This is a genomic window from Variovorax sp. 3319 (genome assembly GCF_031456585.1).
Taxonomy (GTDB): domain Bacteria; phylum Pseudomonadota; class Gammaproteobacteria; order Burkholderiales; family Burkholderiaceae_C; genus Variovorax; species Variovorax paradoxus_P.
Genome location: NZ_JAVDUZ010000014.1, coordinates 1 through 111,929, shown reverse-complemented (window position 1 = coordinate 111,929; position 111,929 = coordinate 1). Strand labels below are relative to the sequence as shown.

The following is a 111,929-nucleotide window of genomic DNA, read 5'->3' as shown; positions in this document are numbered from 1 at the left end:
GCCGCCTTTTGCGGTGGCAGTGAACCGCGAATTTGTACCGCGCTCGGGCTATGCGGCGCGTGCACTGCAACCCCAGGACCGCATCGAAGTGATCCGCCCCGTGACGGGCGGGTGAACAAATGACATAGCGACGGAGACAAAAACCATGACCACCTCTTCAATCCCTTCCGTTCCAGACGGCGATCCACTGGTTCTGTACGGCCAGACCTTTCACAGCCGCCTGCTCCTGGGCACCGCGCGCTACCCGTCGCCGGACCTGCTCGAAGCCGCGGTAAAGCGCGCCAGGCCCGCCATGCTGACGGCGTCGCTGCGCCGCCAGTCCGCAAGCCCCGGCGCAAGCGACAGCGGCAACGGTTTCTGGGAATTGCTGCGCCGGCTCGCGGTGCCGGTGCTGCCCAACACTGCCGGCTGCCATAGCGTGCAAGAAGTGATCGCTACCGCGCAGATGGCGCGCGAGCTGTTCGACACGCCGTGGATCAAGCTCGAACTCATCGGCGACGACTACACGCTGCAGCCCGACACGCTGAACCTTGTCGATGCGGCATCGCAGCTGATTCGCGACGGCTTCCAGGTGCTGCCCTATTGCACCGAAGACCTTGTGCTGTGCCAGCGCCTCGTCGACGTGGGCTGCCAGGCCGTCATGCCCTGGGCCGCGCCCATTGGAACCGGCCGCGGCCCGGTGAACCCCTATGCGCTGCAGTTGCTGCGCGAGCGGCTGAGTGTGCCGATGCTGGTCGATGCGGGCCTGGGCCTGCCCTCGCATGCCTGCCAGGTCATGGAATGGGGCTACGACGGCGTGCTGCTCAATACGGCAGTTGCGCTTGCGCAAGACCCGGTGTCGATGGCAGGTGCTTTTGCAGATGCGGTGCAAGCCGGCCGCACGGCCTACCGCTCTGGCGCGATGGCCGCGCAAGACTCCGCGCAGCCAAGCACCCCGGTGCTCGGCACGCCCTTCTGGCATCACACAGCATGACCGCGTTGAACGACCATCGGGCTGTTGCCCACGCCATCGTTGCGGCGCATGGCTTGCGCTTTGGCGCCATCACGGCCGCGGCCATTTCAGCCGGCAGCTTTTCTTCGGACGACCCGGTGTACCGCGGCGCAAAGCAGGCTTGCTCGGCGCTTGGCTTCATCGAGATAGACGCCGAATGCCTTGCGCTCGCATGGCAGGCACAGACGGTGCGCACCGGCGCGTTCGATGCAGACCAGTGGCCCGAAACGCCCGCCGACTTCGGCATGCGCGCGTTTCCGCCCGCTGCGCGCGACGACGCCTTTGCACCCTGTCCCGAACGGCTCGGCCTGTATGCCGTGCTGCCTGATGCGCAATGGGTCGGCCGCATGGCGCGTGCGGGCGTGCCCACGGTGCAGCTCCGCTTCAAATCGGACGACGCCGCGGCCATCGAGCGCGAAGTGCAAGCAGCCGTCGACGCGGTGCGCGGCACCGGCGCGCTGCTCTTCATCAACGATCATTGGCAAACGGCCATTGCTGCCGGTGCCTACGGCGTGCACCTGGGCCAGGAAGACCTGGATGCGCTTTCGCCTGCACAGGTGCAGCAGATACGCGGTGCCGGTCTGCGCCTTGGCGTCAGCACCCATGGCTATGCCGAGATGGTGCGCGCCGATGCGGTGAGCCCAAGCTACATCGCCATGGGCGCGGTGTACCCGACCACCCTCAAGAAGATGGCAACCGCTCCGCAGGGCGTAGCGCGGCTTGCAGCGTATGCGCGCCTGTTGCGCGGCTATCCGCAAGTGGGCATCGGCGGCATCGATGCGGTGCGCCTGCCGGAAGTGCTTGCCACCGGCGTTGGCTCCGTCGCCGTGGTACGCGCGCTTGTCACCGCAGACAACCCGGAGGCCATGGCCGCTCAATGGATGGCGGCCATGAGCGCAGCCGCCGCATGAACGAGACAAGAATGACAAAAAAGCAATTTCCTTTTCCCGCATGGCCGCTGTCGCCGGTGTCGCGTGCAACGGCTGTCGCCCTCCTCCTGGCGGCCGGCGGCGCGCAGGCCCAGCAGCCAACAGAGCTGCCCGCCATCACGGTGAACGAAAGCAATGCGGCGCCCCAAGCCGATGTGAGCGGCTTCGGCGACGTGCCGGTGCGCGAACTGCCGCTCTCTGCCACCGTCATCGACAGCACGCAGCTTCGCGCAAGCGGTGCGCGCCGGCTTGCCGACCTTACGCAGTTCGATTCATCGGTGACCGATGCCTACAACTCCGCCGGCTACTGGGACTACCTGACCGTGCGCGGCTTTGTGCTGGACAACCGCTTCAACTACAGGCGCGAGGGTTTGCCGATCAGCGCTGAAACGTCGATCCCGCTCGACAACAAAGAGCGCGTTGAAATCTTGCGCGGCACCAGCGGCATCCAGGCCGGCACCAGCGCGCCGGGCGGGCTGGTCAACTACGTGGTCAAGCGGCCGACCGAGCAAGACCTGCGCACGCTGCGCCTCGAAACCACCAGCCGCGGCAGCGTGCTGGGCGCGCTCGATCTTGGCGGACGCTTCGGTGCGAATCGCGAGTTCGGCTATCGACTCAACGTGGTGAATGAAAGCCTCAAGCCGCTCACGCACAACCTCGACGGCAACCGCAACATGTTTTCGCTGGCCGGCGACTGGCGTATGACGCGCGACTCGGTGCTCGAATTTGAAATCGAGCGCAGCCACAAGACACAGCCGAGCCAGAACGGCTTCAGCCTGCTGGGCAACACGCTGCCCGCGCCGGTCGATCCGAAGATCAACCTCAACAACCAGCCGTGGTCGCAGCCTTCGGAGTTCAACGCGCTTACCGGCAGCGTGCGCTTCAGCCAGGCGCTCAATGCCGATTGGCGCTGGAGCGCGCAAATCGGGCAACAGCGGCTCAAGACCGATGACCGCCTGGCCTACGCATTCGGCTGCGGCGCCGAAGGCACCTACGACCGCTACTGCTCCGACGGCACCTTCGACTTCTACGACTTTCGCAGCGAGAACGAGCGCCGCACCCAGACCGCGGGCAGCCTGAACCTCAAGGGCAACGTGATGACCGGCAGCGTGCGGCATGAGTTGGGCTTTGGCTTGCTCGCAAGCCGCGTGCGCAATCGCTTTCAGGACCAGGCCTACAACTATGTCGGCACCGGCAACATCTGGGCAACGGCCATCGTGCCGCCAGACCCCACGCTCACAGACACCAACACCAACCGCGACGAGCGCTCGACCGAGCTTTCGGTGCAAGACGCCATTCGCTGGAACAGCCGCTTCACGACATGGATCGGCGTGCGCCACACGCGGCTCGATCGCGACAGCATTCGTACCGACGGTTCGCGGCCCACCGGCTACAAGGACGGCATCACCACGCCGTGGGTTGCCGCCAGCTACGCCATTCAGCCCGGGCTGCTGGCATATGCAAGCTGGGGCAAGGGCGTGGAGTCGCAGGTGGTGCCGAACAAGAGTTCGCAGTACACCAATGCCGGTGAGGCGCTGCCCGCACTCACCTCGCGCCAGTGGGAGCTTGGGCTCAAGGGCGGCAACGATGTCTTCAACTGGCAGCTTGCGTGGTTCGACATCAAGCGCCCGATGACGAACCTCGACGCCTGCAGCCGCCTGGGCACCACGCCTTGCGACGGCCGCTACGACGGCAGCGCGGCGCATCGCGGCCTTGAAGCGGGCGCGCAGTGGAACACCGGCCCCTGGCGCCTTGGCGGCAGCGTCACGCTCATGGATGCCAAGCGCCGCGGCAGCACCGCTGAGCCTTCCATCAACGGCCAATGGCCTACCAACGTGCCCAAGCAGGTGCTGCGCGCGCAGGCCGCATACCGCGTTGCATCGGTGCCCGGCCTCGAGGTGCTCGGGCAGCTTTCGCACGAAGGCCGGCGCAATGTGCTGCCCGATGGATCGATCGCCCTGCCCTCATGGACCCGCGTTGATGCGGTGCTGCGCTACGACACCAGGTTGCGCGGTGTTCAGACGAGCTGGAGCCTTGCCGTCGATAACCTGTTCGATCGCCGCTACTGGAAAGAATCGCCCTACCAGTTCGGCCATGTGTACCTGTTTCCAGGTGCGCCGCGCACGCTGCGGCTTGGTCTGAGCGTGTCGCTGTGAGCAACGCTCAAAAAATTTTCAAAAATTTATCGCGGACGTATTCGTGGGTTCGAAAGGCCGAAAAAATCACGCTATAATCTGAGGCTTGTTCCTCGATAGCTCAGTTGGTAGAGCGCCGGACTGTTAATCCGTAGGTCCCTGGTTCGAGCCCAGGTCGAGGAGCCACTACAAAGCCATAAAGGCCTCTGAATGCCCCGCTACTTTAAAGGTAGCGGGGCATTTACTTTTGGAAGCTCCGCTTTGGGCATCGACGCAAAGTTCGCCCATCATTCAAGCGGCATGGTCATCCAAATACCATGGCAGGTTGCTCAGCCGATATCCCTGGCGATCCACAATCAATGCACTGGACGCAATTGCCCATCGCTGGGCCGCAAGGAGCCCCATGGACCTCAAGCGCTGGACTCATATCGTTGCCGTGGCCGATCGGCGAAGCTTCATTCGGGCTGCCGAACAGGTGCACCTGAGCCAACCCGCATTGACCCGCAGCATCCAGGCGGCGGAAGCCGAGCTGGGCCTGCAGTTGTTCGATCGCGGAACGAACGAAGTGGTGACTACACCGGCCGGTGAATTCGTCGTTGCACGCGCCCGGCAGCTCGTCTTCAACAGTCGCTGCCTGGAGCGCGACGTGGAGCTCTACCGCAGCCGCAGCCTGGGCGACACGGCGTTCGGCGTTGGCCCTTTTCCGGCGGCAACTTTTCTGTCGCAGCTGATGACCGGCATGCGACGCGAATTTCCGGGCATCAACCTGCGCGTGGAGATCAGCAATTGGCAACTGCTGCTGAAGCGCCTGGTCGAGGAGGACATCGAGTTCTTCGTTGCCGACACCAGGGACTTGCCACCCGACCCCAATCTGTACATTCGTGCCTTGCACCGCCAACCGGGAGGGTTCTACGTGCGCGCAGGTCACCCATTGGCAGCGCGCAAGTCGGTCTCGCTGCAGCAGCTCTGGTCGCACGGCGTTCTCTCGGTGCGGCTGCCTGCCGTCGTACGCGCTGCGGTTTCCCGCCTGCTTGGCCTGGCGTCGCCGGCCGATCTTTCGCTCGCTCTGGAATGCGACGACATCGAGCTGCTGAAAAAAGTGGCGCTCGCCTCCGAGTCGGTACTGGCCGCTCCGCATGCCGCAGTGGAGGAAGAGGTTGCGGCCGGCAAACTTCACCCGCTGGAGGCCAGCGACCTGCCTGCGCAGTCGACAGAAATGGGCGTTGTCACATTGCGCGGCCGCACGCCTTCGCCGATGGCCGAGCTCATCATCAGCAGGTTGCCGGCTAGAGGATGATCGTAGCCTTTGCGAGCAGCCTTGCCGCGCTGCAAGGCTGCGAGGCCATGCTGAATATGGGCGGGACAATCCGATCGCTCCGCCACGCAAAAAAAAGCCCAGCCATAAGGCTGGGCGGAAGCCCTGACGATGTCGCCACGTCAAGGGCCCCGAGAGGAAGAACCAAGGATCGGGGCAACGGCAAATTAGGTTTGGAAGCGCTGGCCGCTTTGTCGGACTTCGCCGACTTGCGGGCCAGAGACCAGCCCGGCGATCATACTGTATGTTTGTACAGTTTCTCGTTTTTTCCTGTCGCCCTATTCAGCTGCCGCACGGCAACCACGTTACAAACGGTCGCGGCTTTGTCTGACATCTGCAATTTTGAAACAACTCGATCTTCGCTTCTCGATTAGGAGGTTGAGATGCAAGATCGTGACAAGAGAAATGGCCCAGACGCGCAAGCAGCAAGGGCTCTTTGGTGGGTAATCGCCGCAATGGCGGCAGTGATTTGCACACTGGCGCTGCTGCACCTTGCCGTGCAACGCGAGCGCGCGGCTGCGGCAATCGGACAGGTCGACTTTCAGCTGCTGCCAGACGTTTTTATTGGCGCCTGGCAGGCTACCCCATCCCTCTTGAATCCTGGCAGCGCACCCGCATCATTGATGCCATCAAAAAAACCGGAGGAAGATGATGTCGAGGTCCTCGGATGCGCGCGCGATCGCAAAGCTGGCCTGGGAGGCGTCGTGGGAGCGCCTTGGCAATGCGCTGCAGCCACCGCCGGGCTATCCGGAGCCGACGAAGGAGCAATTGCACGAGTGCTTTCGCGTAGCGCAGCAGCAACTTGAAAGCCTGCGCGAAATTTACGACGCTCCACCGCTGAACAATCCCTGAGCCGCGGCACAGGCACCCCGCGCAAAACGAAATATCGTGGAAAAAAGGGTATTTCCCGGCGCGCGAGTCAGCCGCAAAACAGTAACGCCGCGTACATTACCGCCAATGTACTATCGGCTTGGGCCATGCACTTGAATTCTTTACTCTTGGTTGCGCTGCTACTTGTTGCAAGCGGTTTGTTCTGGTGGTGGTCCTTCGGTGGAGGCTTGTTCGCCTTGATTTCCGTTGCTGTGGTTGGCCTGGGTGCCGTGCTGTACCTGGCGTTGCGTGGAGACAAGAGCATCAAGGATGAGCTCGACGCGCAATTGCCTGAAAAAGACTCCGGAAAAAAAGAATCCTGAGCCTGCCCCTCGCCCGTTCAGAGATACCTTGTCTCTACCGGCGATTCAAACCAGTTGTTGTTGCGCCCGTCCATGTAGCGGACCGGCGCGTTGGCCAGTTCATCCACCGTGACGTCGTCCAGGCACGTCACATTCACGCTCACATAGGCGCCCCCGATCTCCGGCACGTTGCCGCGCCCGAAGGGGCGAACGCCGCAGTGCCTGCAAAACAGATGCTCGGTGCTGTGTGTGTTGAACTGGTAGAGCGACAGCTCCTGCTCCCCCGCCAGGATCCGGAACGCATCCGGCCTGACGATGGCGCCCCACCCTCTTGTCTTGGTGCAGATAGAGCAGTTGCACTTGCCGGTGCCTTCGCTCAGGTCGATGTCTGCCTGAAAGCGGACCTTGCCGCAGTGGCAGCTTCCGTTGTAGGTCTTCTTCATGGTCGTGTCCTTTCGGTGGGCTGTGTGATCTGGAGAACCAAGGCTAAACCGCATTGCGGACAGTTTCTGTCCTCGATCAGAGGCATCATTCGTCCATGCTGTCTGCCTCTGCCCGCCTGATACGGCTCCTGTCGTTGTTCCAGGCCCAACGTTCATGGACCGGCGCCGATCTGGCGGCGCGGCTCGAAGTGACCCAGCGCACCCTGCGCCGTGACGTCGACCGGCTGCGCAGTCTTGGCTACACGGTCGATTCGACGTCCGGCGTGGCGGGGGGCTACCGTTTGGGCGCTGGCACGTCGCTGCCGCCGCTGCTGCTCGAAGACGAGGAAGCCATTGCCGTGGCACTGGGCCTTAGCAGTCCGGCCGGAGCTGCGGCGGGCGACATCGAGAACGCATCGATGCGCGCACTGGCCAAGCTCGAGCAACTGATGCCGCAGCGTTTGCGACGCCGCCTGGACAGCGTGCGCGCATCGGTGGTGCCGGTCATGCGTGGCAAGTCCGGGGTCCGGCTGAAAGCGGTGTCACTCTTTGCGGAGGCCTGCACGGAAAGGCTGGAACTGCGCTTCGACTATCGCGACCACCACGACGCTGCGAGCGCGCGCACGGTAGAGCCGCACCGGGTGGTGCAGACCGGGCAGCGCTGGTATTTGCTGGCCTGGGACACGGCGCGCCAGGACTGGCGCACCTTTCGCCTCGACCGCATCGACGAACCGGTGCCGACGGGCACCCGCTTCACGGCGCGGCGCTTGCCCCATGGAGACATCGAAGCCTACATGCAGCACGCGCTCACGGTGTCGCCGTTTTTGCACCATGCCCGCGTGGTGGTGTACGCGCCGGCCAAGGCACTCGAGCCGCACCTGGGTTGGGTCGGCGGCACGCCTCAAGCACTGGACGACAGCCGCACCCGCATCGAAACCGGCGCCAATTCGCTCGATGCGCTGGCGGTTTGGCTGGCCTGCCTGGGCCACGATTTCGAGATCGAATCGCCCAAGGAACTGGTCGGGCATCTTGCGGTGGTGGCAGCTCGGCTCGACAAGGCCGCGAGGCATTAGCTGCGTTGGCTTCCGCTAGTGCTCAGCGCAAGGCAAAGGCCAGCGTGACGGCACCCAGCGCCAGCAGCGCGAGCCCGGCAATGAACACCACCTCGCCCCACGCCTCCAGGCGGACGCCCGATTTGCGCGACCGCATCGAGATGAAGGACAGCAGCGCACTGGCAAGAAACACCAGTGCGTCGATGGCCAGCATGCGGTCGATCAGCAGCCGCATGTCGTCGCGCGGGCCCAGGTGGCCGATCGACATCACAGTCATGCACACGCCGATCATGGTGGCCGACGTGGGCAGGATGTGCGCCGAAAGGCCACCGGTCGATGAGCTCATGTTCGGCGCTGGAGCGTGACGCAAGCTTCAGCCGATGCGCACCGGCACGAAGATCTTGTCTTCGCCGCGCTGGATCAGGAGTGCCACCGACTTGTTGGCCCTGGCCACCACTTCGCGCACCTGCTCCAGGCTCTTGGCGGGCGTGCCGTTGATGGCAAGCAGCACGTCGCCCGCCTGCACGCCGGCGCTGGCCGAGGGACCGGCAACGTCTTCGACCAGCAACCCGTTCTCGATGGCGGCTTCGCGCTTTTCCTGCGGCTGCAGGGGCCGCAGCGCAAGGCCGAGCTTGCCCTGCCCTGCGGTGCTGTCGGCCTTGGCGACCTGCGTGGGCTTGTCGCTCGCGTCGCCGAGCTTGGCAGAGAGCTCCTGGCGCTCACCCTGGCGCCACACTTCGAGCGTGACCTTCTTGCCCGGCGTCTGCTGGCCGATGACCGCGGGCAGGTCGCCTGACGAGACGATGGGCTGGCCGTCGACCTTGCGGATCACGTCGCCCGCCTTCAAGCCGGCCTTGTCGCCGGGGCCGCCCTTCTCGATGTTGGAGACCAGCGCGCCTTCGGGCTTGTCGAGCTTGAATGAATCCGCAAAGGCCTGGTTCACCTCTTGCACCGCCACGCCGAGGCGCGCGTGCGTGGCCTTGCCGGTTGCAACGATCTGGTCTTTCACCTGCACGGCCACATCGATCGGAATGGCGAACGACACACCCTGGTAGCCGCCGCTGCGGCTGTAGATTTGCGAGTTGATGCCTACCACCTCGCCGCGCGTGTTGAGCAGCGGCCCGCCCGAGTTGCCGGGGTTCACCGCCACGTCGGTCTGGATGAACGGCACATAGCTGTCGTCGGGCAGCGAGCGGCCCTTGGCGCTCACGACGCCTGCAGTGACAGTGCTCTCGAAGCCAAAGGGCGAGCCGATGGCCAGCACCCATTCGCCGACCTTCAGGTCCTTGGTGTTGCCCAGGGCGAGCGTGGGCAGGTTCTTCGCGTCGATCTTGAGCACGGCGATGTCGGTCTTGGCGTCTGCGCCGAGCACCTTGGCGCGGTATTCGCGGCGATCGGTGAGCTTGACGGTGACCTCCTTCGCGTCTTTGACGACGTGCGCATTGGTCATGATGATGCCGTCCGGGCTCACGATGAAGCCCGAGCCCTGCGAGCGCACCGGCACTTCGCGCTGCTGTGCGCGCGGGCCCATCTGGCCCTGGAAGCGGCGGAAGAACTGGAACATCGGATCGTCCGGATCGATGCCCTGCATTTCAGCGGCCGCTTCGGCATCGGAGGCTTTGGCTGTGCCGGTCACGCTGATGTTGACCACCGCAGGGCCGTCACGCGTAGTGATGGTCGAGAAGTCGGGCAGCGTGACCATTGCGGCGGGCGCCGCGCTGGTGGCGTTGGTGGTCGGAGCGTTCACGGCGCGGGCACTGGTGTAGGCGCCGGCACCGACGGCACCAATCACTCCGGCGGTGGCCAAGGCAAGAACCAGGGCCGAGGGAGAAGTCAGGCGGGTGTTCATTTCTAGCTTTCCTTTCAATGCGTTTGCACGCAAACACGATGAAAGGAATGTCGGTGCGCTGGCTTAAGCGCGCCTTAAGCGGTCGCCCGAGTTCGAAGAGACTTCAGGCCCTGGCCGAAAAGCGCACCAGCACCCGCAGGCCGCCCAGGCTTGGCGAGGCGGCAAGCGCCACCGTTGCGCCATGCAGGTCGGCAATCGACTTGACGATGGCCAGGCCGAGCCCGCTGCCCGGCGCCTGGGGCTCACCCGAGCGATAGAAGCGGTCGAGCACGCGTTCGCGTTCTTCCTCGGGCAGGCCGGGCCCGCTGTCGTCCACGCTCAGCTCCACACCCTGGCCTTGAGTCGCAATGCCGACGTCGACACGCCCGCCTTCAGGCGTGTATTTGACGGCGTTGTCGATCAGGTTGCGCAGCAGCATGCGAAGCGCCTCTGGCTGGCCGTTGACGACAGCAGCGTCCGCATGCGAAATGCCGATGTCGATGCGGCGTGCCTGTGCGGCCGCGACCGCATCCGATATGGCAAGCCGTGCAGTTTCGGCAAGGTCGACCGGCTCGGGCTTTGCACCTGCGGCCATGCTGGCCTCGTGCCGGGCCAACGCAAGCATCTGCTCGACCAGCCGCGTGGCGCGATCGATGCCCGCAACCAGCCGGCTCACCGCAATGTCGCGCGCGGCGGCATCGGGCGCGCGTTGCAGGCCCTGAACCTGCAGCTTCAATGCGGCGAGCGGAGAACGCAGCTCGTGCGCCGCATCTGCCACAAAGTGCTTTTGCGCGTCGAAGGCATGGCGTACCCGGTCGAACAACAGGTTGAGCTCTTGCACCAGGGGGCGCACCTCGTCGGGCAGGCCTTCCTCGCTCACGGCTGAAAGATCGTCCGCCTGCCGCGATGCAACCTGCTTCCGCACGCGCGCCACTGGCGCGAGCGACAGGCTCACCACCCACCAGACGATCAGCATGAGAAGCGGCGCCATCAATGCCACTGGCGCCACGGTGCGCAGGGCCAGCGCGCCGGCCATGTTGCGCCGCGCCGCCATGTCTTGCGCCACCTGGATGACCAGCCCGCTCGTCTGCATCGAGAACACGCGGTAGGTGGTGCCGCGCGCGCGCACGTCGGCAAAGCCCAGCACTGCCAATTGCGGCAGCGCCGCCTGCTCGGCGGATTCGAAAATGCGCACGCCATCAGCCGTCCACACCTGCACCACAAACTCGAAGTTCTGCTCGCCGCTGCCTATGCCGCCAACAGCCGCGCTCGGCGGCAGCCCGGCACGCAGCGAGAGCGCCATTTGCTGCATGTGATAGTCGAAGATGTCGTCGGCTTCTTTCAGCACCGTGCGGTAGGCCACCACCGCCTGAGCTCCGGCGGCCAGCACAATGGCAGCGAGCAAGAACCACAGCAGGCGCGCGCGCAGCGATCCGGTCAGCGCGCGAATCATGCCTTTGGCACCATGTAGCCAACACCGCGAACGTTGCGGATCAGTTCAGCGCCGAGCTTCTTGCGCAGGCCGTGCACGTACACCTCTACGGCGTTGCTGCTGATTTCGTCTTTCCAGCTGTAGAGTTTTTCTTCCAGCTGGGCGCGCGACAGCACCATGCCGGGTCGCGCGATCAGCGGTTCGAGCACCGCCCACTCGCGGGCCGAAAGTATCACCGGCTGGCCAGCCACCGAAACTTCGCGAGTGGCGGGATTGATGCTCACGCCCATGTGCTCGTACACCGGCTCGGCGCGCCCCGCCGCCCGGCGCAGCAGAGCCCGTATGCGGGCCAGCAGCTCGTCCAGGTCATAGGGCTTGAGCACGTAGTCGTCGGCGCCCGCGTCGAGCCCTTCGATGCGTTGCTGCACCGAGTCGCGCGCGGTGGCAATCAGCACTGGCATGCGCTGCTTGCGGGCGCGCAGGTTGCGCAGCACCTCGAGCCCGTCGCGGCGGGGCACGCCCAGGTCGAGGAGCACCAGGTCGTATTGCTGGGTGCGCAACGCGGACTCGGCGGCATCGCCGTCTTTGACCCAGTCGACGGCATACTGCTCGGCCCTCAGCAGGTCGAGCACGGCCTCGCCGATCATCACGTCGTCTTCCAGGAGCAGCAGTCGCATGGTTGTTGTGGTCCGATTTCTTGGATTCGAGGCGGCGGCGGCGCAGAAAGTTCAGGCTACAGCAGCGACCTGACCTCGCGCGCAGCCTCGAAGAGCAGCGGCAGCATCTCGCGCTGTAGCGTCTCTTCCTGGTAGCGCGTGCCTGAGAGCACCACATTCAACGCAGCCACGGTGTGGCCCTGCATGTCTCGCAGCGGCACCGCCAGCGCCTGCACGCCAAGCTCGTGCTCTTCGCTGGCAAAGCAGTAGTCGTCCTTGCGCGCCTTGGAAACCAGCTGCCGCAGGCTTCGCGCCTGCGTGGTGGTGTGCGGCGTAAGCCGCGCCAGGTGGCGCCCCTTGAGCCATTGCGTGAGTTGCGCCGGGGCCATGGCGGCCAGCAGCACCCGCCCGGTCGAGGTGGCATGCGCAGGCAGGCGGGCGCCAAGGTGCAAGCCGTAGGCAAGCACACGGGTGGGCGTGCCGTAGCTGCCGCTGCGCGCGACGATGACCACTTCTTCGCCGTCGAGCACCACGGCGGAGAACGATTCACCGGTTTGTGCCGCAAGCCGGTTCAGCGTGGGCTGCAGCGCACGCGGCAGGCGCGACGAAGCAAGGTAGCTGCCTGAAAAGCGCAGCACCTTGGGCGCCATCCAGAAATAGCTGCCGTCTGTTTCCAGATAACCGAGGTGGGCCAGTGTGAGCAGGTGCCGGCGCGCCGCGGCGCGTGTAAGGCCGGCACGCTCTGCGGCCAGCGTGGCATTGAGGCGCTGGCGCTCGGTATCGAAGCTTTCGAGCACGGCCATTCCCTTGGCAATGCCCTCGATGAAGTCGGCTTTGGCGATGGTCATCTGGTCAAGGTGAGAAGTGTTGCGCGATGATCGCGCAGCCGCTCGCATGATCGCACAGAGCCTCGCAGAGCGGCGCGCCAGCATGACGCGCACGCCCTACGCTCCAGAAAACCCCCATCGGAGACACGAACATGCGCACACAGGTCGCCATCATCGGCGCGGGCCCAGCCGGCCTGCTGCTCGGGCAACTGCTTTTCAAGGCCGGCATCGACAACATCATCGTCGAGCGCCAGAGCGGGGACTATGTGCTGGGGCGTATCCGCGCGGGCGTGCTCGAGCAGGTGACCATGGATCTTTTGGCGCGCGCCGGCGTCGATGCGCGCGCCAAAGCCGAAGGGTTGCCGCACGAAGGCATCGAGCTGCTGTTCAAGGGTGCGCGCCACCGTATCGACATGCATGGCCTCACAGGCGGAAAGCAAGTCACCGTCTATGGCCAGACAGAAGTGACGCGCGACCTGATGGAAGCGCGCTCAGCCGAAGGGCTGACCACCATCTACAGCGCGGGCAACGTGAGCCTTCACGATTTCGATTCACAGCGCCCGCGCGTGCGCTACGAAAAAGACGGCCAGACGCACGAGATCGAATGCGACTTCATCGCGGGCTGCGACGGCTACCATGGCGTGAGCCGGGCCAGCGTGCCTGCCGGCGCGATCCAGACCTACGAGAAGATCTACCCCTTCGGCTGGCTCGGCGTGCTGGCCGACGTGCCGCCGGTGTCGCACGAACTCATCTACGCCAACACCGAGCGCGGCTTTGCGTTGTGCAGCATGCGAAGCGCCACGCGCAGCCGCTACTACGTGCAAGTACCCACCGAAGAACGGGTCGAAAACTGGAGCGACGAAGCCTTCTGGAACGAGTTGCGTGCCCGGCTCGACCCTGAAGCGCGCGAGCGGCTGGTGACCGGGCCTTCGCTTGAGAAAAGCATTGCGCCGCTGCGCAGCTTCGTAGCCGAGCCCATGCGCTTCGGCACGCTCTTCCTGGCTGGCGATGCCGCGCACATCGTGCCGCCGACGGGTGCCAAGGGACTCAACCTTGCAACGGCCGACGTGGGTTATCTCTCGCGGGCGCTCGAAATTTTCTACCGCGAGAAAACGCCCTCCGCGCTCGACCGCTATTCGGACCTGTGCCTGCGCCGTGTCTGGAAGGCAGAGCGCTTTTCATGGTGGTTCACTTCGCTGATGCACCGCTTTCCGGAAACCGGCGCGTTTGGCCAGAAGATCCAGGAAGCCGAGCTCGACTACCTGGTGCACTCGCATGCCGCCTCGAGCGCACTGGCCGAGAACTACGTCGGCTTGCCGCTCGAAGATTTCTAGGGGCCCAAAGGGTTTACTTTTCGAGCGTCTTTTTCATCGCGGCGCCGCCCTGGTCCATCATCGGCGCGATGTAGGCGGCAAGCTCGTCGGGTAGCACGTCGGTAATCCAGACGAAGCGCGAGCGCCCTTCGCCCTCTGCAAAAACCTGCGCCGATGCATGGTGGTGGCTCGCCTTGCCGCCGGTGACGGTGTAGGCCAGGCGGCGGCTCTGCTCGTCGATGCCCACGAGCAGCTCTCGCGCCACCAGGCCATTGGCAAAGCTCACGATGCGGGCGCCCTGCCCGTCCAGCTTGCAATCGGTCAAAAAGCCTGGCGCGAGGCGCGTGTGCACCGCGCCGAAGTCGCGCAGCGCATCCCAAACCTGGGCCGCGTCGGCTTCGACGATGAATTCCTTGTAGATGGTTGCCATGGTTCTTCAATCCACCGTGTGCATGGCCTGCCACACGCGCGCCGGACTCAACGGCATGTGCAGGCGCGGCGCGCTGGCAGCGAATCCGTTGCGTGCGAAGGCGTCGGCCACGGCGTTGACGATGGCCGGCGTGGCGCCAATGGTGCCCAGCTCGCCCACACCTTTCACGCCCAGCGGGTTGTTGATGCAGGGCGTCGACTCATCCATTTCCATGTGGAACATGGTCTGCACAATATCGGCGCGCGGGGCGGCGTAGTCCATGAGGCTGCCGGTAACGGGCTGGCCGGTTTCGTGGTCGTACACCACTTGCTCGTAAAGCGCCTGGCCAATGCCCTGCACCGCCCCGCCTTCGAGCTGGCCGCGCACGATCATGGGGTTGATCACCCGGCCGACGTCGTTGACCGAGCTGTAGGCCACCACGCTGATCTCACCCGTGGGCGGATCGATTTCGATCTCGCAGATGTGGCAACCGTTGGGCCAGGTCGGGCCGGCCACGGTGCTGGTGGAGTCCACGAAGATCTCGCGGTCGGGTTGCTTGCCCGCAAGGGCGAACAAATCAAGCTCGAGATCGGTGCCGGCAACGTTGAACACGCCGCGGCTGTAGACGATGTCGTCGACGGAGGCTTCGAACTCTTGTGCGGCGAGTTCACGCGCCTTGTCGATGGTGCGCTCGGCGCCAATGCGAACGGCCGAGCCGCCGGTAAAGAGCGAGCGCGAACCGGCGCTGCCGAAGCCGTCGCCCCGATCGGTGTCGCCAAGCACAACGCGTACCTTCTCGATCGGCACGCCAAAGGCATCGACGGCCAACTGCGCGAGCGAGGTGGCAATGCCCTGCCCCATGGCGTTGACGGCCGAGAACACTTCGATCACCCCATCGGCCTGCACCGAAACCGTGACGCGCTCCTCGAAGACATTGCCGCCGGTCCATTCGAGAAAAGTGGCAATGCCCAGGCCGCGATGCTTGCCCTGCTGCGCCGACTCGGCCGCGCGGGCCTCGAAGCCCTGCCAGTCGGCCAGCGAGAGCGCCTGGTCCATCACAGACTCGAACTTGCCGGTGTCGTAGGTTTGCGCCATCGGGTTCTTGTAGGGCATCTGCTCGGGGCGGATGAAGTTGCGGCGGCGCAACTCGATGCGGTCGATTCCGGTCTGGCGCGCGGCTTCGTCCATCAGGCGCTCGATGGTGAAGATGGCCTCGGGACGGCCCGCGCCGCGGTAGGCGCCGGTGGGCGCGGTGTTGGTGAGCACCGCCTTGAAATGAAAGTCGATGGTCTGTATGTCGTAGACGCTGGTTTGCACCCAAGGCCCGATCAACAGCTGGATTGCGACCCCGGTGCCGGTGGCATAAGCGCCGACGTTGGCCAGCGTCTTGATGCGCAGCGCAAGGATTTTTCCGTTGGCATCGAGCGCGAGTTCCGCCCGGGCCTCGATGTCGCGGCCGTGCGCGCTGGAAAGAAATTCTTCGCTGCGCTCGGCCACCCACTTCAAGGGGCGCTTGACCTGCAGGGCGGCAAAGGCAACTGCAATGTCCTCGGGATAGGCGCCGGTCTTCATGCCGAAGCCGCCGCCAACGTCGCCCACCACCACGCGCACCTTCTCTTTCGCAATGCCGATGGCGGCGCAAACGGAGTCGCGCACGCCTGACGGCATTTGCGTGCTCATGCGGATGGTGAGGCGGTCGGATTCGCCGTCATAGGCCGCGAGCACGGAGCGCGGCTCGATGGTGAGGGCGACGACGCGCTGGTTGACCACATCGAGCGCGACCACGTGGCTGGCCTTGGCAAAGGCTGCGGTTGCGGCGTCGCTGCTGCCATGCTTCATTTCTGCGGCAATGTTGCCGGTGGCTTCGTCGCACAGCTGCGGCGCGTCGTTGGCGGTGGCGCTTGCAAGATCGACCACCATGGGGAGTTCGTCGTAGTCGACCACCACGGCCTCGGCGGCATCGCGCGCCTGCTGCACCGTTTCGGCCACGACCGCCGCCACGGCCTCGCCCACGAAACGCACGCGCTCGTGGGCCATGGCCCGGCGCGGCGGGCTGGCGCAGTCGCCGCCATCGGCGCGCTTGAAACCGGCGGCGCCGGGCATTGGCTGCACGCCCGCTTCGGCCATTTCTGCGCCGGTTATCACGCGCAACACGCCGGGCATGGCGGCGGCAGCGGCTGTGTCGACAGACACGATGCGGGCATGCGGATAGGGAGAGCGCACAAAAACGAGATGCGCCTGGCCAGGCAGCGTGACGTCGTCGGTGTAGCGGCCTGCGCCGGCCAGCAGGCTTTCGTCTTCAAGGCGGCGAACCGCCTGGCCGCTACCAAAACGCGTGGGGTTGGATTCAGTGGTCAACGTGGTCCTCTTGGGCTGGCCTCCGCAGGGCAATGCCGGCCCGGCGGTCCGCTATGGGTCTGTTGTGATATTCCTGTGCGCTGTTGCACCGGAAGCCTGTGTCTCGCAGGCCGCAATCGTTTGCGAACCGCTGAAGAACGGCCATTTTCACCCATCCGGGTGAAGCTCGCCACGAAGCCGTGTATACCTACGGCATGCAACAACTGCCCTGGCTCGAACCCGGCGAAGCACTGCCCGACCCCGCGTCTGCCTGGGGTGAGGCCGACCCCGTTCCCGGCCTGCTGGCGGCCGGCGGCGCACTCGATGTGGATACCCTCACGCAGGCGTATGGCCGCTGCGTATTTCCGTGGTTCAGCGAAGACCAGCCGATTCTCTGGTGGAGCCCGGACCCGCGCATGGTGCTGCAGGTGGCCGATTTCAAACTGCACAGGTCGCTGCGCAAGACCCTGGCGCGGTTTTCGCAAACACCCGGCTGCGAGGTGCGCATCGACCACGATTTCGCTGCGGTGATCAAGGCCTGCTCGCAATCGCCGCGCGTCGGCCAGTCGGGCACCTGGATCGTGCCGGACATGGTGAACGCGTACCTGGCGCTGCACCGGGCCGGCCACGCGCACAGCGTGGAAACCTGGATCGACGGCGAGCTTGCCGGCGGGCTCTACTGCGTGGCGCTCGGGCGGGCGGTGTTCGGCGAGTCGATGTTCACGCGCCGTCCCGATGCCTCGAAGATCGCCCTGGCCGCCCTTGTGTGCCTGTGCCGCCGTTTCCAGGTGAAGATGATCGACTGCCAGCAGAACACCTCCCACCTGGCGAGCCTGGGAGCGCGCGAAATGTCTCGCGACCGCTTTGTGGCGCATGTGGCCAACGCCCGCCGGCAAGAGGGGCCACAGTGGCATTTCGAGCCCGTATACTGGTCGGAACTCCTTTCCACGCGACCTTCTCAATCGACGTGACGCACCTCAAGGACCTTCCGCTTCACACGTTGCAGTTCTACGCGACGGCGCCCTATCCGTGCAGCTATTTGCCGGATCGCCAGGCCCGGTCGCAGGTGGCCACGCCCAGCCACCTCATTCACAACGACGCCTACTCCGACCTGGTGCTCAGCGGCTTCCGGCGCAGCGGAATGTTTACCTACAGGCCCTATTGCGACGGCTGCCACGCCTGCATTCCGCTGCGCGTGCTGGCCAACAGCTTTCGGCCGAGCCGCAGCCAGCGCCGTGCGGTCAAACAGCACCAGGACTTGCACGCACGTGTGCTCAAGCTGTGCTTTGTGCCCGAGCATTACCAGCTCTATCTTCGCTACCAGAACGGACGCCATGCCGGCGGCGGCATGGACCACGACAGCATTGACCAGTACACCCAGTTCCTGCTGCAGAGCCGGGTCAATTCGCGGCTTGTCGAATTCCGCGAGACGCTGCCAGACGGCAGCGCGGGCGCATTGAAGATGGTGTCGATACTCGACGTACTGAACGACGGCATCTCGGCCGTCTATACCTTCTACGAGCCGGACGACGGCGCGGCGTACGGCACCTACAGCGTGCTGTGGCAGATCGAACAGGCCCGCAAACTCGGCTTGCCGCACGTCTACCTTGGCTATTGGATCGAAGGCAGCGCCAAGATGAACTACAAGGCCCGTTTCAGCCCTCACGAGGTACTGATCGACGGACACTGGCAGGCGCCAAGCGATTTCACAAGGTAAAATGGCGCCCGGTCCATACCGCATCGCGCCATGAGAAAAATCCAATCCGACGTTCCTGCCCTTCCAGTCATCCAGGTGATCGAGCGCATGTTCGCGCTCATCGACGTGCTCGCCTCCCGCGAGGAAGCGATTTCGCTGAAGGAAATCAGCGAAAAGACCGGGCTGCACCCCTCCACCACCCACCGAATCCTCAACGACCTTGCGGTCGGGCGCTTCGTCGACCGCCCCGAGGCCGGCAGCTACAGGCTCGGCATGCGGCTGCTGGAGCTGGGCAACCTGGTCAAGGGCCGGCTCAACGTTCGCGACGCGGCCCTGGGGCCGATGCGTGAGCTGCACAAGCTCACCCAGCAGCCGGTGAACCTGAGCATGCGGCAAGGTGACGAAATTGTTTATATCGAGCGCTCCTACAGCGAACGTTCGGGTATGCAGGTGGTGCGCGCCATTGGCGGCCGGGCCGCACTGCACCTGACCTCGACGGGCAAGCTGTTCCTGGCGGCGGACGATCCGCAACGTGTGCGCAGCTACGCCACGCGAACCGGCTTGGCGGGCCACACGCGCAACAGCATTACCCAGTTGCCTGCGCTGGAGCGCGAGCTGTCGAAGGCGCGCCAATACGGCATTGCACGCGACAACGAAGAACTGGAGCTGGGGGTGCGGTGCATGGCGGCCGGCATTTACGACGACCAGGGCAAACTGGTGGCCGGACTCTCGATTTCCGCGCCGGCGGACCGGCTGGATGAAGGCTGGCTGCCAAAGCTGCAGGCCACAGCCAATGAAATCTCGGGAGCGCTGGGGTACAAAGACGCTGCCGCGGCATCTGCTCCAGGCGCTAACGGCAGCGGCTCTTCAGCCACCGCCTGATTCGTCGGCACCTGCGGGTGCTTCTTCTCAGACCTTCTTCGAACAGCTCTTTCCAGGGCTGTTTTCGTTCAGCCGGCGACTTGGTAGGCTGCCGCGTTGCTGCGCGACGCGGCCGGCGAGCCTGTGGACGCATGCGTTGCCTCGACCCAGCGGCGAACGCGCTCTGCATCGGCAATACGGCTGAACTTGCCGGCCGAATCCAGGAACACCATGATCAGCTTGCGTCCCGCTACCTTGGCTTGCATCACCAGGCACTGACCGGCTTCCGAGATATAGCCGGTTTTCTGCACGCCAATTTCCCAGTCCGGGCTCTTTACGAGACGGTTGGTTGTGTTGAACTGCAGCACGCGGTTGCCGACCTCGACCTGGTACTCAGGCGAAGTGGAGAGCGAACGCACCGTGGCATCGGAATAAGCAGCGTTGACGAGCAGCGCCAGATCCTGGGCGCTCGACTGGTTGCGACTCGACAGGCCGGTGGGCTCCACGTAGCGCGTGTCCTTCATGCCGAGCATCTTTGCCTTGGCGTTCATGATGCTCACGAAGGTTGCCAGGCCACCCGGATAGGTGCGGCCCAATGCGTGCGCGGCGCGGTTTTCGCTCGACATCAGGGCCAGATGCAAAAGCTCGCCACGCGACAGCGTGGTGCCCACGGTCAGGCGCGAGCGGCTGCCCTTCTCGGTATCGACGTCGTCCTGGGTAATCGTGATGAGTTCGTCGTTCGGAAGATGGGCTTCGCTGATCAGCAAGCCGGTCATCAGCTTGGTGAGAGATGCGATTGGCAGCACCGCATGATCGTTCTTGCTGAACAGCACCTCGTGCGTGTCCTGGTCGATCACGAGCGCAACGCTCGACTTCAGGTCGAGCACGTCGTCGGTTCCATGCAGGCCGGCCAACTGGCCGAACGACTGGCGTGCCGGGGTTTCGACACGAACCACCGAACGGCGTTGCACTGCAACCACGGTCTTGCCGTTCTTTTGGCGAATGGAGGCCACCACATTGCGGCCACCACGAACAACCTTTTCGCTACGGTCGGCCTTGCTGCCGCGCTTGGCCGCTACGGCCTCGCGCGGCGCCTTGGCCGAGCGCTTGACTTCTACTGGCACCGGCCCGGCGGCCTTCTTGGCCGTGGACGTCTTTGTGGCAGCTGTTTTTTCCTTTTTGGCGGCCTGTGCACCGGGCAGCAAAAACGCCGTGGCGCAGAGCGCGACGGCGATGAATTTGACTGCGGGCAAGAACCGCTGGCTGGAAACTCGGCGGGGGCGGGTTTCGGGCATTTAAAACTCTCCAGCGGCAAAATGAGAACCGCAGTGTATCGAAATCAAAAAAGGCACGCAATATCAGTTACTTGCGTCCTTTTCTTCACTCGAATCCAAGGATCACCCGTAAACCTAACCTTGTGCCGCCACTCTCTCAGCTTGGCTCTGTAACTTATTGAGAGCACTCAAATAAGCTTTGGCCGATGCGACCACGATGTCGGGGTCTGCGCCAACTCCATTCACTACCCGCCCTGCATTTTGTAACCGAACTGTAACTTCTCCTTGGCTTTCTGTCGAGCCACTGATGGCATTAACCGAGTAAAGAACCATCTCGGCGCCACTTTTTACAAGTGACTCGATAGCCTTGAGCGAAGCATCGACCGGGCCATTGCCATCGGATTCGCCGGTTACTTCCTTGCCCTGAACGGTAAACACGACCTTGGCCTGTGGGCGCTCGCCGGTTTCGCTGTGCTGGGAAAGTGACACAAAAGCAAACTGTTCATCAACGTGCGCCAGCTCTTCCGCGCTGACGAGAGCAAGGATGTCCTCGTCGAAAATTTCGGACTTGCGATCGGCCAGTTCCTTGAAGCGCAAGAAAGCAGCATTGATGTCGGCCTCGCTGGCCATTGTCACGCCGAGATCCTGCAGCCGCTGCTTGAAAGCGTTACGCCCGCTCAGCTTGCCGAGCACGATCTTGTTGGCCGTCCAGCCCACGTCTTCGGCCCGCATGATCTCGTAGGTATCGCGCGCCTTGAGCACGCCGTCCTGGTGAATGCCCGAGGCATGCGCAAAGGCATTGGCGCCCACCACCGCCTTGTTTGGCTGAACCACGAAGCCCGTGGTCTGGCTGACCATGCGGCTCGCCGCCACGATGTGACGGGTATCGACATTCAGCTCGAGCCCGAAGTAGTCCTTGCGGGTCTTCACGGCCATGACGATCTCTTCGAGCGAGCAGTTGCCGGCGCGCTCGCCCAGGCCGTTGATGGTGCACTCGACCTGGCGTGCCCCGCCGATCTTCACCCCCGCCAGCGAGTTGGCCACGGCCATGCCGAGGTCGTTGTGGCAATGTACTGACCAGACGGCCTTGTCGCTGTTGGGTACGCGCTCGCGCAGCATCTTGATGAAGTTGCCGTAGAGCTCGGGAATGGCATAGCCCACGGTGTCCGGCACGTTGATGGTGGTGGCGCCTTCGTTGATCACGGTTTCGAGCACACGGCACAGAAAGTCGGGGTCGCTGCGGTAGCCGTCTTCGGGGCTGAACTCGACGTCTCCCACGAGGTTGCGTGCAAAGCGCACGGCAAGCCTGGCCTGCTCATGCACTTCGTCGGGCGACATGCGCAGCTTCTTTTCCATGTGAAGGGGCGATGTTGCAATGAAGGTATGGATGCGCCCTCGCGCCGCGCCCTTGAGTGCTTCGGCCGCGCGCGAAATGTCGCGATCGTTGGCGCGCGAGAGGCCGCAAATCGTCGAATCCTTGATGGCGTTGGCAATGGCCTTGACGGCCTCGAAGTCGCCGTTCGAACTGGCCGGAAAGCCGGCTTCGATGACGTCGACCTTGAGCCGCTCGAGCTGCTTGGCGATGCGCAACTTCTCGTCGCGGGTCATCGAGGCGCCGGGCGATTGCTCGCCGTCGCGCAAGGTGGTGTCGAAAATAATGAGTTGATCGGTCATCGTGGACTCCTTTGTTCCTTTTGGTCGTTTCGCACCTTGCGCGTACGGCGGCGGACAGCGTCAGGCGAGCTCAGCCACCGATTGTGCGCTGTGCGCGCCCCGGCTCCGGGCGCGCTGCACGCCCGACACGATGGCCTTGAGCGAAGCCGAGATCACGTCCGCGTCGATGCCGACACCGAACAGCGTCTGGGCCTCGTCCACCCGCAGCTCGAGGTACGCGACCGACTTGGCATCGGCGCCGGCGCCAATCGCATGCTGGTGGTAGTCCATCACGCGGACGGTATGGCCGGTAGCCCTGCTCAGCGCCTGAGTGAAGGCGTCGATCGGCCCGTTGCCGCGTCCCTCGATGGCGCGGATTTCACCGTCCCACGGCAAGTTGCCGCGCAGCACCACGGAGGCGCTGGCGCCCTCGCCTTCTTCCTCGAGCACGCGGTGCTGCAGCGAGTGCGCAGCCTCGATGCCGTATTCGCGAACAAAGAGCTGCCAGAGGTCGGCCGCGGTGAGCTCCTTGCCGGCCACGTCCATCACGCGCTGCACGGTCTGCATGAATTCCATCTGGAGGCGACGCGGCATCTCGATGCCGTACTCGCTCTCGAGCAGGTACGCCATGCCGCCCTTGCCCGACTGGCTGTTGACGCGAATCACGGCCTCGTAGCTGCGGCCCACGTCCTTCGGATCGATGGGCAGGTATGGCATGTCCCAGATGTCGCCTTCCTTGCGCGCTGCAAAGGCCTTCTTGATCGCGTCCTGGTGCGATCCCGAGAAGGAGGTGTAGACGAGATCGCCCACGTACGGGTGGCGCGGATGCACGGGGATCTGGTTGCAGTGCTCTACGGTCGCGCGAATCTCGTCGATGTTCGAGAAATCGAGCTCGGGCGAAACGCCTTGCGTGTACAGGTTGAGTGCAACGTTCACAAGGTCGAGGTTACCTGTGCGCTCGCCGTTGCCGAAGAGACAGCCTTCGATGCGCTCGGCACCTGCCATCAGCGCCAACTCGCCGGCCGCAGTGCCGGTGCCGCGGTCGTTGTGCGGATGCACGCACAGCACGATGGAATCGCGACGCGCAAGGTTGCGGTGCATCCACTCGATCATGTCGGCAAAGATGTTCGGCGTGGAATGCTCGACCGTGGTGGGAAGATTGACGATGCATTTGTGCTGGGGTGTCGGCGCCCAGACTTCGGTGACCGCGTCGACGACGCGCTTCGAAAACACAACGTCGGTGCCCGAGAACATTTCGGGCGAATATTGAAAGGTCCACTTGGTTGCGGGCTGCTTCGCGGCAAACTCGTTGAACATGCGCGCGTGGCTGCTGGCCAGATCGACGATCTGGTCTTCGTCCATGCCGAGCACGACGCGGCGCATTGCGGGAGCCACCGCGTTGTAGAGGTGAACGATAGCCCGTGGCGCGCCTTGCAGCGATTCGAAGGTGCGCGCAATGAGGTGGTCGCGCGCCTGCGTCAGCACCTGGATCGTCACGTCGTCGGGAATGCGGTCTTCCTCGATGAGCTTGCGCACAAAATCGAATTCGACTTGCGAGGCGGAGGGAAAGCCCACTTCGATTTCTTTGAAGCCTATGGCCACGAGCGTTTCGAACATGCGCATCTTGCGCGCAATGTTCATCGGCTCCACCAGCGCCTGGTTGCCATCCCGCAGGTCCGTCGACAGCCAGATCGGAGCCTTGGTCAGCACGGCATCGGGCCAGGTGCGGTCCTTGAGGCCGATCGGGGCGAATGCGCGGTATTTGGCTTGAGGTTGCTTGAGCATGTCGATTTCTCTGGATGGTTGGTAATCAACCAGCAACCCCAAAAACAAACGGCCCGTTGCTGGTGCGAACGGGCCGTGGTGAGGGATTTGCGCGTGCGCTACCGTCTCCGCCCGTGAGGGAGGGCTAGTAGGGCCAGCAGCGAAATCTTGGTCATGAGGGTTGTGAATGTAGCACAAGCCGCCGTCAGTTATGCAAGCCCCGCTCGTCCGGCTCTTCGGTCGAGGTGCTGATCACGCTTGCCTGCTGCCCCTTGGCCTTGCGCCAGGCATAGACCACATAACCGCTCAGGCCATAGGCCACGAACAACCCGAACAGCACCGTTGGCGGGTGGATGTTGATGACTGCGATGCCCAGGGCAATGAGCACGATCACCACAAACGGCACGCTCTTTTTCATCTGCACGTCCTTGAAGCTGTAGAACGGCGCGTTGGTAACCATCGAAAGCCCCGCGTAGAGCGTGAAAGCGAAGGTGATCCAGGTGATCTGCGTCCACGAGAGATACAGCACCTCTCCACCCCGCTTGCCCCACTCGGTCATGAGCCAGATGAATCCGGCCACCAGCGCAGCCGCGGCCGGCGACGGGAGGCCCTGGAACCAGCGCTTGTCGACCACGCCGGTGTTGACGTTGAAGCGCGCGAGCCGCAATGCCGCGCATGCGCAGTAGACAAAGGCCGCAATCCAACCCCAGCGGCCCAATCCCTTGAGCGACCACTCGTACGCGATGAGCGCGGGCGCCGCACCGAAAGACACCATGTCGGACAGCGAATCCATCTGCTCGCCGAACGCGCTTTGCGTGTTCGTCATGCGAGCGACGCGGCCGTCCAGGCTGTCGAGAATCATGGCGGCAAAAACGCCGAGCGCCGCGAGATCGAAGCGCGCGTTCATTGCCATCACGACCGAATAAAAACCGCCGAACAGCGCGGCGAGCGTGAACAGGTTCGGCAGGATGTAGATGCCTTTGCGGCGCTTGCGCGGCGGCACTTCGTCGGGAACTGTGTCGTCATGCATTGAGTTTGCCTCCGTCCCTCGTGGGCACTGCGGGAGCAGCTACCCATTCGATAGCATCTTGATCTGTGAATCGCATGGGTTCGCAGTGTAGTTCAGGGGCATGGTCCGCCGCTTCATGAAAAAGGCCACCCCACGGGTGGCCCTCGGGAAACAGGCGCCGCGGCGCCAGCTTCATTTGCTTGCGGATCAGTTGCGGGTCTGGTCGACCAGCTTGTTCTTCTTGATCCAGGGCATCATCGCGCGCAGCTTTTCGCCGACGACCTCGATCTGGTGCTCGGCATTGAGCCGGCGGCGGCTGATCAGCGCGGGCTGGCCGGCAGCGGCTTCGAGCACAAAGCTCTTGGCGTATTCGCCGGTCTGGATGTCGCGCAGCACTTGCTTCATGACCTTCTTGGTCTCTTCGGTCACGATGCGCGGGCCGGTGACGTATTCGCCGTATTCGGCGTTGTTCGAGATCGAGTAGTTCATGTTGGCGATGCCGCCTTCATAGATCAAGTCGACGATGAGCTTGAGCTCGTGCAGGCATTCGAAGTACGCCATTTCAGGTGCGTAGCCGGCTTCCACCAGCGTTTCGAAACCAGCCTTGATCAGTTCGACCGTACCGCCGCACAGAACCGCTTGTTCGCCGAACAGGTCGGTTTCGGTTTCTTCGCGGAAGTTGGTTTCGATGATGCCGGCCTTGCCGCCGCCGTTGGCGGTGGCGTAGCTCAGGGCGAGGTCACGTGCCTTGCCGGTCTTGTCCTGGTGCACGGCCACGAGGTGGGGCACGCCGCCGCCTTGCGTGTAGGTGCTGCGGACGGTGTGGCCGGGAGCCTTTGGAGCCACCATCCACACGTCGAGGTCGGCGCGCGGCTGCACAAAACCGTAGTGCACGTTGAAGCCGTGCGCAAAGACCAGCGAAGCGCCTTCCTTGATGTGCGGGGCCACGTCGTTCTTGTAGACGTTGGCAATCTGCTCGTCGGGCAGCAGGATCATGACCACGTCCGCGGCCTTGACTGCGTCGGCCACTTCGGCGACCTGCAGGCCGGCCTTGCCGACCTTGTCCCACGAAGCGCCACCCTTGCGCAGGCCGACCACGACCTTGACGCCGCTGTCGTTCAGGTTCTGCGCGTGCGCGTGACCTTGCGACCCGTAACCGATGATTGCGACCGTCTTGCCCTTGATGAGGCTGAGGTCGGCGTCCTTGTCGTAGTAAACCTTCATGATGCGTCTTTCCTATTTAATCTCTGGCACCCCCAGGGCGGGGGTGCCTTCACTCACAGTTGGCCGGAGGGATTCCGGTCCTTCATTTGATGGTTGATCGACACGAGGTTGTCGTGAATGCGAAACAGCAGGATCAGCAATTCGCTATAGACGCGAACCATGATCGCGCCGAAAACGAGGATGCCGATGGCAGCCAGAAAGCGCCCCTGGAACAACGAAACGACTGTTGCCGCGAGAACGCCCAGCAAGCCGAGGAAGTACAGAATCCGAATGATGATCGGTGTCACCATCTTCTCGAAACCCAGCAAATCTTGCATTACCTTCTCCTCATGTGTTGATTTAGAACATTGAAACTGAGGGGATCTTCACCCCCCTACACGCGCAGGATGCGCTCGCCGCGCCCAATGCCGCTGGCACCGGTTCGGACAGTCTCGAGGATAGCGCTACGGTCGATTGCTTCCAAGAAAGCATCGTTCTTGCCGTGGTCGCCGGTGAGTTCGATGGTGTAGCTCTTGTCCGTAACGTCGATGATGCGGCCGCGAAAGATCTCGGCCATGCGCATCATTTCTTCACGTTCCTTGCCTACCGCGCGCACCTTCACCATCATGAGTTCGCGCTCGGTATAGGCACCTTCGGTCAGGTCGACGACCTTGACCACTTCGATCAGCCGGTTCAGGTGCTTGGTGATCTGCTCGATCACGTCGTCGGAGCCGGCGGTGACGATGGTCATGCGCGAAAGGCTCGCGTCTTCGGTCGGAGCCACGGTGAGCGACTCGATGTTGTAGCCGCGGGCCGAGAAAAGGCCCACCACGCGGGAAAGAGCACCGGGCTCGTTTTCCAGCAGCACTGCAATGATGTGTTTCATGTTTGCGCGACTCCTCTTTTCGCCGCCCTCCCCCGTGCACGGTAATGCGCGGGCTTGGCGGGCAATAGATTCGTCGTCAGTAAAGAATTGAACGGATGCGCCGTCGATCAGAGATCTTCGGAGCCCAACAGCATTTCGGTAATGCCCATGCCGGCCTTGACCATCGGGAACACGTTCTCCGTGGGGTCGGTACGGAAATCCATGAACACAGTGCGGTCCTTGAGCTTGCGCGCTTCACGCAGCGCCGGCTCCACGTCTTGTGGACGCTCGATCAGCATGCCGACGTGGCCGTAGGCCTCGGCGAGCTTCACGAAGTTGGGGAGCGCATCCATGTAGCTGTGGCTGTAGCGACCGGAGTATTCGATCTCCTGCCACTGCCGCACCATGCCCAGGTAGCGGTTGTTGAGCGAGCAGATCTTTATCGGCGTGTTGTATTGCAGGCAGGTGGAGAGTTCCTGGATGCACATCTGCACCGAGCCTTCGCCGGTGATGGTGAACACTTCCGAATCGGGCTTGGCGAGCTTGATGCCCATGGCGTACGGAATACCTACGCCCATGGTGCCCAGGCCGCCCGAATTGATCCAGCGGCGGGGCTCGTCGAAGCGGTAGTACTGCGCGGCCCACATCTGGTGCTGGCCGACGTCCGAGGTTATGTACGTGTCGGCGTCCTTGGTCATGTTCCAGAGGGTCTCGACCACGTACTGCGGCTTGATGACGTCCTTGTTGTCGCGGTCGTACTTGAGGCAGTCGCGCGAGCGCCAGGCCTCGATGGTCTTCCACCAGTCGGACAGCGCGCCGGCGTCGGGCTTGGTGGTGCTTTCGCGGATCATGGAGATCAGTTCGGTGAGCACGTCCTTCACGTCGCCGACGATCGGGATGTCGACCTTCACGCGCTTGGAAATGCTCGACGGATCGATGTCGATGTGAATGATCTTGCGATCGTTCATTGCAAAGTGCTTCGGATTGCCGATCACGCGGTCGTCGAAGCGCGCGCCCACAGCCAGCAGCACGTCGCAGTTCTGCATGGCGTTGTTGGCTTCGATGGTGCCGTGCATGCCCAGCATGCCCAGGAACTTGCGGTCGCTCGCCGGATAGGCGCCCAGGCCCATCAGCGTGTTGGTGACCGGGTAGCCAAGCATGTCGACCAGAGTACGCAATTCGTTGGTGGCATTGCCCAGCAGCACGCCGCCGCCCGTGTAGATGTACGGGCGCTTGGCGTTCAGCAGCAGGTTCAGCGCCTTGCGGATCTGGCCGCCATGGCCTTTGCGCACAGGGTTGTACGAGCGCATCTCGACCTTGTCGGGATAGCCTGCGTAAGGGGTCTTCTTGAAAGAGACGTCCTTGGGCACGTCCACCACCACCGGCCCCGGACGGCCGCTTCGTGCGATGTGGAAGGCCTTTTTGATGGTCAGGGCCAGATCCTTCGGGTCCTTGACGAGGAAGTTGTGCTTCACGATGGGGCGCGTAATGCCCACGGTGTCGCATTCCTGGAAGGCATCGAGGCCGATGGCAGCGGTGGGTACCTGGCCCGAGATGATCACCATCGGGATCGAGTCCATGTACGCAGTGGCAATGCCGGTGACCGCATTGGTCAGCCCGGGCCCCGAGGTAACCAGTGCCACACCCACTTCGCCGGTGGCGCGTGCATAGCCGTCAGCAGCGTGGACCGCCGCCTGCTCGTGGCGTACCAGCACGTGCTGGATAGTGTCTTGCTTGTAGAAGGCGTCGTAGATGTACAGAACCGCGCCGCCTGGGTAGCCCCAGATGTATTGGACGCCTTCGGCCTGCAGTGCCTTGACCAGCACTTCAGCACCCATGAGTTCTTGCGTTTGATTGCCGGCGCCAGAGGACGCGGCTGCTGCGGAAGCCAGTTCCGCCTTAGAGATTTCCATGATCAACCTTTGGAGTTTTTTCGGGAACGAAAAACCTTGGGTGCCCCTTGCCAACCCTTGTGGGGTCGCGCCAGGACTTGAGGCCAAAGCCATGAGCGGACTGATGTTCCGCCGGACCGTGACCCGTTTGCCTTTTGACTTGCGATGCGAATTATGACATTGATGGAAGAGCCCTCGCGCGAAAACCATCACGAAAAGGGCAAGAAGGCATAATCCGCGGCATAAAAACATAAGCGCTTCCAGACACCCCATCCCCCACGCGGCGCCACCGGCGCCCCTTCTCGCTTGGCCACTGAACAAGAACTTTCCGACTTTCTGAAGAGCGTCGAACGGCGCGCTTTCAAGCGCTCGGTCTATCACGTGCGGGACGAAGAAGCGGCACTCGACATCGTGCAGGACAGCATGATGAAGCTGGCGCAGCACTACGGCGACAAGCCGCCGGAAGAGCTGCCGATGCTGTTCCAGCGCATTCTCTCGAACTGCACGCTCGACTGGTTTCGCAGGCAAAAAACGCGGCGTGCGCTGTTTTCGAACCTGGGCGACTTCGAATCCGCAAGCGACGACGGCGATTTCGATCTTCTGGAGAACTTCGTCTCTCCAACCGACTCTAGGGAGACGGAGAGCGCCGAGGACACAACCCGCCGCGCCCAGGTCTTTCACGAAATCGAAGAACAGATCGCAGCTTTGCCGGGTCGTCAACGAGAGGCTTTCCTGATGCGTTACTGGGAAGAAATGGACGTGGCGGAGACGGCCGCTGCAATGGGCTGCTCAGAAGGCAGCGTCAAAACCCACTGTTCGCGGGCCGTGCACGCCTTGAGCAAAGCGCTCAAAGCCAAGGGAATTTCGCTATGAACACTAAGGTTCCAACCTCTTCTTTCGCTGCCGAAGATCAATTCGGTCAGCGCGTGGCTGCGCGGCTGTCTGCCGGTAGCCAGGAGCTGCCGCATGACATCAGCGAGCGGCTGCGCGTTGCGCGTGCACAGGCAGTCGCCATGCGCAAGCAGGCGCCCCAGTTGCGTGCGGCATCAACTGTTATCCAGTCGGGCAATGTGGCCACGATGGGCGGCGGCTGGTGGACCCGCATCGGTTCGGTGGTTCCGTTGATTGCGCTGGTTGCCGGGCTGATCACCATCAGCGTCATGCAAGACGAAGACCGCGCGAGCGAACTGGCGGACGTCGACGCAGCTCTTTTGACGGACGACCTGCCTCCCGCCGCCTATACCGACCCGGGGTTCGCCCAGTTCCTCAAGTCGGACGGCGCCTCCGACTGAGGCCTGTCGAACGAACGAATGCGACGCCTCCCAGTTTTCCGCACCTCCACACCCCGCCTGATGCGCCCGCAAACGCCGGGCGCGCTTGTTTGGGCGGGCGCAATCGCCATGGCGGTTTTCGGCCTTGCGGGCCTGACTGGCCTGTCAATGGCCAGTGCTCACCAACGCTCTGAGTCGCCCACGGCAGGTGCCGGTGCCACGCAGGCGGTACCTGCGTCGGCCTCGCACCTTGCAGCTTCGAAAGTGGCCCCGGCAACCAAGCCGTTCTGGAACGAACTCACCGCCGAGCAGCAACAGGCGCTGCAGCCGCTGGCATCGCATTGGCACGCCTTGAGCACGGCGCACAAGCGCAAATGGCTGGCACTGTCACGAAACTACGCGAACATGCCGGCAGATGACCAAACCACCCTGCACAGCCGCATGATCGAATGGGCAGCCTTGAGCAACCAGCAGCGCGCCCAGGCGCGCCTCAACTTCGCAGAAGTGAAGCGCGTGCCCGCGGACGAACGCAAGGCCAAATGGGAGCAGTACCAGGCGCTGAGCGAAGAAGAAAAGCGCCGCCTTGCGGAACGTGCCCCCGCCAAACCGCGCGGCGCTGCCATTCCGGTGCGTCCCGTTCCCGCCCAAAAACTGGTCACGGTTCCGGCGGTGACCCCCACCGGCCAGCACACACCGCGCATTCTGCTGGCGCCGCCAGCTACAGTAGTTGCGCCCGCCCCACCGGCGCCGACCGCCATCTTGGTCGCTTCACCACCTGAGCGCGCTCCAGGGATCGCCCCCATTCCCTCACCCGCCCCAGACACGCCCTCCGCACCGGTTCCGCCCGAAGCGCAGGTGCCGACGCCTTCGCCGCCCTGAACAAGATTTCGATGGCTCCCCCCTCCCCCGAAGTTTCGGAATCGAATTCCCCTTCTCCTCCCGCAGACCCTTCGAGCAGCGCTCCCCTTTCGATAGTGCCCGGCTTATGGCGTCGCATGGCGTGCTGGCTCTATGAAGGCATGCTCCTGTTCGCCGTGGTGTTCGTGGCTGGCTGGCTGTTCAGCACGCTCGGCCAGATGCGAGACGCCATGGATTCGCGCCGGCACTTGCTCCAGGCATTCCTCTTCGTGGTGTTCGGCGTCTATTTCGTCTGGTTCTGGGCTCGGGGCCAGACACTGGCCATGAAAACCTGGAACATCCGCATCGTCGACCTGCATGGTCGCCCTGTGAGCCAGCGCCGCGCCTTGGCGCGCTACCTGCTGAGCTGGATCTGGTTTCTGCCGCCACTGGTTGCCATCGCCCCTTTCAAGCTTTCGGGGGGAGAATCGATGGTTTTGATCTTCGGATGGGTCGCCGTCTGGGCATTGCTGGCCCGCTTCCACCCCGAGCGCCAGTTCTGGCACGACGCCTGGGCCGGCACGCGGCTCATCACCTCCAAGCCAATGAGTCGCCGATGAGTGCCTTGCCCAAACTGCCCGATCCCGCCGTCAATCCGCAAAAAGCCCGCAAGGGTTTCGAGCGCGTGTGGCACGCCACGCTCATCTCGCTGCACGGACTCCGCGCAGGCTGGAGCGAACCGGCCTTCCGCCAGGAAGCCGTCACGGCCATCGTGATGATCCCGGCCGCCTTCTGGCTTGGCCGCAGCTGGGTCGAGGTCGCCTTGCTGGCCGGGAGCGCCATTCTGGTAATGATCGTCGAACTGCTGAACACGGCGGTCGAAGCCGCCATAGACCGCATCGGCCCTGAATGGCACGACCTTTCAAAGCGCGCCAAAGACATGGGCAGCGCCGCCGTGCTGCTGTCGCTCACGCTGTGCGGAGGCATCTGGCTAGCAGCCCTGTGGCAGCACTTCGCGTCATGAAAGCGCCTGCCGCACAAGGCATGATTGCGGCATGAATCCTGAATTTTCGATCTGTGTGTATTGCGGCTCGCGTCCCGGCGAGCGCACTGAGTTTTCCAAGGCCGCCGAAGCGGTCGGCCAGTGGATCGGCCAGCACCGCGGCCAGCTCGTCTACGGCGGTGGGCGCACCGGCCTGATGGGCACCGTGGCCGAAGCCACCCGCAACGCCGGCGGCCGGGTGGTCGGCATCATTCCCAAGGCGCTGGTCGACCGGGAGCTGGCCAACACGCTCTGCGACGAACTCCACGTGGTCGACACCATGCATGAGCGCAAGGCCATGATGGGCGAGCGTGCCGACGCCTTCATTGCCCTTCCGGGCGGCATCGGCACCTTCGAAGAACTTTTCGAGATCTGGACCTGGCGCCAGCTCGGCTATCACGACAAGCCGACCGGCATCCTGAACACCGCCGGCTACTACGACGGCCTGCTCGGCTTCCTGGCACACAGCGTGCGCGAAGGCTTCATGGGCGAATGGCAGATGGAACTCATCCGCACTGGCACCAACCCCACCGAACTGCTCACCGCGCTGCGCGCCCAGGTGCCGCTACATCCCCGCACTGACCGCCTGGCTGAAAACCTGTAGCAACAGCCAAGCTGGCGCACGCGCCGTTTACACGGCGTTTTCGTTCTCTTCGCCGGTGCGAATGCGTACGATGCGTTCGACTTCGGTGACAAAGATCTTCCCGTCACCGATCTTGCCCGTGCGAGCCGAATTGACGATGGCTTCGATGCAGCGCTCCACGTCGCCCTCGTTGACGACCACTTCGACCTTCATCTTCGGCAGGAAGTCGACCACGTATTCAGCACCACGATAGAGCTCCGTGTGCCCTTTCTGGCGGCCAAAACCCTTGACTTCGGTCACCGTGAGGCCTGTTACACCCACTTCGGCCAGCGCTTCGCGCACGTCCTCGAGCTTGAAGGGTTTGACGATGGCGGTGATCTGCTTCATGTTTTTTGCGCTCCGGCGGTTTCGTTGAATTTGCTGGTGATAGGGTAACGCCAATCTTTGCCGAAGCTGCGATGGGTGACCCGGATGCCCACTGGCGCCTGGCGCCGTTTGTATTCATTGATCTTGATGAGCCGCGCAACCCGCTCGACCACTGCGCGTTCGTAACCCGCGGCAATGATCTCGTCGATGCCTTCATCGTCCTGCATGTAGCGTGCCAGGATGCCGTCGAGGATGTCGTACGGCGGCAGGCTGTCCTGGTCGGTCTGGTCGGGCCGCAGTTCGGCGCTGGGGGGCCTCGTGATGATCCGCTCCGGAATCGGCGACGCGCCGGTGCCATATGGGTCGTGGGCATTGCGCCAGCGGGCAAGCGCAAACACGGTGGTCTTCAGCAGGTCTTTGATAACCGCGAAACCACCTGCCATGTCGCCGTAAAGCGTGCAATAGCCGGTCGCCATTTCGCTCTTGTTGCCGGTGGTGAGAACGAGCGAACCGAACTTGTTCGACAGCGCCATCAAAAGTGTGCCGCGAATCCGGGCCTGGATGTTTTCCTCGGCCGTGTCCTCAGGCAGGCCCCTGAACTCATCAGCGAGGGCGCCCTTGAAAGATTCGAAAGTGTGCTTGATCGATATTTCGTCATACCGTACACCCAGGCGCGCGGCCATCTCGCGCGCATCGATCCAGCTGATGTCTGCCGTGTAGGGCGAAGGCATCATGACCGCGCGCACTTTGTCCTTGCCGAGCGCATCGACTGCAATGGCAAGCACCAGTGCCGAATCGATACCACCGGAGAGCCCCAGGATGGCCCCCGGAAAGCCGTTCTTGCCGATGTAGTCCCGCACGCCCAGTACCAGTGCATCCCAAAGCTGGGCCTCGGCGTCGCGTGGCGGCGCTATCGCTCCCGGCTCGGCCACGAATCCGATGCCTTCGCCGCCCTGCGACGGCCGCACCAGTTCCATGAAGACCAGTAGCTCCCTGAAGCTTTCCGCCTGCAGGGCCAGGGTACCGTTGGCGTTCAGGGCGAACGACGCTCCGTCGAACACCACTTCGTCCTGCCCGCCGACCAGGTGCGCATAGACCAGCGGCAGGCCGACCGCCCGGGCACGATCGGCCATTCGCGCGACGCGCTCGCCTTCCTTGCCCACGTGGTAGGGGGAGGCGTTGACGACTGCCAGCACTTCGGCACCCGCCGCGCGCGCCAGTTCGGCCGGCTCGTCGAACCAGGCGTCTTCACAGATGAGCAGGCCCACCGAGACCCCGCCGGCCTCGAACACGCAAGTGCCCTGCCCTGGCGTGAAATAGCGGCGTTCGTCGAACACCTGGTAGTTGGGCAGTTCGCGCTTGGCGTAGGTTTCGAGAACGCGTCCTTCCCTGATCACGCTGGCGGCGTTATGGCGCATCTGCACCGCCACAGAACGGCTGCGCAGGCTTCCGCCGGTCGGATGCCCCACCACCACGACCATGTCTTTGAGACCGGCCAGCGCAGCGGCAATGCCTTTCACGGCATCATCGCAAGCTTCGGTAAAGGCGGGGCGCAGGAAAAGATCCTCGGCCGCATAGCCGGCAACCGAGAGTTCGGGCGTCAGCAGAAGACGCGCACCCTCTGCGTAGGCTTGCTGCGCGGCATCGACGATTTTTTTCGCGTTGCCGGCGATGTCGCCCACCACAAAATTGAGTTGCGCGACGGCGAGCTTGAGCGTCATACGGAAGGAAGAAAAAGGCTTGAACGATTATGTCATTCGGGTGATGGCATCGCTGTCGGACCTGAACCCGAAAGCATGGAACGCGCTGCTCGACGCCGAGACGCAGCCCTCGCCTTTCATGCGCTACGAATACCTTGCGGCGCTCCATGAAAGCGGAAGCGCCTCGCCCGAAAGCGGCTGGGCGCCGCAGTTCATCACGCTCTGGTGCAACGACCAATTGCAGGCGGCCTGCCCGGCGTACATCAAGACCCACTCCTATGGGGAATATGTCTTCGACTGGGCCTGGGCCAATGCCTATGAGCAGCACGGTCTTGCCTATTACCCCAAGGCCGTGGTGGCGGTGCCGTTCACTCCGGTGCCGGGCGCACGGCTCCTGGCACGCGATGCGCAAAGCCGCACGTTGCTGGTGCAAGCATTGGTGGCGTGGTGCAAGGCGCAAGAGCTCTCTTCGCTGCACCTGCTGTTCGGCTCCGATGCCGACATTGCCGCCTGCACCGAAGCGGGCCTCATGCTGCGCAATACGGTGCAGTTCCACTGGACCAATGCTGCCCCGGCGAGCCCTGATGGGGGCAGGCCGTATACTGACTTTGAATCGTTCCTTGCCAGCCTCTCGCACGACAAGCGCAAGAAGATCCGCCAGGAGCGCCGCAAGGTAGCCGAAGCGGGCGTCACCTTTCGGTGGTCTCGCGGCGCCGACATCGCACCGGCCGACTGGGAATTTTTCTACCGCTGCTATGCGCGCACTTATCGCGAGCATGGCAACCCGCCTTACCTTTCGCGCGATTTCTTCCACCGCATGGCCGACACCATGCCCGAGGCCTGGCTGCTGTTCGTCGCGGAGCGCGAGGGCAAGCCGATTGCGACCAGCCTGATCGCGCTCTCCACGCACGGCGACGACACGCCCGTCGCCTATGGCCGCTACTGGGGAGCCATCGAACGCGTCGATTGCCTGCACTTCGAGGCCTGCTACTACCAGCCGCTGGCCTGGTGCATTGCGCACGGCGTCGCGCGCTTCGAGGGCGGCGCGCAGGGGGAACACAAGATGGCGCGCGCGCTGATGCCGGTCAAGACAACCAGCGCGCACTGGCTGGCGCATCCGGCATTCGCCGATGCGGTCGAGCGCTTTCTGGAGCGCGAGGGTGAAGGCATCGGCAGCTACATGGATCACCTGGGCGAACGCAGTCCGTTCAAGGCGGCCTGAGAGCGGGGACGGCGGTCGGCCTGCCGCCATCCGGGGCTGCTATAAACGCGCCCAACATCCAACAGCAGAAAGAAAATCGATGCCATTCCTGGGACTGGGGCTGCACATCCTCATTGCGCTGTTTTTCGCGGTGCATGCGATGCGCCACGGCAAGCAGATGTACTGGCTCATCATTCTCTTCAGCTTCCCCCTGCTGGGCAGCATCGTGTATTTCATGGTCGAGTACCTGCCTGCCTCGCGCCTGCAGCGAACCGCCGGCAAGGTGGCAAATGCCGCTATCGGGTTCATCGACCCCGAGCGCGAATACAGGGCGGCAACCGACGCCTATGACCTCGCTCCAACGGCCCAGAACAAGCTCCGCCTGGCCAAGGCTGCGTTGAACAAGGGGCAGGCTGCAGACGCAGTCGGGCACTACCGCGACGCGCTGAAAGGTCCGCTTGCGTCCGATCCCGAGTTGCAATTTGGCCTGGCCAGCGCCCTGCTCGCCGCCGGCGGCCCGGCTTCGGGACGCGATGCGCTACAGGTGATCGAGACTCTGCGCGCTACGCGAGACGACTACCGCAGAGACGAGGTTGCCGTGCTTGCCGCTCGCGCACTTGCGGCTGACGGGCGTCATGCCGAAGCGCGCGAGTCATTCGAAACCGCGTTGAACCAGTACAACACCGTAGAGACACGTGCCCGCTACATTGCGTGGCTGGCCCAGCAAGGCGATTCGGCCGGTGCGCAGCGGCACTGGGGCGAGCTCCAGCAAGCTGCGCGCCATTGGAACTCGCACGCCCGTTCCGTCAACCGGGAGTGGATGCGGCTGGCCGGAGACGCGGTACAGGGTTGAGGCATCGCCTTCGGGCGCCTACCCTGCACCTATCCGATTACTTCTTGTAGGCGGCGATACCGTCGATGACTTCCTTCTTGGCCGCGTCGATGCCTTCCCAGCCCAGCACCTTGACCCACTTGCCGGCTTCCAGGTCCTTGTAGTGCTCGAAGAAGTGGCTGATGGCCTTCAGGCGCATCGGGTTCACGTCGTCCACCGACTTCCAGTGGCTGTAGATCGGCAGCACCTTGTCGGTGGGCACGGCAAGCACCTTGCCGTCCACGCCGGCTTCGTCTTCCATCATCAGGATGCCGAGCGGACGGCATGGCACCACCACGCCGGGCAACAGCGGGTACGGAGCAATCACCAGCACGTCGACCGGGTCGCCATCGCCCGAGAGCGTCTGGGGCACGTAGCCGTAGTTGGCCGGGTAGTACATGGCGGTCGTCATGAAGCGGTCGACGAAGATCGCGCCCGATTCCTTGTCGACTTCGTACTTGATCGGGTCGGCGTTCATCGGGATTTCGATCACGACATTGAAGGCGTCGGGAATGTTCTTGCCGGGGGAGACTTTGTCGAAGGACATGACGTTTTCGAGTAGTTGAAAAGTATGAGAGGAGATGGGGACAAACCCGGAGTTTACTTTCCGTGTCATGGCACGGTCGCACACGTTCCTGTTTTTGCCTGTAAATTGCACCCGTTGGCCAATCGGCTCCGCACTTCGGTGCAGCGAGCTTCGAGGAAGCAACGCGACGGAAAACCTGGGTCCCGTACGCGTTGCGCGCAGGACCCATGCTGTCCGTCTCCACAAGTCACAACGAACGAATGGAGAAGCAAAGCATGATCGGCAACACCCCCCTGATACTCGCCATCGTCTGCGGCCTCGTGGCCGTCGGCTACGGTTTCTGGGCCCGAAGTTGGATTCTCGCCAAGGACCCGGGCAACGCCCGGATGCAGGAAATAGCGGCGGCCATCCAGGCCGGCGCATCGGCCTACCTCGCCAAGCAGTACACCACCATTGCGGTGGTCGGCGTCGTCCTGGCCATTCTCATCGGCATTTTTCTGGATGCGACCACAGCCATCGGCTTTGTGGTGGGCGCCGTGCTTTCGGGCGCCTGCGGCTTCATTGGCATGAACGTGTCGGTGCGCGCCAACGTGCGCACCGCGCAGGCGGCCACCCAAGGTATCGGCCCGGCGCTCGATGTCGCGTTTCGCGGCGGCGCGATCACCGGCATGCTGGTGGTTGGCTTGGGGCTGCTGGGCGTTTCGGTCTTCTACTGGTTTCTGGCGGGTAACGGCAATCTCACACCCGACCGCAGCCTGTCGGCCATTCTCAACCCGCTCATCGGCTTTGCCTTCGGCTCGTCGCTGATCTCCATCTTCGCGCGGCTGGGCGGCGGCATTTTTACCAAGGGTGCCGACGTGGGCGCCGACCTGGTGGGCAAGGTCGAAGCCGGTATTCCTGAAGACGATCCGCGCAACCCCGCCGTGATTGCGGACAACGTGGGCGACAACGTCGGCGACTGCGCCGGCATGGCGGCCGACCTGTTCGAAACCTACGCGGTGACGCTCATTGCCACCATGGTGCTGGGCGCGCTCATGGTTGCCGCGGCGCCGGTCAACGCGGTGCTGTACCCGCTCGCACTGGGGGGCGTGTCGATCATCGCGTCGATCATCGGCTGCTTCTTCGTCAAGGCCTCGCCGGGCATGGTCAACGTGATGCCGGCGCTCTACAAGGGCCTGGCGGTGGCGGGCCTCCTGTCGCTGATCGCTTTCTGGTTTGTGACGAGCTGGATCGTCCCGGACAACGCCATCGCTCCGAGCGGCAGCCAACTGAAGCTGTTCGGCGCCTGCTTCGTAGGCTTGGCGCTCACAGCCGCGCTGGTGTGGGTTACCGAGTACTACACGGGCACGCAGTACAAGCCGGTGCAGCACATCGCGCAGGCCTCGACCACCGGCCATGGCACCAACATCATCGCCGGCCTGGGCGTCTCGATGCGCTCCACGGCCTGGCCGGTGATCTTTGTGTGCATCGCGATCCTGGCTTCATACTCGCTCGCGGGCCTTTACGGTATTGCGGTGGCCGCCACGTCGATGCTCAGCATGGCCGGCATCGTGGTTGCGCTCGACGCCTACGGCCCCATTACCGACAACGCCGGCGGCATCGCCGAAATGAGCGAACTGCCCGACAGCGTACGCGCCGTGACCGACCCGCTCGATGCCGTCGGCAACACCACCAAGGCAGTGACCAAGGGCTACGCGATCGGTTCGGCCGGCCTGGCCTCGCTGGTGCTCTTTGCAGACTACACCCACAAGCTGGAGAGCTTCGGGCTGAACATCAGCTTCAACCTGAGCGACCCGATGGTGATCGTCGGTCTCTTCATCGGCGGGCTGATCCCCTACCTGTTCGGCGCCATGGCCATGGAGGCCGTGGGCCGGGCGGCCGGTGCCGTGGTGGAAGAAGTGCGCAGGCAGTTCCGCGACATTCCCGGCATCATGGAAGGCACCGGCAAGCCCGAGTACGGCAAGGCAGTGGGCATGCTGACCGGCGCAGCCATCAAGGAAATGATGATCCCGTCGCTGCTGCCGGTGGTGGTGCCGATTCTGGTCGGCCTGCTGCTCGGCCCCAAGGCGCTTGGCGGCTTGCTGATGGGCACCATCGTCACGGGCCTGTTCGTTGCCATATCGATGTGCACGGGCGGCGGCGCATGGGACAACGCCAAGAAGTACATCGAAGACGGCCACCATGGCGGCAAGGGCTCCGAAGCACACAAGGCCGCCGTCACCGGCGACACCGTGGGCGACCCCTACAAGGACACAGCCGGCCCGGCGGTGAACCCGCTGATCAAGATCATCAACATCGTTGCGCTTCTCATCGTGCCGCTGGTGGTCAAGTTCCATGCGGGCGATGCGGCGGCGGCCATGCCGCACAAGGTGGAGGCGCCAGTGGCAGTCACCGCACCGGCCGCTTCCGCAACGCCGCCGGCACCGGTCGCTTCGGGCGCCGTAAAGTGAAAGCCAGCACCTGATGCCTTCAGCGGAAAGACTCGAGGCCTTTATTGCCGCCGTCGAAAGCGGCGCGCATGCCAAGGCCATCGAAAACTACTACACCGAAGACGCCACCATGCGTGAGAACCGGGCCGAGCCCAGGCGTGGCCGCGGCACGCTGGTTGCGCACGAGCAGGCCGTGCTTGATCGGACGGAATCCGTCGTCTCGACCTGCGTGCGTCCTGTGCTGGTGAACGGCGACCACGTGGTGATCCGGTGGGTGTTCGACTTTCGGTTCAAGGGCGGCAAGGCCATGCGCATGGAAGAACTCGCCTGGCAACGCTGGGCTGGCGACCTCATCGCCGAGGAAGAATTCTTCTACGACCCGGCGCAGGCCAAGCCAGCCTGATTGCCTGCGCTACCTCAAGCTTTCGGCCGCCACCGCCCGCACGAGGCGTGTGGCCGGAGCCACCAACTGGCCCAGGCTTCCGGCCTGGTCTTGCTCGATGGCCTGGAGCACCAGTTCGTTGATGCCGCCCACTACCGTCATCGCCATTTCGCTGGTGAGGTGCGCCGCCGGCCCTTCTTGAGAACCGCCGCCGTTGATGGCCAGCTGAATGAAGCTGGCGATTTCGTCGTTTACCCGGCGCCGTGCTGCAAGGCCCGGCATGCCGAGGCCCAAGATCTCGACGAACAGCGTACGCAACAACACCGGGTCCTGGGCAAGGTAGTCGAAATACGCGCTCATCGCCCGCTCCACCTGCGCGTGCCAAGGCTGCGCCGGGTCGAAGGCCTCGCTGACCGCGCGCAACGCCAGTTTGCTGGCGGCCTCGTACAACGCAATCAGGCATTCCGCTTTGGTTGTGAAGTGCTCGTAGAACGTGCGCCGCGAAACCGCCGCTTCGCGCACGATGTCGGCAATGGTGGTCTCCGCGTAGCCCTTGGCCGCAACCGCGCGCGCCATGCCCTCAAGCAACCTTGAGTAATGCTCGTGGACCGCATCCCCGAAAGGGCCGGCAGCGGCTGGTTTTTCAGTCGCGATACTCATGAAGGTACATTTTCCTACGCCGTGGTACTTGACGGTACCAGCCATTCTGCGCACCATCGAAGAAATCGGTACTCGTGTGTACCAACTGCTTCCAGAGGATATTTCCGATGACCGACCTTGTCGTGCGCCGCCTCCTGATCGATCTGCAGACCCCTTTCGTTCGCAACTGGTGCGGGGGCGATGCATTCTCCACTGCCTTTTTCAACGCGTTGTCGCTGAGCTTCCCGTTCGGCGAGCAGTTTTTCATCGATGCCGTGCGCGACACCGTGGCCACGCTGCCGGCCGACGCACAGGAAGAGTACCGTGCCCAGGTGCGAGGGTTCATTGGTCAAGAGGCTACGCACCGCCGCATCCACTCGCTATTCAACGGCCACCTCGAATCCCAGGGCTTCAAAGACGGCTGGACGCCGCGCGCCGCCAAGCGCATGGAGTTGATGGAGGGAGCGGACCCTCGCCACGCACTGGCAGTGACCGCGGCAACGGAGCACTTCACGGCAATGTTCGCCGAGTGGCTGCTGGCCCACCCTGACGTGCTCGACGGCGCCGAACCGCGGCTGCGGATCATGTGGCTTTGGCACTGCGCTGAAGAGCTGGAGCACAAGTCCGTCGCGTTCGATGTGTACAAGGCTGCTGGCGGTTCCGACCGATGGCGCACCCGCTGGTTTCGCCGGGTCACCGTCATGTTCCTTGGCGACCTGCTGCGCCAGACAGTCGACAACCTGCGCCATGAAGGCCAGCTGTGGAAGTGGGCAACATGGAAAAGCGCCGCGCGCATCCTGCTGAGCCGGGACGGCCTGCTGCGAGGAAACTGGGGCGCCTGGCGCAGCTACTTTCGCGCAGACTTTCATCCTGCGCAGCAAGACAGCAGTCTTTCAGCGCGCTGGCTGGAAGACAACCGCGCGCAGTTCACGGCCGTAGGTACAGCACCCGAGGCCGCCGGCGCTGCTCTTCAGTAAAAGCTGGCCCGGTGCGTGGGAGGGCTCGCGGCTGGCCGGTGGTCGGGCCGCATCGTCAAGTCATGCAAGGTGTCGAAGTCCGAAGGAGCGTCTGGAACGCGCATTACGGCTTCCAGCTCGTTCAATGAGGCGACCCACTGGCCCGCGGCCGACTCGGCAGGCTCATCGTTGGCGAAGGTGCCGTCGCGGATATAAAGGGTTTCGTTGTCGGCGCGTTCGTCGTGCAGCTCAATCAGGCGCGCAATCGAAAAGTTGTAGGTAACCAGCTTCTCACGCGTGTTGCGATCTTTGCCGCCGCAGTTGAACGAGCCCTCTGCCGCAATCACGATGCATGAGCCCTCGACGCCGCTGTCGACGTGGCTGCCGGTGCGCCAAATGGCGTTTGGCAGACGCACACGCACCTTGTCGATCACCAGGTCGCGCTGTTTGTTGAGGCTGCCAAGCGGAGGAACCAGCGAACGCAACTGCCGCAGGCGCTCGGCAAAGATGTTGTCCATGAAAAATTCGACGTGGTGCGTCGCGCTGCCCGAAGAGCGCTTGACCACCTGCATGACAACATGACGTGATTTATTCATTGCAGGTCCTTCCGCACGCCGCCCAGCGCTGGGCGTCTTGCCTATACAAAATCATTGCGTCGACTAAATTAGAACTTTTTATTGACTGCAATTACTTGCATCAATTGTGTCTAACTGTATATCGAATACCGCAAATAGGGAAGGAAATCTGCACCGGCGATGCTCGGGCATGTCGCCAAAAAGACGCTCGGCCCTGCTAGCCGGGCGCCGCGGGCTATTCGAGCGACTCGTCCAGCGCCTTGCAGGAAGGCGCGCACACGGTTTGCGACTTGCCGAGCACCTGGCGGGTGCGCAGTTGCGAGCGGACCCGGTGCTTGCCGCACATGAAGCAGGACATGGTTGCCCCGCTGAACGATGCGGATGCGCGGAACGGGGATCCCGGCGCTTTCGACTTGTAACGCAAGCCATCGGCCACGACGGCAGTCTTCACCTCAGCTTTGGCCATCGGCTTTGTCCTTTTTGGGTTCAGTGTTTCGCATGGCGCGTGCAATAACGTCTCTGGCGCGGACTTCGGCTGCAAGCGCCGCATCCAGCGCCGAGCGGCACAGGCCGGCGTGTTGATAGTTCAGATTTTCGTACACCTCGGCAGCCGCCGGATAGGCATCGAGCAAACGGCCCAGGTCGGCGCCTGGTTCAACGTCGCTGAATTCATGCACGAGGTGCTCGACCACCGAGCGGTACTGCTCCGCCCCAACGGGAACGGAGCTGTGCTCGAGCCGCTCCAGCAGTTGAGCCAGCACGTGGGTCACTGCCAGATCGGTCTTGGGAGACGGATTATGGGTCGTGTTCATGGGATCCATCTGGGGGCAGCATACGCTTTATGCAAGTGCCTCCTCCCGTGTGGGGGTTGGCTCCGGCGTGGCCGCATGCGCAGCCTGCATTCGCCGAAGCAGGCTGTGCAGCATTTCCGTCGAGAGCCCATGAATGACCAGGCGATGCCCCGCCCGGAGGGTTGAAAGCGGCACCAGCGGGTGCTTGTTGTTCACCAGAATGAGATGTTCGGGCGCACCCAGAAGGGTTGCTGCGTAAATGCCGACGGTCTCGTCCAGTTGCAGCGAGTTCGCAGCGCGCCAAAAGTCATTATCCGTGAGCATCAACTGATAAAGGGGCGTAAAAAGCTCGATTGCGCTCTGCAGGTCAAGAAAATTCAGCTTTCCGCTCGGCATGTCCGAAAGTTGCAAGCCCGGGTCCTTGATCATCGAAAAGTCGACATTCGGCGCCTTGCCTAGTACCAGGCCTCGGTCGCGGAGTGCCTGGTTCAGGCGGATCACAAAATTGAAGAGATTCAGGTCGTGCTTCAGGAACATCTCGTCCCTGAGCGCATCGATATTGGCGGGCTCCAGTGGCGAGGTACCCACCGGCGCGGGTGAATTGCGGCCGATGAAGCTCAGCACCTGAGATCCCAAGTGGAAGTGCCGCAGGATCAGCCAGTTCGCCTCCGGCGAGACGAAGCGCTTCAGCCCCCAGGCGAGCAGGTTGTGCAGCAATTTGGAATGCGACCAGTTGCGCGGCACGAACACCTTCACCACCTGGATCAGGATGATGGTCAGCCGGGCCACAGGTCGCAAAAACGGCAGCAGGTACTGGCGCGAGCCCGAGCTCGAGTCCGCCAGCCAAGCCGCCTTGACCTCGTCGGGCAACGGGGTGCTCTGGTCGAGGTAGAGCGCGAGCCAGGGGCTGGGGTCCCGCTCGTCGTGACCCTGCTCAAGAAAATCAGGCATTCGGCTCATGTGACATTCGCTCCGTGATGTGCTGAAACTGCATCAGGTACAGCGCGGCCGTGTGGCGCGCCGTATCGATGATCTGACGGGCCGCGCGGCCCTGCCCTTTGACGCCTTCGACGGCCTCCACCGCCATCACCATCTCGACCGCGGCGAGCCACCTGTTCAGATGGTTCTCGTCGTTATGGCCGTGGTATTCGAGAAAGCGGAACGCGTCGGGCGGCAGCTTCAGGCCGGCCTTGATGAGTGGCAGCAGCGCCGGCACGATACGCTGCCCCGTGCCTTCGATGATGTAGATCGCGCCCAGGAGCCCAATCGGGTCGCGTGTGGCGGCCAAGCCATGAAGGTAGGCGTTGAGCGCCTCCCCGCCCGGGTTGCGTCGCAGGTCGCCGATCTCGGCCACGGTGCCGCCGGCTTTCCGGTAGTCGCTGAAGAGAATGTTGAAGTCGTCCTGCTCCTCGCCCGCGTGCACGTCGATCAGCGCGGCCAGGGTCTTGTAAGGCCCGGTCAGCGAAGCGGCGCCTTCTCGCATCCAGCGGCTGCCTTCGCGCACTTGAGGTACCCACTGCTCCATCCAGTTCAGGTAGTCGGGCAGCGCAAAGCGGCGTTCGCGAATCTGGCGGATCAACGGCGTGCGCCAGACGTCCGAGCGGTAGTCGTGCCAGATGCCCGCCAACTCGGTCAGCAAGGCGCCAAGGCCTTCGGGCGCGATAGCCGGGTCGTGCGGCGGCGCAATCGAAATCTGGTCATCCGCCGGCGCAGTTTCACCGGCTGTGCGTGAGACGGGCACTGCTTGAGGGGCCGCATCCGCAGCCTCGACCTCCAGCAGCATGTAGGCGGCCATGAAGCGGCCCGACTCCGGCACGTAGCAGAAGATCTGTTCACCGGGCTTCAGCGCCTTGGTGTGCAGGAACTCCGACAACATGATCAGGATCGACGCGGCACCGGTGTTGCCGCGCCATGCGAGGTTGCTCCACCATTTCTCGCGCGGAATTGCCAGGTCGGCCTTGGCCATCAGGTCTTCCACCACGGGAATGAATTTTTCCGACGAGTAGTGGCACAGGAAGTGATCGACCCGCTTCGGATCGACCCAACCATCGCGCACCAGCGTCGCGTATTCGTGAATGCCAATATCGAACAGATGCGGCAGCAGGCGGATGTCTTGCCGCAGTTGCAAGGCGCCAGCCGCTTCGGCCTCGGCCCAGGAACCGTAGTCGAGATGGCCACGCGCGCGGTCTTCGGTCAGGCCGAGTTGCATGCACACCGGGTAGTCCCCCGAAAACGCGCGCTGGTGCACCCATTTCAGCCGCAAGCGCAACCCGGGGGTGCCGGCCAGCCCAGGCGTGCCGTCTGACAGCAGCAGCGCGCCCGCGCCGTCAGAAAGCATCCAGCGCAAAAAATGCGAATCGAAATCCGTCTCGTAGCCGCGCGCCGCGAAGCGCGACCGCTTGAAAAGCCGCGATGGCATTTCGCTTGCCACCGCAAGTGCCGTGCGGTGTGCGCCCAGCTCGATGCCTTGGGCGGCCGACTGGATGGCAGACACACCCGCGGCGCAAATACCGTGCACAGACACCGTTTCCATCGGCGCCGCCGCCAGCTCCCCCTGGATCATGTTGGCAAAGCCCGGCATCAGCGTGTCGCCGCCCGAAGAACCGCTGGCAAGCAGCGAGACGCGCGAAAGCTCGGCACCGCCACGCTGCAGGCAATCGCGAATGGCGCCCGCCGCAAGCTGCGCGTTGGTTTCGCGCGTTACACCCTCCTCGTCGATCGCGTAGTGCCGCGTGACGATGCCGTTCTCGGCCAGGATGCGCCGCTTGATGCGGTCCGACATGCGGTTGAGCGGGGCAATGAATGCATCCATGCGCTCGTTGGAAATGGGCTCGCCGGGCAGGTAGTAGCCGGTGCTCTCGATGTAGACGCGTTGAAATGGAACAGGCATGGTTCAGTGGGTTGAAGACTCGGGCGGCACGGAAGGCATTGGTGGCATCAGCGAACGGCTGCGAAAACGCGGCCACAGCGCTCCCAGCACAAACACCCGAACCATGTATGGCACCAGGCCTTGCTCGTTGAGCGCGGGATCGACCTGCGCGCGGTAACGCGTACGGTGCAATTGCGTGAGCTCGGACCAATGGACATGCGGGTTCTCGTGATGTGCGGTGTGCAGGCCAATGTTGAACAGCAAAGGGTTCACCAGCCCCTCGAAATTGCGCGCGTAGTTCAGGCGAGTACCCGCGGTATTGCGCCGCGCGCCTGCATCGGGCGCAGGCCCGCGTCCATCGGCGTGCGCATGTTGCAGATAGTTGGTGGCCAGCAGCCAATGCAGCCCGTGCAACTGCGGCACGATCACGAACAGCAGCGCCTTGCGCCAGTCGAGCAGCAGCAGCGCGCTCCAGCTGCCTATCCACAGCACGTACTGCGCCATGCAATAGCGCCAGGCCCCCGGCCGGTGCCTGCGAAGCCGCCCGAGCCAGCCGAAGAACACGGGCATCAGCACCCATACGGCCTGTAGCGGATGCAGCAGGTAACCGCGCAGATGATTGGTGTCACCACCGAAGCGATAGGTGCGCGCCACGTCCCGAGGCCCGTGCCGGTGGCGATGGTGGTTGGCCACATGCGCAGGCCAGAAGACGAAGGTCGGGTGCCCTTGCAGCAGCGTGATCCAGAAGTCCGTCAACCGGTTCATACGCCGCCCGCGCCACATGCGCAGGTGCACATGGTTGTGATGGATCACCCCCACCCCGAGCGTAAGAAACAGCATCGGTGCATAGAGCAGCCAGGCAAATCCATGCATCCACTGCCATGCCGCCAGCGCCGGCAGCGCCACCAGGTATGCAAGGCTCTGCCAGTCGCGCCAATGGCGCAGGCCCGCCGGGCGGCGCCGCGCTTCAGGCGGGGGTGCCATGCTGCTGTTGGCGTTGCTGCTTCTCTTGAAAAGCCTGAAACTGCGGCTCAGCCGCGTCGGCGGCTATGCGTGTGCCGAACAACCGATCCATGAAAGTGAACTGGAAACCGTAGTTGCCGCCATGGCAGGCGTGGTGCAAATGGTGCCGGCGACTGGCGGCAAACCAGTGGCTGTAAGACACCCCGGGAAAAAAATCGTAGTTCGAGTGGCCGATGCTGTTGAAGAACAGGCTGAACAGCGGCACCGAGGCGAGCGACCAGAAGCTGAAGTCGTGCAGCAGCATCGGCAGCAGGATCACGTTGCCGAGCATTGCCGCCTCGATGGGGTGAAAGCTGTAGGTGGCCCAGGGCGTGGTCACGACCGAACGATGGTGCGGCCCATGAAAGCGCCGCAACCATCGCATGTGCAGCACGCGATGGTTGAACCAGAAATGCACGTCGTTCCAGATCGCGAGCACCACGATTTCAAGTGCGACCTGCCGCCAGCCCGCGTCGGCGTCAAGCTGCGCCCAACCCAGCTGAAGCAAGCCCCACGGAAACACCATGCCCAGTCCAAAAACCAGCACCGAAACGCCCGATTGCGCCAGCTCGCGGCGCAGTTGACCTGGCTGCAAGGGGCGCGGATCGAGCGCCCGGCCAATGCCGAGCGCCGGCAGCACCCGCCGGGTCAACAGCCAGTTGAGAGCGCCGAACCCCAGATAAATCGAGCCGAAAAACATCAGCCCCCAGCACATCACCTGGAGGACCGACAAATTTGTAAATATTTGCGCCATCCCCCGAGGCTACAGCAGCATTTCGGGAACAAGGGGCGCAATGATCATGTTGTGGAGCCGCTGGAAGAAGGTCGACTCCGGTTCAGAGGTCAGGATGACTTCTTTCTCGCCGTCGTTCGTGAGCCACTGCAGCGTGCCGGTGTCCTTGGCAAGGCGCAGGCGGTATGAGTTCTGCAGCTTGCTGATGTTGATGACGCGCAGCATTTCGCGCGCCAGCTGCGGGCTGTCGACCACCAGGCCCATTTCCGTGTTCTGGCTCGCCGAGCGCGGATCGAGGTTCATCGATCCGATGAAGATGCGTGTCTTGTCGATGGCGGCCGTCTTGGAGTGCAGCCGCCCCAGCGATTTGCCGAACATGCCGAAGCGCTCGCCCGCGGTGGTGCGCTGCGGGCTCAGTTCATACAGATCGGCTCCGCCCTTCAGCAGCCGCTCGCGGTAGCGGGCGTAGCCGGTGTGCACCAGCGGCTCGTCGTTGGCGGCCAGCGAGTTGGTGAGCAGCGTGAGCTTGACGTTGCGCTTTGCAAGGTCTTCGAAGGCCGCCATGCCGCGCTCGCCCGGCACGAGGTACGGCGAGGTCAGGTCGACCTGGACCTTGGCATCCATCATCAGCGTCCAGACCTGCATGGTCACACTCGTGGCAATGGCCTCGTCTGCCGTCATGGTCGTCGGCTTGGTCGGAGGGTCCGCAATGGCACGGGCATTACCCCAAAGCAAGCCCATTCGGCCGCCGTCGAGCTCTTCTGCAATGGGCCCGTAACCCAAGATGTCTGACGGCGGAAGCACGATCTTCGGCGGTGCCGCCGCCATGCCTATCCAGGCATCGAAGTCTGCCGCAGTCGGCATTCGGCCGCCCTCGCCGCGCACGATATCGGCAATGGGCCAGACCTGCTCGCTGTTCCAGTAGGCGTCGAAGATCGACTCCAGCTGCGGCAGCACCTTGCCCACCACCAGCGCGTCCATGTCGATGAAGTTTTGCGCCTCGCTCAGCACAAAATATTCGTCGGCTATGTTGCGCCCGCCCACCACCGCCATCACTCCATCGGCAATGAACAGCTTGTTGTGCATGCGGTGGTTGAGACGCCCTATTTCGTGCGGCGATGCAGCAAAGCGCGAAAGAAAGCCGTTGCGCCCGCAACAGAACGGGTTGAACAGCCGCACGTCCACGTTGGGCGCTTCGGAAAGTGCCAGCAGCAATTGCTGGCTCTTGACTGTATACAGATCGTCCACCAGCAGCCGAACCTTCACGCCACGGGCTGCCGCCTCGCGCAGCGCGCGCATCAAGAGGCGCCCGGTGGCGTCGTTCTCGAACTGGTAGTACTGCACCACCAGCGACCGCTGGGCGCGCTGGGCAAGCTGCACGCGCGCATCGAGCGAATACACGCCCAGCGGCATCAAGCGAAAGCCCGAATGCTCCCCAGGCGGCGTCGAGGCCGCCGCGATCTTCGCGAGCGTGGTGGAAGAGTCGACTGCTGCCGCCGCCGTTGGCGCCCGCGGGCGCGCCGGGGGCAATGAGCCGCAGGCCGCCAGCAATGCGATCAGCACGGCCGAAAGGCAGATTTGAAGAAGTCGAGACCAGGCATTCATGATGGTGGACTGGTGTCCTCTTTGGTTTTCTTGGACGATTCCATGGCTACGCCCTCCGGCGCGTGTCGGTTTCATTCAGGCCTCGTTCTTGATCTGCACGCCCATCCTAGAATTCGCTCAATACCCGCTCGGAGTTACACCATGGCAAGCCCGATCCTCTCACGCATCGCCCTGATGTCGGTCGCTGCGCTCATGGCGCTGCCCGCCAGCGCCGCCCTCGACATCGGCGATCCGGTACCCAGGTTCACAGCCAATGCCGCGCTTGGCGGCAAGACATTCCGCTATTCGCTGGCAGAGGCTTTGGCCAAGGGTCCGGTGGTGTTGTACTTCTTTCCGGCAGCCGACTCCAGCGACTGCTCCATCGAAGCCCATGCCTTCGCCGAAGCCGTCGACCAATTCGCAGCCCTAGGCGCCACCGTCATCGGTGTTTCCGCGGACGACATAGGCACGCTCTCGAAGTTCTCTGTCAAGTCTTGCCAAAGCCGCTTTCCGGTGGCCTCGGACGAAGCAAAGACCGTGATCAACGGTTTCGACGCCCTGATGCAGACGCGGCCGGACTTTGCCAACCGCCTGTCGTATGTCATTGCGCCCAACGGCACCGTGGCGTATTACTACCAGAACCTGAACCCGGACAAGCATGTGGAGCGCACGCTCAATGCGGTTCGGGCGCTGCCGCGGCCGGCTTCGCCCAGGTAGCAAGCGTGCGACGGCGGGTTTGCCGCGCTTCGCGCAAAATCCTGCTCCATGCAACTCAACTTCATCGCCAACGCCGACGTCCCGTCTTCCTCCGGCCGCACCTTGCAGGTGCTCGACCCCTCCGACGGACAGCCTTTCGACGAAATCCAGCGTAGCAACGCCGCCGACATCGACTCCGCCGTGCGCGCGGCGCGCGATTGTTTCGAGGGCGTCTGGCACAAGGTGAGCGCGGCCGATCGCGGCCGCCTGCTCTACAAGCTCTCGCAGAAAATTGCCGAGCACGTCGACGAACTGGCGCTCCTGGAGCAGCGCGACTGTGGCAAGCCAGTGAAGCAGGCGCGCGCCGATGCGGTAGCGCTGGTGCGTTATTTCGAGTTCTATGCCGGCGCCTGCGACAAGCTCCACGGCGAAACCATCCCTTACCAGGACGGCTACAGCGTTTTTACCTGGCGCGAGCCGCATGGCGTTACGGGCCACATCATTCCGTGGAACTACCCGATGCAGATTTTCGGTCGCAGCGTGGGCGGCGCCCTGGCGGCGGGCAACGTGTGCGTGGTAAAGCCGGCCGAAGACGCCTGCCTTTCGCTGATCCGGGTGGCGCAGCTTGCGGCGGAGGTCGGTTTTCCGGCCGGTGCGCTCAACATCGTGACCGGCTACGGCCACGAGGTGGGCGACGCGCTGGCGCGGCATGAAGGCATAGACCACATCAGCTTTACCGGTAGCCCCAAGATCGGCACGCTGATCCAGCAGGTGGCCGCCGAACGGCATTGCCCGGTCACGCTCGAACTCGGCGGCAAGAGCCCGCAGATCATCTTTGCCGATGCCGACCTGGACGCGGCCATCCCCGTGATCATCAACGCCATCGTGCAAAACGCCGGGCAAACCTGCTCGGCCGGCTCGCGCGTGCTGATCCAGCGCGACGTCTACGAACCTCTGCTCGAGCGCCTCGGCCGCGCGTTCGAGGCCCTGCGCGTCGGACCCGCGGCCATGGACCTCGACGTGGGCCCGCTGATCCGCCAGACCCAGCAGCAGCGCGTCTGGGATTTTCTGAGCGATGCCCAGGTGGCCGGCATTCCGATGGTGGCCCACGGTGTGGTGGTCGACGAAGCACCCGAAACCGGCTTTTACCAAGCCCCCACCCTGCTGCGCGACGTGCCCGTGAACCACCGCCTCGCGCAAGAAGAAGTGTTCGGCCCGGTGCTTGCCGCGATGCAGTTCTCCGACGAAGACGAAGCGGTGGCGCTCGCCAACGCCACGCAGTTCGGCCTTGTTGCCGGCATCTGGACAACAGATGGCGCACGCCAGTTCCGCATGGCCAAGCGTGTGCGTAGCGGACAGGTGTTCATCAACAACTACGGCGCCGGTGGCGGCGTGGAATTGCCGTTCGGCGGGGTCAAGTCATCCGGCTACGGGCGCGAAAAGGGCTTTGAGGCGCTCTACGGCTTCACCACGCTCAAGACGGTCGCCATCAAGCACGGTTGAGAACCCGGACAGCCGCGCCGGGCTGGCCCGGCGCGGGGCCCGTAGCCCGATACACTGCCCCGCTGCACTTTTTTTCGAGGAGACACAGCGTGCGCGTCAAGGACAAATCCATCATCGTGACCGGTGCCGGGGGCGGCATCGGCGAAGGCATCGCCAAGCGGCTCGCGGCCGAGGGCGCCCAGGTGCTCGTGAACGACATCAACCCGGCCGCCGGCCAGCAGGTGGTCGAAGCCATCCTGCGCGATGGCGGCAAGGCCTCTTTTTTTGCGGCCGATGTCACGCAGTCGGCTCAGGTCAAGGCGCTGGTCGAAGCCGCGGTCGAGCGCCATGGCAAGCTCGATGCCATGGTCAACAATGCAGGCTGGACTCACCGCAATCGCCCTGCCCTTGAAGTTGGCGAAGACGAATTCGACAAGTGCTACGCGGTCAACGTGAAGAGCATTTACCTGGCCACGGTGCACGCCGTGCCAGCGTTCCGCGCCAACGGCGGCGGCTCGTTCATCAACATTGCCTCGACGGCAGGCGTGCGTCCGCGCCCGGGGCTCACCTGGTACAACGGCTCCAAGGGCGCCGTCATCACCACGAGCAAATCGCTGGCCGCCGAGCTCGGCCCCGACAACATCCGCGTCAACTGCATCAACCCGGTATTCAACCCCGACACCGGCTTGGCCGCCGAATTTGCTGGCGGTCCGCTCACCGAAGAGCGCAAGGCCAAGTTCCGCGCCACCATTCCGCTCGGCCGCTTCTCGACGGCGCTCGACGTAGCCAACGCCGCCCTGTACCTTGCAAGCGACGAGGCGGCGTTCATCAGCGGTGTGTGCATTGAAGTGGACGGGGCACGCTGCGTCTAGCGGCCTTTCAAAGTAGCCCTTTTGCGGCCCGGCCCATCGGTCGATGGAGTAAATTGGCCGCTGCCCCATGAACAGCAAAAGCACAACCGTCATCCCGATCTCCGAAATCGGCCGCACGCGCGCGTCGGTTTCGGTGCCGGAGATTGCCGTGCCTGCCACCGGGCACCTGCTCGACCGCTTGGGCCGGCCGCTCACCGACCTGCGCATCAGCGTGACGGATCGCTGCAACTTCCGTTGCAGCTACTGCATGCCGAAAGACGTGTTCGACAAGGACTACCAGTACCTGCCGCACAGCGCGCTGCTGAGCTTCGAAGAAATGACACGGCTCGCGCGGCTTTTTGCGGCGCACGGCGTACGCAAGATTCGGCTCACCGGCGGTGAGCCGTTGCTGCGAAAGAACATCGAGGGGCTGATCGAGCAGTTGTCCGAACTCCGCACCCCGGCCGGTGAACCGCTCGCGCTCACGCTCACCACCAACGGATCGCTGCTGCAGCGCAAGGCAGCGGCACTGGCGGCCGCCGGCTTGCAGCGCGTGACGGTGAGCCTCGACAGCCTCGATGACGCGGTGTTCCGCCGCATGAACGATGTCGATTTTCCTGTGGCCGACGTGCTGGCCGGCATCGAGGCAGCGCTGGCGGCCGGGCTCGGCCCGATCAAGGTCAACATGGTGGTGAAGCGCGGCACCAACGAGCAGGAGATCCTGCCGATGGCGCGCTACTTTCGCGACAACCACGGCGGCAAGGTGGTGCTGCGCTTCATCGAATACATGGACGTGGGCGCCACCAACGGTTGGCGCATGGACGAAGTGCTGCCTTCGGCGGAGGTCATCGCGCGCATCGGTGCCGAGTTTCCGCTGGTGCCGCTCGAAGCCAGCGCGCCCGGCGAAACCGCACAACGCTGGGCCTATGCCGACGGCGGCGGCGAAGTCGGCGTGATCAGCAGCGTGACGCAGGCTTTTTGCCACGACTGCAGCCGCGCGCGCCTTTCGACTGAGGGCAAACTCTACCTCTGCCTTTTTGCCAGCGCGGGACACGACCTGCGCCCGCTGCTGCGCGGCACCGCCACCGACGAGGAGATCGCCTCCGCCATCGGCCATATCTGGCAAGGTCGAGCCGACCGCTATTCCGAGTTGCGCGCGCTCCGCGGCCCTGAAAGTGCCGGGCACGACACCAACGACAAGGCGCCGCGACGCGTCGAAATGAGCTATATCGGCGGATGACCCCACAGACACCTGAACCCATTTCCCCCAGCGAAATCACCGGTCTGCTGCTGGCCGGCGGCCGCGGCTCGCGCATGGGCGGCATCGACAAGGGCCTGCAGAATTTCAATGGCTCGCCGCTGGCCATGCATGCCGTGCTGCGGCTGGGCATGCAGGTCGGAGAGGTGATGATCAACGCCAATCGCAACCTGGCTGCCTACGAGTCGTTCGGCGTGCCGGTGTGGCCCGATAGCCTGGCTGACTATGCCGGCCCGCTTGCCGGCTTTCTGACAGGTCTCGAACGCTGCGAAACCCCTTATCTTTTAACGGTGCCCTGCGACACACCGCTGTTCCCGCTCGATCTGGCGCGCCGCATGACCGACGCACTCGTTGCCGACAACGCGGAGATCGCCATGGTCAGCGCACCCGAAGCCGCTGCCGAACCCGGCGCTGCGCCGGTGCTGCGACCGCAGCCCGTGTTTTGCCTGCTTCACACCACGCTGCTTGAAAGCCTGGTGAACTTCACCCAATCGGGTGGCCGCAAGATCGACGCGTGGACCGCGCAGCACCGCACCGTGCTCGTGCCTTTCGACAGGCCCGGCGATGCACCCGACGCTTTCTTCAACGCCAACACGCTGGCCGAACTGCACGCGCTTGAAAACAGATGAGCCGCATCGCCGACATTGCTGCCGCCCTGGCGGGCTATGACCCCCAGGCCCTGAGCGTCGATGGGGTCCAGGCCTTCCTGGCTCAACTCGTCGCCCAAGCGGTGGTTTCCGAACGCGAAGAGGTCGGCGTGCGCGAGGCCCTGGGCCGCGTGCTGGCTGAAGACATCATCTCGCCGGTCAGCGTGCCGCCGCACGACAACTCCGCAATGGACGGCTTTGCGTTCGACGGCGCCATCCTGCGGGACGACGTGGCCACTGATGCATCGATCGAGCTGCGCGTGGTCGGAACCGCACTTGCAGGCGCTGCCTGGCGCGGCGCGCTCGGCGCGGGCGATGCGGTTCGCATCATGACGGGCGCTGTGATGCCCGAAGGGCTCGACACCGTCATTCCGCAGGAGTTCTGCAAGCTCGACGGCGACCGCGTGAGCTTTCCGGCCAAGGTGCTTAGGCGCGGCGACAACCGCCGCTTTGCGGGCGAAGACCTGATGCAAGGCCAGCCGGCCCTGAAACGTGGCGAGCGCCTGTCCCCCGCCGCGCTCGGCATGGTCGCAAGCCTTGGCCTGCCATCGGTGTCCGCACTGCGGCGCCTGCGCGTAGCCTATTTTTCGACCGGCGACGAAATCCTGAGCCTTGGCGAACCGCCGCGTGAGGGCGCGGTGTACGACAGCAACCGCTACACGGTGTTCGGGCTGCTCACACGCCTGGGTTGCGAGGTAATCGACCTCGGGCTGGTGGGAGACGATCCGGCCGAACTCGCTGCCACGCTGCAGCGCGCCGCCAGCGAGGCGGACGCCATCATTACCAGCGGGGGTGTGAGCGTAGGTGCCGCCGACCACACGCGTGCCGTGATGCAGCAGCTTGGAGACATGGCGTTCTGGCGGGTTGCCATGCGCCCCGGCCGACCGATGGCCGTGGGATTGATTCCGCGCCACCAAGCCGCGTCGCCGCAACCGGGGGCCGCCGTGCTGTTCGGGCTGCCCGGCAATCCGGTGGCGGTGATGGTCACGTTTCTCGCGTTTGTGCGCCCTGCACTGCTTCGCATGATGGGCTGCCACGAGATTGCCGCGGCACCGCCGCCCCTGCTGCGCGCGCGCAGTGTGGGAGCCATCCGAAAAAAACCGGGCCGCACGGAATACCAGCGCGGGTTTGTCAAGGCCGTGGCAGGCGCACTGCCCGAGGTTCGCATTGCAGGCAATCAGGGCTCGGGCGTGCTGAGCTCAATGGTCGAAGCCAACGGACTCGTGGTGCTGCACCACGATCAGGCAGGCGTGGCTGCGGGCGACGAAGTGGACGTGATGATGCTCGAGGGCTAGATCCGGCCAAGGGCCTTGTCCACCCCCTTGTTGGCAAGCATGTCGGCGCGCTCGTTGCCCGGGTCGCCCGAGTGGCCCTTGACCCATCGCCATTCGATGACGTGGCCGCCCTCCGCCACCAGCTTGTCGAGCTTTTGCCAGAGTTCCACGTTTTTTACGGGCTGCTTGGTCGAGGTACGCCAGCCCTTGGCTTTCCATCCGCGAATCCACTCGGTGATGCCCATGCGCACGTACTGGCTGTCCAGGTAAAGAATGACTTTGCAGGGCCGCTTGAGCGCGGCCAGGCCCTCGATCACGGCCGTGAGTTCCATGCGGTTGTTGGTGGTGTTGAGTTCGCCGCCAAACAGCTCTTTCTCGGTGGCGCCCGACTTGAGCCACGCGCCCCAGCCGCCGGGGCCGGGGTTGCCTTTGCACGCACCATCGGTGTAGATCACGACTTCGTTCAAAACTTTCTTTTCCTTCTTCTTTCAATCATTCGTTCATTCATTCATTCATTTGTTCAGTCGGCGTGTTCGGCCTTGTGCACCTTGCCTGCCAAAGGAACCGGAGCCGTTGCACGCGCTGTGGCGCGCCGCCATTCGGCCCCCAGAAGGCGCATGCCGCGCACCCGCTTGACCGCCACCAGGAAATACACGGCGCCGAAAATCGGCCACCAGCGTTCGCCTGCTGTGTCCATCCAGCGGCAGCGCTCCAGCCATGCCTCGCTGCGAACGGCCGGCCGATAGATACCAAAACGCCCCGACTCGACTTCGAAACTCAAGAGCCTCAGCCAATCGCGAAGGCGCCAATAGCCGATGAACTCCCCGCCCTCGGGGAGAAAAAACTCGCCGAAGCCGAGCTTGCGATACAGGTGCGCACGGCGTTGCCGCATGCCCCACAGGCTCGCCGGGTTGAGGCCGCAGATCACCACGCGGCCTTCGGGCACCAGCACCCGCTCCACCTCACGCAAGGTGGCGTGCGGGTCGGGGCTCAGCTCGAGTGCGTGCGGCAGCACCACCAGGTCGAGGCTGTTTGCCGAGAACGGCAGCGCCGCAAAGTCGGTAAAAAGCGCCGCCCTGGCGGGTTGCTGCAAGGGGTCGCTCAGGGCCAGCCAGCGGTGCGGCATGCGGTTCGAGCGCAGTCCGTCGATCTCGGTGGCGCCCAGCTGCAACGCGTGGTAGCCGAAGATATCCGCCACCGCCTCGTCGAACTGAGCCTGCTCCCACGCCAGGAGGTAGCGGCCCGGGGGGGTCGCGAACCAATCCTGCAAACCTATAATTTGACCGCTCATGACCCTTGTTCCGCTGCCCGCCTTCGCTGACAACTACATCTGGATGCTGCAGGACGGCTCCAACGCGATCGTGGTGGACCCGGGCGACGCTCAACCGGTATTCGACGCGTTGGCGCGTGACAAGCTGCAGCTCGCCGCGATTCTAGTCACGCACCACCACGCCGATCACACGGGCGGCGTGGCTGCGCTTCACGCGGCAACTGGCGTCCCGGTGTTCGGCCCCGCGCGCGAGCGCATCCCCGAGCCCTTTACACCGCTCTTGCACGGCAGCACCGCCGAAGTGCTCGGGCTCCGCTTCCAGGTCATTGACGTGCCGGGCCACACGGCAGGCCACATCGCTTACTACTTGCCCGCACAGCAGGGGCAGGCGCCGCTTCTGTTTTGCGGCGACACACTTTTCTCCGGCGGCTGCGGCCGCCTCTTCGAAGGCACGCCGGCACAAATGCTCTCGTCGCTCGATGCGCTTGCGGCACTGCCCGCCAATACACGCGTGTGTTGTGCGCACGAATACACACTTGCTAACCTGCGTTTCGCCCAAGCGGTGGAACCCCGCAATGCCGATCTGACTCAGTACACCGCGCACTGCGAAAGCCTGCGCGCGCAAGGGCAGCCCACGCTGCCTTCGCAATTGGCAATTGAACGCCGAATCAACCCCTTTCTTCGCAGCCGCGAAGCCACTGTCCTTAGAGCGGTGCGCGAGCACGCCGAGCTTTCTGCCAATGCTGGCGAAGCCGACGTGTTTGCCGCACTGCGCCAATGGAAAAACGACTTCCGATGAAATTTATCGCTGCTGCCTGCCTTGCAGGCTCACTGTTGCTCGCGGGCTGCGCGGGCACCACCGACTCGTCCTCGTCCGGCAATTCGGCGCAATCCACCGCCTCGTCTGGCGGCACCGGCTCCAAGGCGGCCGGTAGCGCGGCACCGGTTTACCCGGGCGGCCCTCTCACTCCCATCACCAGCAGCGAAGCGCATTCGCAAAGCGTCGTCACGCTGGCGCCGCCCGCCGACATGTGGGACCGCATCCGCCGCGGCTTCAAGATGCCCAACCTCGAGAGCGACCTCGTGCGCGACCGCGAGCAGTGGTATGCCAGCCGGCCGGACTACATCCAGCGCATGACGGAGCGCTCGAACAAGTACATGTTCCACATCGTCGAAGAACTCGAACGGCGCAACATGCCCACCGAGCTCGCGCTGTTGCCGTACATCGAAAGCGCTTTCAACCCGCAAGCCATTTCGAGTGCGCGCGCCGCGGGCATGTGGCAGTTCATGCCGGCCACCGGCACCGACTTCGACCTGAAGCAGAACATCTTCCGCGACGACAGGCGCGACGTTGTGGCGTCCACTCGCGCAGCACTGGACTACCTACAAAAGCTCTACCGCATGTTCGGTGACTGGCAGCTTGCGCTGGCGGCCTACAACTGGGGCGAAGGCAGCGTGAGCCGCGCCATTGCCAAGAACCAGCGACTGGGCCTGCCCACCACCTACAGCGATCTTTCGATGCCGGCAGAAACGCGGCTCTACGTGCCCAAGCTCCAGGCAGTGAAGAACATCGTTGCGAACCCGCAGGCGTTCAACACCGAGCTGCCGCTGATCGCCAACCACCCGTACTTCCAGACCGTGACGCTCACGCGCGACCTCGACGTCGAGCTGGCGGCCAAGCTCGCCGACGTTCGTCTCGAAGACTTTCGCGCCCTGAACCCCGCTGCGCACAAGCCTGTGCTGCTCGCAGCCGGAACGCAGCAGATCTTGCTGCCCTGGGACAACGCGGCCGTGTTCCAGCGCAACTTCGACGCCTACTCGCAAGGACAATACGCCAGCTGGACGGCATGGGTGGTTCCCAACACCATGACGGTGGCCGACGCCGCCCAGCGCTCGGGCATGAGCGAGGCCGATCTGCGCGCGCTCAACAGCATTCCGCCGCGCATGCTCATCAAGGCCGGCTCCACGCTCATCGTGCCGCGCGGCGCCCGCGTCAAGGAAGACGTGACGGCCGTGGTCGCAGACAGCGGGCACCTGAGCTTCCAGCCCGAGATCGTCAACCGCCGCACCACCATCAAGGCCGGCCGCAACGACAGCGTGGCCAGCATCGCACGCCGCTACAAGCTTGCGCCCTCCAACGTGGCTGAGTGGAACGACGTCAAACCCAATCACGCATTCAAGCGCGGCTACAGCGTGGTTGTGTACCTGCCGGTTCGTGCCGCGCCCGCGGCTCGCGTTGGCTCGGGCGCCGCCCCGGCTCGCGGCCGTGCAGCCGCAAACACCAAAGGCGGCAGCGCAGCCAAGGCAACTGCCACGCGCGGCGGCAATGTGACCAAGTCGAGCGGCAAGCAGCAGGTCGTGCGCGAAAAGCGCGGCGGCACGCCGGCAAAGAAGAAGCGCTGAACCCGGTTTAGAGCTTTTCGGTCTCGCCGCTGCGCGGCTGCCACTTCATCAGGCGCTTCTCGATGAGCCCTACCAGCCCGTCGAGCAGCAGCGCAAAGGCCGTGAGCACCACGATGCCGGCAAAGACAGTGTTGACGTCGAAGGTGCCTTCGGCCTGGAGTATCAGGTAGCCGACGCCGCGCGCCGAGCCCAGGTACTCGCCCACCACCGCGCCCACGAAGGCCAGGCCCACCGAGGTGTGCAGGCTTGAGAACACCCAACTGGTGGCACTGGGCAAATACACGGTGCGCAAGAGCTGCCGCTGATTGGCGCCCAGCATCTTCGCGTTGGCCAGCACCACCGGGCTTACCTCGCGTACCCCCTGGTAGACGTTGAAGAACACGATGAAGAACACCAGCGTGACGGCCAGCGCCACCTTGCTCCAGATACCAAGGCCAAACCAGAGCGCAAAAATCGGCGCCAGGATGACGCGCGGCATCGAATTGGCGGCCTTGATGTAGGGATCGAGAATCAGGCTCGCAGTGGGCGCCAGCGCCAGCCATAGCCCGCACGCCAGGCCAAGAACGGTGCCAATGCCAAAGGCCAGCACCGTTTCGAGCAGCGTGGTGCCCAGGTGGCGATAGATGTCGGCATTGCCTTTCAATCCCTCGGGGAACAGCAGGTTCGGCGGCACTTCGAAAGGCAGAAACCAGCTCCAGATACGGCCGGCCACCTGGATAGGTTCACCCAGGAAGAACGCGATCTGCTGGTTGCGCGACGCGACGTGCCAGCCGATCAGAATGACCGCGAGCAGTGCCAGTTGCCAGAACCGGGCATTGCGTTCATTGAGGCGGGGGATCATGCGGCCTTCCTCAATTGCTGCGCATAGCCCTTGAGCACTTCGTCGCGCAGCACCTCCCAGATCTGCGTATGCAGTTCAACAAAGCGCGGCTGAGTGCGTACCTCGGCCACGTCGCGCGGGCGGGCAAGGTCGATGGCGAACTCGCCGATGGGATGCGTGGCGGGCCCCGCAGAAAGGACCACCACGCGGTCGCTCATTGCAATCGCTTCGTCGAGATCGTGCGTGATGAAAAGAACAGCTTTTTTCTTCGCGCTCCACAGTTCAAGCACTTCGTTTTCCATCAGCTGCCGGGTCTGGATGTCGAGCGCGCTGAAGGGCTCGTCCATCAGGATGATGTCGGGGTCGAGCACCAGCGTCTGCGCCAGTGCAACGCGCTTGCGCATGCCGCCTGAAAGCTGATGCGGATAGCGGTCGCCAAAGCCCGAGAGGCCCACGCGCGAAAGCCACGCCTCGGCTTGTTCGCGTGCGTCGGCCTCGGGCACGCCGCGGTATTGCAGCCCCACCATCACGTTGGCGACGGCGCTGCGCCATGGCATCAGTGCCTCCGTCTGGAACATGTAGCCAGCCCTTGCGTTCACACCCGCGAGCCCCTGTCCAAACACCTTCACCGTACCTGACGATGGCTCGAGCAAACCTGCGCCCACATTCAGCAGTGTCGACTTGCCGCAGCCCGTCGGCCCCACCACTGAAACAAACTCGCCCGCCCTGACGCGCAGCGTGGTGTCGGCCACCGCGGTGTAGCGCTGGCCCGGGTCGTCCTTCGAGTGAAAGGTGCAACTGATGGAGAGTAGTTCGAGTGCGTAGTCGGACATGTCTGGCTGCAAGAAAAAACCCGGCCGAAGCCGGGTCGCGGGGACGTTCGGAGGTCAGGCTTTGAACCTGTCCTTCGCGCGCCGGGCAAAATCGTTGGTGTAGGTTTTGGCAAGGTCGATCTTGTCGGCCTTCACTGCCGTGTCGAAACTCGATATGGCCGCGAGCGCGGTCTTCGGGCCTTCGGTTGGCACCAGGCCATCGGTGGCAATCGATTCGCGCACCTTGTCGAAAGACGCGAGGTACAGCGCGCGGTCTCCGAGCAGATACGTTTCAGGCACTGTCTTGATGATGTCGCCAGGCCCTGCCGTCTGCAGCCACTTGAGGCCGCGGACAATGGCATTGGCCAGCGCCTGGCAGGTGTTGGGGTTCTTCTGGATGAAGTCCATTGGCGCGTAAAGGCAGGCCGCGGGCATCGGCCCGCCGAACACCTGCTGCGTGCCCTTGAGCGTGCGCGTGTCGCTGATGATCTTCACGTCGCCCTTCTGCTCGAGCATGGTCATCACCGGATCGGTGTTGCTGATGGCGTCGATCTGGCCTGAGCGCAACGCCGTGAGGGCACCGGCCGCAACACCCACGCCGATATAGCTCACATCGGTTGCCTTCAGGCCGCCGCGCGAAAGCACGAGGTTGGCCACCATGTTGGTCGAAGAGCCCGGCGCGGAAACGCCGATCTTCTTGCCCTTCAGATCGGCGATGCCGCCGTAGCCCGCCATGTTCTTGGTCGACACGCCCACCGCAATTTGGGGCGCGCGGCCTTGCAGCACGAAGGCCTGGAAGAACTGGTTCTTGGCCTGCAGGTTGATGGTGTGCTCATAGGCGCCGGAGCACACGTCGGCCGAACCGCCGACCACGGCCTGCAACGCGCGCGCACCGCCAGCAAAGTCCGAAATTTCGACTTCGAGCCCTTCGGCCTTGAAGTAGCCGAGCTGCTCGGAGATGGTGAGCGGCAGGTAGTAGAAAGCCGCCTTGCCGCCGACTGCGATGGAAATCTTCGTCTTCTCGAGCTTGGCTTGCGCAAAGACCCGCGGCAGCGCAACTGCTGCGGCAGCGACTGCGGAGGCGGTAATGAGGGTTCTGCGATGGAGCATGGAGCGGTCCTGCGGGCTCTTTGATTCTGGTGAACTGAATCGAGCTTAGGGGTGCGCCCACCTTGCTTGCATCGGGGTCATCCCGTGCGGGTTTTCACGTAAACATGAAGACCTCTACGAAACGCTGTTGAGAAAGGCTCGTGCGCGCCTATCGCGCGACGAAAAGAATCGCAATGTTGACCAGGAACCCGAGTGCCCACACCGCGCTGCGCACGCTGCCGATGCCCTTGATGTACACCGCGATATAGATCACGCGCAGTACGACGTACGCCGCCGCGAGCATGTCGAGCTTTGCCTGCGCCGCGCCAAGCTGATGCGCAATGATGACCGCACCGATGAAGAACGGCAGCCCCTCGAAGCTGTTGGCCTGCGCGCTGTTGGCGCGCGCACGCCAGCCGCTCTGCTTTGCGGCCCAGTCGCGCGGCTGGATGTTGTCGCGCGGACCGAAGCTGCCAAACTTGGCGATCCATGCGGCCAGGTACGGCAGGCCGCACGCAATGAACACGCACCAGTAGGCAATGGTGAGCAGTGAAAGAGTCATGTCCGGCTGTCTGTGTCTACCTGCGGTCTACCAGCGCATGCGCGATGGTGCCGAGATCAACGTATTCGAGTTCGCTGCCCGCCGGCACGCCGCGTGCAAGCCGCGTCACGTTCAAGCCGCGCTGCTTGAGCGCTTCGCCGATCACGTGCGCGGTGGCTTCGCCCTCTGCGGTGAAGTTGGTGGCAAGGATGACTTCGCCCACCGTGCCGTCGAGCGCGCGGTCGAAAAGCTTCTGCAGCCCGATGTCCTTGGGCCCGATGCCGTCGAGCGGACTGAGCTTGCCCATCAGTACGAAGTAGTAGCCGCGAAACGCACCCGTGCGTTCTAGTGCGGCTTGGTCGGCAGGCGTCTCGACAACGCAGAGCTTGGTCGCATCGCGGCGCGGGTCGAGGCACACATTGCAGACCGGCGCTTCGGTAAAGGTGTTGCACCGCTCGCAATGCCGCACATTGCCGGCCGCCTGCTGCAAGGCGCGCGAAAGCATTTGCGCGCCCTCGCGGTCATGCTGCAGCAAATGAAAAGCCATGCGCGAAGCCGACTTCACGCCGACCCCGGGCAGGCGGCGCAGCGCATCGACCAATGCGTCGAGCGAGCTGGCGTCTGCCATCAATCGCTCAGAACGGCAGCTTCATGCCGGGCGGCAGGCCCGGCATGCCGGCCGTGAGCTTGCCCATTTTCTGTTCGCTGGTTTCCTCGGCCTTGCGCACCGCTGCGTTGAAAGCAGCAGCCACCAGGTCTTCGAGCATGTCCTTGTCGTCGGCCAGGAGGCTCGGGTCGATGGTGATGCGCTTGACGTCGTGCTTGCAGGTCATCACGACCTTCACGAGGCCGGCGCCAGATTCGCCTTCGACCTCGATGGTGGCCAGTTCTTCCTGGGCCTTCTTGAGGTTGTCCTGCATTGCCTGCGCCTGCTTCATGAGGCCGGCCAGTTGTCCTTTGTTGAACATCGTTGGTCCTGATTGGTTAGGAAAAAATCGGGGGAAGAATAGGAGACGGCGCTCAGGCGGGCTTGAGCGTTCCAGGCACGATCTTCGCATCGAATTCGCGCATCAGCATCTGCACCTCGGGGTCGTTGCGGATTGCCTCCTCGGCAACGCGCTGGCGCTCGTCGGCCGCCTGCTTGTTGCGGCGCGCCGGGCTATCGATCACGCCGCCGATCTCGATGGCCAGCTTCACACCGTGACCCAAGGCGGCCAATGCGTCGGCGAGCTTCTCGCGGGCCGAAGGCTGGTTGAGCAGTTCCCGCTCTACGCGGAGTATCCACTGGTCGACATCGCGCGCAACCAACTGCGACTGCAGCGCAAGCTCGCGCGCCAAGGCGTTGATGCTCTCGGCCGCAATCATCTGCGTGACGGTGGCGTGCCAGAAATCGCCGTCTTCGCTGGGCGGAATAGGCGGCGCGGGCACGCGCTGCTCATCGGAACGGGGCACGTCCCGTTGGCCGGGCGGCGGCTGGACTCGAATGGGAACCGCAAGCACCCTGGGGCGGTCTTCGCCAGCCTGCGGCTCGGCCGAAGCGGCGGGCCTCGGCGGCCCGCCCGGGCGCATTGGCTCGCTGACCACGGCAAGGCGCTGGCCGGCAGGTGCCGAGCCGGCTTGCGGCGGCACCGCTGCGGCAGACACAACCGGCGCTTCGGCTGTCTGCGCAGGTCGAGCCGGAGGCGCTGCAGAGGGGGCCAAAACCGCCCTCGGCGCTTCATTCAGAGTTTTTTTTTCCGCGGAGGCCGAAGAAGCCGTAGATGAGGTTGCCGCGCCTGAAGGCTTGAAAGCCAGCAGCCGCAGCAGCACCATCGTCAGCGCCGCATACTCGTCGGGCGCGAGGCCCAGTTCGCCCCGGCCATGCAGGCACAGGCTGTAGAGCAGTTGCGTTTCGTCGGCAGGCATCAGCGACGCCAGGCGGGCCGTGTCGGCAGCATCGGGATCGGTGGCCGAATCGGCCGACTCCGCGCGCGAAGGCACCGCCTGCAGCACGGCCATGGCCTGCAGCACGGCCGTCATTTCTTCCAGCGTGGAAGCGGCGGACATGCCGTCGCGCCGCAACGCCTCGGAGGTGTCGACCACCATCTTGCCGTCGCCCTGCGCCAGCGCCTCGATCAGCTTGAACACATGGCCGCGGTCGACGCTGCCGAGCATCTGGCGTACGCCGGCTTCGAGCAGTTCGCCGTTGCCGAACGCAATCGCCTGGTCGGTGAGCGACAGCGCGTCGCGCATCGAGCCGCGTGCGGCGCGCGCCAAGAGGCGCAGCGCCTGCGGTTCAGCTGGCACTTGCTCGGTCTGCAGCACGCTCGTCAAATGCTCGAGCACCGTTTCAGGCGCCATCGGCCGCAAGTTGAACTGCAGGCAACGCGACAGCACAGTGACCGGCACCTTCTGCGGATCGGTCGTTGCAAGAACGAACTTGAGATATTCCGGCGGCTCTTCGAGCGTCTTCAGCATCGCGTTGAACGCGGTGTTGGTGAGCATGTGCACTTCGTCGATCATGAAGACCTTGAAGCGCCCCTGCACCGGCTTGTAAACCGCCTGCTCGAGCAGCGACTGCACCTCGTCCACGCCGCGGTTCGACGCGGCATCCAGTTCGGTGTAGTCGACGAAGCGGCCTGAATCGATGTCCTTGCAGGCCTGGCACACCCCGCACGGCGTTGCCGTGATACCGCCCTGCCCGTCCGGGCCCTGGCAGTTGAGCGACTTGGCCAGAATGCGAGACACCGTGGTCTTGCCCACGCCCCGCGTGCCGGTAAAAAGATAGGCGTGATGCAGGCGCTGCGTGGTCAACGCGTTCTCGAGCGCCTGCACCACGTGCCCCTGGCCGACCATCTCACCAAAGGTTTTCGGACGGAACTTGCGAGCGAGCACTAGATAAGACATTGGGGGCATTCTAAAAGGCGCAGCCCCGGCCTCGCCTTCACCCCCTGATCAAAAAAAGACCTGACTTTTCGTGGGACACCGAGGAACCGGCTTCGCCGGGCCTCTGGTGTCGCCCCCAGCAGGGGGGTGGGCGAAGCGACACGAAGTGCGCGCAGCCTGGGGGGTTACAATACGTGCTGACGGGCCTCCCTGCATGGTGAAGTGGCCAACCGGGTCAGGTGGGGAACCAAGCAGCCCTAACTGCGTAGTCAGTGCCAGGGGTAAGGCTCGTCAACCTAACATCAAACAGACGGACGGACGGGCGTAGCACACGCCCGCCGCACCGGCGCCGAATCGGCAGCCGCTGCATCCAACTAACCAATCTGTCGTAGTCCGGCCATGACCTCTTCGGTCGGCGGCAATTCGCTGGTTCGCCAGACCAGCCGGGCATGACGGTCGAACAGATAAACCTGGCCGGTATGGCGGTCGCCCGCAGCCGCGCCTCCCGTGAACAGCGAGAGCATCGAATCAAGTGCCTCGGGGGTTGGCGCCGCCGCGCTCCACGCCGGCTTCGCGCCGAAGCGCCGCAACCAGGCGCTCAGTGCAACAGGGTCGTCGGACAGCGGGTCGATGCTGAGCGACAGCAGTCGCACTGCCGTGTAGCGCTCCGACAGCAACGCCGCCTGCAGCGACGAGAACAGGGCCCCCTGAATCGGGCAGACCGTGCTGCATCCGGTAAACATCAATTGAACGGCGGTTGTGGCGCCTCGCAACTGCGCCGCGAGCATTGGTTTGGCGCCGTCGTGGCGCCGCAGCGGCAGGACCGGAGCCGACACCGCCGGCAGCACCGGGCCGATGCTGGAGTTTGCGCGGGCGGAAGGCACACCCAGCCACGCCAGTGCACTGGCAGCAAGCAAGCGCCGGCGTCCGCGGGACGCAACCCGCGATGGTGTGAAAGGGCTCCGCGCGTCCATCGGCTTCATTGAGAAAGGGCTTGCGTCAGGTATTCCCACAACGCCGCGCACTGGCCCTCGTCGGCGTCAAAGCGCGGCATGGCTCGGGGCAGCACGACATGGGCCGGGTCGATGCCGGTGCGAAGCGTGCGGCAGAAGGATGCAGGCTCGTACGCGACAGGCGGGCCGCCGCGGCGTGGGAGCACCTCGCGCAATTGGCGCCGGTCGAGCGGAGGCGCGAAACCGGAGGCAGCAGCGGTGGACATGCCGGGGCCCAAGTGGCACTGGATGCAGCGCGTCGCTGCGCCCGGCAGCGGTGCGCTGTGGCCGGACAGCGTACCGGCGAGCGGCTCGGCGCCATCGAACAGGCGCGCGCCACGCGCCACCGAGGAAGGCACGGCGGCATCGGGCTTGCCAGACCACGCCGGGCCAACGGCCATTGCGGTTCCGAGCGCCAGCGCCAGCATCATCATCGAAAGCCTTGGCTTCGCGGAGCGCGCCGGCCGCTACCGGATGTTGATGGTGCGCGCCACGCTCGGCACGCCGCTGCTGTCTAGTGCGAACAGCATGTAGTTGCCCGGCAGCACCGTGCCGTGATCGGTTGGAATGCCCAACTGGTAGTTGCCTGCCGTGCCCGTGAACGACAGCGGGATGCGGCGCTGGTCGGTGTTGACCGAGTGAGTGGCCGATGCCATGCGCACCAGCGCAAAGTTGGCCGCCGCGCGGTCGGTTGCCACGGCGATCTGGCTCCCCCATGTGGCGCTGGCCGGCGCCGCCGTGATGGCCGGGCGGGAGGCCGGCGAACCGTCGCTCGCCAACAGGTACGGTGGGGTGTAGATCTCCGCGTCCGGGTGATCGCCCGCACAGTCGCAGAGCCCGCCGCCGCCCGCCAGCACGCGTCCGTCCGGCAGCAGCAGGGCCACGCTGTGATAGTTGCGCGGTTTCTGCATCGGCGGCACCGTGATGAAGCTCTCCAGCGCCGGACTCCACAGCTCGGCCGCCAGCACACTGTACGAATCGGAAAACGGAACGGGCTGGGTCTGTCCGCCTATCACGAACACCTCGCCGTTAGGCAGCACCACGCTGTTGACAAAAGTTCGGCCATAGGCCATCGGCGAAAGCTTGCGCACGGTGGGCGCCGCCGGCGCGCCCGCGCTGATGTCGATGATGTAGGCGGTCTTGAAGGCGTCGCCGCTGTCGTGGTTGGGCGCGCCGCCGAGCTTGAGAATCTTGCCGATGTCGTACATCACGGCGCTGGCGGTCATGGCGTAGGGGTCGTCGCTGCGTAGCCCCGCCTGCAGGATGGCGCCGCTGCCGCGTGTGTCGATCCAATGCATTGCGGCAGCAGGCCCGGCGTGGAATACCCACCCGTTGGCGGCGCCGAACAGCCACATGTGGTTGTCGCCCCGGTAGACCCCGGCCGCGTCCGGGCCGGCCAGCGGCGGGTTCGAGACATTGCTCGCATCGGGCATGTTGGCCGGTACGCCGGACAACGTGCGCCACGTCTTGGTGGCGGCCGACCACACCTCGCCGTACTTGCCGCCCTGCCCGCCGTTCCACGACCCCCCGACGGTGAACACGGAGCCGTCGGACATGGTCGTGCTCGCCTGGTAGGCACGTGCAATGCCGAGTTGCGCACCCGTCACCCAGCCGCCCAGTGCCGGGTCGTAGATCGAGGTCTTCGTCGCATCGCTGCCGCCGCTGACCAGCACGCTGCCGTCGGCCAGCATGCTCAGGCCGGGGCAGAACATCTGGTGGCCGGTGGCCGTGATCACCAGCGGGCTGGCGCTTCGCGTGACGGGGTCGAACACAGAGGTGTAGGTGTATGCCTCGCTGCTGCTCGTGCTGAAGCTGGTGGGTGATCGGGCTGCCCACAGCAGCAGCTTGCCGTCGGGAAGGTGGGCGGCCGATGCGGGCACGAGTGGCAGCGCGATCGGATCGGACCAGGGCTTCACCGCGGCGGTCGATTGCGCCGCGGTGTATCCGGCTGCCGTAAACAGGTACTCGTTGGCCGGCAGCCACTTCCCCTTGAACCGTGAGCGCAGCCGGACCACGAGTCCCGCGCCGTCTATGGGAAGGTTTGTTACCGTCAGCGTTGTCGCACTTGTCGATGTGTCGACCACAGGTATTGCCGAAGGGGCCGACAGGATCGTCAAGCCGTACTGGTTGGCACCCGTGTTGTTCCAGACGAAGGTTGCGCTGCGGCTGGCGAACTTGGTGCCGGGAATCGGACTGGCGAGGGACGCCGGCTGTCCGTCTGGTGGCACCGGCTTGCCTGCCGATGCAAGCGCGCCCGCCTGCGGCGAATTCGCGCCCTGCGCGCGGGCGTCGCCTCCTGCGTCACTGCCGGACCAGACCAGGAACACCAAGGATGCATAAGCAAGCCCGCGCGCGGCGCGCGGCGATGGAACGCTGGTCATCGCGGCTCCTTTTATTTTTTGTCCGACCGCAGCTTATTCCTTGTGCGCGCAATAAACAATACAAAAGTATTCAGCTATGCCCTCAAAGGCCCATTTGCTTGATGGCTCCGCGGGCCGCAGCCGCACCACTGGCCATGGAGGCCGTCAGCAGATAGCCGCCGGTCGGCGCCTCCCAATCGAGCATTTCTCCCGCCACGAACACGCCGGCCAACGCCGTTGCCATCAGCCCTTCGTCGAGTGCATCGAAGCGCACGCCGCCGGCGGTGCTGATTGCTTCGTCGATCGGGCGCGCAGCGACCAACCGCAGCGGCACGGCCTTGATCGTCGCCGCAAGTTGCGCAGGGTCTTGCATGGCCTCCCGGCCCAGCACTTCGTGCAAAACACCGGCCTTGATGCCTTCCAGCCCGAGCCGGCTTTTCAGATGGCTGCTGAGCGAGCGGGCTCCTCGCGGATGCTTGACGGCGGCCAGCACCTGCTCGGCACTACGGTCGGGCAGCAGATCGAGCAGCAGCGTCGCGCTGCCGTGCGCGGTGATCTCGTCGCGAAGCAATGCCGAAGCCGCGTAAATCAAACTGCCTTCGATCCCGGTTGCAGTCGCCACAAACTCGCCTTTGCGCGCAAAACGGCGCCCCTGGCTGTCGGTGAATGAGATCGCAACCGACTTGAAAGGCTGTCCCGCAAAGCGGCTGGAAAAATGTTCGCTCCACCCTGCTCCATCGAAGCCGCAATTGGCGGGCTGCAGCGGCGCAATATCAACTCCGCACGCCTGGAGCCACGGCGCCCACGCACCGTCGGAGCCCAGCCGCGCCCAACTGGCACCGCCCAACGCGAGCACCACCGCATCGGCTTTCACAGTGGTTTCACCTGCAGGGCTCGCGAACCGCAGCGCAGCCGCATCGATCGGCGCATCTCCTTCACCAAGCCAGCGATGGCGCATATGAAATTGCACTCCTGCCGCGCGCAACCGCTGCAGCCACGCACGCAGCAAGGGCGCGGCTTTCATGTCGGCCGGGAACACGCGGCCCGAAGTTCCGACGAAGGTTTCTATGCCCAGGCCGGCCGCCCATTCGCGTACTTGATCCGGACCAAATTGCCTGAGCATGGGCTCGAGCTGCGCGCGGCGTTCGCCGAACCGGCTCATGAAAATGTCGAAGGGCTCCGAGTGCGTAAGGTTCAGCCCGCCGCGGCCGGCCAGGAGGAATTTTCTGCCCACTGAGGGCATGGCGTCGTACACATGCACCTGCACGCCGGACGCGCTCAAGACTTCGGCCGCCATGAGGCCGGCAGGGCCGCCGCCGATCACGGCAACGGTATGGGAAAGAGTCATTCGAGATTTACCAGTTCGCCCTGCCCGGTCAGGAACGCGACGCGCACCGTAGCACCGGGATAGGCATGTTGCACAGCCGCGCGGTAGCGCTGCATCTGTGCGATGAGTGCCGCGTCGCGCTCAGGGCGTGCGGCAGATTTGTAGTCGAGGATCCACCAGGCGCCGGTCGCGCGCTCGCGCACCAGCCGATCGATGCGCAGCGTTTCGCCCTCGTGCACCAAGGTGACTTCGTTGCCGTGCCAGTCGATCATGCGCTCATTCCACGCCCATGCACCGGCGCCGCCGCGGATGCGCTCGGCCAGCACCGCGGCGCCGCGCGCTTGCTGCGCGTCGAGCATGAACTCGCGGGCGGCGGCGCGCACGTGCGCCGGCGGCAACGGCTCGCCCGGTTCAGCCCATTCAAGCAGCCGGTGCATGGCCTGGCCGAATGCGGCAGCACGTGCATCGACAGTGGCGTCGGCGGCCTTCTTGGTTGCCACCGGTTCTTTGATGGCAGGCGCGAGCACGGGCATCTGCTTCATCGCAAAGCTGTCGACACCGGAGGCCACCGGCAACACGACAAGCGGCTCGTCGGCCACTGCGGGTTCGCACATCGATTCGAGCCGCGACCACCAACTGCCTTCGTTGGCACGAGCGGGCTGTACCGATGACAGCACGAGCCGCTCGCGCGCCCGGGTGGTCGCAACGTAAAGACCGTTGAGCTCTTCCCGATGGCGCGCGCGCTGTTCGTCTTCGAGCAGCGTGGCGGCGCAGCCCGGCGGGGTTTTCTCGCTTGCCAAAAACACGAAGCGCGTTGGCGCACTGTCGCTGCCCTTCCACTCAACCAGCACACCCATGGTCTGCGCGCGCGGCGGCGGTGCATCGCAATCGAGCATCAGCACAGTGTCGGCTTCGAGGCCCTTGGCGCCGTGCACCGTGAGAAGTTGCACCGCATCCGGCACGGCGACGGACGGAGCCCTGACGCCGCCAGCGCGAAGTGCACGCACCAACGCATAGGGCGTGGCATAGCGGGCGCCTTCGATCTCCAGCGATGCCGCCAGCAGCCCGCGCAAGTTGGCCAACGCGCTCTGGCGCATGGCCGAGGGCATGGCAGCGCCGAATCTGGCGAGCACATCGCCGTCGTGAAAGATCGCGTCGAGTGCGTCGTGCGGCGGCAGCGCAGCGAGCCAGCGCTGCCACTGCTTGAGCCTGGCACCCGCCTCGACCAGTTCCGGCGGCAGGCCTTCGCCCTTCTGGATCAGCGCGAACCAGCTCGACGAAGGCTGCTCGCGCTGGCGGAGCGCCAGTTGCACCAGCGCGTCGTCGCCAATGCCGAACAGCGGCGACTTGAGTGCACGTGCCAGGGAGAGGTCGTGCGCGGGCGAGACCAGCACATCGACCAGCGCGACCACGTCCTGCACTTCAGGCGCATCGTGCAGTTCGTTCTTTTCGGGTTGCTGCACGGGAATGTGCCGCTGGCGCAGCGCGTCCTGCATGGCGGCCAGCCGGTTGCGGCGGCGGGCCAGCACCATGATCTGCCGCGGCGGCGTGCCATCGGCGATGCGTTGCGCAACCCAGCGCGCCGCCTGCTCGCATTCCTTTTGGAGAAGCTGCTCTTCGGGTAACACGCGCGGGGTGACGAGGCTGTCACGCCAGTGCAGCATGCCGTCGTCGGCCGGAGCCGCATCGGCAACCGCGCCGAGGGCGTCGCGATCGATGGGCGGCAGCTTGAGCAGCTCGCCCTGGTCGTTGCGCTCGGTGGTGTGCGCGCGATAGCCGTCGAACTCACCCGCTTCCTGCGCGGCGAGCATCGCCTGGTTTACAAGCCCGACCACTGCACGTGCGTTGCGATGCGTGTGGTCGCAGTTGAGCAGCTCGCCGCCCAGTCCTTCGCGCACGAACTTCTTCGCGGCGATGAACACCTGCGGCTCGGCACGGCGAAAGCGATAGATGCTCTGCTTGGGGTCGCCAACGATGAACACGCGGGGCGCCTTGCCCCCCGCACCGGTGTACGCGCTGAGCCAGCCATACAGCGCCTGCCACTGCAGCGGATTGGTGTCCTGGAACTCGTCGATCAGCAGGTGCGCAACGCGCGCATCGAGCCGCTCCTGCACCCATCCCGACAGTGCCGATTGCCCGAGCAACAGCTGCGCAGCCTGCTCGACGTCGTTCATGTCGACCCATCCGTGAGCGCGCTTGACGTCGGCAAAAGCAGAAATGAGGATGCGCGTGAGGCGCGTCATGCGCTGCTGGTAGAGCCACGCCGCGTGCTGGGCCTGCGCAACGCACAGGGTCTGGAGCTCGGCCTCGGCTTCTTGCGCGGCAGGATATTTCTGCAGGTTCTTGTTGAGGCGGTCTTCCGTGGCAACGAAGAAGTTCTTGCGCAGGTGCGCCAGGGCGGCAACGCGCGATTCCGGCGGCGGCTCGCCGGTGCCAAACACATCGATGATCGCCTCGGCGGCCTTTTGCGGCGTCTTGTTGGCTTCGCGGCCAAGAGCGGCAGCGCGATCGAGCCAACGGCGCCTGACCATATCGCCGCCGAGGGCATCGGTCGGTTCGTCGAGACCTTCGAGCGAAGGATGCATCGCGCTGAAATGCTGCACCGCCGATGCAGGGTCGGACAGCGAGAACTCGACGCGCCGCGTGAGCGCTTCGCCCAATGCCTTGGCAGTCTGCGACCGGCCATAGGTGGCGACGACGGCGTAGTAGTCGGCCAGCGCGTCCTTGTCAGCCGTTACGGCCTCGAAGAACGGGCGCCAGGTGCGCGAGCGCGCCTCGGCATCGTCTTCAAGGAGTTCGTAGTTGGCAGGTAGGCCGAGTTCACGCAATACCGCCAGCGGCGCGTTGCGCAACAGGCCTGCAAACCACGCGTGGAAGGTACGGAATTGCACGGGCCGGCCGCCCTCGAGCAAGCGCCTGTAGAGCCCTTGCAGTCGCGGTACGGCGGCAAGCGCGGCGCCGGGTTCCACACCGCGAATGACGAGTTCGCGCACCAGCTCTTCGGGGCTGCGCTCGGCGAACTGCTCCAACCATTGGTCGAGCCGCTCGCGCATTTCGCCGGCGGCCTTCTTGGTAAAGGTAATGGCCAGGATCTCGTGCGGCTCGCAGGCGGATTCGCCCTCTTCGAGCAGTGCGCGCAAGATGCGGGACACCAGCATCCAGGTCTTGCCGGCGCCGGCGCAGGCTTCGACCGCAACGGAGCGCCGCGGGTCGCAGGCGACGGTGTAGAAGGCCTCGCGCGTGACGTGCCGGCCGTTGTGTTCGTAGGCGGCGCCGTTCATTTGGCGGGCCCTCCGTCGGCGGCGTTGGCCGAAGGTGAAAGCTCTACTTCCCAGAAGTCTTTTCTGCAAAGCCCGCGCGCCGCGCAGTAGTCGCAGATTGCGCCCTCCCCCAGCGGCGGAAGTGCCGCGCCTCCGGCAATGCGGGTGAAGTCGTCGAGGATGCCCGCAACCAGCGCGTCGCGTGCCTCGACCACCAACGGCTGCTCGACGGTCTGCGTGCCTGACGACTTCTCACCGACGTTGACGTAGGCGGCACGCAGGGTGTCGTCAGCCACCAGCGCGGCATAGAAGGCAAGCTGCGTGTCTTCGGTCGGGTCCTTCACACGCTCCTTGGTGACCGCGGCCGATTCGGTCTTGTAGTCGATCACGAAGGCCTGCCCGTCGGGCATGCGGTCGATGCGGTCCAGACGGCCGACCAGCTGCAGGTTGCCCAGCGGCTGCTCCATCCACGGCTCCGATTCAGCGAAGACGGCGCCGCTTGCCTCATGCCCGGCAAGCCACTGGAGATAGCCGTCGCGCACCGCCGGCCATGCCGCCGCGAACGGCAGGAACTCGGCATCGGACAAAGCAAACTCTTGCGTGGCGCGCTCGGCTGCACCAGTGATGCGGGCCACTCTTTCCGTCATGTCGTTCGTGGGGGTTTCCTGCAGCGCTTCATGAAAGTGGCCCAGCACCGCGTGCAGCCAGTTTCCGAAGTCACGCTTGTCGACCTCGGCATCGAGTTCGTCGGCGCTGCGAAGGCCCAACTGCCGCAGCGCGAAGAACCGGTAGGGACAGCGCCGCAGGTCCTCGTAAACGCTGGTCGAAATGTTCCGCAGCGGCAGCAGCGCTCCGGAGGGAGTCGGGTACAAGGTCGGACGCAGCGCGACATCGCGCGGGGTGCGCGGGTCGGCTGCCATTTGCAATGCGTGGTCGAGCTGGAGCGACTGCACCAGCGGGCTCGGCCGAACGGGTTCGCCGCTGGCATCGGATTGACGCCACAGCAACTCGCAGAACGGGTTGCACAAGGCCGCAGCCCAGGCAGCACGTTGCGCGGCTTCGAGCGTTTCGCGCGCGGGCAGGCCCAGTTCTGCGCGCTGGGCGGCGCTCCAGTTGCCGGCCGGCTCGGGCGATGCGGGCAACCGCCGGTCGTCGCACCCCGGAATGACCACCGCGCCGAACGCGCGGCCAAGCAACTGGTGCAGCGGCAGCACCACCACCTGCGGCACGTCGCTGCCGGCGGGCGGCACAAAGCTGGCGTCTTCGAGCACGTCGCGCGCCCAAGCGGTGAACTCGGCCAGCGTATGGCGTCCGCCGGGAAACTCGTCGTCGTCGCCGTGCGCGCCCGCATCGAGCCACAGGGCGCCGATCACTTTGCCACCTGCCATGTCGGCGGCGAGCAGCTCCCAATTGCCGCCAGCTTCGAGCAGCTCGCGCAGGGCGCGAAGCCAGTCTGCAAGTGGCCTGGAACGGGCCATCGTCATGCGACGGCCTTCAACGGCTTCGGTGAAGGGCAGCAATGCGATGTCTTGCGGCTTTTCGCTGCGCGCGGCTTGCCCGCACCAGGCGGACCATTCGCGCACGCCTTCGCGCCGAAGCCGTGCCTCGAGCGCCTGAACGGCGAGCGCATCGCCGTCGGCGCCGCTCTTGAGCCATTCGAGCACCTGGTCGCTGCCCGCGTCATGCGCACAGGCACGCAGTGCACTCATCACGGTCGCGGCGGCGCGGGTGGTGGAAAGCTTCCAGCCGGTTTCGTCGTGCGCGGTGATGCCGTGCGCCTGGAGCTGCGCGCCGATGCGCCGGGTCAGTGCGCGGTCGGTGGTGATGAGCGCAACCGGTGCGCGACCTTCTGCCAGGTGCCGCAGCACGCAGGCAGCGGCAAGCTCCGCCTCGTCTTCCGGGTCGTCGGCAACGTGCGCGCTCGCAGCAGTGGCGGGCGCATCGGCAGGCACCAGCGAGAGATGAATCGCGCGGTCGCCCCACAGGTTGCACAGCGTCTGGGTCAGCGGATCGGTCTGGAAGCCTTCGAGCACGATGAGCGCGTCGACCTGCGTGCGCACGTTCTCGCGCAGCAGCACATCGGTGGCGTAGCCCGAGTTCGCGGCCCAGGCCACCGCAACGCGGATCAGCGCGCTTTCGATGCGAAACCACTCCGATTCGCTGCCCGCTTCGGCCACATGGGCCGCCCGCTCCGCCCATTCGCCGCCACGCTCTTCGGGCAAGGCAGCGGCCGCCAGCGGAGCGAGCTGGTAGGCCAACTCGACCACCCGGCCAGCCAGCGCAAAGCGCTCGGCGGCAAAACCGGCCTGCGACAGCAGCGCCTGGGCCGTGACCAGGTCGCGCGCCATGTCGAATGCAATGTCGTAGCCCGTGGGCAAAAACCCGCCCGAACTGCGCGCCCAATTGCGCGTGGTTTCGAACCGCGGCACGAAGCCGGGGCTGCCGCACCGCGCCCACATGGCGCGCGCCACCCCCATGAGCTGTGCATAGGGCACCAGCACCACGGTGCGCGCCGCATGCAGTTCGCGCTCTGCAATGGCGGCGGCAATGCGGGCGACCACGCCGCCGGCGGGGTCGCACCACAGGGCCTGGACGGGGTGGCCTTCGTTCATGTTCTATCGAGGGGTTGGAGGGCGTGGGGGCGCGACGCGCAAAGGGCTTTTGCTATCGGCGCCATAGCGTTCCCGCACGGCACCCCACCCCTTGGTTTCTGTCACAATGACCAGCACTTTAGCTGCACCGAAACTCTCCGCGCACAAGGACACATCACATGGCCAGCGACCTGATCAAACACATCTCCGATTCTTCCTTCGAAGCCGACGTGCTCAAGTCCAGCCAGCCTGTGCTGGTCGACTACTGGGCCGAATGGTGCGGTCCCTGCAAGATGATCGCACCCATCCTGGACGAAGTGTCCGCCGCCTACGAAGGCAAGCTGCAGATCGCCAAGCTCAACGTGGACGAAAACCGCGACATTCCCGCCAAGTTCGGCATCCGCGGCATTCCTACGCTCATGCTCTTCAAGGACGGCCAGCTGGCCGCCACCAAGGTTGGCGCCATGAGCAAGGCGCAACTCACGGCTTTCATCGACCAGCAACTCGCCTGAGACATTTCAACCGGCCAGCGCGCAATGCGTTGGCCGGACGATTTTTCCTGTCATAATCTCCCACAGATCACCGGCCCTTTCAGGCAACCGGTTCGAGTTCCCCGGTTAGTGAAGCAGTTCTCGCTTCACGTTTAACCTCCCCCCGTTTTCCGATCGATTACCCCGCGAGGGGTCATTCCATGCACTTAAACGAACTCAAGGCACTCCACGTGTCTGAAGTCCTCAAGCAGGCTGAAGCGCTTGAGATCGAAAACGTCGGCCGCATGCGCAAGCAAGAGCTGATGTTCGCGATCATCAAGAAGCGCGCCAAGGCCGGCGAGCAGGTCTTCGCAGACGGCGTGCTCGAAATCCTGCCCGACGGCTTCGGCTTTCTGCGCAGCCCGGACACCAGCTTCACGGCCAGCACCGACGACATCTACATCTCGCCGAGCCAGGTGCGCCGCTTCAACCTGCACACCGGCGACATGATCGAAGGCGAAGTGCGCACGCCCAAGGACGGCGAACGCTACTTTGCGCTGACCAAGCTCGACAAGGTCAACGACGGTCCGCCCGAGCAGAACAAGCACAAGGTGATGTTCGAAAACCTGACGCCGCTGTTCCCCAAGGAGCAAATGAAGCTCGAGCGCGACGGCATCAAGAGCGACGAGAACATCACGGGCCGGATCATCGACATCATTGCCCCTATCGGCAAGGGCCAGCGCGCCCTGCTGGTGGCGCCGCCCAAGAGCGGCAAGACGGTGATGATGCAGCACATCGCACACGCCATCAGCGCCAACTACCCCGAAGTGCACATGATGGTGCTGCTGGTGGACGAGCGGCCTGAAGAAGTGACCGAAATGCAGCGCACCGTAAAGGGCGAGGTCATTGCCTCGACCTTTGACGAGCCCGCCGCACGCCACGTGCACGTGGCAGAAATGGTGATCGAGCGCGCCAAGCGCCTGGTCGAGCTCAAGAAAGACGTGGTGATCCTGCTCGACTCGATCACCCGCCTTGCCCGCGCCTACAACAACGTCGTGCCCTCGTCGGGCAAGGTGCTCACCGGCGGTGTCGATTCCAACGCGCTGCAGCGCCCCAAGCGCTTCCTGGGCGCGGCGCGCAACGTCGAAGAAGGCGGCTCGCTCACCATCATCGGCACTGCGCTGATCGATACCGGCAGCCGCATGGACGAAGTGATCTTCGAAGAGTTCAAGGGCACCGGCAACTCCGAAATCCACCTGGACCGCCGCCTGTACGAAAAGCGCGTGTTCCCGTCGATCCAGCTCAACCGCAGCGGCACACGCCGCGAAGAACTGCTGCTCGCCCCCGAGATCCTGCAGAAGACCCGCATCCTGCGCCAGCTCATGTACAACATGGACGAGATCGAGTCGATGGAGCTCATGCTCAAGAACATGAAGGCGACGAAAACGAATGTCGAGTTCTTCGACATGATGCGTCGCGGCGGCTGAGCGTCAGGCTCGCCGCAAAGGCGCGTTGGCCCTCCCGGGTCAACGCGCTTTTTTCATGGGCGTTCGCCAATGCGGATCGCCCGCCCTTCGGCGGCGCTTTGCTGGCCGATCTCGAGCAGTTCCATCAGCGCAACGGCCTGCTCGGGCGGCACCGGATTCGGGCCGTTGCCCAAGATCGCGTCGCGCACCGCGGCGTAATAGTCGACATAGTTGCCAGCCCGGGTCGGCCAGATGCGGCGCTGCGGCTCTCCACCATCGCTGCCGGGCACTGCGATTTCGCCGTCTTGCGGATCGGCACCCCACCCTGCCATGGGCGGCCGCTGCCCGGCGCGCAGCGCGTCTTCCTGCGGATCGACGCCATGCTTGACATAGCTGCCGCGTGTACCGTGAACGATGTAGCGCGGCGCCGCATGGGCAGCCAGCGTCGTTGCGTGAAGCACCACGCGCAGCGGCGCATGGGGGCCGCTTTCGTAGCGCAGCACGGCGTGAAAGTAATCTTCGACCTGCGCCCGGTCGCGCAGCGCCGCGGTGTCGAGCTGCAGCGAATCTGGCTTTCCGAACAACTGAACGGCCTGATCGACCAGATGGGCTCCAAGGTCGACCCACAAGCCCGCGCCCGGCACCTTCTGCTCGCGCCAGCGGTCCCGAACTTCGGGCCGAAAGCGGTCGAAGTGCGATTCCAGGTACACCAGCCGGCCCAGTTCGCCGCTTGCCAGCACGTCTTTGAGCGTGAGGTAATCGGCGTCGAAGCGTCGGTTCTGGTAAACCGCCAGCACCCGATTGTTGCGCCGAGCCAACAGCTCGAGCTGCCGGGCCTCGGCCGCGTCGATGGTGAAAGGCTTGTCCACCACCACGTGCTTGCCGGCTTCCAGTGCAGCCTTTGCAACCGGATAGTGCAGCGCGTTCGGCGTGGCGACCACCACCAGATCGATGTCTGGACGGGCCACCAGCGCCCCTACATCCGGCACAACAGCCACATTGGGCCAGTCTGCATGGACTTTGTGCGGCTGCGAGCTCGCCATGGCCGCCAGCTCAAGGCCCGGCACGGCCGAAAGCACGGGCGCATGAAAGGTCTGGCCGGCAAAGCCGTAGCCTACGAGGCCGGCGCGCAAGGTTCTGGAGGTCATCTACGGGGGCCTTTCGCTCGAAACGGCCAGTATGCGATAATCGACGGCTCCGCGAAAAGTGCGGCTGGGCGTTTTGCCCGGCGCTTCCTCAAAGGAACAGCTTGCCCAAACCGGCACGCTTGTGGCTCTCGCATCGACCCCAAAGGAAACACCATGGCAAAAGAAGGCATCCACCCGAATTACCGCGAAGTTCTGTTCGTCGACATGTCGAACGGCTTCAAGTTCGTGACCCGTTCGTGCGCGAACACCAAGGAAATGGGCAAGACCGACGACGGCCGCGAACTGCCGCTGTTCAAGCTCGACACCACGAGCGAATCGCACCCTTTCTACACCGGCACCCAAAAGTCGGTCGACAACATGGGCGGTCGCGTCGAGAAGTTCCGCAACCGCTTCGGCAAGACCACCGGCGCTGCTTCCAAGTAAAGCACGCGCTTTCGCACTGAGGGCAGCCCGGTTTACCGCGCTGCCCTTTTTCTTTCCTAAAACCGCCGTTCGCTCATCTTTGTGAATCAGCCCACTCCCGCGATCGTTGCCCAGAACGCCGTGCGCCGGTTGCCGCGCATCGCATTGCTGTTGCTATGCGCCGCCTATCTTCTGCCGGGCCTCGTGGGACGCGGCCCGTGGAAGAGCGCAGACATCACGTCGTTCGGCTACATGGCCGAACTGGCGCGCACCACCGAAGGCATCGCGCGCTGGTTCGACCCCATGCTTTTGGGATTGCGCCCTGAAACGCCGGCGCTCATCCCCTACTGGATCGGCGCCTGGGCCATCAAGATCGCGCCCTCGTGGCTTCACCCCGACCTGGCCGTGCGCATCGTTTTTGCGCTAATGCTCTGGGGCACGTTCACCGCCACCTGGTACGCCGTCTACTACCTCGCCCGCACCTCGCGGGCCCAGCCGGTGGCTTTTGCCTTCGGCGGCGAGGCACGCCCGACCGACTACGCCCGCGCCATCGCCGACGGCGGACTTCTGGCGCTGATCGCCTGCCTGGGCCTGGCCCAACTCGGCCATGAAACCACGCCGGCATTGGCACAGTTGTACTTTGCATCGCATCTCTTCTACGGCGTGGCCGCATTGCCATATCGCCGCGCCGGCCCGGTCATCGCATTGATCGTCGGCACCGTCGGCATGACGCTGAGCGGCGGTCCCACGGTCGGGCTGGCGCTGGCGATCGGCAGCGCGTTATTCATGGCCTACGAGCGACGCACCGCTCGCAAAGCCGACACGACCACGGATGAAGGCCCCGGCTACACGCGGGGAGCGCTCGTGACGATGGTTGCGGTCGCGCTGGTCGCTGCAGCCTTGGCCATCGGCCTTGGGCTGCTCGAATGGAAAATCCAGTTGCCCGGCCGTCACCCGAGCAGCACCTCGGTGCTGGGCGATGTGCGCAGCCAGGCCAAGCTCTTGGTGTGGTTTACCTGGCCGGTGTGGCCCCTTGCCATCTGGACGCTGTGGCGCTGGCGCCGCCAGCTCACGGCGCGCCATGTCGCGTTGCCCTTCTGGTTTGCGCTGGTGCCGTTGGCCGCCACCTGGACCACCGACTATTCGGACCGTTCGCTGCTGCTGGCGCTGCCGGCATTCGCCACATTGGCCGCGTTCGCCCTGCCCACCTTCCGGCGCAGCGCGGCGGCGCTGATCGACTGGTTCAACGTTCTGTTCTTCAGCGGCCTGGCGGTATTGGGCTGGATCTATTGGATCGCCATGCAGACCGGCGTACCGCCCAAGCCCGCGGCCAGCGTGGCGCGCCTGGTGCCCGGCTTCGTGCCCGAGTTCTCGGCCGTTCCCTTCGTTCTGGCATTGGCCGCAACCATTGCCTGGTGCTGGGTGGTGCGCTGGCGCACGGGCCGCCAGCGCGCCGCGTTGTGGAAAACGCTGGTGCTGCCGGCAGGCGGTACCGCGCTGTGCTGGATGCTGCTGATGACACTCTGGCTGCCCTCCATCGACTATGCGCGCAGCTATGTTCCCCAGGTGCGCGCGGTGGCCGAACGGGTCGGGCAGCCGAGCTGCGTTGCCGAGCTGGCGCTCAGCCGGGCGCACATTGCGGCCTTGCAGCACCATGGCCGGTTCAACCTGCAGCCGCTGCTGCTCGGCACCAATTGCCCATGGCTGCTTGTCAGCCCCGAAACCATCGAGCGGCTGCACACCATCATCCCCCTGGAGCAATGGCGTTTCAGCGGTACGCTGCGCCGGCCCAGCAGCGCGACCGACGACCTGCTGCTCTACCAAAAGATTGCACCGTAGCAAGTGATTGGCGAAAGAGGTCTGATCGCGCGGCACGCCGGCACAGTGCTGGTTGGCCAGCTCGCCGTAATGGCGTTCGGCGTTACCGACACCATCGTGGCCGGGCGCTATGCCGAGAGCGCCCTGGCCGCGCTTTCGGTGGGCGCGGCGGTCTTCATCAGCGTGTTCGTTTCGCTGATGGGCGTGTTGCAGGCGCTGCTGCCGGTGTGGGCTGAACTGCACGGCGCCGACCGCAGGAGCGAGGTCGGCCGATCGGTGCGGCAGTCGCTTTACCTGAGCGCCATCACCATCGCCGTAGGCATGGTTGTGCTGCTGTTCCCCGGCGCCATGTTGCGCTGGACCCAGGTACCTTCGGAGATGCGCGCTGGCGTCGAGGCCTACCTCGCGGTGCTGGCCTTCGCGCTACCACCCGCCCTGCTCTTCCGGTTGTTCAGCACGCTGAATCAAAGCCTTGGCAAGCCGCAGGTGGTGACCTGGCTGCAACTCGGCTCGCTGGTCGTCAAGCTGCCCCTCTCGATCTGGTTCACCTTCGGCGGCGCGGGCCTGCCTGCCATGGGCCTGGTGGGTTGTGCCTGGGCCACGCTGTGCGTGAACTGGACCATGCTGGCCTGCGCGGCATGGCTCCTGCGCAGCAGTTCCTTCTACAAGGACTACCGGCTTTGGGAACGCATCGAAGCACCCGACTGGCGACAGATCCGCCAATTTGCGAGCCTGGGCATTCCCGGCGGGCTGGCGGTGCTGGTGGAAGTGACCTCGTTCACCTTGATGGCGCTGTTCATCGCTCGCCTTGGCACGGCCGCTGCCGCCGCTCACCAGATTGCCTCGAACCTGCTGGCAGTGGCCTACATGGTGCCGCTCTCACTGGCCATTGCGACTAGCGCGCGCGTGAGTTTCTGGCTAGGCGCCGGCCAAGCGGCAAGGGCTCGGCGCGCCTGCCGCCTGGGGTTTGAACTCACCGCCCTGTGTGCGCTGTTCTTTGCCGGCGCGATGGTGGCGCTGCGCTTCAAGCTGGCCCACGTGTATTCGGACAACCCTGCAGTTGTGGCGATTGCCGCCGCGTTGCTGCTGGTGGTGGCGGTCTATCACTTTGCCGACGCGCTGCAGACACTGTGCGTCTTCGTGCTGCGCTGCTACCGCGTCACGCTGGCGCCGCTCGTCATTTATTGCACGCTGCTCTGGGGCGTTGGGCTGGGCGGCAGCTATCTGCTGGCCTACCGTGGCCTCGGGCCCTGGCCCGCGATGCAATCGCCCCTCGCGTTCTGGCTCATGGGCGCGGGCGCGCTCGCGGTTACCGCGGTGCTGTTCGGGGCGGTGCTCCGGTGGACGATGCGGCGTTCACTTCGCTAGAAGCCGCGCTTCACGCACCCGGTTCGGCGGAAAAACGAGCGCAAAGCGAGAGCCCTTGCCCACGGTGCTCTCGATACGTAGCTCGGCCCCGTGCCGCTGGGCAATGTGCTTGACGATGGCCAGGCCCAGCCCGGTGCCGCCGGTCTCGCGCGAGCGGCTGCGATCGATACGGTAGAAGCGCTCGGTCAGGCGAGGAATGTGCTCTGCGGCAATGCCGGGGCCGGTGTCGCGCACTGCGTATTCGCCGCGCCCGTCGGGCAGCAGCCGCCAGGTTACGGCTACTTCGCCACCGCCGGGTGTGTAGCGTATGGCGTTGGTCAGCAGGTTCGACATGGCGCTTTGCAGCTCAGTCGGTGCGCCAGAGATCTCGGATTCGGCTTCGATGGTGAACGAAAGGCGGTGTCCCTGCGGCGCCAACCGGCCCGACAACCCCCGCCCTTCGTCCTCGCATTGCGCAAGCAGCGCGCGGATGCGGATCCACTGGGTGCCCGAAGGCGGCGCACTGCCTTCGAGCCGCGAGAGCGTCAGCAGGTCGTTCACCAGCGTTTCCATGCGATGAGACTGCTGGCTCATCAGCGAAAGGTAGCGCGTGCGCTCTTCCGCATCGAGCGGAAGGTTCTGCAGCGTTTCGACAAAGCCCGCCAGCACCGTGAGCGGCGTGCGGATTTCATGCGACACATTGGCGACGAAGTCGCGCCGCATCGCCTCCGCCTGCTCGACCGCGGTGATGTCGCGCGTGAGCAGCATGCGGCGATTGCCGGCATAGGGGTGCACCTGCACCGAAAGCCGCACCGGATGGCTGCGCTGCTGCGCCTGCCCGGGGCCCGATGCATCGATGACCACGTCGCGGCTGTAGTTCCACGAGGCAAGGTAGGCCACGAAGGCCGGATCGCGCACCAGGTTTGCAAGGTGCTGCAAAAGATCGCGCTCGGCATTGATGCCGAACTGGGCAGCTGCCGTCTGGTTGCACCATTCGATGCGGCCCTGCTCGTCGAGCAGGATCACGCCGTTGGGAGATGCCTGGATGGCCGCCAGAAACTCCTGAAGACGCTCCTCGGCCTGCCGGGTCTGCTGCTCGCGTTCGCGCAGCAGCTTGCGGATGCGCTCCGCGAGTTCGCCCCACACGCCGGCTCCACGCGTCGGCAGCCCCGATGCGTTGTTGCGCAGCACCCGCAACAGGCGCTCGGCACGCCATGCGTCCAGCGCGAGCCATAGCACCGCGCCGAGCCATGCGCCCAGCCATCCGAACTTCCAGCCAAAAATGACTGCAGCACCCACTCCTATTGCGAGGGACGCTATGAGAAACGTAGCAATACGGAAAGGCATGGCGCGCGATTATCCGCGCCCGCGGCCGATGAACACCGCGCGCTTCAAACCGTGACTTGGGCCGTCAGGCGATAGCCGGCGCCGCGCACGGTTTCGACCATGGGCGCTGCGGCACCCAGCGACTCGCGCAAGCGCTTGACGTGCACGTCGACCGTGCGTTCTTCGATATAGACGTGGTCGCCCCACACCTTGTCGAGCAGTTGCGCACGGCTGTGCACGCGCTCGGCATGCTGCATCAGGTAGGCCAGCAGCTTGAACTCGGTGGGCCCCACCTTGAGCGCATTGCCCTGCCAGGTCACGCGGTGCGTGGCGGTGTCGAGCGCGAGTTCGCCGATTTCAACGCGCTCGGTCACCACCTCGGGCGCGCGGCGGCGCAGCACGGCGCGAATGCGCGCGAGCATTTCCTGGGTGGAGAACGGCTTGGTGATGTAGTCGTCGGCGCCCGCGTCGAGCCCGGCCACCTTGTCGGGCTCGTCGCCGCGCGCGGTCAGCATCAGGATCGGGATTGCCTTGGTACGTGCGTCCTTGCGCCACTGGCGTGCAAGCTGCAGGCCGCTTTGGCCGGGCAGCATCCAGTCGAGCAGGATCAGGTCCGGCAAAAAGGCGTCGATCTCGCGCTGGGCGGCGGCACCGTCTTCCGACCAGATCGGCTCGAAGCCGTTGTGGCGCAGGTTGACAGCGATCAGCTCGGCAATCGACGACTCGTCTTCGACGATCAGGACTCTGGGTTTCTTCATGCTTTCTTGGGAGTCTTGCGCTGCTTGCGGTTACTGCAGCGCCGATTCGATTTCCTGCATCGAAGTGTGCCGCACATCGGCGCCCTTGACGATGTAGATGATGAACTCGGCAATGTTCTTGGCGTGGTCTCCGATGCGCTCGATGGCCTTGGCCAGGAACAGCAGGTCGAGGCTCGCCGAGATGGTGCGCGGGTCTTCCATCATGTAGGTGACCAGCTTGCGCACGAAACCGTCGAACTCCTTGTCGATCAGGTCGTCGTCTTTCAGGATCGACAACGCGGCGGCCGTGTCCAGGCGCGCAAACGCGTCGAGCGCAGTACGCAGCAGGCCCGAAGCCAGGTCGGCGGCAATGCGCAGTTCGTTCGACGGCAGCGCACGGGCCGAGCCGCTCTCGATGATCGACTTGACCATGCGCGCAATCTTGTTGGCCTCGTCGCCCACGCGCTCCAGGTTGGCGGTGGTCTTGGAGATGGCGATCAAGAGGCGCAGGTCGCGCGCGGTCGGCTGGCGGCGCGCAATGATCGACGACAGCTCGCGGTCGATCTCGATTTCCATCGCGTTGACGCGGTGCTCGGTTTCCATCACCCGGTCGGCTGCATCGGGATCGAACTGCAGCAGCGCATACACCGCCTGGTGGATTTGCGCCTCGACCATGCCGCCGAGTTCCATCACCCGCGACGAAACGCCGTTGAGTTCGCTGTCGAACTGGCTGGAGAGATGTTTTTCAGTCATGTGTGCCTCCTTGGCATCAGCCGAAACGGCCGGTAATGTAGTCCTCGGTCTCCTTGCGCTGCGGCTTGAAGAACATCTGTTCCGTCGCGCCGAACTCGATCAGGTCGCCTAGGTACATGTACGCGGTGTAGTCGCTGCAGCGTGCGGCCTGCTGCATGTTGTGCGTCACGATGACCACGGTGTACTCGTTTTTCAGCTCGGCGATCAACTCTTCGATCTTCGCGGTCGAAATCGGGTCGAGTGCGGAGCACGGTTCGTCGAGCAACAGCACTTCGGGCTTGATGGCAATGCCGCGCGCAATGCACAGGCGTTGCTGCTGGCCCCCCGAAAGGCCCGAGCCGCTTTGCTGCAGCTTGTCGCGCACTTCGGTCCAGAGGGCGGCCTTCTTCAGGGCCCATTCCACGCGGTCGTCCATTTCGCTGGCGCTCAGGTTCTCGAACAGCTTCACGCCGAAGGCAATGTTGTCGTAGATCGACATCGGGAACGGCGTGGGCTTCTGGAACACCATGCCGACCTTGGCGCGGATCAGCGCCACGTCCTGCTTGGACGTGAGCAGGTTCTCGCCGTCCAGCGCAATGGTGCCCTCTGCGCGCTGCTCCGGATAAAGCTCGAACATGCGGTTGAAGGTGCGCAGCAGGGTCGACTTGCCGCAGCCCGACGGGCCGATGAAGGCCGTGACCTTGTTCTCGGGGATCTCGAGGTTGATGCCCTTGAGCGCGTGGAACTTGCCGTAGTAGAAGTTCAGGTCCTTGACCGAGATCTTCGAGCGCGACGGTTGTGCGACAGTGTTTGGCATGGTTGCTACTTCTTCTTGAATCAGAGTTTGTTGCGCGTGAGAACGCGCGCCAGGATGTTGAGGGCAAGCACGGCCACGGTAATCAGGAACACGCCGGCCCAGGCCAGCTGTTGCCAGTTTTCATACGGGCTCATCGCAAACTTGAAGATCGTCACCGGCAGGCTGGCCATCGGCTGGCTGATGTCGGCAGTCCAGAACTGGTTGTTCAGCGCCGTAAAGAGAAGCGGCGCAGTTTCGCCCGCAATGCGTGCCACCGCCAGCAGCACACCCGTGACCACGCCGGCACGTGCGGCGCGCAGAGTGATGCTCAGGATGACCTTCCACTTCGGCGTGCCAAGTGCATAGGCCGCTTCGCGCAGGCCCGGCGGCACCAGTTGCAGCATGTTCTCGGTGGTGCGAATGACCACCGGAATCACGATGAGCGCCAGCGACAGTGCACCTGCAAGGCCCGAGAAGGTCTTGAAGTACGCCACCACCACGGCATACACGAACAGGCCGATCACGATCGACGGCGCCGACAGCAAGATGTCGTTGACGAAGCGCGTGACCGACGAGAGCCAGCCCTTGGGGTTGTACTCGGCCAGGTAGATACCGGCCATGATGCCGATCGGCGTGCCCACGAAGGTTGCCAGCGCCACCATCACGAACGAGCCGAAGATCGCATTGGCAATGCCGCCCGCTTCATTGGGGGGCGGGGTCATTTCGGTGAAAGTGGCAAGCGCCAGGCCGCCAAGGCCCAGGCGCAGCGTTTCCCAAAGAATCCAGATGAGCCAGAACACGCCGAACACCATGGCCGCAAGCGACAGCGTGAGCGCGATCTTGTTGACCCGGTTGCGCGCGGCAAACTTGGCCTGCCGCGTTTCGGCAAGTGCCTTGGCGTTCAACAGGGTTTGCGCAGTGCTCGTATTCATGACTTGGTCCCTTCGCTCTTCTTCATCTGGGCGAGCAATACCTTCGAGAGCGTCAGCACCACGAAGGTAATGAAGAACAGCACCAGGCCCAGGTACATCAGCGCGGCCTGGTGAAGGCCCGCGCCGGCTTCGGCAAACTCGTTGGCCAGTGCCGAGGTGATGCTGTTGGCAGCCTCGAACACCGACAGCGAATTGAGCTGATTCATGTTGCCGATCACGAACGTGACCGCCATCGTTTCGCCCAGCGCCCGGCCAAGGCCGAGCATGATGCCGCCGATGACGCCGGCCTTGGTGTAGGGCAACACAACCTTGGAGACCACCTCCCAGGTGGTGGAGCCAAGGCCGTAGGCCGACTCCTTGAGCAGCGGCGGCGTCACCTCGAACACGTCGCGCATCACCGAGGCAATGAACGGAATGATCATGATCGCGAGGATGATGCCGGCCGAAAGAATGCCGATGCCCACCGGCGGGCCCGACACCAGGGCGCCGAGGTACGGCACGCCTGCGAGCAGCTTCTGCAGCGGCTGCTGCACCCAGGTGGAAAGAATCGGGCCGAACACGAGCAGGCCCCACATGCCGTAAACGATGGACGGCACAGCGGCGAGCAGCTCGATGGCCGTGCCCAGCGGGCGCTTGAGCCAGCTGGGCGAAAGCTCGGTAAGGAACAGTGCAATGCCGAAGCTCACAGGCACCGCAATCACCAGCGCAATGATCGAAGTGGCCAGGGTGCCGTAGATCATGACCAGGCCGCCGTACTCGTTCTGGACCGGGTCCCACACGCTGCTGGTGAGAAAGCCGAGGCCGTATTTCGAGATGGCGGGCCATGCGCCGGCAATCAGCGACAGCAGGATGCCGATCAGCATCGCGAGCGTGAGCAGCGCGGCGCCCTTGGCGGCCCAGCCGAACAGGCGGTCGGCCATGGGGCCGGAACGCGGTGCCTTGGCGGGCGGTGGAGAGGTGGCGCGGCCGCGCTCAGCCGCGAGGTCGAGCGTGGATGCGGAAGCAGGATAGGTGGATGACACGGGTCGCTCCGGCAATGACGAAATCGGCGCATCCTCAAGCGAAGTGGTGCTCATGAATGCGCCGTTCCTGGCTTGATGGGTGGGTTGCTTACTTGAACGCGACCGGCTTGCCCGATGCGTCCTTCACCTCGCCCCATGCCTTGGCGATCGTGGCCTTCACCGTATCAGGCATCGGCACGTAGTCCAGGTCGTCGGCGGTCTTGTCGCCGTTCTTGTAGGCCCAGTCGAAGAACTTCAGCACCGTGGTTGCATTGGCGGGCTTGTCCTGCGACTTGTGCATCAGGATGAAGGTCGCGCCGGTGATCGGCCATGCGCCCTTGTCGGCCTGGTTGGTCAGCACCTGGTAGAAGCTCTTGCTCCAGTCGGCAGCGGCGGCGGCGGCCTTGAATGCCGTGTCTTCCGGCGAGACGAAGTTGCCGGCTGCGTTCTGCAGCTGGGCGTACGTCATCTTGTTCTGCTTGACGTATGCGTATTCCACATAGCCGATCGAATTGGGCAGGCGGTTCACGAAAGCTGCAACGCCTTCATTGCCCTTACCGCCCGCGCCGGTCGGCCAGTTCACGGCCGTGCCTTCGCCGACCTTGGTCTTCCACTCGGCGTTGACCTTGCTCAGGTAGTTGGTGAACAGAAAGCTGGTGCCCGAACCGTCGGCACGTCGAACCGGCGCAATGGCGGCGTCCGGCAGGGCCAGCGAACCGTTCAGCGCCTTGATGGCCGGGTCGTTCCACTTGGTGATCTTGCCCAGGTAGATGTCGCCCAGCACCTGGCCGTTGAGCTTCAGTTCGCCGGGTTTGATGCCGGGAATGTTCACCACGGGAATCACACCGCCGATGACGGTGGGGAACTGCATCAGGCCCTTGGCCTGGAGTTCTTCATCCTTCAGGGGAGCGTCCGACGCGCCGAAATCGACCGTCTTGGCTTCGATCTGCTTCAGGCCTGCGCCCGAGCCGACCGACTGGTAGTTGATCTTGACGCCGGTGCTCTTGTTGAAATCAGACGCCCACTTGGCATAAAGCGGTGCCGGAAAGCTCGCGCCGGCGCCGGTTACGTCTTGTGCAAAAGCGGGAACTTGGGCAAAAACCGCGGCCACGAGGCCGGCAGCAGCAAATTTGAAAGTCGTTTTCATAAGGCTTCCTTTTTTAGAAGTAAGAAGTAGTCCCTTTCGGGCTTGGGACGGACTCTAGAAAGCTTGTGTGACATCGGTGTGACACCCCGCCACAGAGGGAAAATGGCGTTGGCTGCCATGCGGCTTGTATGACGCTGTCACACAACCGTCATTCGCCCGGCATAGCCTTCCGAGCCTCGCCGCCGACGATTCGGGCGTCGGCGCAGCTGCCACCGTCTTTCACGGCGCTACGATGAGGGCCACCGCCTTCTTCATCACTACAACTACATGCAAAACGGCACCCGCCTCGCCGCAGTCGATCTCGGTTCGAACAGCTTCAGGCTTGAAATCGGACAGGTCGATCACGGCCAGATCCACCGCACCGAATACCTCAAGGAGACGGTGCGCCAGGGCAACGGCCTGGACAGCGCCCGCAATCTCACGCCCGAGGCCATGCAGCGCGGCTGGGACGCCCTCGCCCGCTTTGGCGAACGCCTGGCCGGCTTCAAGCGCTCGCAGGTGCGCGCCGTGGCCACCCAAACGCTGCGCGAAGCCCGCAACCGCGAAGAATTTCTCTTGCGCGCGCGCACCATCCTGGGGTTTGGCATCGACGTGATCCCCGGGCGCGAAGAAGCCCGCCTTATCTACCAGGGCGTGGCGCACATGCTCCCGCACACCGACGCCTCCGACCGCGAGCGCCGCCTGGTGCTGGACATCGGCGGGCGCTCTACCGAAATGATCATCGGCCGCGCACTCGAGGCCGAGCTCATGGAGTCTTACCGCGTCGGCAGCGTCGCCTGGTCGATGAAGCATTTCGCGGAAGGCCTCTTTACCCCTGCCGCATTCCGCGCCGCCGAAGTGGCGGCCAAGGCAGTGCTGGACGATGCGCTTTCAAGCTATACCCGCGACCAGTGGGACGTGGCCTACGGCGCTTCCGGCACCATTGGCGCGGTGGGCGACGTGCTGGCTGCCGCCGGCGGCGAGCCGGGCCTGATTACCCGCGACGGGCTCGACTGGCTGGTCGACCGCCTGCTGAAGGCAGGCAGCGCCGACAAACTGCGCATCGACGGCATGCGGGAAGACCGCAAACCCGTCATCGGCGGAGGTGTGAGCGTGCTGCGGGCGGTTTTCGACCTGCTCGGCATCGAAGAAATGAAAGTGGCCCAAGGCGCGCTTCGCCATGGCGTGCTCTACGAATTGCTGGAGCGAGACGAAGGCGTGGCCGACTTGCGCACCGCGACCGTGGCACGGCTGGCCAGCCGCTTTTCTGTCGACGCAGCCCAAGCCAGACGCGTGGGCGAAACAGCCGCGGCCCTCTTCGTGCAGCTCACGCCCGCGGCACGCGGCGGCAGCGCCACCAGCCGTGCCGGGCGGGCGCTGCGAAAGCTCGGCTGGGCGGCGCAGTTGCATGAAATCGGCACGCTGGTTTCGCACAGCGACTATCACAAGCACGGCGCCTACATCCTGGACAACACCGACGCACCCGGCTTTGCAGTGAACGAACTGCATGCGCTTGGCCAGCTGGTTTTGGGGCAGCGCGGCAAGCTGCGCAAGCTCGAGTCCGCGCTGGATGACGAAACCTTCGTGATGCAGCTGCTGTCGCTGCGCCTCGCGGTCATCCTTTGCCACGCCCGCCGCGATCCCGATCCCCAGGCGCTGCATCTCGCAGCGCTGGGCGCCAGGGCCTTCACCATCGTCTGCGCGCCCGACTGGGCCGACGCCTATCCGCAGTCCGCGCATCTGCTGCGCGAAGAAGTGCTGGCCTGGCAAAAGACCAGCAGCTGGCGCGTTGAACTCAGCGGCGCCTGAACTACCTCACTTTGCCTCGAGCCCGGCCGTGCGGGTGGGTTCCACGCTGGCCAGGCGGGACGACTCGTCCTCGCCGAACATGCCGGCATACGCGGTGTGGAGAATTCGCGAAAGCCCCTGCCGGAGGCCCTCCTGCGCCTTGGCCGTGTCCTGCAGCAGGCCGTCGTACGCAAGGAAAGTGGGCTCCTCCAGGTCGGAGGTGTGCGTCGTCTGATAGAGAACGGCCTGCTGCTCGTTCTTTAGCGACTGCTCGATTGCGACGAAGGGCTTGAAGCTCGACGTCATGTCGGGCGCGGAATAGATGGTGGTGACTCGCACGGTCAATGTGCTGTAGCCCGGGGTGGGCTGGAACCCGACTGCCTGCAGTTGTGCGAGTTCGCCTTCCACGCGCGGGACCGGCGTGAGCTTTATTTCGCGGCCCGCGGTCCGCAGGCGCGCCGCCAGCTGCTCGGCGAATTGCCGGTTGAGCGACGTTGCGCCGCTGTTCTTTACGGCTCCCGTGAACTCCAGCGTGCGCCGCTCCATGCGGCTGGCCTTCGTCACCCGTGTACCAACCTCGACACCAAGTGCTACCAACGTTCCGACCGGCCCGAAAACGCCGGCCCAACCCATGATTGCGGAGCCGCCGCCATCCATGACGGTCAGCTGGTCCTGATCGTTGTAGACGAGCTCGATCTTATTGATGGACCGAGTGGCGTCGTGGCGTACCTGGGGTGCGGGCTCGGGCGTGCTCGTGGCGCATCCGGCCAATAGGGCTGCACTAACCAGCAGTGAGACGAGCGCTTTCATGGGGCATCCGCAGTGACAGACGGCTGCAACAGCCTTCGACACCCGTCGCCCGCGTATCCGCGGCACACAAGGCACTTGCTGCGCAATCGCCTTGTGGTTGTAAGTTATGGATGCAATTTGTGACCAAATGCATCTGGCGCAGCCATTGTGCCTACATGCCGCCGCCGCGGAGCCCTGATTTGGCCAATTAGTTTACAGTTTTGGGCAAATTCTCCGCCCCCGAAGACTTCCTTCAAAGGAGTTCGGGCGACTGGACGGTAACCACCACCGTCTGCACGTCGCCGTCGCGCTCGCGCGTGCGAATCCACCACAGCGCGCCCTTGCGCACCGGGCAGCTGTCCTGCTTGAGCCCGAGAAGCAGCGAGATGGCCTGGCCCACCGACGGCTGGTGGCCGATCATCAGCACTACCGACTTTCCATTGGGCCAACCCGCCGCGCCCAGCATGGCCTCGGCCGTGGTGTCGGGGGCAAGCTCGGAGCGCAGCTTGTATTTGCGGCCGAGCGCAAGCGCGGTCTGCTCGCAGCGCCGCGCCGGGCTGCAGATGATGCGGGTGCCGTCTGGTAGTTGCCTGTCGAGCCAGCTCGCCATGCGCTTGGCCTGCTTCTCGCCGCGCGCGGTAAGGGAGCGCTGCAGGTCGTCGCAGCCCTCGGTCCAGTCCTCGGCTTCGGCATGGCGCCAGAAGATCAAGTCCATGCTCATCGTCTTTCGATGGTCAGTTGCTGGATGCATCGGGGTGATGCCCTCGCGATGCATATCGGTTCATGAGCGCGGTCTGCGCGCCGTGCGCCTCTACGGCGCGTGAAGCACCCGCCTCTCCGGGGTGGGTGTCGCGGTCGACGCGCGTGTAGATGCCGTCGCCGCCAAGGTCCCAGGCATCGCGGCCGTCGTGCAGGTAGGCCACCAGGCATTCGTCGATCAGGCGCTGGCGAAGGCTCGGGTCCGTTACGGGCCAAGCCAGCTCAACGCGCCGCATCATGTTGCGGTTCATCCAGTCGGCGCTCGAGAGGTAAAGCGATTCTTCCTCCCCGTTGCGGAAGTAGAAAACCCGCGAATGCTCCAGGAAGCGCCCGATCACCGAGCGCACGCGGATGTTGTCGGTCAACCCCGGCACTTGCGCCGGCAAGGTGCACGCACCGCGCACGATGAGGTCGATCTTCACGCCCTGCTGCCCCGCGCGCATCAATGCGGCAACCAGGTGGTCGTCGGTCAGCGCGTTCATCTTGGCAACGATGCGCGTGGGCTCTCCGGCTGCGGCAGCCATGCCCAAGGCATCGATCTGCGCGACGAGGTTCTTGTGCAGGTCGAACGGCGCGAGCCACATGCGGTTGAGCTTGGGCAGGCGGCTCTGGCTGGCCAGGTGCACGAACACCGCCTCCATGTCGGCCGTGAGCAGCGGGTCGGCCGTCAGGTGGCTGATGTCGGTATAGAGCTTGGCCGTGCGCGGGTTGTAGTTGCCGGTAGAAAGATGGCCGTAGCGGCGCATCTGCTTGCCCTCGCGGCGCGTCACCAGCAGCATCTTGGCGTGCGTCTTCAGGCCCACCACGCCGTACACCACCTGCGCACCGATCGACTCGAGCATCTCGGCCCAGTTGATGTTGGCCTCTTCGTCGAAGCGTGCCTTCAGCTCCACCACCACCGTTACTTCCTTGCCGCGGCGCACAGCTTCGCGCAGCAAGTCCATCAGCTCGGAATCGGCGCCGGTGCGGTAGATGGTCTGCTTGATGGCCAGCACCTGCGGGTCTTGCACGGCCTCTCGCAAGAAGGCGAGCACGCCATCGAAGCTTTCGAAGGGCTGGTGGATCAGCACGTCGCCGCGCTGCAGCCGTTCAAAGAACGACTGCGCCGGAGACAGCGTGACGGGATACGACGCCGAGTACGGCGGAAAGCGCAGCTGCGGCTCGTCCAGCAGGTCGATCAACTGCGTGAGCCGTGCCAGGTTGACCGGGCCATGCACCCGATAAAGCGCCTGCGGCGGCAGGTTGAACTGCGCCAGCAGAAAGCTCGCGAGCGACTCGGCGCAACTGGCCGAAACCTCGAGCCGCACGGCCTGCCCGTAGTGCCGGTGCTGCAGCCCCTGGCGGAGCGCCGTGCGCAGGTTCTTGACGTCTTCTTCGTCGACTGCAAGATCGGAATGCCGCGTCACGCGGAACTGCGAAAAGTCGCCCACCTCGCGGCCCGGGAACATGCCGGACAGATGCGCGCGCACCACGCTCGAAAGCGCCACGAACAGCGTCTTGCCGTCCGAGACCTTGGCAGGCATGCGAATGACCCGTGGCAGCACACGCGGGACCTTGACGATCTGGATCGGGTTTTCGCGCCCGAACGCATCCTTGCCGCCAAGCCGCACGATGAAGTTGAGCGACTTGTTGGCCACTTGCGGAAACGGATGCGCTGGATCGAGCCCCACCGGAATCAGCAGCGGGCGCACTTCGCGCTCGAAATATTCGCTCACCCATTTGCGCTGGGCCGCATTGCGCTCGCCATGCGAAATGATGTGAATGCCGTGCTTGGCAAACGTGGGCATCAGCTCGTCGTTGTAGAGCGCATATTGGCGTCCCACCAGCGTGTGGGCGGCCTCGGCCAGCCGCTCGAACGATTCGGTCGTGTAGGTGCCCTTCTGGTCGCTGGCGCTGCTGGCAATCAGGTGCGGCGCGGCGCGCACTTCAAAGAACTCGTCGAGGTTCGATGAAACGATGCACAGGTAGCGAAGACGCTCAATCAGCGGCACCTCGGGCCTGTGCGCCCAATCGAGCACGCGCTCGTTGAAAGACAGGATACTGTGATCGCGGTCGAGCAGCGGAAGCGCCGATGCCGCGACCGCAAGTGTCCGGTCAGCGGTAGCAGATTGCATGGGCACTGATTCTGGGGCAAGGGGCACGGGAGCACACGTAGGCTGAAATATGACAGTTTCGTCCTTGTTTATGACGATTCCGTGACGCTCCTGTGACGCCGATTCGCCACCTGCCGGCTCCGCGGACCCTGGCAGGGAAACCGATGGCCTGGCGGCGGGCCGGGCGACCGCTGGTTTCATGCGCCGAGAAAGTGCTTGCGGTAGCGCGCAGGCAAGTCGTCGATGCGCATCAGCATCGGCAGGTCCGCAGTGTTGAAGTCAGGGTCCCATGCCGGCGCACCCAGCACCTTGGCGCCCAAGCGCAGGTAGCCTTTGATGAGCGCAGGCGGCTCGACGTCCAGCGCGCTGTCCAGGCGCTCGACCGGCAGCGGCAATCTTGGCTGCACCTGGTACTGGATAGGTGCCATGTGGCTGGCCGACAACTGCCGCCAGATGCTGGCTGCCGCATCGCCGTTGGTCACACCGTTGTGTGACATGGGAATGCTCGCGCAGCCGATCATCGTGTCGAGCTTGTTGCGGTGCATGAAGCCTGCCAAGGCCCCCCACAACGCCAGAATTACCCCGCCCTGGCGATGATCGGGATGCACGCAGCTGCGGCCCAGCTCGACCATGCGTTCGCGCAGGTCGCGCAGCCGCGTCAGGTCGAACTCGGTGTCGCTGTAGGTGCTGCCCACGCGCCGTGCCTGCGCTGGCGTGAGCACGCGGTAGGTGCCAATCACTTGTTGCGTGAGCTCGTCGCGCACCAGCAGGTGTTCGCAGAAGTCGTCGAACAGGTCGATGTCGTGTCCGGCCAGCGGCGTGCTCACGCGCGCGCCCATTTCGCCGACGAACACTTCATAGCGCAGGCGCTGCGCGGCGCGCACGTCGTCCAGGTGGCGTGCCCAGCTGACGGTAATGCCCTGCTTGGCATCGACAACCGGCGGCACCAGGACCGCAGCCGGCGCCTCGGGCACCGACGTGCGCGCGGTTGCACCGGCAGGAACGGGCCACAAGGCGGCGCGCAGTCCGATCTGCGACAGCGGAAACGTCGGGTTGGGCAGTTCTTTCATTGGGAACCCTTTCTGCCGACGGAGTCTCTGCACTCGCGGTGAAACCGGCATGTCAATGGCATTGCATTTGCATGACGGGTGTTACAGCAGGTGCGGCCCGGCAACCCTGAATGCCCAGCCAGGGCCTTGAGGTTGTCTAATGCGGTGGGTTCGCGACACGGAGTTTTTTAAATGGCCACAGACGCAAGCAGCAATTTCGACAACCGTCTTCACCAGACCTTTCCCGTTCTCAGCGATACCGAAATCGCGCGCATTGCGCGGTTCGGAACGGTGCAGCGTTTTGCACGCGGAGAAAGACTGTTTACCGCCGGCGAAACAGGCCCGGGCATGTTCGTATTGCTGAAGGGCGTGGTGGCCATTACGCAGCGCGACGGCCTTGGGCACGTGGTACCCATCGTTCGCCAGGGGCCGGGCGAGTTTCTTGCTGAAGTGGGCCAGCTGAGCGGCCGCCCTGCCCTGGTCGACGGGCATGCCGACGAAGACGTCGAAGCGCTGGTGGTGCCGCCACCCCAATTGCGCGCACTGCTCGTGGCCGAAGCCGATCTTGGCGAACGCATCACCCGTGCGCTGATATTGCGGCGCGTGGCGCTGATCGAATCGGGTGCGAGCGGGCCGGTGCTGATCGGCAAGCCCGAGTCGCCCGACATGGCGCGGCTCGAAAACTTTCTGCGCCGCAACGGCCATCCCTATCACCTGGTCGATGCGGCGGAAGACCCCGACGCAGCCGCACTGCTCGAACAGTACGGCACCTGCAAGCTGCTGGCCGTGTGCCCCGACGGCTCGGTGCTGGTCAACCCGGCCGAAGATGCCTTGGCGCGCTGCCTCGGCATGGTCGACACCGCGGAGCGCGATGAACTGTTCGACGTGGCCGTGGTCGGTGCCGGCCCGGCCGGCCTGGCAACTGCGGTGTATGCCGCATCCGAAGGCCTGCACGTGATCGTGCTCGATTGCCGCGCCTTCGGCGGCCAGGCCGGGGCGAGCGCGCGCATCGAGAACTACCTTGGCTTTCCCACCGGCATTTCGGGGCAGGCCCTCGCGGGCCGTGCCTTTGTGCAAGCGCAGAAGTTCGGTGTCGAGATGCTCATTCCAGCCAAGGTCACGTCGCTGGACTGCACGCGCAAGAACGCAATGGGCAGCCTGCGCATCGCTCTGGCCGACGGGCGCACCATCAACGCGCGCACGGTGGTCATTGCCAGCGGCGCGCGCTATCGGCGGCCCGATGTTCCGCGGCTCTCCGAGTTCGAAGGCCGCGGCATCTGGTACTGGGCTTCGGCCATCGAAGCCAAGCTTTGTTCGCAGCAGGAGGTGGCACTGGTAGGCGGCGGCAACTCGGCGGGGCAAGCCGCGGTGTTCCTGTCGCGCCATGCGGCCAAGGTCAATGTGCTGGTGCGCGGCCCGTCCCTTGCGGCCAGCATGTCGCGCTACCTCATCGACCGCATCGAGGCCACGCCCAACATCGAACTGCATCCGCACACACAGCTGGTAAAGCTGAACGGAAGCTCCGACGAAGGCCTGACCGGCGCCAGGTGGCGCAGCCAGACCACCGGCGACGAACACGATTGCGCGGCCCGAAACATCTTCCTGTTTGTCGGCGCCGAGCCCGAAACCAGCTGGCTCGAGGGGTGCGGTGTTTCGGTCGACAAGCACGGCTTTGTGCTGACGGGCGATGCGGCGAGCAGCGGCTTTCCGGCACGCCCTTCGGCCGCGCTCGAGTCCAGCGTGCAGGGTGTGTTTGCCGTTGGCGACGTGCGCTCGAGCTCAGTCAAGCGCGTGGGCGGCGCCATTGGCGAAGGGGCCGCAGTGGTGGCATTGATTCACCAGCACCTGTCGTCCACTTCGGCCGTCGCCTGACAGCCCAGTGGGCGCCTGGCCGCGCAATTCCCGGCCCTGCACGCATTTGCAAGGCCGCGTATATGCTGCCTGCCTCGAATCACAACCCGCACATCGGAGCCCGAGACATGCCTGCATCGCCCATCGAGGTTTATTCCTGGCCCACACCCAACGGCCACAAGATTCACATCATGCTGGAGGAGTGCGGCCTGCCGTACAACGCCCGCCCGATCAACATTGGCAAGGGCGACCAGTTCGCGCCCGAGTTCCTGCAGATCAGCCCGAACAACAAGATCCCGGCCATTACCGACCCCGACGGTCCGGACGGCAAACCCATCTCGCTCTTCGAATCGGGGGCCATCCTCGTGTACCTGGCGGGCAAGACCGGCAAGCTGCTGCCCAAGTCGGACCGCGAACGCTACGAGGTGCTGCAGTGGCTCATGTTCCAGATGGGCGGCGTCGGCCCCATGCTCGGGCAAGCGCATCACTTTCGCATGTATGCGCCTGAAAAGATCGGCTACGCCATCGATCGCTACAGCAACGAAGCCAAGCGGCTCTACGGCGTGATCGACAAGCAACTGTCGAAGAACAAGTTCATCGCCGGCAAGACCTATTCCATTGCCGACATCGCCATTTTTCCGTGGCTGCGCAGTTGGGACAAACAGGGCATCACCCTTACCGACTACCCCCACCTGAAAGCCTGGTTCGACGCCATTGCCGCAAGGCCCGCAGTGCAGCGCGGCGTGAAAGTGCTGGCCGATTTGCGCCAGCCGATCACCGGCGACAAGGAACGCGAGATTCTTTTCGGCAAGACTCAGTACGAGAAACGCTGAGAGCACCAATATTCAAGCTAGAATGGAAGGCTTGTCGGGGTGTAGCGCAGCCTGGTAGCGCATCTGGTTTGGGACCAGAGGGTCGAAGGTTCGAATCCTTTCGCCCCGACCAAGTTTCTTTCTGTATTTTTGTTTTTGCTTCTGTCCGGCCCGGAATCTGCCCGTAGCTCAGTTGGATAGAGCACCTGCCTTCTAAGCAGGTTGTCGGGGGTTCGATCCCCTCCGGGCAGGCCAATTCAGTGTTCCACGAGGTCCCCAAATGCGCGCGGACACTCCCACCTTCCCCTGTAGAAGCGCATCTGTTGTCCCACAGTGGACCAAGATGAATCGATGAAATTCATTGATTCTGGGGGAACAAACGGGGGAACGGGTACAGTTTCAACCTCCGCCGTTGGATTTGTTCCCCATGCTCACCGACACCGCCTGCAAGAAGACCACCTGCCCCGCCGACAAGCTGCGGTTGCGCCTCGCCGACTCGGGAGGTCTCTACCTGCAGATCGAGCCGAGCGGATCCAAGCGCTGGTTCTGGAAGTACCGCTTTGAGGGCAAAGAGAAACGGCTTGCGCTCGGTAGCTATCCCGAGGTGACGCTCAAGGCCGCTCGCGGCGGTCGCGATGACGCGCGAAAGATCCAACAGCAAGGCATCGACCCGGCGCAACGCCGGCAGTTGGAAAAGCTGGAACGCAAGGCCGACACCGACGCCAGCTTCGAGGCAGTTGCCCGCGAGTACCACAAGACCAGGAGCTCGGCATGGAGTCCGCGCTATGCGGCGCGTTGGATGACGATCATGGAGAAGGATGCTTTCCCTTGGCTTGGCAGCCTGCCAGTGTCCATCATCACGGCACCGATGCTGCTGACCGTCCTGCGCCGCGTCGAGGCCCGCGGCGCAAGCGAAACCGCCCATACGCTGCGCCAATGGTCTGGCCAGGTGTTCCGCCACGGGATCGCCACCGGTCGCTGCACCAGCAACCCCGCCCCCGACCTGCAGGGCGCGCTGGTGCCCGTTCAGGTCAAGCACATGGCCGCGGTTCTGGAGCCGGTGAAGGCCGGCGAGCTCATGCGCGCGATTGCAGCCTACGCCGGCCAGCCCGCTACGCGCGCCGCGCTACACCTCTCTGCCCTACTCTTCCAGCGGCCCGGCAACATCCGCCAGATGCGATGGACGAACGTCGACCTCGAGAAGGCGATGTGGACCATCCCCGCCGCTGACATGAAGCGCACCAAAACTGCAAAGGTCAACGGCCGGCCGCACCTGGTGCCGCTGGCAAAGCAGGCCGTCGAGATCCTGGAAGACCTCAAGCCTCTCACGGGGCACGGCCAGTACGTGTTCCCGAGTCTGCTCACCGGCGAGCGCCCGATGAGCGACAACACGGTGAACACGGCGCTGCGCCGCATGGGCTTCGACAACACCGAGATGACCGCCCACGGCTTCCGCGCCATGGCTCGCACAATCATGGTGGAGCAGATGGAAATCGAGCCCGAGGTCATAGAAGCGCAACTAGCCCATGGCAAGAGCGGCCCGCTCGGCGCCGCATACGACCGGGCGGAATTCGTCAACAAGCGCCGGACGATGATGCAGCTCTGGGCCGACCACTTAGATGAATTGCGTCAAGGCGCGAAGATCATTCCCTTCAAGACAGCCTAAGGGTCCGCGGCCTCGAATTAACGCGGATGCGGAGTGTCGCCTGTCAGGGGGCTCCCAGCTTCTGCTTGACCGCAGCCTGAACCCGCTCTAGCACTGCGGGCTGGAAGGCATCCTCCGAGGTGATAAAGAGCTGATATGAAGGATCATGCTCGCCAAAGTCCGAGCCAAGAATGCGGCTCCGATGCACCGACTCGCCATCTGGGTTCCCACCGGGTGCGAGCAAAAGGAAGTGCATAAACGGGCGAAGGTCGGTCTGGGCGATCTCGGACTCTTTGATGGTGGTTGGCATTGTGAAAGCAGGTAGTTGATGCCCCACTATAGGCGGTCGGCTCGGTCGCTCGCGGTGCCGTTTTCCCATTCGCAAATTCGGTGCCGCGCCGCCCCGGGGGAACGGATTTGCATTGCGCTGGGCCGCAGCGAGCTTCAGTCTTGCGCAGAGCCGCACCAATGTTGGGCCCAGGCGCCGGTCAACCAGAGGCCAATCGAAGCCTATTGATCGGATGTCAGTTCATCGAACGCAGTCGCTCCAGCGCGAGGGTCACCACCACATCTACTGCAACCTCGGCATTCAAAAGAAGCTGGACGCTCTGGTCTGCATCGTCACCATCGACCACTCTGTTTGGGTTCTCGCAGTCTTCAACGAATTTCGCTAGACGCACCCGGTACACGAGCAATTTTCCGCGATCTGTGTTGGTCGGCAGGAAGATATGGAAAGCATCGCAGGCCTGTTCAAGCCGATGGCAACGCGTCCTCATCGCCACAAAATCCAGGGGCGTTGGAAACTTCGTGAGGTCCCGCCAGTGAGCCATGATAAATCGCGCATTTCCTTGCGATGCAAGATGCAGCTCGTTAAGCGCATTGAACTCCTTCTCTGCGGCCATCAGCGCTGAGGCTTTCTTAATCTCCTGCGCCGCCTTCGCACGCTCCGTCTCGGCGATGAGACTGACCTTGTATGCCTCTAGCTCGCGTTGATGTCCGGCCTTCATCGCCTCAAGGTCTTTGGCCAGCCAATGTGCGATCTGTGCTCGGCCGAGATAGCCAATCGCCCCAACCAAAACCGCCGCGCCAGCACTACTGGCCAGCACCGATCCAAGCCATTGCCATCCATATTCCATGCTTCACCTCCTGAGCGGAGCATACGGCGGCGTGCACGCAATCGGCAGCCCAGGAGAGCCTACCGCGGACGAAGCACATTGAATTACGCCTTTACTAGGGGGCTTCACTCCGGCCACTGCTCAGGCAACCCGAATACCTCTCGAAAGCTGCGCCCATCAATAGACTCGATGCGGTCGTCGACAACAGCAGCGTGCGGCATCAGCAGAAAGGCGTCCGGAACGGAGCGGTGCGCCCACGGATTCAAATAGAGCTTCTGCCTCCGCCAAGCTAACGTATAGGGAGAGAGGTTGTCGAACAGCCATGCCCCGCTGCATTGGCGACCTCGAGGCCCGGACGGTCCACGCCAAGCACCGTTCCGAGCTCGTTCCAATCTTGGTTCAGTCCGCTCACCACCGACAGCGACAACAAGCTGCTCTTGACCAAAGAGCGCCTGAGCTTCATCGATGGGATCGAGGCGGAAGCTGTCAACATTGACCGCAACCACAAGTGGCAAGTCGAGTTCGCCATATCGCCGTGCTTTGGACAACACCGCGTCACGTATCGGCGTCCACCCATCGATCCAGCCGGCCCCGAAACTGCGTGCCCCTATGAGCCGCCGCGGTCGCCCCCTTGCTTCAGGCCTGACAGGTACTGGTCGAACACGAACTCGCCATTCTTCATGCTGCCACGTCATCTCGGGGAGAGCCTCGTGGCCGTCTCGGGCGGCCCGCTCAAGTAAGGCATCCGGATCGAGAGTGTTCAGCCAGCGAATGACTTCTCCGGCCAAACGCCGCCCACTGGGTTGCGTCGTCGGATCTCCCTCTGACTCAATGGAAACCATGAAGTCCGAATGAGCGGCTGAGTCAAGCATCTGAAGCGCGACAGCCTTGCGCGCTTCGGCGGCAATATCGCGCCCGGTGTCATCCGAAGCGCAAACGGCCTCCAAGTACATGGATTGACCATCAGGACAAGTCACGAGAAAGTCCGGTCGGGTCGCCCTTCCGTTCGGCAGCTCAGGGTGAGGCGTCAGTTGGAATCCCAATCGCTTCAAATATTCATGCAGGAGAAGCTCAAAAGTCGCCGATGCGAAGTGCCGAGCATCCCCCGAGCTCAATCGCGCAATCAACTCGGCGCGCTCCACCGCTGGATACTCAGCCAAGCAGACCCTGACAAATTGCCTTACGAGTTCGACCGAGGGCCAGGCGCATCTATCGAGAAACGCGAACTCGGTCTCCGTCTGGCGCCCTTAGACGCTCCCGTACACGCCTCCCCCTGAGTCTTCCAGGCTGCCTCAAGAACGCAATGTTTCAAGGGGCCTGACCTGGCAAAAGCCCAGAACCCTTCCGTCTTCTCCCCAAGCCTTTGGACAAGTCGCGCACGCCCCGCAGGACTTCCCGCGTCCGGGTGATTACGCCGAACACGACGATCTGAATCCCCGCTTCGCACTGGTTCGCAGTGTGACGCGATGCCACGCCGGCCGGCATGTCGAGTGTTCAACCTTGCAGCAATGCAGCGGGAAAACCCGCGCGCCATTGCGCAGGAACGGGCCGGAACTTGCGCTCAAGCGCCCTTGGCACATGGCATGGCATTTGCCCCCTCGATCCGTGGAGACAGCGCCTGCCGGGCGCATCCAAGGCTCAATTCCACCCCTCGAGGAGACACCATGCAGATGAAGCTTTTGACCGCTTTGATTTCCATTGGCCTGGCTGGCGCCGCCCACGCTCAGGTGACCGACAAGATGATCCAGTCCGAAGCCACCGCGAAGGGCAACGTGCTGACCTGGGGCGTCAACACCCAGGGTCAGCGCTATTCGCCGCTGAAGCAGGTCAATGCCGGTAACGCCGCCAAACTGGCCCCGGTATGGGCCTTCTCGTTCGGCGGAGAGAAGCAGCGCGGCCAGGAGGCACAGCCGGTCATCATGAACGGAAAGATGTTCGTCACGGCTTCCTACTCGCGCATCTTTGCGCTCGATGCCACCACGGGCAAGAAGCTGTGGAAATACGAGCATCGGCTTCCCGAGGGGATCATGCCCTGCTGCGACGTGGTGAACCGCGGCGCGGCGCTCTACGACAACCTGGTGATCTTTGCGACGCTCGATGCCCAACTCGTAGCGCTCGACCAGAATTCCGGCGACGTGGTGTGGAAGGAGAAGATCGACGACTATGCCGCGGGCTACTCGGCCACAGCCGCCCCCATCGTGGCCAACGGCGTATTGCTCACAGGTGTGTCGGGCGGCGAGTTCGGTGTGGTGGGCCGCGTCGAGGCGCGCGATCCGAAGACGGGCAAGCTTCTGTGGACACGGCCCACCGTGGAAGGCCACATGGGCTACACCTACGACAAGGACGGCAACAAGAAGGAAAACGGCATCTCCGGCACCGCCAACAAGAGCTGGCCGGGCGACTTGTGGAAGACGGGCGGTGCCGCCACCTGGCTCGGCGGAACCTACGACGCCAAGACCGGGCTGGCGTACTTCGGCACCGGCAATCCGGCCCCGTGGAACAGCCACCTGCGCCAGGGCGACAACCTCTTCTCGTGCTCCACGGTGGCCATCGACGTCAAGACCGGGCAGATCAAGTGGAGCTACCAGAGCACGCCCAACGACAGCTGGGACTTCGACGGCGTGAACGAGTTCGTGACCTTCGACATGGACGGCAAGCGCGTCGGGGGCAAGGCCGACCGCAACGGGTTCTTCTACGTGAACGATGCCAGTACCGGGAAGCTGATCAATGCCTTTCCGTTCGTCAAGAAGATCACCTGGGCGAGCGGCATCGATCTGAACACCGGCCGGCCCAACTTCATTGCCGAGAACCGTCCGGGCGACCCGACGGCCGGTGAGGACAGCAAGAAGGGCAGCGCCGTGTTCGCTGCACCGGGCTTCCTCGGCGGCAAGAACCAGATGCCGATGGCCTACAGCCCCGACACCAGGTTGTTCTACGTGCCAGCCAACGAATGGGGCATGGACATCTGGAACGAACCGGTGGCCTACAAGAAGGGCGCGGCCTACCTCGGCGCGGGCTTCACGATCAAGCCGCTCAACGAGGACTACATCGGTTCGCTGCGCGCCATCGACCCGAAGACCGGGAAGATGGCCTGGGAGGTGAAGAACGGCGCGCCGCTCTGGGGCGGTGTGCTGACCACCGGCGGCAACCTCGTGTTCTGGGGAACGCCAGAGGGTTACCTGAAGGCCGCCGACGCCAGGACGGGCAAGGTGGTCTGGGAATTCCAGACCGGTTCCGGCGTCGTTGCGCCGCCGGTCACCTGGATGCAGGGCGGCGAGCAGTACGTGAGCGTGGTCTCGGGCTGGGGCGGCGCAGTGCCGCTGTGGGGCGGCGAAGTGGCCAAGAAGGTCAACCTGCTCGAGCAAGGCGGCATGGTGTGGGTCTTCAAGATTCCCGGCGCCGGCGGCACGACCCGCGCGGCCCGGTCCGGCGGCGCAGTGAAGCTCGCAGCCAGCTGAGGCAGCAGCATGGGCAACACCAACCAGAGCAAGGCCAGAGGGCTCACGCGAAGGACCTTCATCGGCCGCACGGCGGCCGGAGCCTGCGTCATTGCCATCGTGCCGGCGGCCGCATGGGCAGCCGCACATGCAGAGGAGTCCGACGAGACCTCGGTCTCGCTGGGCTACAGGCACGACACGAAGAACGTCGACAAGAAGAAGTACCCGAAGCATGACGTGTCGCAGCGCTGCGTGAACTGCGCGATGTGGCAGGGAGCGGCCGCCGATCCCTGGGCCGGATGCGCAATGTTCGGCCGCAAGCACATTGCCGCGCAGGGCTGGTGCCAGGCCTGGGCCAAAAAGCCGGGCTGAGCCTGCGCGCTATTTGGCCCAGCGCAGCTTGCGGTAGATCGTGTTGCGGCTGATGCCCAGCCGCTTGGACGCGACCGAGATATTGCCGTCGGCCGCGGCCAGTGCGTTGCGGATCAATTCGACTTCGGCCTCGCCCAGCGTGCGCTGCACGACCGCCTCGGGCGGGGTCGCCGCGGGCGCAGGCGCGATGGCCGACCCCATGGCCGACGACCCCATAGCCGACGTCATGGCGGGCGTGTCCTGCGCCCCGCCGTGCGCATCTGCAGGCCGCACGGGCAAGCGCGCCCCCTCGGCCTCGGCATGCGTCGTGGGCAGGGACGGCGCGGCAATGGGCAGGCGCACATGGCGCGCGCTGCGCACGTCTTCCAGGAAGTCATCCGAGAGATGGTGCTCCGCGATCTGCCGTTCGCCGGACGCCATGACGGACGCCGTGCGCAGCACGTTCGCCAGCTGTCGCACGTTGCCCGGCCACGCATACGACTTGAAGAGCGACATCACCTGCGGACTGATCTCAGGAGTGGCATGCGGGCATTCGGCCAGCAGGATGCGGCGCGCCACCACCTCCAGGTCGTGCCGTCCGCGCAGCGCCGGCAATTTGACGACGAGGCCGTTCAAGCGGTAATACAGGTCTTCGCGGAATGAGCCGGCATCGATCATCTCGCGCAGCTTGCGGTGCGTCGCTCCGATCACCGCGATGTCCACCGCGATCGACTTGAGGCTGCCCAGCGGCGTGACGCTGCGCTCCTGCAGCACGCGGAGCAATCGCGCCTGCAACGGCAGCGGCATGTCGCCGATCTCGTCGAGAAAAAGGGTTCCGCCGTTGGCCTGCACGATGCGCCCGATTGCGCCCTTGCGGCGCGCGCCGGTGAACGCGCCCTCTTCATAGCCGAACAGCTCGGCTTCGATCAGCGATTCTGGAATCGACGCGCAGTTGACCGCCACGAAGGGCTGCCTGGCGCGGTCGGAGTCCTGGTGCACCGCGCGGGCCAGCAGTTCCTTGCCCGTTCCGGTCTCTCCCAGAATCAGCAGCGGAATATCGCGGTTGATCACGCGCTGCACCTTCTGTATCAGCGTCGCGATCTGGGGGTCGCCGGTGTTCAGGTAGTGCAGTCCGGAGAACAGCGTGCCGTCGGCGGAACGGGCCGCGTCCACCGCCAGCGAGCCCGATCGCTTTCCGCCTTCGGCAGGCGCCCCGCGGGGGTTGACCACCACATCGGTGGCCGTATCCGCAAAATTCTCCACGACCACTGTCCGCTGCACCCCGGTGAATCGCGCGTTGACGTGAAATTGCCGGCCGTTGGAAAGCCACAGCGTCATTGGCGCCGGCAACGGGGCGCGGAAGTGATCGAAGATCGCTGGCGCCGTGGTGCCGAACAAGCTGGCCAGGCTGTGCATGCGCAACGCCGCACTGCTCATGTCGAGCTGGTCGAGTGCACTGCGATTGGCGCCCATGATCTTGCCATCCGCGCCAACCACGACGATTCCCTCGAGCAGCGTGCCGATGAAGTCGGCGCGGCTGTGAAAGTGCAGCCTCAGGAGGTTGCCGTAGTCGTCGGACAGCCACTGGTTCTCGATCATCCGCGCCGACATCCGCACCAGGCCCATCGTGTGCCGGTGGTAGGAGCGCTGGTCGCCGGTGACGTCGAGCACACCGAGCATGTTGCCGCGCGGATCGAAGATCGGCGCGGCCGAACAGGTCAGGAAGTTGTTGGCATGAATGAAGTGCTCGCCGCCATGAACCACGGTGGGCGCCTCTTCGAACAGGGCCGTGCCAATGGCGTTGGTTCCCTTCGAGTGTTCGGCCCAATTGACGCCGGGCGTCAGCGCAACCTTGTTGGCACGCTGCAGAAACCTGTCGTCGCCCACGGAGTGAAGGATGGTTCCCGAAACATCGGCCAGCACGATCATGCTTTCCGTGTCGACGATCTGCTCGAAGAGCATTTCCATCACGGGCGCAGCATGGGTGAACAGGCGATGGTTGCGCTCGCGCGCCAGGGCGAGGTCGGTGCGCAGAAGCGGCTCGAAGTCGGGTCGCTCGATGCGGGTCAACCCGAGTGCCGAGCAGCGTTGATGCCACTCTTCGATCTTTTCTGTACGCGCCGGCTGGTGCGTGACGGGCAGCGCCGCGGGCGTCGTCCAGGGCTCGGCAGGCGCACGGTGGGAGTCAATCATTGTTTGTCTCCTCTGCCTCTCATCGGGCAGGTGTTCTATTCGAAGTCATCGTGTCGTGTCACTGTTCCGTATTGGTACATCGGAAGGTGCCCCTGGCTCTTCGTTGCCCGCGCAGGCAACGGTGAAGGATGCCATGACGAGGTATTTCACGCAATTTATGTTCCCGCTTGAAACACCTGGCACGTGGCACAGCGATTGCGCAGTCATTCCCGTTCTCACTTTGATATGAACAGGAGACTGAAATGACGATTTTCGATACGCACGCGAACGCCCCACGGGCACGGCTTGCTCGCAGGGCGGGCCTCGTGCTCGGCGCAGCCGCCTGCATCGTTGGCGCCTCCCTGGCTTGGGCGCATGGCGACGTGACGCCGCAAAAAGTGGATACCACCGGCCTGGCTTCGCTCGGCACCAACTGGCAGTCCGACAACCCGTACCGCGGCAATGCGACGGCGGTGAAGATCGGGGCTTCGGGCTACAACCAGAATTGCGCGCGATGCCACGGCATCGAGGCGATCTCGGGTGGCATTGCACCCGACCTGCGCAAGCTGGACAACGACTGCGCCGCCCTGAAGGATGCCGCCAAGAAGGCCGCATGCGTCAAGGAAATGGACGAGTTTTTCCTGACCACCGTTCGCCATGGCCGCACCCGAAACGGCGCGGTCTACATGCCTCCGTTCGAGGGAACGATGAGCCAGGAGGCGATCTGGTCGATCAAGGCCTATCTGGAGACTCGCCGCGACAAGCCGATGTGACGGTGTGCCACGGCCCACAAGGAACACCCTCATGACTCATGAACACATGCCCTCGCGCCGGCAGTGCCTCTGCTGGCTGGGCGCGGCGGGCCTCGCGAGTGCCTCGCTCGCCTGCGGCGCCGCGTCGCTGGAGCGGATCCGCGAGCGCGGAACGCTCACGGTGGCGCTCTACAAGGATATGCCGCCGTTCCATGTCGACGGCAAGGGCATCGACGTCGAACTGGCACAGGCGCTGGCGGACACGTTGCACCTGAAGCTGTCGATGCTGCCCTTCATTGCAGACGAGAACATGGGCGACGATCTGCGCAACATGGTCTGGCGTGGCCACTACCTGGGCTTCGGTCCGGCCGATGTGCTGATGCACGTGCCGGTGGACAAACCGCTGATCGACGGCACTCCCCAGGCAACCATCTTCGCGCCCTACTACCGCGAGCGCGTGGTGCTGGCCCGGCGGCTCGATCGCCTGCCGCAGCTCGAGAGCCTTTCCGCACTGGGCGACGCGAAGGTTGCCGTACCGGGGCAAACGCTGGCGGGGTGGCTGATGATCGGTGCCGACGGCGGCGCCTATCGGGGCCAGCTCGCCACCCAGTGGAAGGACGGCGCCGAAGCCGCCCGTGCATTGCAGCGTGGCGAAGTCGCCGCGGCGGCCGGCCTGGCATCGGAGGTGGAGTCGGTGCTGCGTGGCGATGCGCGCTTCGCGATTGCGCCCCTACCCTCCCCGCGCGCCCAGCGCAACGGCTGGGCCGTGGGGCTCGCGGTAAAAAAGGATGCGACGGAGCTCGCGCAAGCCCTGCAGGCCGGCGTCAACGACCTGGCCGCCAGCGGGCGCCTGCGCAAGATCTTCGAGCGCGCCAACGTCGCCTGGCAGGCGGCCTGAAAAGGCACAGGGCCGTGCCTCAAGGCCGGCCCTGTGCCTCCAGTGCTTGCCACTCCGCGTCTTCGTACAGCCTCGAGCGCGTCAGAAAGCGCAGGCCGGTCGGACGCTCCAGCGAGAACATCCCGCCGTTTCCCTTCACGGCGTCGATGATCAGGTGCGTGTGCTCCCAATATTCGAACTGCGACCGGCTCATGTAGAAAGGCGTGCCCGCGATTTCGCCCAGGCAGATGTCGGCATCGCCAGTGATGAACTCACCGAGTGCAAAGCACATCGGCGCGCTGCCGTCGCAGCAGCCGCCCGATTGATGGAACATCAACGGACCGTGCTCCGCGCGCAGGCGCTCGATGAGTGCCTGCGCGGCCGGCGTTACCGACACCCGACTGACCGCGGGCAGTGCCGCATCGTGCTGTGGCATGTCGGACGGCATGGAGGCTTCGCTCAGAAGAAGCCCAGCTTGTTCGGGCTGTAGCTCACCAGCAGGTTCTTCGTCTGCTGGTAATGGTCGAGCATCATCTTGTGGTTTTCGCGGCCGATGCCCGACTGCTTGTAGCCGCCGAAGGCGGCATGTGCCGGGTACTGGTGGTAGCAATTGGTCCATACACGGCCAGCCTGGATGCCCTTGCCCATCCGGAAGGCGCGGTTCCCGTCGCGGCTCCACACGCCGGCACCCAGGCCGTAGAGCGTGTCGTTGGCGATCTCCAGCGCCTCTTCCTCGGTCTTGAAGGTGGTCACCGAGAGCACCGGCCCGAAGATCTCCTCCTGGAAGATCCGCATCTTGTTGTGGCCCTTGAAGACAGTCGGCCTGACGTAGTAGCCGGAGGCCAGCTCGCCGGCTCTCACGTTGCGCTCGCCGCCGGTCAGGCACTGCGCGCCCTCCTGCTTGCCCAGATCGATGTACGAGAGGATCTTTTCCATCTGTTCGAGGGAGGCCTGCGCGCCGAGCATGGTGGCAGTGTCCAGCGGGTGGCCTTGCGTGATCGCTTCGACACGCTTGATTGCGCGTTCCATGAACCGGTCGTAGATGGATTCCTGGATCAGTGCGCGGCTCGGGCAGGTGCAGACCTCGCCCTGGTTCAGCGCGAACATCGCGAAGCCCTCCAGGGCCTTGTCGAAGAAGGCGTCATCGGCCGAGAGCACGTCTTCGAAGAAGATGTTGGGCGACTTGCCGCCGAGTTCCAGCGTGACGGGAATCAGGTTCTGGCTTGCATACTGGGAGATCAGCCGGCCGGTGGTGGTCTCGCCGGTGAATGCGATCTTCGCGATGCGCGGGCTCGAGGCCAGCGGCTTTCCGGCCTCCAGGCCGAAGCCGTTGACCACATTGAGCACACCCGGCGGCAGCAGGTCGCCGATGATCTCCATCAGCACCAGGATCGATGCGGGCGTCTGCTCCGCGGGCTTCAGTACCACGCAGTTGCCCGCTGCCAGCGCCGGGGCCAGTTTCCACACGGCCATGAGGATCGGGAAGTTCCACGGAATGATCTGGCCGACCACGCCCAGCGGTTCGTGGAAATGATAGGCATAGGTCTCGTGATCGATCTCGCTGATGCCGCCTTCCTGCGACCTTATGCACGAAGCGAAGTAACGAAAGTGATCGATGGCCAGCGGCATGTCGGCGGCCATCGTCTCGCGCAGCGGCTTACCGTTGTCCAGTGTCTCGGCCACAGCCAGCGTTTGCAGGTTCTGCTCCATCCGGTCCGCGATCTTCAGCAGGATGTTGGCGCGCTCGGTCGTCGACGTGCGGCCCCATGCGGCCTTGGCCTTGTGTGCGGCGTCCAGCGCGGCCTCTATGTCCTTTGCGTTGGAGCGCGGAATGCTCGTGAATGCCTTGCCCGTGACGGGGGTCAGGTTGTCGAAGTACTGGCCGTCGATGGGCGCCAGCCATTGGCCGCCGATGTAGTTGCCGTACTGCTTCTTGAAGGGGTTCGCGATACCCAGATTGCGCATTTCAGCCATGTCCATGAATTCGTCTCCGTTGAAGTTGAAGGAAAAAAACGCAAGGACCGTCTCGCAATCGACGGGCCAGCCGATGGCAACGCGCGGCTGCAATTGCAAGTGCTTGTCGTGAAAGGAATTTCTGCAGGCGGGGCGATGTTTGGCGGTGAGATGCGGTGCGTCTCGTGGATGTGCCGTCCCGGAGCACTGCTTCAAATTGAACCACCGCAGTTGCTCCATTTGCCCTGCGCCGGCCCCTGGCGCATGGGCATGGAACTTGCCGGTTTTCATGGCATTGAATGAATGCTCAAACGAGGAGACACGAGGCAATGACGCGCAATACATCGACATCCATCGAGACAATCCTGAGCGAGGCAAGAGTGTTCCCGCCCGCCCCCCGCGCCACCCAAGGTGCCCGCATAGCCGGCATGGCCGCCTACGAGGCGCTGTGCAAGGAAGCCGAGCAGGACTTCGAAGGCTTCTGGAGCCGCCAGGCCCGGGCCCACCTCCACTGGACCAAGCCCTTCACCCGCACGCTCGACGAATCGAAGGCGCCGTTCTACGAATGGTTCGGCGACGGCGAGCTCAACGCCAGCGCCAATTGCCTGGACAAGCACATCGGCACCCCGGTCGAGCACAAGACCGCCATCGTCTTCGAGGCCGACGACGGCAGCGTCACCCACGTCACCTACAAGGAACTGCTCGCGCGCGTGAGCCAGTTTGCCAACGCCCTCAAGGCCGCCGGCATCCGCAAGGGCGACCGCGTCATCATCTACATGCCCATGACCGTCGAGGGCGTCATCGCCATGCAGGCCTGCGCGCGCATCGGCGCCACCCACAGCGTGGTGTTCGGCGGCTTCTCCGCCAAGGCGCTGCAGGAGCGCATCATCGACGCGGGCGCCGTGGCCGTCATCACCGCCAACTACCAGCTGCGCGGGGGCAAGGAACTGCCGCTCAAGGCCATCGTCGACGACGGCATCGCCATGGGCGGCTGCAAGTCGATCAGGACCGTGTTCGTCTACGAGCGCACAGCTTCGGCATGGAACCGCGTCGAAGGCCGCGACAGGACATTCGACGAGGCACTCCAGGGCCAAGGCACCGACTGCCCGCCCGTGGCGGTGAACGCCGAGCATCCGCTGTTCATCCTCTATACCTCGGGCTCCACCGGCAAGCCCAAGGGCGTGCAGCACGCCACCGGCGGCTACCTGCTGTGGGCGAAGATGACGATGGACTGGACCTTCGACATCCGGCCCGA

General features: G+C 64.3%; 107 protein-coding genes, 3 tRNA genes and 1 other RNA gene (1 of these 111 running past the window's edge). 50 read left to right on the top strand and 61 right to left on the bottom strand.

The window, feature by feature from the left end; all coding sequences use genetic code 11:
- The 8 genes from thiS to J2X67_RS24960 form a co-directional block, all read left to right on the top strand.
- On the top strand, window positions 1-115 hold the 3' portion of the coding sequence (gene thiS / locus J2X67_RS24995; protein WP_309957557.1) for a sulfur carrier protein ThiS. 89 nt of this gene lie to the left of the window's left edge; only the last 115 of its 204 coding nucleotides appear in the window; its start codon lies off the left edge, out of view; its stop codon occupies window positions 113-115.
- A gap of 30 nt (window positions 116-145) precedes the next feature.
- A complete protein-coding gene (locus J2X67_RS24990; RefSeq protein ID WP_309957556.1) occupies window positions 146-973 on the top strand; it encodes a thiazole synthase in 828 nt (275 codons plus the stop codon).
- Window positions 970-1,902 carry a thiamine phosphate synthase gene (gene thiE / locus J2X67_RS24985; RefSeq protein WP_309957555.1) on the top strand — a complete coding sequence of 311 codons (933 nt, stop codon included), beginning with the start codon at window positions 970-972 and terminating at the stop codon, window positions 1,900-1,902. Before J2X67_RS24990 ends, thiE begins: the two co-directional genes overlap by 4 nt.
- 11 nt (window positions 1,903-1,913) lie before the next feature.
- The gene (locus J2X67_RS24980; RefSeq protein ID WP_309957554.1) at window positions 1,914-4,076 is read left to right on the top strand and encodes a TonB-dependent siderophore receptor; all 2,163 of its coding nucleotides are present in this window, start codon (window positions 1,914-1,916) and stop codon (window positions 4,074-4,076) included.
- A gap of 89 nt (window positions 4,077-4,165) precedes the next feature.
- Window positions 4,166-4,241, top strand: a tRNA-Asn gene (locus tag J2X67_RS24975).
- Window positions 4,242-4,458: 217 nt separating this feature from the next.
- Window positions 4,459-5,352, top strand: coding sequence for a LysR family transcriptional regulator (locus J2X67_RS24970; RefSeq protein WP_309957552.1), 894 nt, complete (start codon window positions 4,459-4,461; stop codon window positions 5,350-5,352).
- Between the two features lie 669 nt (window positions 5,353-6,021).
- The gene (locus tag J2X67_RS24965) at window positions 6,022-6,222 is read left to right on the top strand and encodes a hypothetical protein (protein WP_309957550.1); all 201 of its coding nucleotides are present in this window, start codon (window positions 6,022-6,024) and stop codon (window positions 6,220-6,222) included.
- Between the two features lie 125 nt (window positions 6,223-6,347).
- Complete coding sequence (locus J2X67_RS24960) at window positions 6,348-6,563, top strand: hypothetical protein (protein ID WP_309957548.1); 216 nt, start codon at window positions 6,348-6,350, stop codon at window positions 6,561-6,563.
- A gap of 17 nt (window positions 6,564-6,580) precedes the next feature.
- Here the strand turns inward: J2X67_RS24960 and J2X67_RS24955 are convergent, their stop codons facing one another.
- Window positions 6,581-6,985, bottom strand: a complete 405-nt coding sequence (locus J2X67_RS24955) for a GFA family protein (protein ID WP_309957546.1) — start codon at window positions 6,983-6,985, stop codon at window positions 6,581-6,583.
- Between the two features lie 95 nt (window positions 6,986-7,080).
- On the opposite strand from J2X67_RS24955, the gene J2X67_RS24950 reads away from it, so the two are divergent.
- Window positions 7,081-8,037 carry a YafY family protein gene (locus tag J2X67_RS24950; protein ID WP_309957544.1) on the top strand — a complete coding sequence of 319 codons (957 nt, stop codon included), beginning with the start codon at window positions 7,081-7,083 and terminating at the stop codon, window positions 8,035-8,037.
- Window positions 8,038-8,059: 22 nt separating this feature from the next.
- On the opposite strand, the gene J2X67_RS24945 is transcribed toward J2X67_RS24950, so the two are convergent.
- The 5 genes from J2X67_RS24945 to J2X67_RS24925 form a co-directional block, all read right to left on the bottom strand.
- Window positions 8,060-8,362 carry a hypothetical protein gene (locus J2X67_RS24945; protein WP_309957542.1) on the bottom strand — a complete coding sequence of 101 codons (303 nt, stop codon included), beginning with the start codon at window positions 8,360-8,362 and terminating at the stop codon, window positions 8,060-8,062.
- Window positions 8,363-8,389: 27 nt separating this feature from the next.
- On the bottom strand, window positions 8,390-9,865 hold the full coding sequence (locus tag J2X67_RS24940) for a DegQ family serine endoprotease (protein WP_309957540.1): 1,476 nt from the start codon (window positions 9,863-9,865) through the stop codon (window positions 8,390-8,392).
- A gap of 103 nt (window positions 9,866-9,968) precedes the next feature.
- Entirely contained in the window at window positions 9,969-11,297 is a 1,329-nt protein-coding gene (locus J2X67_RS24935) for an ATP-binding protein (protein ID WP_309957538.1), read from the bottom strand.
- Window positions 11,294-11,953 (bottom strand): response regulator, encoded by a 660-nt coding sequence (locus J2X67_RS24930; protein WP_309957536.1) that lies wholly within the window; start codon window positions 11,951-11,953, stop codon window positions 11,294-11,296. The genes J2X67_RS24935 and J2X67_RS24930 overlap by 4 nt, the downstream gene beginning before the upstream one ends.
- A 56-nt stretch (window positions 11,954-12,009) precedes the next feature.
- Window positions 12,010-12,780 carry an IclR family transcriptional regulator C-terminal domain-containing protein gene (locus J2X67_RS24925; protein WP_309957534.1) on the bottom strand — a complete coding sequence of 257 codons (771 nt, stop codon included), beginning with the start codon at window positions 12,778-12,780 and terminating at the stop codon, window positions 12,010-12,012.
- A 131-nt stretch (window positions 12,781-12,911) separates the two neighbouring features.
- On the opposite strand from J2X67_RS24925, the gene pobA reads away from it, so the two are divergent.
- On the top strand, window positions 12,912-14,093 hold the full coding sequence (pobA, locus tag J2X67_RS24920; protein WP_309957532.1) for a 4-hydroxybenzoate 3-monooxygenase: 1,182 nt from the start codon (window positions 12,912-12,914) through the stop codon (window positions 14,091-14,093).
- 13 nt (window positions 14,094-14,106) lie between these two features.
- Here the strand turns inward: pobA and J2X67_RS24915 are convergent, their stop codons facing one another.
- Both J2X67_RS24915 and J2X67_RS24910 read right to left on the bottom strand, forming a co-directional pair.
- A complete protein-coding gene (locus J2X67_RS24915; RefSeq protein ID WP_309957530.1) occupies window positions 14,107-14,502 on the bottom strand; it encodes an SRPBCC family protein in 396 nt (131 codons plus the stop codon).
- A 6-nt stretch (window positions 14,503-14,508) separates the two neighbouring features.
- Window positions 14,509-16,839 carry a xanthine dehydrogenase family protein molybdopterin-binding subunit gene (locus J2X67_RS24910; protein WP_309957528.1) on the bottom strand — a complete coding sequence of 777 codons (2,331 nt, stop codon included), beginning with the start codon at window positions 16,837-16,839 and terminating at the stop codon, window positions 14,509-14,511.
- 194 nt (window positions 16,840-17,033) lie between these two features.
- Between J2X67_RS24910 and aat the strand changes: the two genes are divergently transcribed.
- The 3 genes from aat to J2X67_RS24895 are packed head-to-tail and all read left to right on the top strand — an operon-like array spanning window position 17,034 to window position 19,396.
- On the top strand, window positions 17,034-17,789 hold the full coding sequence (gene aat, locus J2X67_RS24905) for a leucyl/phenylalanyl-tRNA--protein transferase (protein ID WP_309957526.1): 756 nt from the start codon (window positions 17,034-17,036) through the stop codon (window positions 17,787-17,789).
- Entirely contained in the window at window positions 17,786-18,535 is a 750-nt protein-coding gene (locus J2X67_RS24900; protein ID WP_309957524.1) for an arginyltransferase, read from the top strand. The genes aat and J2X67_RS24900 overlap by 4 nt, the downstream gene beginning before the upstream one ends.
- A 30-nt stretch (window positions 18,536-18,565) precedes the next feature.
- Window positions 18,566-19,396, top strand: coding sequence for an IclR family transcriptional regulator (locus J2X67_RS24895; protein ID WP_309957522.1), 831 nt, complete (start codon window positions 18,566-18,568; stop codon window positions 19,394-19,396).
- 68 nt (window positions 19,397-19,464) lie between these two features.
- On the opposite strand, the gene J2X67_RS24890 is transcribed toward J2X67_RS24895, so the two are convergent.
- Window positions 19,465-20,499, bottom strand: coding sequence for a serine hydrolase (locus tag J2X67_RS24890; RefSeq protein WP_309957520.1), 1,035 nt, complete (start codon window positions 20,497-20,499; stop codon window positions 19,465-19,467).
- A 16-nt stretch (window positions 20,500-20,515) separates the two neighbouring features.
- On the opposite strand from J2X67_RS24890, the gene J2X67_RS24885 reads away from it, so the two are divergent.
- Window positions 20,516-20,674, top strand: a complete 159-nt coding sequence (locus tag J2X67_RS24885; RefSeq protein WP_309957518.1) for a hypothetical protein — start codon at window positions 20,516-20,518, stop codon at window positions 20,672-20,674.
- 110 nt (window positions 20,675-20,784) lie between these two features.
- Here J2X67_RS24885 and J2X67_RS24880 read toward each other — a convergent pair whose 3' ends face one another.
- The 7 genes from J2X67_RS24880 to J2X67_RS24850 all read right to left on the bottom strand — a co-directional run bounded on the left by J2X67_RS24880 (window position 20,785) and on the right by J2X67_RS24850 (window position 29,056).
- Window positions 20,785-22,323, bottom strand: coding sequence for a 2-isopropylmalate synthase (locus tag J2X67_RS24880; protein ID WP_309957516.1), 1,539 nt, complete (start codon window positions 22,321-22,323; stop codon window positions 20,785-20,787).
- Window positions 22,324-22,383: 60 nt separating this feature from the next.
- Complete coding sequence (gene leuA, locus J2X67_RS24875) at window positions 22,384-24,087, bottom strand: 2-isopropylmalate synthase (RefSeq protein ID WP_309957514.1); 1,704 nt, start codon at window positions 24,085-24,087, stop codon at window positions 22,384-22,386.
- A 184-nt stretch (window positions 24,088-24,271) separates the two neighbouring features.
- The gene (gene pssA, locus J2X67_RS24870) at window positions 24,272-25,096 is read right to left on the bottom strand and encodes a CDP-diacylglycerol--serine O-phosphatidyltransferase (protein WP_021007106.1); all 825 of its coding nucleotides are present in this window, start codon (window positions 25,094-25,096) and stop codon (window positions 24,272-24,274) included.
- 186 nt (window positions 25,097-25,282) lie between these two features.
- Window positions 25,283-26,299, bottom strand: coding sequence for a ketol-acid reductoisomerase (gene ilvC / locus J2X67_RS24865; RefSeq protein WP_309957512.1), 1,017 nt, complete (start codon window positions 26,297-26,299; stop codon window positions 25,283-25,285).
- 53 nt (window positions 26,300-26,352) lie between these two features.
- Window positions 26,353-26,616 (bottom strand): DUF4282 domain-containing protein, encoded by a 264-nt coding sequence (locus J2X67_RS24860; protein ID WP_157613688.1) that lies wholly within the window; start codon window positions 26,614-26,616, stop codon window positions 26,353-26,355.
- Window positions 26,617-26,672: 56 nt separating this feature from the next.
- A complete protein-coding gene (ilvN, locus tag J2X67_RS24855) occupies window positions 26,673-27,164 on the bottom strand; it encodes an acetolactate synthase small subunit (RefSeq protein WP_012747479.1) in 492 nt (163 codons plus the stop codon).
- Between the two features lie 107 nt (window positions 27,165-27,271).
- Complete coding sequence (locus tag J2X67_RS24850; protein ID WP_309957509.1) at window positions 27,272-29,056, bottom strand: acetolactate synthase 3 catalytic subunit; 1,785 nt, start codon at window positions 29,054-29,056, stop codon at window positions 27,272-27,274.
- 285 nt (window positions 29,057-29,341) lie between these two features.
- On the opposite strand from J2X67_RS24850, the gene J2X67_RS24845 reads away from it, so the two are divergent.
- The 6 genes from J2X67_RS24845 (at window position 29,342) to J2X67_RS24820 (ending at window position 32,789) form a co-directional block, all read left to right on the top strand.
- Window positions 29,342-29,908, top strand: coding sequence for an RNA polymerase sigma factor (locus J2X67_RS24845; RefSeq protein ID WP_309957507.1), 567 nt, complete (start codon window positions 29,342-29,344; stop codon window positions 29,906-29,908).
- Window positions 29,905-30,327, top strand: a complete 423-nt coding sequence (locus tag J2X67_RS24840; protein WP_309957505.1) for a DUF3619 family protein — start codon at window positions 29,905-29,907, stop codon at window positions 30,325-30,327. The genes J2X67_RS24845 and J2X67_RS24840 overlap by 4 nt, the downstream gene beginning before the upstream one ends.
- 147 nt (window positions 30,328-30,474) lie before the next feature.
- Complete coding sequence (locus J2X67_RS24835; RefSeq protein WP_309957503.1) at window positions 30,475-31,185, top strand: DUF3106 domain-containing protein; 711 nt, start codon at window positions 30,475-30,477, stop codon at window positions 31,183-31,185.
- Between the two features lie 116 nt (window positions 31,186-31,301).
- The gene (locus J2X67_RS24830; RefSeq protein WP_409050546.1) at window positions 31,302-31,763 is read left to right on the top strand and encodes an RDD family protein; all 462 of its coding nucleotides are present in this window, start codon (window positions 31,302-31,304) and stop codon (window positions 31,761-31,763) included.
- Window positions 31,760-32,167 carry a diacylglycerol kinase gene (locus tag J2X67_RS24825; RefSeq protein WP_309957499.1) on the top strand — a complete coding sequence of 136 codons (408 nt, stop codon included), beginning with the start codon at window positions 31,760-31,762 and terminating at the stop codon, window positions 32,165-32,167. The genes J2X67_RS24830 and J2X67_RS24825 overlap by 4 nt, the downstream gene beginning before the upstream one ends.
- Window positions 32,168-32,198: 31 nt before the next feature.
- Window positions 32,199-32,789 (top strand): TIGR00730 family Rossman fold protein, encoded by a 591-nt coding sequence (locus J2X67_RS24820; protein ID WP_309957497.1) that lies wholly within the window; start codon window positions 32,199-32,201, stop codon window positions 32,787-32,789.
- Window positions 32,790-32,816: 27 nt separating this feature from the next.
- On the opposite strand, the gene J2X67_RS24815 is transcribed toward J2X67_RS24820, so the two are convergent.
- Entirely contained in the window at window positions 32,817-33,155 is a 339-nt protein-coding gene (locus J2X67_RS24815; protein WP_126746480.1) for a P-II family nitrogen regulator, read from the bottom strand.
- Window positions 33,152-34,855, bottom strand: coding sequence for an NAD+ synthase (locus tag J2X67_RS24810; protein WP_309957493.1), 1,704 nt, complete (start codon window positions 34,853-34,855; stop codon window positions 33,152-33,154). Before J2X67_RS24810 ends, J2X67_RS24815 begins: the two co-directional genes overlap by 4 nt.
- 19 nt (window positions 34,856-34,874) lie before the next feature.
- Here J2X67_RS24810 and J2X67_RS24805 point away from each other — a divergent pair, with 19 nt between their 5' ends.
- Both J2X67_RS24805 and J2X67_RS24800 read left to right on the top strand, forming a co-directional pair.
- Window positions 34,875-36,056 carry a GNAT family N-acetyltransferase gene (locus tag J2X67_RS24805; protein ID WP_309957491.1) on the top strand — a complete coding sequence of 394 codons (1,182 nt, stop codon included), beginning with the start codon at window positions 34,875-34,877 and terminating at the stop codon, window positions 36,054-36,056.
- Between the two features lie 79 nt (window positions 36,057-36,135).
- Window positions 36,136-36,888, top strand: coding sequence for a hypothetical protein (locus tag J2X67_RS24800; protein WP_309957489.1), 753 nt, complete (start codon window positions 36,136-36,138; stop codon window positions 36,886-36,888).
- A 37-nt stretch (window positions 36,889-36,925) separates the two neighbouring features.
- On the opposite strand, the gene ppa is transcribed toward J2X67_RS24800, so the two are convergent.
- Window positions 36,926-37,453, bottom strand: coding sequence for an inorganic diphosphatase (gene ppa, locus J2X67_RS24795; RefSeq protein ID WP_093019105.1), 528 nt, complete (start codon window positions 37,451-37,453; stop codon window positions 36,926-36,928).
- Window positions 37,454-37,707: 254 nt separating this feature from the next.
- Here ppa and J2X67_RS24790 point away from each other — a divergent pair, with 254 nt between their 5' ends.
- Both J2X67_RS24790 and J2X67_RS24785 read left to right on the top strand, forming a co-directional pair.
- The gene (locus tag J2X67_RS24790; RefSeq protein WP_309957486.1) at window positions 37,708-39,882 is read left to right on the top strand and encodes a sodium-translocating pyrophosphatase; all 2,175 of its coding nucleotides are present in this window, start codon (window positions 37,708-37,710) and stop codon (window positions 39,880-39,882) included.
- 13 nt (window positions 39,883-39,895) lie between these two features.
- Entirely contained in the window at window positions 39,896-40,264 is a 369-nt protein-coding gene (locus J2X67_RS24785; RefSeq protein ID WP_309957484.1) for a nuclear transport factor 2 family protein, read from the top strand.
- A gap of 9 nt (window positions 40,265-40,273) precedes the next feature.
- On the opposite strand, the gene J2X67_RS24780 is transcribed toward J2X67_RS24785, so the two are convergent.
- Window positions 40,274-40,903 carry a helix-turn-helix domain-containing protein gene (locus tag J2X67_RS24780; RefSeq protein ID WP_309957598.1) on the bottom strand — a complete coding sequence of 210 codons (630 nt, stop codon included), beginning with the start codon at window positions 40,901-40,903 and terminating at the stop codon, window positions 40,274-40,276.
- Between the two features lie 107 nt (window positions 40,904-41,010).
- On the opposite strand from J2X67_RS24780, the gene J2X67_RS24775 reads away from it, so the two are divergent.
- A complete protein-coding gene (locus tag J2X67_RS24775; RefSeq protein WP_309957482.1) occupies window positions 41,011-41,859 on the top strand; it encodes a metal-dependent hydrolase in 849 nt (282 codons plus the stop codon).
- Here the strand turns inward: J2X67_RS24775 and J2X67_RS24770 are convergent.
- The 8 genes from J2X67_RS24770 to J2X67_RS24735 all read right to left on the bottom strand — a co-directional run bounded on the left by J2X67_RS24770 (window position 41,853) and on the right by J2X67_RS24735 (window position 49,413).
- Window positions 41,853-42,434: a hypothetical protein gene (locus J2X67_RS24770; RefSeq protein WP_309957480.1), complete on the bottom strand. Its 582-nt coding sequence runs from the start codon at window positions 42,432-42,434 to the stop codon at window positions 41,853-41,855. The genes J2X67_RS24775 and J2X67_RS24770 overlap by 7 nt on opposite strands.
- Before the next feature lie 214 nt (window positions 42,435-42,648).
- Complete coding sequence (locus tag J2X67_RS24765; RefSeq protein ID WP_012747462.1) at window positions 42,649-42,879, bottom strand: hypothetical protein; 231 nt, start codon at window positions 42,877-42,879, stop codon at window positions 42,649-42,651.
- Window positions 42,866-43,234 carry a hypothetical protein gene (locus tag J2X67_RS24760; protein ID WP_309957478.1) on the bottom strand — a complete coding sequence of 123 codons (369 nt, stop codon included), beginning with the start codon at window positions 43,232-43,234 and terminating at the stop codon, window positions 42,866-42,868. Before J2X67_RS24760 ends, J2X67_RS24765 begins: the two co-directional genes overlap by 14 nt.
- 18 nt (window positions 43,235-43,252) lie before the next feature.
- The gene (locus J2X67_RS24755) at window positions 43,253-44,164 is read right to left on the bottom strand and encodes a DUF6999 family protein (RefSeq protein ID WP_309957476.1); all 912 of its coding nucleotides are present in this window, start codon (window positions 44,162-44,164) and stop codon (window positions 43,253-43,255) included.
- Window positions 44,148-46,094: a 3-oxoacyl-[acyl-carrier-protein] synthase III C-terminal domain-containing protein gene (locus J2X67_RS24750; RefSeq protein ID WP_309957474.1), complete on the bottom strand. Its 1,947-nt coding sequence runs from the start codon at window positions 46,092-46,094 to the stop codon at window positions 44,148-44,150. Before J2X67_RS24750 ends, J2X67_RS24755 begins: the two co-directional genes overlap by 17 nt.
- 3 nt (window positions 46,095-46,097) lie before the next feature.
- Window positions 46,098-47,057: a fatty acid desaturase gene (locus tag J2X67_RS24745; RefSeq protein WP_309957472.1), complete on the bottom strand. Its 960-nt coding sequence runs from the start codon at window positions 47,055-47,057 to the stop codon at window positions 46,098-46,100.
- The gene (locus tag J2X67_RS24740; RefSeq protein ID WP_309957471.1) at window positions 47,041-47,829 is read right to left on the bottom strand and encodes a sterol desaturase family protein; all 789 of its coding nucleotides are present in this window, start codon (window positions 47,827-47,829) and stop codon (window positions 47,041-47,043) included. Before J2X67_RS24740 ends, J2X67_RS24745 begins: the two co-directional genes overlap by 17 nt.
- 9 nt (window positions 47,830-47,838) lie before the next feature.
- Entirely contained in the window at window positions 47,839-49,413 is a 1,575-nt protein-coding gene (locus tag J2X67_RS24735; RefSeq protein ID WP_309957469.1) for a phospholipase D family protein, read from the bottom strand.
- Window positions 49,414-49,554: 141 nt separating this feature from the next.
- Here J2X67_RS24735 and J2X67_RS24730 point away from each other — a divergent pair, with 141 nt between their 5' ends.
- The 6 genes from J2X67_RS24730 to glp all read left to right on the top strand — a co-directional run bounded on the left by J2X67_RS24730 (window position 49,555) and on the right by glp (window position 55,621).
- Complete coding sequence (locus J2X67_RS24730; RefSeq protein WP_309957467.1) at window positions 49,555-50,109, top strand: peroxiredoxin; 555 nt, start codon at window positions 49,555-49,557, stop codon at window positions 50,107-50,109.
- A 48-nt stretch (window positions 50,110-50,157) separates the two neighbouring features.
- Window positions 50,158-51,591, top strand: a complete 1,434-nt coding sequence (locus J2X67_RS24725; protein ID WP_309957464.1) for an aldehyde dehydrogenase family protein — start codon at window positions 50,158-50,160, stop codon at window positions 51,589-51,591.
- 89 nt (window positions 51,592-51,680) lie between these two features.
- Entirely contained in the window at window positions 51,681-52,442 is a 762-nt protein-coding gene (locus J2X67_RS24720; RefSeq protein ID WP_309957463.1) for an SDR family oxidoreductase, read from the top strand.
- Between the two features lie 67 nt (window positions 52,443-52,509).
- Window positions 52,510-53,661, top strand: coding sequence for a GTP 3',8-cyclase MoaA (moaA, locus tag J2X67_RS24715; protein ID WP_309957461.1), 1,152 nt, complete (start codon window positions 52,510-52,512; stop codon window positions 53,659-53,661).
- Complete coding sequence (mobA, locus tag J2X67_RS24710; protein WP_309957459.1) at window positions 53,658-54,308, top strand: molybdenum cofactor guanylyltransferase MobA; 651 nt, start codon at window positions 53,658-53,660, stop codon at window positions 54,306-54,308. Before moaA ends, mobA begins: the two co-directional genes overlap by 4 nt.
- Window positions 54,305-55,621 (top strand): gephyrin-like molybdotransferase Glp, encoded by a 1,317-nt coding sequence (gene glp, locus J2X67_RS24705; RefSeq protein ID WP_309957457.1) that lies wholly within the window; start codon window positions 54,305-54,307, stop codon window positions 55,619-55,621. Before mobA ends, glp begins: the two co-directional genes overlap by 4 nt.
- Here the strand turns inward: glp and rnhA are convergent.
- Both rnhA and J2X67_RS24695 read right to left on the bottom strand, forming a co-directional pair.
- Entirely contained in the window at window positions 55,618-56,067 is a 450-nt protein-coding gene (gene rnhA, locus J2X67_RS24700; RefSeq protein ID WP_126746501.1) for a ribonuclease HI, read from the bottom strand. The genes glp and rnhA overlap by 4 nt on opposite strands.
- Window positions 56,068-56,120: 53 nt before the next feature.
- Window positions 56,121-56,891 carry a methyltransferase domain-containing protein gene (locus tag J2X67_RS24695; protein WP_309957453.1) on the bottom strand — a complete coding sequence of 257 codons (771 nt, stop codon included), beginning with the start codon at window positions 56,889-56,891 and terminating at the stop codon, window positions 56,121-56,123.
- On the opposite strand from J2X67_RS24695, the gene gloB reads away from it, so the two are divergent.
- Window positions 56,890-57,669, top strand: a complete 780-nt coding sequence (gene gloB, locus J2X67_RS24690; protein ID WP_309957451.1) for a hydroxyacylglutathione hydrolase — start codon at window positions 56,890-56,892, stop codon at window positions 57,667-57,669. The genes J2X67_RS24695 and gloB overlap by 2 nt on opposite strands.
- Window positions 57,666-59,273, top strand: coding sequence for a transglycosylase SLT domain-containing protein (locus tag J2X67_RS24685; protein ID WP_309957449.1), 1,608 nt, complete (start codon window positions 57,666-57,668; stop codon window positions 59,271-59,273). Before gloB ends, J2X67_RS24685 begins: the two co-directional genes overlap by 4 nt.
- Window positions 59,274-59,280: 7 nt before the next feature.
- On the opposite strand, the gene J2X67_RS24680 is transcribed toward J2X67_RS24685, so the two are convergent.
- From J2X67_RS24680 to dnaX, 7 genes are all read right to left on the bottom strand, one after another.
- Window positions 59,281-60,114 (bottom strand): ABC transporter permease, encoded by an 834-nt coding sequence (locus tag J2X67_RS24680; RefSeq protein WP_309957447.1) that lies wholly within the window; start codon window positions 60,112-60,114, stop codon window positions 59,281-59,283.
- Entirely contained in the window at window positions 60,111-60,926 is an 816-nt protein-coding gene (locus tag J2X67_RS24675) for an ABC transporter ATP-binding protein (RefSeq protein WP_309957445.1), read from the bottom strand. The genes J2X67_RS24680 and J2X67_RS24675 overlap by 4 nt, the downstream gene beginning before the upstream one ends.
- A 54-nt stretch (window positions 60,927-60,980) precedes the next feature.
- Window positions 60,981-62,015, bottom strand: coding sequence for an ABC transporter substrate-binding protein (locus tag J2X67_RS24670; RefSeq protein WP_309957443.1), 1,035 nt, complete (start codon window positions 62,013-62,015; stop codon window positions 60,981-60,983).
- A 148-nt stretch (window positions 62,016-62,163) separates the two neighbouring features.
- Window positions 62,164-62,556 (bottom strand): MAPEG family protein, encoded by a 393-nt coding sequence (locus tag J2X67_RS24665; RefSeq protein WP_309957441.1) that lies wholly within the window; start codon window positions 62,554-62,556, stop codon window positions 62,164-62,166.
- 16 nt (window positions 62,557-62,572) lie between these two features.
- Window positions 62,573-63,163 carry a recombination mediator RecR gene (recR, locus tag J2X67_RS24660; protein WP_309957439.1) on the bottom strand — a complete coding sequence of 197 codons (591 nt, stop codon included), beginning with the start codon at window positions 63,161-63,163 and terminating at the stop codon, window positions 62,573-62,575.
- Between the two features lie 7 nt (window positions 63,164-63,170).
- Window positions 63,171-63,503 carry a YbaB/EbfC family nucleoid-associated protein gene (locus tag J2X67_RS24655; RefSeq protein ID WP_012747441.1) on the bottom strand — a complete coding sequence of 111 codons (333 nt, stop codon included), beginning with the start codon at window positions 63,501-63,503 and terminating at the stop codon, window positions 63,171-63,173.
- 52 nt (window positions 63,504-63,555) lie between these two features.
- Window positions 63,556-65,421, bottom strand: coding sequence for a DNA polymerase III subunit gamma/tau (gene dnaX, locus J2X67_RS24650; protein ID WP_309957437.1), 1,866 nt, complete (start codon window positions 65,419-65,421; stop codon window positions 63,556-63,558).
- A gap of 178 nt (window positions 65,422-65,599) precedes the next feature.
- Here dnaX and ffs point away from each other — a divergent pair.
- Window positions 65,600-65,696: signal recognition particle sRNA small type (gene ffs / locus J2X67_RS24645), an RNA gene on the top strand.
- Window positions 65,697-65,774: 78 nt separating this feature from the next.
- Here ffs and J2X67_RS24640 read toward each other — a convergent pair.
- The 6 genes from J2X67_RS24640 to J2X67_RS24615 form a co-directional block, all read right to left on the bottom strand.
- Window positions 65,775-66,383 carry an SCO family protein gene (locus J2X67_RS24640; protein ID WP_309957435.1) on the bottom strand — a complete coding sequence of 203 codons (609 nt, stop codon included), beginning with the start codon at window positions 66,381-66,383 and terminating at the stop codon, window positions 65,775-65,777.
- Window positions 66,380-66,826, bottom strand: a complete 447-nt coding sequence (locus J2X67_RS24635; RefSeq protein WP_309957433.1) for a hypothetical protein — start codon at window positions 66,824-66,826, stop codon at window positions 66,380-66,382. Before J2X67_RS24635 ends, J2X67_RS24640 begins: the two co-directional genes overlap by 4 nt.
- Before the next feature lie 33 nt (window positions 66,827-66,859).
- Window positions 66,860-68,773 carry a galactose oxidase-like domain-containing protein gene (locus tag J2X67_RS24630; RefSeq protein WP_309957431.1) on the bottom strand — a complete coding sequence of 638 codons (1,914 nt, stop codon included), beginning with the start codon at window positions 68,771-68,773 and terminating at the stop codon, window positions 66,860-66,862.
- A gap of 82 nt (window positions 68,774-68,855) precedes the next feature.
- Window positions 68,856-70,100, bottom strand: a complete 1,245-nt coding sequence (locus J2X67_RS24625) for a TIGR03862 family flavoprotein (protein ID WP_309957430.1) — start codon at window positions 70,098-70,100, stop codon at window positions 68,856-68,858.
- Window positions 70,097-73,360 carry a UvrD-helicase domain-containing protein gene (locus J2X67_RS24620; protein ID WP_309957428.1) on the bottom strand — a complete coding sequence of 1,088 codons (3,264 nt, stop codon included), beginning with the start codon at window positions 73,358-73,360 and terminating at the stop codon, window positions 70,097-70,099. The genes J2X67_RS24625 and J2X67_RS24620 overlap by 4 nt, the downstream gene beginning before the upstream one ends.
- Window positions 73,357-75,951 (bottom strand): PD-(D/E)XK nuclease family protein, encoded by a 2,595-nt coding sequence (locus J2X67_RS24615; RefSeq protein ID WP_309957427.1) that lies wholly within the window; start codon window positions 75,949-75,951, stop codon window positions 73,357-73,359. The genes J2X67_RS24620 and J2X67_RS24615 overlap by 4 nt, the downstream gene beginning before the upstream one ends.
- 158 nt (window positions 75,952-76,109) lie before the next feature.
- On the opposite strand from J2X67_RS24615, the gene trxA reads away from it, so the two are divergent.
- Both trxA and rho read left to right on the top strand, forming a co-directional pair.
- The gene (trxA, locus tag J2X67_RS24610; protein WP_055800184.1) at window positions 76,110-76,442 is read left to right on the top strand and encodes a thioredoxin TrxA; all 333 of its coding nucleotides are present in this window, start codon (window positions 76,110-76,112) and stop codon (window positions 76,440-76,442) included.
- Between the two features lie 179 nt (window positions 76,443-76,621).
- Complete coding sequence (rho, locus tag J2X67_RS24605; RefSeq protein ID WP_012747432.1) at window positions 76,622-77,887, top strand: transcription termination factor Rho; 1,266 nt, start codon at window positions 76,622-76,624, stop codon at window positions 77,885-77,887.
- 53 nt (window positions 77,888-77,940) lie between these two features.
- On the opposite strand, the gene J2X67_RS24600 is transcribed toward rho, so the two are convergent.
- Window positions 77,941-79,014: an oxidoreductase gene (locus tag J2X67_RS24600; RefSeq protein WP_309957422.1), complete on the bottom strand. Its 1,074-nt coding sequence runs from the start codon at window positions 79,012-79,014 to the stop codon at window positions 77,941-77,943.
- Window positions 79,015-79,167: 153 nt separating this feature from the next.
- Between J2X67_RS24600 and J2X67_RS24595 the strand changes: the two genes are divergently transcribed.
- From J2X67_RS24595 to J2X67_RS24585, 3 genes are all read left to right on the top strand, one after another.
- On the top strand, window positions 79,168-79,437 hold the full coding sequence (locus tag J2X67_RS24595; protein ID WP_019653042.1) for a type B 50S ribosomal protein L31: 270 nt from the start codon (window positions 79,168-79,170) through the stop codon (window positions 79,435-79,437).
- Window positions 79,438-79,518: 81 nt separating this feature from the next.
- Window positions 79,519-81,255: a hypothetical protein gene (locus J2X67_RS24590; protein WP_309957420.1), complete on the top strand. Its 1,737-nt coding sequence runs from the start codon at window positions 79,519-79,521 to the stop codon at window positions 81,253-81,255.
- A gap of 3 nt (window positions 81,256-81,258) precedes the next feature.
- Window positions 81,259-82,602, top strand: a complete 1,344-nt coding sequence (locus J2X67_RS24585; protein WP_309957418.1) for an MATE family efflux transporter — start codon at window positions 81,259-81,261, stop codon at window positions 82,600-82,602.
- On the opposite strand, the gene phoR is transcribed toward J2X67_RS24585, so the two are convergent.
- Genes phoR through pstS form a run of 7 tightly spaced genes read right to left on the bottom strand, consistent with a single transcriptional unit; the run spans window position 82,591 to window position 89,252 of the window.
- On the bottom strand, window positions 82,591-83,928 hold the full coding sequence (gene phoR / locus J2X67_RS24580) for a phosphate regulon sensor histidine kinase PhoR (RefSeq protein WP_309957416.1): 1,338 nt from the start codon (window positions 83,926-83,928) through the stop codon (window positions 82,591-82,593). The two genes, J2X67_RS24585 and phoR, sit on opposite strands and share 12 nt — an antisense overlap.
- A gap of 44 nt (window positions 83,929-83,972) precedes the next feature.
- Window positions 83,973-84,665 (bottom strand): phosphate regulon transcriptional regulator PhoB, encoded by a 693-nt coding sequence (phoB, locus tag J2X67_RS24575; RefSeq protein WP_126746518.1) that lies wholly within the window; start codon window positions 84,663-84,665, stop codon window positions 83,973-83,975.
- Window positions 84,666-84,695: 30 nt separating this feature from the next.
- A complete protein-coding gene (gene phoU, locus J2X67_RS24570) occupies window positions 84,696-85,397 on the bottom strand; it encodes a phosphate signaling complex protein PhoU (RefSeq protein WP_281150610.1) in 702 nt (233 codons plus the stop codon).
- A 16-nt stretch (window positions 85,398-85,413) separates the two neighbouring features.
- Window positions 85,414-86,193 carry a phosphate ABC transporter ATP-binding protein PstB gene (gene pstB, locus J2X67_RS24565; protein WP_021007056.1) on the bottom strand — a complete coding sequence of 260 codons (780 nt, stop codon included), beginning with the start codon at window positions 86,191-86,193 and terminating at the stop codon, window positions 85,414-85,416.
- A 20-nt stretch (window positions 86,194-86,213) separates the two neighbouring features.
- The gene (gene pstA / locus J2X67_RS24560; RefSeq protein ID WP_309957413.1) at window positions 86,214-87,104 is read right to left on the bottom strand and encodes a phosphate ABC transporter permease PstA; all 891 of its coding nucleotides are present in this window, start codon (window positions 87,102-87,104) and stop codon (window positions 86,214-86,216) included.
- The gene (pstC, locus tag J2X67_RS24555) at window positions 87,101-88,180 is read right to left on the bottom strand and encodes a phosphate ABC transporter permease subunit PstC (protein ID WP_309957411.1); all 1,080 of its coding nucleotides are present in this window, start codon (window positions 88,178-88,180) and stop codon (window positions 87,101-87,103) included. Before pstC ends, pstA begins: the two co-directional genes overlap by 4 nt.
- A 34-nt stretch (window positions 88,181-88,214) precedes the next feature.
- A complete protein-coding gene (gene pstS, locus J2X67_RS24550) occupies window positions 88,215-89,252 on the bottom strand; it encodes a phosphate ABC transporter substrate-binding protein PstS (protein ID WP_281150606.1) in 1,038 nt (345 codons plus the stop codon).
- A gap of 267 nt (window positions 89,253-89,519) precedes the next feature.
- Here pstS and J2X67_RS24545 point away from each other — a divergent pair, with 267 nt between their 5' ends.
- Window positions 89,520-91,040, top strand: coding sequence for a Ppx/GppA phosphatase family protein (locus tag J2X67_RS24545; RefSeq protein WP_309957409.1), 1,521 nt, complete (start codon window positions 89,520-89,522; stop codon window positions 91,038-91,040).
- A gap of 6 nt (window positions 91,041-91,046) precedes the next feature.
- On the opposite strand, the gene J2X67_RS24540 is transcribed toward J2X67_RS24545, so the two are convergent.
- From J2X67_RS24540 to J2X67_RS24525, 4 genes are all read right to left on the bottom strand, one after another.
- Entirely contained in the window at window positions 91,047-91,829 is a 783-nt protein-coding gene (locus J2X67_RS24540; protein WP_309957407.1) for a hypothetical protein, read from the bottom strand.
- 232 nt (window positions 91,830-92,061) lie between these two features.
- Window positions 92,062-92,523, bottom strand: coding sequence for a histidine phosphatase family protein (locus tag J2X67_RS24535; protein WP_185868070.1), 462 nt, complete (start codon window positions 92,521-92,523; stop codon window positions 92,062-92,064).
- 19 nt (window positions 92,524-92,542) lie between these two features.
- Window positions 92,543-94,681, bottom strand: a complete 2,139-nt coding sequence (gene ppk1, locus J2X67_RS24530) for a polyphosphate kinase 1 (protein ID WP_309957405.1) — start codon at window positions 94,679-94,681, stop codon at window positions 92,543-92,545.
- A gap of 176 nt (window positions 94,682-94,857) precedes the next feature.
- Complete coding sequence (locus tag J2X67_RS24525; RefSeq protein ID WP_309957403.1) at window positions 94,858-95,730, bottom strand: GNAT family N-acyltransferase; 873 nt, start codon at window positions 95,728-95,730, stop codon at window positions 94,858-94,860.
- A gap of 171 nt (window positions 95,731-95,901) precedes the next feature.
- Between J2X67_RS24525 and J2X67_RS24520 the strand changes: the two genes are divergently transcribed.
- The 5 genes from J2X67_RS24520 (at window position 95,902) to J2X67_RS24500 (ending at window position 100,038) form a co-directional block, all read left to right on the top strand.
- Window positions 95,902-97,581: an FAD-dependent oxidoreductase gene (locus J2X67_RS24520; protein ID WP_309957401.1), complete on the top strand. Its 1,680-nt coding sequence runs from the start codon at window positions 95,902-95,904 to the stop codon at window positions 97,579-97,581.
- Between the two features lie 107 nt (window positions 97,582-97,688).
- Window positions 97,689-98,393 carry a glutathione binding-like protein gene (locus tag J2X67_RS24515; RefSeq protein WP_309957399.1) on the top strand — a complete coding sequence of 235 codons (705 nt, stop codon included), beginning with the start codon at window positions 97,689-97,691 and terminating at the stop codon, window positions 98,391-98,393.
- 35 nt (window positions 98,394-98,428) lie between these two features.
- Window positions 98,429-98,505: transfer RNA gene (locus J2X67_RS24510), tRNA-Pro, on the top strand.
- 45 nt (window positions 98,506-98,550) lie between these two features.
- A tRNA-Arg gene (locus J2X67_RS24505) sits at window positions 98,551-98,627 on the top strand.
- A 172-nt stretch (window positions 98,628-98,799) separates the two neighbouring features.
- Complete coding sequence (locus J2X67_RS24500) at window positions 98,800-100,038, top strand: phage integrase central domain-containing protein (RefSeq protein ID WP_309957397.1); 1,239 nt, start codon at window positions 98,800-98,802, stop codon at window positions 100,036-100,038.
- Window positions 100,039-100,081: 43 nt separating this feature from the next.
- Here J2X67_RS24500 and J2X67_RS24495 read toward each other — a convergent pair whose 3' ends face one another.
- From J2X67_RS24495 to J2X67_RS24485, 3 genes are all read right to left on the bottom strand, one after another.
- Window positions 100,082-100,327, bottom strand: coding sequence for a hypothetical protein (locus J2X67_RS24495; RefSeq protein ID WP_309957395.1), 246 nt, complete (start codon window positions 100,325-100,327; stop codon window positions 100,082-100,084).
- Between the two features lie 214 nt (window positions 100,328-100,541).
- Complete coding sequence (locus J2X67_RS24490) at window positions 100,542-101,153, bottom strand: hypothetical protein (protein ID WP_309957393.1); 612 nt, start codon at window positions 101,151-101,153, stop codon at window positions 100,542-100,544.
- 104 nt (window positions 101,154-101,257) lie between these two features.
- The gene (locus tag J2X67_RS24485) at window positions 101,258-102,274 is read right to left on the bottom strand and encodes a hypothetical protein (RefSeq protein WP_309957392.1); all 1,017 of its coding nucleotides are present in this window, start codon (window positions 102,272-102,274) and stop codon (window positions 101,258-101,260) included.
- Window positions 102,275-102,796: 522 nt separating this feature from the next.
- On the opposite strand from J2X67_RS24485, the gene J2X67_RS24480 reads away from it, so the two are divergent.
- Both J2X67_RS24480 and J2X67_RS24475 read left to right on the top strand, forming a co-directional pair.
- Complete coding sequence (locus J2X67_RS24480; protein ID WP_309957391.1) at window positions 102,797-104,590, top strand: PQQ-dependent methanol/ethanol family dehydrogenase; 1,794 nt, start codon at window positions 102,797-102,799, stop codon at window positions 104,588-104,590.
- 9 nt (window positions 104,591-104,599) lie between these two features.
- Complete coding sequence (locus J2X67_RS24475; RefSeq protein WP_309957389.1) at window positions 104,600-104,941, top strand: high-potential iron-sulfur protein; 342 nt, start codon at window positions 104,600-104,602, stop codon at window positions 104,939-104,941.
- Window positions 104,942-104,950: 9 nt separating this feature from the next.
- Here J2X67_RS24475 and J2X67_RS24470 read toward each other — a convergent pair whose 3' ends face one another.
- Window positions 104,951-107,113 (bottom strand): sigma-54-dependent Fis family transcriptional regulator, encoded by a 2,163-nt coding sequence (locus tag J2X67_RS24470; RefSeq protein WP_309957387.1) that lies wholly within the window; start codon window positions 107,111-107,113, stop codon window positions 104,951-104,953.
- 242 nt (window positions 107,114-107,355) lie between these two features.
- Between J2X67_RS24470 and pedF the strand changes: the two genes are divergently transcribed.
- Entirely contained in the window at window positions 107,356-107,865 is a 510-nt protein-coding gene (gene pedF, locus J2X67_RS24465) for a cytochrome c-550 PedF (RefSeq protein WP_309957385.1), read from the top strand.
- 31 nt (window positions 107,866-107,896) lie between these two features.
- Window positions 107,897-108,742 carry a transporter substrate-binding domain-containing protein gene (locus tag J2X67_RS24460; RefSeq protein WP_309957383.1) on the top strand — a complete coding sequence of 282 codons (846 nt, stop codon included), beginning with the start codon at window positions 107,897-107,899 and terminating at the stop codon, window positions 108,740-108,742.
- Between the two features lie 19 nt (window positions 108,743-108,761).
- Here the strand turns inward: J2X67_RS24460 and J2X67_RS24455 are convergent, their stop codons facing one another.
- Together J2X67_RS24455 and adh are read right to left on the bottom strand one after the other, a co-directional pair.
- Window positions 108,762-109,169 carry a DUF779 domain-containing protein gene (locus tag J2X67_RS24455; RefSeq protein WP_309957381.1) on the bottom strand — a complete coding sequence of 136 codons (408 nt, stop codon included), beginning with the start codon at window positions 109,167-109,169 and terminating at the stop codon, window positions 108,762-108,764.
- A gap of 11 nt (window positions 109,170-109,180) precedes the next feature.
- Window positions 109,181-110,701 carry an aldehyde dehydrogenase gene (adh, locus tag J2X67_RS24450; protein WP_309957597.1) on the bottom strand — a complete coding sequence of 507 codons (1,521 nt, stop codon included), beginning with the start codon at window positions 110,699-110,701 and terminating at the stop codon, window positions 109,181-109,183.
- Between the two features lie 302 nt (window positions 110,702-111,003).
- Here adh and J2X67_RS24445 point away from each other — a divergent pair.
- Window positions 111,004-111,929, top strand: a 926-nt coding sequence (locus J2X67_RS24445) for an AMP-binding protein (RefSeq protein ID WP_309957379.1), incomplete at its 3' end; no start/stop codon positions are given.

Bases quoted from the DNA above. Each gene is read 5' to 3' on its own strand.
- J2X67_RS24990 (WP_309957556.1), top strand. From the start codon at position 146: ATGACCACCTCTTCAATCCCTTCCGTTCCAGACGGCGATCCACTGGTT.
- thiE (WP_309957555.1), top strand. From the start codon at position 970: ATGACCGCGTTGAACGACCATCGGGCTGTTGCCCACGCCATCGTTGCG.
- J2X67_RS24980 (WP_309957554.1), top strand. From the start codon at position 1,914: ATGACAAAAAAGCAATTTCCTTTTCCCGCATGGCCGCTGTCGCCGGTG.
- J2X67_RS24970 (WP_309957552.1), top strand. From the start codon at position 4,459: ATGGACCTCAAGCGCTGGACTCATATCGTTGCCGTGGCCGATCGGCGA.
- J2X67_RS24965 (WP_309957550.1), top strand. From the start codon at position 6,022: ATGTCGAGGTCCTCGGATGCGCGCGCGATCGCAAAGCTGGCCTGGGAG.
- J2X67_RS24960 (WP_309957548.1), top strand. From the start codon at position 6,348: ATGCACTTGAATTCTTTACTCTTGGTTGCGCTGCTACTTGTTGCAAGC.
- J2X67_RS24955 (WP_309957546.1), bottom strand. From the start codon at position 6,985: ATGAAGAAGACCTACAACGGAAGCTGCCACTGCGGCAAGGTCCGCTTT.
- J2X67_RS24950 (WP_309957544.1), top strand. From the start codon at position 7,081: ATGCTGTCTGCCTCTGCCCGCCTGATACGGCTCCTGTCGTTGTTCCAG.
- J2X67_RS24945 (WP_309957542.1), bottom strand. From the start codon at position 8,362: ATGAGCTCATCGACCGGTGGCCTTTCGGCGCACATCCTGCCCACGTCG.
- J2X67_RS24940 (WP_309957540.1), bottom strand. From the start codon at position 9,865: ATGAACACCCGCCTGACTTCTCCCTCGGCCCTGGTTCTTGCCTTGGCC.
- J2X67_RS24935 (WP_309957538.1), bottom strand. From the start codon at position 11,297: ATGATTCGCGCGCTGACCGGATCGCTGCGCGCGCGCCTGCTGTGGTTC.
- J2X67_RS24930 (WP_309957536.1), bottom strand. From the start codon at position 11,953: ATGCGACTGCTGCTCCTGGAAGACGACGTGATGATCGGCGAGGCCGTG.
- J2X67_RS24925 (WP_309957534.1), bottom strand. From the start codon at position 12,780: ATGACCATCGCCAAAGCCGACTTCATCGAGGGCATTGCCAAGGGAATG.
- pobA (WP_309957532.1), top strand. From the start codon at position 12,912: ATGCGCACACAGGTCGCCATCATCGGCGCGGGCCCAGCCGGCCTGCTG.
- J2X67_RS24915 (WP_309957530.1), bottom strand. From the start codon at position 14,502: ATGGCAACCATCTACAAGGAATTCATCGTCGAAGCCGACGCGGCCCAG.
- aat (WP_309957526.1), top strand. From the start codon at position 17,034: ATGCAACAACTGCCCTGGCTCGAACCCGGCGAAGCACTGCCCGACCCC.
- J2X67_RS24895 (WP_309957522.1), top strand. From the start codon at position 18,566: ATGAGAAAAATCCAATCCGACGTTCCTGCCCTTCCAGTCATCCAGGTG.
- J2X67_RS24880 (WP_309957516.1), bottom strand. From the start codon at position 22,323: ATGACCGATCAACTCATTATTTTCGACACCACCTTGCGCGACGGCGAG.
- leuA (WP_309957514.1), bottom strand. From the start codon at position 24,087: ATGCTCAAGCAACCTCAAGCCAAATACCGCGCATTCGCCCCGATCGGC.
- pssA (WP_021007106.1), bottom strand. From the start codon at position 25,096: ATGCATGACGACACAGTTCCCGACGAAGTGCCGCCGCGCAAGCGCCGC.
- ilvC (WP_309957512.1), bottom strand. From the start codon at position 26,299: ATGAAGGTTTACTACGACAAGGACGCCGACCTCAGCCTCATCAAGGGC.
- J2X67_RS24860 (WP_157613688.1), bottom strand. From the start codon at position 26,616: ATGCAAGATTTGCTGGGTTTCGAGAAGATGGTGACACCGATCATCATT.
- ilvN (WP_012747479.1), bottom strand. From the start codon at position 27,164: ATGAAACACATCATTGCAGTGCTGCTGGAAAACGAGCCCGGTGCTCTT.
- J2X67_RS24850 (WP_309957509.1), bottom strand. From the start codon at position 29,056: ATGGAAATCTCTAAGGCGGAACTGGCTTCCGCAGCAGCCGCGTCCTCT.
- J2X67_RS24840 (WP_309957505.1), top strand. From the start codon at position 29,905: ATGAACACTAAGGTTCCAACCTCTTCTTTCGCTGCCGAAGATCAATTC.
- J2X67_RS24835 (WP_309957503.1), top strand. From the start codon at position 30,475: ATGGCCAGTGCTCACCAACGCTCTGAGTCGCCCACGGCAGGTGCCGGT.
- J2X67_RS24830 (WP_409050546.1), top strand. From the start codon at position 31,302: ATGGCGTGCTGGCTCTATGAAGGCATGCTCCTGTTCGCCGTGGTGTTC.
- J2X67_RS24825 (WP_309957499.1), top strand. From the start codon at position 31,760: ATGAGTGCCTTGCCCAAACTGCCCGATCCCGCCGTCAATCCGCAAAAA.
- J2X67_RS24820 (WP_309957497.1), top strand. From the start codon at position 32,199: ATGAATCCTGAATTTTCGATCTGTGTGTATTGCGGCTCGCGTCCCGGC.
- J2X67_RS24815 (WP_126746480.1), bottom strand. From the start codon at position 33,155: ATGAAGCAGATCACCGCCATCGTCAAACCCTTCAAGCTCGAGGACGTG.
- J2X67_RS24810 (WP_309957493.1), bottom strand. From the start codon at position 34,855: ATGACGCTCAAGCTCGCCGTCGCGCAACTCAATTTTGTGGTGGGCGAC.
- J2X67_RS24800 (WP_309957489.1), top strand. From the start codon at position 36,136: ATGCCATTCCTGGGACTGGGGCTGCACATCCTCATTGCGCTGTTTTTC.
- ppa (WP_093019105.1), bottom strand. From the start codon at position 37,453: ATGTCCTTCGACAAAGTCTCCCCCGGCAAGAACATTCCCGACGCCTTC.
- J2X67_RS24790 (WP_309957486.1), top strand. From the start codon at position 37,708: ATGATCGGCAACACCCCCCTGATACTCGCCATCGTCTGCGGCCTCGTG.
- J2X67_RS24785 (WP_309957484.1), top strand. From the start codon at position 39,896: ATGCCTTCAGCGGAAAGACTCGAGGCCTTTATTGCCGCCGTCGAAAGC.
- J2X67_RS24780 (WP_309957598.1), bottom strand. From the start codon at position 40,903: ATGAGTATCGCGACTGAAAAACCAGCCGCTGCCGGCCCTTTCGGGGAT.
- J2X67_RS24775 (WP_309957482.1), top strand. From the start codon at position 41,011: ATGACCGACCTTGTCGTGCGCCGCCTCCTGATCGATCTGCAGACCCCT.
- J2X67_RS24770 (WP_309957480.1), bottom strand. From the start codon at position 42,434: ATGAATAAATCACGTCATGTTGTCATGCAGGTGGTCAAGCGCTCTTCG.
- J2X67_RS24765 (WP_012747462.1), bottom strand. From the start codon at position 42,879: ATGGCCAAAGCTGAGGTGAAGACTGCCGTCGTGGCCGATGGCTTGCGT.
- J2X67_RS24760 (WP_309957478.1), bottom strand. From the start codon at position 43,234: ATGGATCCCATGAACACGACCCATAATCCGTCTCCCAAGACCGATCTG.
- J2X67_RS24755 (WP_309957476.1), bottom strand. From the start codon at position 44,164: ATGAGCCGAATGCCTGATTTTCTTGAGCAGGGTCACGACGAGCGGGAC.
- J2X67_RS24750 (WP_309957474.1), bottom strand. From the start codon at position 46,094: ATGCCTGTTCCATTTCAACGCGTCTACATCGAGAGCACCGGCTACTAC.
- J2X67_RS24745 (WP_309957472.1), bottom strand. From the start codon at position 47,057: ATGGCACCCCCGCCTGAAGCGCGGCGCCGCCCGGCGGGCCTGCGCCAT.
- J2X67_RS24740 (WP_309957471.1), bottom strand. From the start codon at position 47,829: ATGGCGCAAATATTTACAAATTTGTCGGTCCTCCAGGTGATGTGCTGG.
- J2X67_RS24735 (WP_309957469.1), bottom strand. From the start codon at position 49,413: ATGAATGCCTGGTCTCGACTTCTTCAAATCTGCCTTTCGGCCGTGCTG.
- J2X67_RS24730 (WP_309957467.1), top strand. From the start codon at position 49,555: ATGGCAAGCCCGATCCTCTCACGCATCGCCCTGATGTCGGTCGCTGCG.
- J2X67_RS24725 (WP_309957464.1), top strand. From the start codon at position 50,158: ATGCAACTCAACTTCATCGCCAACGCCGACGTCCCGTCTTCCTCCGGC.
- moaA (WP_309957461.1), top strand. From the start codon at position 52,510: ATGAACAGCAAAAGCACAACCGTCATCCCGATCTCCGAAATCGGCCGC.
- mobA (WP_309957459.1), top strand. From the start codon at position 53,658: ATGACCCCACAGACACCTGAACCCATTTCCCCCAGCGAAATCACCGGT.
- glp (WP_309957457.1), top strand. From the start codon at position 54,305: ATGAGCCGCATCGCCGACATTGCTGCCGCCCTGGCGGGCTATGACCCC.
- gloB (WP_309957451.1), top strand. From the start codon at position 56,890: ATGACCCTTGTTCCGCTGCCCGCCTTCGCTGACAACTACATCTGGATG.
- J2X67_RS24695 (WP_309957453.1), bottom strand. From the start codon at position 56,891: ATGAGCGGTCAAATTATAGGTTTGCAGGATTGGTTCGCGACCCCCCCG.
- J2X67_RS24685 (WP_309957449.1), top strand. From the start codon at position 57,666: ATGAAATTTATCGCTGCTGCCTGCCTTGCAGGCTCACTGTTGCTCGCG.
- J2X67_RS24680 (WP_309957447.1), bottom strand. From the start codon at position 60,114: ATGATCCCCCGCCTCAATGAACGCAATGCCCGGTTCTGGCAACTGGCA.
- J2X67_RS24675 (WP_309957445.1), bottom strand. From the start codon at position 60,926: ATGTCCGACTACGCACTCGAACTACTCTCCATCAGTTGCACCTTTCAC.
- J2X67_RS24670 (WP_309957443.1), bottom strand. From the start codon at position 62,015: ATGCTCCATCGCAGAACCCTCATTACCGCCTCCGCAGTCGCTGCCGCA.
- J2X67_RS24665 (WP_309957441.1), bottom strand. From the start codon at position 62,556: ATGACTCTTTCACTGCTCACCATTGCCTACTGGTGCGTGTTCATTGCG.
- recR (WP_309957439.1), bottom strand. From the start codon at position 63,163: ATGGCAGACGCCAGCTCGCTCGACGCATTGGTCGATGCGCTGCGCCGC.
- J2X67_RS24655 (WP_012747441.1), bottom strand. From the start codon at position 63,503: ATGTTCAACAAAGGACAACTGGCCGGCCTCATGAAGCAGGCGCAGGCA.
- dnaX (WP_309957437.1), bottom strand. From the start codon at position 65,421: ATGTCTTATCTAGTGCTCGCTCGCAAGTTCCGTCCGAAAACCTTTGGT.
- J2X67_RS24640 (WP_309957435.1), bottom strand. From the start codon at position 66,383: ATGAAGCCGATGGACGCGCGGAGCCCTTTCACACCATCGCGGGTTGCG.
- J2X67_RS24635 (WP_309957433.1), bottom strand. From the start codon at position 66,826: ATGATGATGCTGGCGCTGGCGCTCGGAACCGCAATGGCCGTTGGCCCG.
- J2X67_RS24630 (WP_309957431.1), bottom strand. From the start codon at position 68,773: ATGACCAGCGTTCCATCGCCGCGCGCCGCGCGCGGGCTTGCTTATGCA.
- J2X67_RS24625 (WP_309957430.1), bottom strand. From the start codon at position 70,100: ATGACTCTTTCCCATACCGTTGCCGTGATCGGCGGCGGCCCTGCCGGC.
- J2X67_RS24620 (WP_309957428.1), bottom strand. From the start codon at position 73,360: ATGAACGGCGCCGCCTACGAACACAACGGCCGGCACGTCACGCGCGAG.
- J2X67_RS24615 (WP_309957427.1), bottom strand. From the start codon at position 75,951: ATGAACGAAGGCCACCCCGTCCAGGCCCTGTGGTGCGACCCCGCCGGC.
- trxA (WP_055800184.1), top strand. From the start codon at position 76,110: ATGGCCAGCGACCTGATCAAACACATCTCCGATTCTTCCTTCGAAGCC.
- rho (WP_012747432.1), top strand. From the start codon at position 76,622: ATGCACTTAAACGAACTCAAGGCACTCCACGTGTCTGAAGTCCTCAAG.
- J2X67_RS24600 (WP_309957422.1), bottom strand. From the start codon at position 79,014: ATGACCTCCAGAACCTTGCGCGCCGGCCTCGTAGGCTACGGCTTTGCC.
- J2X67_RS24595 (WP_019653042.1), top strand. From the start codon at position 79,168: ATGGCAAAAGAAGGCATCCACCCGAATTACCGCGAAGTTCTGTTCGTC.
- phoR (WP_309957416.1), bottom strand. From the start codon at position 83,928: ATGCCTTTCCGTATTGCTACGTTTCTCATAGCGTCCCTCGCAATAGGA.
- phoB (WP_126746518.1), bottom strand. From the start codon at position 84,665: ATGAAGAAACCCAGAGTCCTGATCGTCGAAGACGAGTCGTCGATTGCC.
- phoU (WP_281150610.1), bottom strand. From the start codon at position 85,397: ATGACTGAAAAACATCTCTCCAGCCAGTTCGACAGCGAACTCAACGGC.
- pstB (WP_021007056.1), bottom strand. From the start codon at position 86,193: ATGCCAAACACTGTCGCACAACCGTCGCGCTCGAAGATCTCGGTCAAG.
- pstA (WP_309957413.1), bottom strand. From the start codon at position 87,104: ATGAATACGAGCACTGCGCAAACCCTGTTGAACGCCAAGGCACTTGCC.
- pstC (WP_309957411.1), bottom strand. From the start codon at position 88,180: ATGAGCACCACTTCGCTTGAGGATGCGCCGATTTCGTCATTGCCGGAG.
- pstS (WP_281150606.1), bottom strand. From the start codon at position 89,252: ATGAAAACGACTTTCAAATTTGCTGCTGCCGGCCTCGTGGCCGCGGTT.
- J2X67_RS24545 (WP_309957409.1), top strand. From the start codon at position 89,520: ATGCAAAACGGCACCCGCCTCGCCGCAGTCGATCTCGGTTCGAACAGC.
- J2X67_RS24540 (WP_309957407.1), bottom strand. From the start codon at position 91,829: ATGAAAGCGCTCGTCTCACTGCTGGTTAGTGCAGCCCTATTGGCCGGA.
- J2X67_RS24535 (WP_185868070.1), bottom strand. From the start codon at position 92,523: ATGGACTTGATCTTCTGGCGCCATGCCGAAGCCGAGGACTGGACCGAG.
- ppk1 (WP_309957405.1), bottom strand. From the start codon at position 94,681: ATGCAATCTGCTACCGCTGACCGGACACTTGCGGTCGCGGCATCGGCG.
- J2X67_RS24525 (WP_309957403.1), bottom strand. From the start codon at position 95,730: ATGAAAGAACTGCCCAACCCGACGTTTCCGCTGTCGCAGATCGGACTG.
- J2X67_RS24520 (WP_309957401.1), top strand. From the start codon at position 95,902: ATGGCCACAGACGCAAGCAGCAATTTCGACAACCGTCTTCACCAGACC.
- J2X67_RS24515 (WP_309957399.1), top strand. From the start codon at position 97,689: ATGCCTGCATCGCCCATCGAGGTTTATTCCTGGCCCACACCCAACGGC.
- J2X67_RS24500 (WP_309957397.1), top strand. From the start codon at position 98,800: ATGCTCACCGACACCGCCTGCAAGAAGACCACCTGCCCCGCCGACAAG.
- J2X67_RS24495 (WP_309957395.1), bottom strand. From the start codon at position 100,327: ATGCCAACCACCATCAAAGAGTCCGAGATCGCCCAGACCGACCTTCGC.
- J2X67_RS24490 (WP_309957393.1), bottom strand. From the start codon at position 101,153: ATGGAATATGGATGGCAATGGCTTGGATCGGTGCTGGCCAGTAGTGCT.
- J2X67_RS24480 (WP_309957391.1), top strand. From the start codon at position 102,797: ATGCAGATGAAGCTTTTGACCGCTTTGATTTCCATTGGCCTGGCTGGC.
- J2X67_RS24475 (WP_309957389.1), top strand. From the start codon at position 104,600: ATGGGCAACACCAACCAGAGCAAGGCCAGAGGGCTCACGCGAAGGACC.
- J2X67_RS24470 (WP_309957387.1), bottom strand. From the start codon at position 107,113: ATGATTGACTCCCACCGTGCGCCTGCCGAGCCCTGGACGACGCCCGCG.
- pedF (WP_309957385.1), top strand. From the start codon at position 107,356: ATGACGATTTTCGATACGCACGCGAACGCCCCACGGGCACGGCTTGCT.
- J2X67_RS24460 (WP_309957383.1), top strand. From the start codon at position 107,897: ATGACTCATGAACACATGCCCTCGCGCCGGCAGTGCCTCTGCTGGCTG.
- J2X67_RS24455 (WP_309957381.1), bottom strand. From the start codon at position 109,169: ATGCCGTCCGACATGCCACAGCACGATGCGGCACTGCCCGCGGTCAGT.
- adh (WP_309957597.1), bottom strand. From the start codon at position 110,701: ATGGACATGGCTGAAATGCGCAATCTGGGTATCGCGAACCCCTTCAAG.